Consider the following 85,604-nt stretch of genomic DNA (forward strand, 5'->3'; position numbering starts at 1 on the left):
ATCGCGTTGCCTATGGCGATGGAGGTTTTAGTGAACTGCAAAGCGCTATCCGTATTCACGGTAATGCGGTGGAATATATTCCCGTCGCGTTAGTGCTGCTGTTATTTATGGAAATGAACGGCGCAGAGACGTGGATGGTGCATATTTGCGGGCTGATGTTGATTGCCGGACGGCTGATGCATTATTACGGATTCCACCACCGGCTCTTCCGCTGGCGCCGTTCAGGCATGAGCGCAACCTGGTGTTCGCTGTTGCTAATGGTGCTGGCGAATCTTTGGTATATGCCCTGGGAGTTGGTTTTCTCCCTGCATTAGCGCACAATACGCCACTTTATTTTTCCCGGATTTTTACGTTATGTCTCACCGCGACACGCTTTTTTCTGCGCCTATCGCCAGTCTGGGTGACTGGACCTTTGATGAACGGGTAGCTGAAGTCTTCCCGGATATGATCCAGCGTTCCGTTCCTGGCTATTCCAATATCATATCTATGATTGGCATGTTGGCCGAACGTTTCGTACAACCCAACACGCAGGTCTACGATCTGGGCTGTTCTCTGGGCGCGGCGACGCTCTCGGTGCGTCGCAATATTCATCACGAGAATTGCAAAATTATTGCCGTCGATAACTCCCCGGCGATGGTTGAGCGCTGCCGTCGTCATATTGATGCCTATAAGGCACCGACCCCGGTTGAGGTTGTCGAAGGCGATATTCGCAACATTACTATCGAAAACGCCTCGATGGTGGTGCTGAATTTTACCCTGCAATTCCTTGAGCCACCTGAGCGCCAGGCATTGTTGGATAAGATTTATCAAGGGTTGAATCCCGGCGGCGCGCTGGTGCTGTCTGAAAAATTCAGTTTCGAAGACGCTAACGTTGGCGAGCTGCTGTTCAACATGCACCACGACTTCAAACGGGCCAATGGCTACAGCGAACTGGAAATTAGTCAGAAACGCAGCATGCTGGAAAACGTGATGCTGACCGACTCGGTAGAAACGCACAAAGCGCGACTGCATCAGGCCGGCTTTGAGCACAGCGAATTGTGGTTCCAGTGCTTCAACTTTGGCTCTCTGGTGGCGTTGAAAGCTGAGGTTAGCGCATGATCGATTTTGGTAACTTTTATCAGTTGATTGCCAAAAATCATCTGTCCCATTGGCTGGAAACGCTTCCGGCGCAAATCGCTGCCTGGCAGCGCGATCAGCATGGTTTATTTAAACAATGGTCAAACGCCGTCGAGTTTCTGCCCGAGCTGACGCCGCATCGTCTGGACTTACTGCACAGCGTTACCGCAGAAAGTAAAGAACCGCTCAGCGAAGGCCAGCTTAAACGTATCGACACCCTGATGCGTAACCTGATGCCATGGCGTAAAGGACCGTACTCGCTGTACGGCGTCAACATCGATACCGAATGGCGTTCCGACTGGAAGTGGGATCGCGTTCTGCCGCACTTGTCTGATCTCACCGGCCGTACCATTCTTGATGTTGGCTGTGGCAGTGGTTATCACATGTGGCGCATGATTGGCGCTGGAGCGCATCTGGCGGTTGGGATCGATCCTACGCAACTGTTTCTGTGCCAGTTTGAGGCGGTACGTAAACTGCTGGGCAATGACCAGCGTGCTCACCTGCTGCCGCTGGGTATTGAGCAACTTCCAGCGCTAAACGCCTTTGACACCGTGTTCTCCATGGGCGTGCTTTATCACCGCCGATCGCCGCTGGAACATCTGTGGCAGTTGAAGGATCAGTTGGTTAAAGATGGCGAGCTGGTGCTGGAAACGCTGGTCGTCGAAGGTGATGAAAATACCGTTCTGGTGCCGGGCGATCGCTACGCGCAAATGCGTAACGTCTACTTTATTCCATCTGCGTTGGCTTTAAAAAACTGGCTGGAAAAATGCGGTTTTGTTGATGTGCGCATCGCCGATGTCTGCGTCACCACCACCGAAGAGCAACGCCGCACCGAGTGGATGGTAACCGAGTCGCTAGCCGACTTCCTCGACCCGAACGACCACAGCAAAACGGTGGAAGGCTACCCCGCCCCATTACGCGCAGTATTGATTGCGCGTAAGCCGTAATAGATTGCCGAATGACCGTTACGTATAGCACCGTTTCTCCAAAATAGTTCAAGTTGCAGCAAGGCGGCAACGTAGCAAATCCCCGGGAGCGTAGATAACTACGTGACCGGGGTGCGCGAGGCGGCCAACGCTGCTGCGGCTTGAAATATGAAGGAGAAAAAAAGGCCCCTGTTGAAATTGCAGGGGCCTGGTACGAGCAAGCATCATATTGGGCGACATGATGCAACGGTAAAATCAGTTGGCCTGATGGTGTGCAATGATTGCTTTCATTTCAGCAACCGCCGTCCCGTCTACCGCATAGCGCGAATACTCATCCGCCTGCGCATCCGAAGACATCGACAACCCCGAATTGCGATAACGCATTGGTGAAGCCAGCCATACTCCGGCAGAACTGTGGACTTCCTGCACTCCAGCATCAAGGAACAGGGACAAATTCGAGGCGCGAACCCCCGCTCCGGCCATAATGATTGGAGCACCGGGCTGCGCAATAAGTTCCATTATTTTTGTTAAACCTTGCGCCGCATCTGATTTTTGCCCTGAAGTGAGTACTCTGGCAATGCCCAAATCAGCTAATTTTTTAAGCGCATTGAGTGGGTTAGCACACATATCAAAGGCCCGATGAAAAGTGACTTGCAGCGAACCGGCGGCAATCATTATTTTCTCCATGCGCGGCATATCGACATTGCCATCCACATCTAAAATGCCGGTCACCAGCCCTGAGAATCCCAGTTCCCTGACCATCGCAATATCATCCAGCATTGCAGCAAATTCACCTTCGGTGTAGCAAAAGTCGCCTCCACGTGGGCGAATAATGGGATTGACGGGAATCGAAATGTGCTGGCGAACGGAACGCAAGACGCCCAGTGACGGCGTTAAGCCCCCTTCTTTGGGTGCCGAGCATAGTTCAATACGATCCGCGCCGTTTTGCTGCGCCGTGCGCGCGCACTCCATGCTGTAACAGCAGATTTCCAGTATAGCCATGCTCACTCCTGACGTTCGCTTGCCACAATGGTTTCAATCGACCACGGATGGAATTTTATCGTCACGCTACCATCGCTAACCGCCAGCGTCGGATTCGGTAAACGCTCACGCTCACCTTTTGGCGAGCTGGTTTTCACAAAAATGCCCGGTTGACTCAGACCGTGATCGGAAAGCAGCGCCAGCGCTCGCGCATTCAGCGTTTCCGCCTCACCCGGCAGAACAATTTCAATATGTTCCCAGCCTTCATGTGGGTAGCGTTTTTCGCCCGGCCACGGCAGTTCGACGATGGAAAATTGCCAATGTTGCACACAAACCGGCTCATGCAGTTTAAAAAGACAAATAGGTCTGCCGTTAATGATGTTTTCTGACAACAATTCACCGCACTGTTCAAACCCACGACGCCAGCGCTCTGCGGTGGTATTTTGATGGCAACGCAAGGAAATGTGATCGGCTTCCAGGCCTGTGATATCCAGCCCAAGACGGGTAGAAAGTTCCGTTAATGCCTGCGTGAAATGCGGTAAATCAGCAGAAATATCCTGTAGTTCTGCAACGGTTTGCCAGTTCGCCATATTAAAAGCTCATATCCATGTTCAAAGTCGCTAATTTACTCTGTTGCGCTGCGCCATCCAACCGCTGTTTTCTTCGAACACATCATGAATAAATTTACGCCATTGCATTGTTTATATTTCAGGCTACTGGCGGTACACACAATGCTGACGGCAACGGGCATTTGCAGTATACTCCCGCCCTTAATTCTTAAACTGGTGCGGTGAATTTTAGGCCGCTTCATAAATGTAAGGTATTCCGGTGAATATTCAGGCTCTTCTCTCAGAAAAAGTCAGTCAGGCCATGATTGCTGCAGGCGCGCCTGCAGATTGCGAACCGCAGGTTCGTCAGTCAGCAAAAGTACAGTTCGGCGACTATCAGGCTAATGGCATGATGGCTGTCGCTAAAAAACTGGGTATGGCGCCGCGACAACTGGCTGAGCAGGTGCTGACTCATCTGGATCTCAACGGGATCGCCAGCAAAGTTGAAATTGCCGGCCCGGGCTTTATCAATATTTTTCTCGATCCGGCATTTCTGGCGCAGCACGTTCAGCAGGCGCTGGCTTCCGATCGTCTGGGCGTCACTCAACCGGCTAAACAAACCGTCGTGGTTGACTACTCCGCGCCTAACGTAGCGAAAGAGATGCACGTTGGTCACCTGCGTTCCACCATCATCGGTGACGCGGCGGTGCGTACGCTGGAGTTCCTCGGTCACAACGTTATTCGCGCTAACCACGTCGGCGACTGGGGTACTCAGTTCGGTATGCTCATCGCATGGCTGGAAAAACAGCAGCAGGAAAATGCCGGAGAGATGGCGCTGGCTGACCTGGAAGGTTTCTACCGTGATGCGAAAAAACATTACGACGAAGATGAAGCCTTCGCTGAACGCGCCCGTAGTTATGTCGTGAAACTGCAAGGCGGTGACGAATACTTCCGCGAGATGTGGCGCAAACTGGTCGACATTACCATGTCGCAGAACCAGTTAACCTACGATCGCCTCAACGTTACCCTGACCCGTGACGACGTCATGGGCGAAAGCCTGTACAACCCGATGCTACCTGGCATCGTCGCCGATCTGAAGGCGAAAGGCCTGGCTGTTGAAAGCGAAGGCGCTACCGTCGTATTCCTTGATGAGTATAAGAACAAGGAAGGCGAACCGATGGGCGTTATCATTCAGAAGAAAGATGGCGGCTATCTCTACACCACAACCGACATCGCCTGCGCCAAGTATCGTTACGAAACCCTGCATGCCGATCGCGTTCTTTATTACATCGACTCTCGCCAGCATCAGCACTTAATGCAGGCCTGGACCATCGTACGTAAAGCCGGTTATGTGCCGGATTCAGTGCCGCTGGAACACCACATGTTCGGTATGATGCTGGGCAAAGACGGTAAACCCTTCAAAACCCGCGCGGGCGGCACGGTTAAACTGGCCGATCTGCTGGATGAAGCGCTGGAGCGCGCACGTCGTCTGGTCGCGGAGAAGAACCCGGACATGCCTGCCGACGAACTGGAAAAACTGGCAAATGCGGTCGGTATCGGCGCAGTGAAATATGCGGATCTGTCCAAAAACCGTACCACCGACTACATCTTCGACTGGGACAACATGCTGGCGTTCGAAGGTAACACCGCGCCATATATGCAGTACGCTTATACCCGCGTACTGTCCGTGTTCCGTAAAGCAGATATCGACGAAAGCGCGCTGGCAAATGCGCAGGTCGTTATCAGCGAAGATCGCGAGGCTCAACTGGCGGCGCGTTTGTTGCAGTTCGAAGAAACGTTGACCGTCGTTGCGCGTGAAGGTACGCCACACGTGATGTGTGCTTACTTGTACGACGTTGCTGGTCTGTTCTCCGGCTTCTACGAGCACTGCCCTATTCTCAGCGCTGAAAACGAAGAGATCCGTAACAGCCGACTGAAGCTGGCACAGCTGACGGCGAAAACCCTGAAGCTGGGTCTGGATACTCTGGGTATCGAAACCGTAGAACGTATGTAATCACCTCAAATAATGTGAAAGCCCGCGCTATGTCGCGGGCTTTTTTATTTCCCCGAATGACCGCCCTCGTAGGCAGCACACTCAGGCCGACGAGAAACGGCTACGTTCACTGTAATTTGTAACAACCCACAAGGAATGACACATTTCCCTAGAGATATGGAACATCTTTTGCCTGTCATCCCGTCTAAGCCTCCGTATCATTAGGCGGCGAATTAATCGGGTACGGGTCAATGACATTCAGAGATTTTGAGGCGGAAGAAAAGCTCTTCCAGCGGCGTGTATTGGTGGCCTTTGGCCTGGTAGTCATCTGTTTTGGCATCCTGATTTACAATCTGTATAACTTACAAATCTGTCAGCACCAGTATTACACCACCCGGTCGAATGCAAACGACATCAAAATGCTGCCCGTCGCCCCAACGCGTGGCATGATTTACGATCGCAACGGCATCCCGCTGGTGCGCAACGTTACCTGGTACGATATTTCCGTTACGCCGTATAAAATCAGCGATATGAATGCGTTACTCCAGCAGCTCACGCCGATCGTTGACCTCACACCTGATGACATAGACCAGTTTCGCCATGAGCTGAAAGCCAGCAGCCGCTATCGTCCTGTGGTGCTAAAAAATGCGCTAACCGATGTCGAAATCGCCCGTTTTTCGGTAAACCAGTTTCATTTTAGCGGCGTCAACATCAATAGTTACGAAGACCGCCAGTATCCCTATGGCGCGGCGCTGGCGCATGTCCTGGGTTATGTTTCAAAAATCAATGACAACGACCTGAAAGCACTGGATCAAAAGGGTCTGGCGGAGAACTACGCCGCCGATCACAACATCGGTAAGCAAGGTATTGAGCGCTATTACGAAAACGAACTGCATGGAAAAACCGGTTATCAGGAGGTGGAAGTAGATAACCACGGACGCATCGTACGCCTGATCAAAGATGTGCCGCCCGTTGCCGGAAAAGATATCCATCTGACGCTGGATTTACATTTACAGCAATACATTGAGAGCTTGTTGGCTGGCCAGCGTGCCGCCGTTTTGGTTGAAGATCCACACGACGGTTCCGTACTGGCGATGGTCTCAAACCCCAGCTATGACCCTAATCCGTTTGTCAAAGGCATCAGCTATCAGGACTATAACAAGTTACTCCAGGATAAAGACCTGCCATTAATCAACCGCGTCACGCAGGGATTGTACCCTCCCGCTTCAACGGTCAAACCGTATATGGCTATGTCGGCATTACTGAACGGGGTAATCACGCCGCAGACCAGTTTCTTCGGCGCCCCTACCTGGACGCTACCCGGCACCGAGCGACATTACCGTGACTGGAAAAAAACGGGCCACGGTATGCTGGATGTCACCAAAGCGATAGAAGAGTCTGCCGATACGTTCTTCTATCAGGTGGCGTATATGATGGGGATCGACCGGATTAACAGCATGCTCAGCCAGTTTGGTTACGGTAAACCGACCGGCATCGATCTTGATGAGGAGTATAATGGCCTGCTCCCGAGCCGCGAATGGAAGCAAAAAGTGCACAAAAAAGCCTGGTATCAGGGGGACACTATTTCAGTTGGCATCGGTCAGGGCTACTGGATTGCCACACCTATCCAGATGGTAAAAGCCATGGTCGCACTGATTAACAACGGCAAGGTTATCGTCCCTCACCTGCTGCTCGATGAAGAGAGCGGCAAAACCATCACGCCGTATCAAGCTCCAGAAGTACCGTCACAAATCGCCTCAGCCTCATCGCCCTACTGGGGACTGGTGCGTCAGGCGATGTTCGGCATGGCGAATGAACCAAATGGTACAGGTTATAAGTTCTTTCACACCGCGCCTTACGGCATTGCGGCAAAAAGCGGCACCTCGCAGGTCTTTAGCCTGAAAGAAAATCAGACCTACAATGCGAAGATGATCCCTGTCCGCTTGCGCGACCACGTGTTCTATACCGCATTTGCACCCTATAAGAACCCGAAGGTCGCGGTGGCGTTAATTCTGGAAAACGGCGGCAGCGATGGTGTCACCGCCGCGCCGGTTATGCGTCAGATCATGGATCATCTGTTTGCCCCGCAGGACAATACGGTACAAACAGTGACGACTGAACAATCAGGACCGATAGCGGTATCGCCATCGAATACCGATATCAAAAATACTTTCGCAAGTATTCGGTAAGGCACAGCATCGCCATCGCCTGTCCGTAAGGCATGGAGGTCCGAGGGATGTTGCGGTAGAAATCAAGATTGTGTCCCATCCCGGTACCAAACGAGGTGTGCAGCAGTTCACCTTCCGGTGAAATATGCTGCACAATGCCGCGAATGGCTTTTTCGGCTACCGGCGCATACTCTTGCCCAACATAGCGTTTACGTACTGCTTTGAGGATCCCATAGGCAAATCCGGCAGTTGCCGATGCTTCCAGATACGACTGCGGGTCGTCCAGCAAGGTATGCCACAACCCACTTTCATCCTGGCATTTCGCCAGCGCCGCGATTTGCGCGTTCAGGACCTGTACCAGATAGCGGTGAACAGCATTGCTTTCCGGGAAATCAAGTAATTCGAGGAAGTCCGGGATCACGATAGTTAACCAACTGTTGCCACGCGCCCAGCGGGCATTAGCAAAGTTATGATTTCCTTCATAGCTCCAGCCGTGGAACCACAGCCCCGTTTCTTTATCCATCAGGTTTTGCACGTGCAGCAGGAACTGATACGTTGCCTCTTCGATGTAGTCCGGGCGATTGAGTAGCTTGCCAATCTTCGCCAGCGGTAAAACCGTCATCATCAGCGTGTCATCCCACATCTGTTGATGGTTTTCTTCCGCCAGCGTGATGTGTTGCATACCACCAAATTCGGTACGCGGCATCTCATGCATTGCCCACTCAGCCCAGCTGTCGAGCCACGGCAGATACGCTGGATTACGCGTCTCTTCATAGCGATACGCCAACGTTAAAAATGGCGCCATGGTGTTCACGTTTTTAGTGGTTGCACCTTCAGCAAAGCGATCGGCAAACCAGCTATCGATGATATCGCGCATCGTTTCATCGCCGGTTTGCAGATAGTACTGATACATCCCGTACAGGCCGACGCCGTGTGTCCACTCCCATCCCGCCCAGCCTTTAGTATCAATTACGCGTCCATCGTCCAGACGCAGTAAGAACTCACCGGTTTCGTCATGAATATTGACCAGGTTATGCGTCACCTTTTTGATCAGCGTTTTTAATTCATCCCTGGCAATAAAATGTTCTGGCTGGCGCAATAACGGGCTATGTTTAACCGGGTAAACAATCATTTACTAAACCTCTGTCAATGTCGGATTCAATGCTGTGACCTGCCCCTGTTACGGCGCAGCAGCTTTATTTGGGAGGCCCCGCAATCCTCGCTTTGACAATGGGCATCCTTATAGGGTCACAGTAAAAGCTAACAGAAAGTGAAACCTTTCTATTTCTGCCAGAAGGATTCGTGAAATGGCAAGAATGCAAAGAGTCCGGCAACGTACGTCACTTATTTTATAAAACGGCGTTTCTATTTAATTGAATGAGAGACTGGAATGTTGAAACAACCAGCAGTTTCAACTGCTGGTCTGAATGACGGAGGGTGTTAACGGTAGTTCACAATCACCTGATTGCTCTGAATGCGTAACGCGGGGATCAGGCGACCACCGCCGGGGACCTCCCAGACAAAATGCATCGGTTCAATGGCCGGAACGTTATTGAACCCGTTGGTGGTCCCACTTTGCCCGTCCAGTTCGACACAACGGGACTGAGAACATAAACGCACCCGCAAACCTGCGGGCGTGGGGCCATTCAGCTCATAGCGCCAGGCCACCAGCGTCATCAAGCCTGAGACCGGCTGGCTGGGAACCAAAGGATCAGACGAGGCTGACTGGCCACGGTGATTTAAGGTGATCCCCATTCCGCTTGCCTGCCAGGCTCCTTCTCCGGCAGCCTGCGCCATCAGAGGAAAAAACAACAACCACAGTAACTTTCGCATTATTTACCTCCAATGGTCGCCGTCATGCGGATATGGCGGTTATCGGAAAGCTCCATGTTCGATAACACCACCAACTGCGGGATGCTGCGGCGTAAAAACCGCGCCAGTAACGGACGTAACGCGTGATTAACCAGCAAGACCGGCGGCGCGCCCAACATTTCCTGTCGGGACAGCGCTTCCTGAGTCTGGGCCAGCAGTCGGTCTGCCAGCCCAGGCTCCAGGCCGCCTCCGCCCTGCAGCGCTTGCAGCAGCAAACGCTCGAGTGGAGTATCAAGACCGATAACCTGAACCTCTTCATTACCCGGGAACCACTGCTGAGTGATGGCACGTCCTAACGCAACACGGACGACCGCGGTAAGCTCGTGCGGATCGTTTTGCAGCGGCGCATGTTCCGCCAGCGTTTCAAGAATGGTGCGCATATCGCGAATCGGTACTTTCTCATCCAGCAAGTTCTGCAGCACTTTATGCAGCGTGGTGAGCGTCACAACACCCGGCACCAGATCTTCCGTCAGCTTCGGCATCTCCTGCGACACACGATCCAGTAGCTGTTGCGCCTCCTGACGGCCAAACAGCTCAGCGGCGAACTGCCCAATCAGGTGGTTTAGATGCGTAGCGACAACAGTACTGGCTTCAACCACCGTAAAGCCCTGAATCTGCGCCTGTTCCTTCAATGCGCTTTCAATCCAGATAGCGTCCAGTCCGAACGCCGGATCGACCGTTTTCTCACCCGGCAGCGACCCGGCGGCAGTACCCGGGTTAATAGCCAGCCAGCGTCCCGGATAGGCGTCACCGCTGCCAATTTCTACCCCTTTCATCAAAATTCGATAGCGGGCTGGCTGCAGATCCATATTGTCTCGAATGTGTACCACCGGCGGCAGGAAGCCCATATCCTGGGCAAATTTCTTACGAATACTGCGAATTCGCCCCAGCAACTCGCCATCCTGTTGAAAGTCCACCATTGGGATCAGGCGGTAACCAACCTCCATGCCCAGCGAATCTTCCAGTTGCACGTCGTTCCATGTGGCTTCCACCACGGAGTTGTTTTCCGGCATTTTCACCGGCTGCGGTTCATCCGGCGCTTTTTGCTCACGACCGCGCATCCACCATGCCAGAGCCAACAATGCGGCAGTAAACATCAGAAACACCAGGTTCGGCATGCCCGGAACCAGACCCAAAAGTCCAAGTACCGCCGCACTGAGCAACATGACGCTGGGGTTGCTGAACAGTTGGGTCACCATCTGTTCGCCTACGTCCTGGTCGGTACTCACGCGGGTCACGATAACACCCGCCGCGGTAGAGATAACCAGCGCAGGAATTTGTGCCACCAGCCCGTCACCGATGGTCAGCAGGGTATAACTTTCCGCAGCGCTGCCCATGCTCATACCATGCTGCAACACCCCAACTAACAGACCGCCGACCACGTTGATTACCATGATCAAAATACCAGCGATGGCATCTCCACGGACGAATTTACTCGCACCGTCCATTGAGCCGTAAAAATCCGCTTCCTGGGTCACTTCCGAGCGTCGTTTTTTAGCTTCATCTTCGCCAATCAGACCGGCATTTAAATCTGCATCAATCGCCATCTGCTTGCCGGGCATACCATCCAGAACGAAGCGCGCGCCAACCTCGGCGATACGCCCTGCACCTTTGGTGATTACCATAAAGTTAATGATGACGAGAATCACGAAGACCACGATGCCGATCGCAAAGTTACCGCCCACCAGGAAGTGACCAAAGGCTTCAACCACCTTCCCCGCCGCCGCCGCGCCAGTGTGTCCTTCCATCAAAATGATACGGGTAGACGCGACGTTCAGCGCCAGACGTAATAATGTGGTAAACAGCAAAATCGTCGGGAATGCGGCAAACTCCAGTGTACGCTGGGTGAACATCGCCACCAGCAGCACCATGATCGACAGCGCAATGTTAAATGTGAACAGCAAATCGAGGACGAAAGCCGGCAGCGGCAGCACCATCATCGACAGAATCAGCAGGATGAGGATCGGTCCGGCAAGGATTTGCCATTGCGTGGATTTCAGGTTGCTGGGCAGACGCAGCATCGCGACCAGATTAGCCATCAGTATTCTTCTCGTTCATGAAATCCAGTGCTTCTGGCACCGGAAGGTTTTCAGGTTGTGGTGGACGTTTGCCGCCAGCCAGACGCCAGCGTTTTAGCTGCCATACCCATGCCAGTACTTCGGCAACGGCGGCGTATAATTGCCCCGGTATTTGCTGACCAATTTCAGCATGGCGATAGAGCGCACGCGCCAGTGGCGGCGCTTCTAATGTCGGGACACGGTGCTCTGCGCCAATTTCACGAATGCGCAACGCAACCAGCCCGGCCCCTTTCGCAACAACTTTCGGCGCACTCATTTTGTTCTCGTCATACTTCAACGCCACTGAGTAGTGCGTAGGGTTAGTGACAATAACGTCTGCTTTCGGCACATCCGCCATCATGCGACGCTGAGCGGCCGCGCGCTGCATTTGACGTATTTTGCCTTTAACGTGCGGGTCACCTTCGCTTTGCTTAAATTCATCGCGGATATCCTGACGCGACATACGTAGCTTTTTCACATGGCTATAGATCTGGAAAAAGACGTCGAACCCCACCATCGGAATGACGCCAAGTACCACCAGAAGTGCACACATACCGACTAAATCCAGGGCGTTGCCCATCGCCGTAATCGGTGACTCCGCCATCAGACGCATCATCGCTGGCCAGTTATGCCAGAGATAAAATCCGGCCACGCTTCCCACCAACGTGGACTTCAGTATCGCTTTGAGCAGTTCTGCGCCGGTTTGCGCGGAAAACATGCGCTTAATGCCCGGCAACGGATTCAGCTTAGAGAATTTGGGTTGCAGGGATTTACCGCTGAAAATCAAGCCGCCAAGCATCACCGGGGAGATTAAAGCCACCAGAACGACGCCGGTAATCAACGGCAACAGCGCAATCATCGCGTCTTTAATCAGCAGGATGATTTGGCTGAGGATCAGATTCGGGTCGTTAACCATGCTATGGTCAAAACGTAATCCGGCCGACAGCATGCCAGCCAGCCTGCGGGCAAGCGACTCCCCACCAATCCAGATAATGCACACACCCACCAGCAAAATAAGCAGTGAGGTTAGCTCTTTGGATCGGGGGATCTGCCCTTCTTCCCGCGCTTTTTCAAGTCGGTGGGGTGTGGGGGCTTCTGTTTTGTCGTCGTCGCTTTCTTCTGCCACGCATCAGACCCTGGATAGAGATATAGGCGAGAATGATGCCAGAACAGCTATCCAGCAATGGGAAGAGTAAGCGGTAAAAAAGACGGGATTTATGGCTTTAAGCAGAATTGCGCGTAAGCCGGATGAGAGGCCCACGCCTCACATCCGGCAAATACGCATCAGAACCCGAGGCTATCCAGCAGGTCGTCAACCTGATCCTGACTTGCTACTACGCCGGCTTTCGAGGCGTCAACCTGCGGGCCGTTAAGCAAGCTTTCGTTTTCACGTTTTGGACGTGCGCCCTGTTCCGGAATGTTTTCCAACAGAACCATCAGCAGCTGACGTTCAATCTCCTGGATAACATCCATCATGCGCTTGATGACCTGACCGGTGAGATCCTGGAAATCCTGCGCCATCATGATGTCCAGCAGCTGGGCATTGGTAAAGCTGGTATGTCCAGGCACATCACCAAGGAACTGACGGGTATCGGTGACCAGTTCACGAGCATCGGACAGTTCGATCGGATTTTCGAACCATTCATCCCAGCGTTTAGTCAGGTCTTTGGCCCCTTTTTCCATCGCGTCCTGATGCGGCTGCGAAGCTTCTACGCTGTTTAGCGCACGCTCCGCCGCCTGCGCGGTCATCTGCACAACATAATCGAGACGATCGCGGGCATCAGGAATCGCTTCTGCCGCTTCGGCAATGGCCTGATCCAGCCCCAGTTCACGCAGGCTGTCGCGCAGCATTCGGGTCAAACTGCCGATGCGCGCGATGATGTCCCCTGCAGAGTGTTCGTCAGCAGGTTTAATTTGTGGTTGCATCATCATCACACCCTCACATGCCCAGTTTCTCAAAGATTTTATTCAGTTTTTCTTCCAGCGTCGCCGCCGTGAACGGTTTCACGACATAGCCACTGGCACCTGCCTGTGCTGCCGCAATGATGTTCTCTTTTTTCGCTTCTGCCGTGACCATCAGCACCGGCAGAGAAGCCATCCCGCCATCGGCACGGATGGTTTTCAGCAGTTCCAGTCCATCCATGTTCGGCATGTTCCAGTCAGAAATAACAAAACCGAATCCCCCAGCCTGCAGCTTGTTCAGCGCATCCACGCCGTCTTCAGCCTCTTCAACATTGTTGAATCCCAGCTCTTTAAGCAGGTTACGCACGATGCGACGCATGGTGGAAAAGTCATCCACAACCAAAAACTTAAGCTCTTTATCCGCCATAAAAATAAACTCCTGATTCAAATACGTATTGCCTGTCCGGCACTAATTTTCACCAGCATTTGCTGGCTCACCTGGCTAAGATCGACCACTTCGCTTACGCCACCCATATTGATGGCCTCGCGCGGCATGCCGAACACCACACAACTTGCTTCGTTTTGCGCAATGGTCCAGGCTCCCGCCTGATTCATCGCTAACATTCCGGCTGCGCCATCGTTGCCCATACCGGTCAGGATCACCCCGACGGCATTGCGCCCCGCATGTTTCGCCACCGAATGGAACAGCACATCCACTGAGGGCCGATGCCGATTAACCGGCGGACCGTCATGAATTTTGATTTGATAGTTCGCGCCGCTGCGCGCCAGTTCCATATGCTTGTCGCCCGGCGCGATATACGCATGCCCCGGGAGTACGCGCTCTCCGTCTTCTGCCTCTTTCACGGTTATCTGGCACAGTTTGTTCAGACGTTCGGCGAACGAACGGGTAAACCCTGGCGGCATATGCTGGGTAATAAGAATACCGGGGCTTGAAAGCGGCAATGGCTGGAGTACATGGCGAATTGCCTCTGTTCCTCCGGTTGACGCCCCAATCACCAGCAGCTTTTCCGAACTGAGTAACGGCCCTGCTTTCAAGGTCGTCGGTGCCGCCATGGGCTTATGGGCCGCCAGTTTTGCGCGCGATGCGGTGCGGATCTTTTCAGCAATCATCTCGCTATACGCCAGCATCCCTTCGCGGATCCCCAGTTGCGGTTTGGTGACAAAATCAATCGCCCCCAGTTCCAAGGCCCGCAGCGTGACCTCTGAACCTTTGCTGGTCAGTGAAGAAACCATCACCACAGGCATTGGACGCAGGCGCATCAACTTCTCCAGGAAGTCGAGGCCGTCCATGCGCGGCATTTCCACGTCCAGCGTCAGGACGTCGGGATTGTATTTTTTGATTAAATCCCGGGCGACCAACGGATCCGGCGCCGTCGCCACCATTTCCATATCACTGTGGCTGTTAATAATTTCGGTCATGATTTGACGCATCAATGCAGAATCATCTACCGACAACACCCTGATTTTACTCATGCTTTATCCTTACCTGGCGCATGCGCATACACGGTCTGTCCACGCAGGCTAAACTCGCGCACAAGGTTGCTAAAGTTTTCTGAATGACCTGCAAACAGCAGCCCGTCAGGTTTAAGAAGTGGAACAAAACGGTGCAAAATGTCCTGTTGTGTCGTTTTATCGAAATAGATCATCACGTTACGACAAAATATGGCATCAAAAGGGCCAGGCACGTTGTACTGCTTATCCAGTAAGTTCACGCTGGAAAATTCAACATGACCTGCCAGTTCCTGCCTAACGCGTACCAGTCCTTCATGCGGCCCGGTGCCGCGCATGAAATAACGCTGCAACTGCTGGGGTGACAGCGTCTTTAGCTCATCGAGGCGGTAAATGCCGTTTCTGGCCTTTTCCAGTACTTCGGTATCAATGTCGCTGGCAAAAACGCGCCAGCGGCCCGGTGCCATACCTAAGGTATCGGCAAGCGTAATCGCAATGCTGTAGGGTTCTTCTCCGGTTGACGCCGCCGCGCTCCAGACGCGGTATTCACCGCTGCGCCGACGAGCGTGATCTGACAGCACCGGAAAATGATGCCCTTCGCGAAAAAACGCGGTCAGGTTGGTAGTCAGGGAGTTAATAAAAGCCTGCCACTCAGCACTGTTCTGGTTAGCTTCCAGCATGCTGAGATAGCGACCAAAGTCATCCAGCCCCAGGGTACGCAGTCGACGAACCAGGCGGTTATAAACCATGTCCCGCTTATGGTCGGCCAGTACGATCCCCGCACGCTGGTAGATTAATTGACATATCCGACGAAAATGCGCGTCAGACAGCGCGAGGCGCTGTGTCATCTGTAACAATAATGACGTTTGCCCGGAGGGCAGAGATGATGTCATAGCGCCTTCTCAATCACATTCAGGATACAACGGGCGCAACCTGCGGCTGCGCCAACTCTTGTTTTGCTACGGTTTGTTCTTCAAGTTTAAAAAATGCGACACAGGCAGAAAGATGATCGGCCTGCGTCGCAAGTTGTCCGGCGGCGGATGCGGCTTCTTCCACCAGCCCGGCGTTTTGCTGCGTCACTGAGTCCATCTGGCTGACGGCCTGCGCCACCTGCTCAATGCCTCTGCGCTGTTCATCGGATGCCGAGGCAATCTCGCCCATAATGTCGTTAACTCGGGTCACCGAACTGACAATTTCCGTCATAGTGCGCGAAGCCATATCCACCAGCTGCGAGCCCTGATGCACCCGGGTGACAGACTCCTCAATGAGCCCCTTAATTTCTTTCGCCGCCTGCGCGCTACGGCTTGCCAGATTGCGCACTTCACCCGCGACGACGGCAAAACCACGCCCTTGCTCCCCCGCCCTGGCGGCCTCAACCGCGGCATTCAACGCCAGGATGTTGGTCTGGAAGGCAATGCTGTCAATCACGCCGATGATGTCGCCGATTTTCTGCGAGCTGGCAGAAATCTCATGCATGGTGCTGGCGACCCGGGACGTCTGCTCGCCACCTTTATGCGCTGTGTCTGCCGCACTTTTGGCGATTCCTGACGCCTGGCGCGCATTATCAGCGTTCTGGCCGACGGTGGCGGTCAGTTGCTCCATGCTGGCCGCCGTTTGCGCCAACGCGGCCGCCTGCTGTTCGGTTCGCGAAGATAAATCGTTATTGCCCATCGCAATTTCTGAAATACCGCTATGCATGGCAGAGCTGCCCTGACGAACGTCACTTACCGTTTCGCGTAACGCCTTTTGCATCTTCTGCAGGCTGGCAAAAATGGCCGAGATCTCATTGCGCCCATAAACCGCTATCGGTCGTGCCAGGTTCCCCGCGGCAATACTGTCGAAATGGCTGCCAATAATCGCCAGCGGCTGAACGATCATCTTGCGCGACCAGAACAGCGCACCGCTGGTGAGCAGTGCCGCCAGTACCACCATGGTGGCGAAAATCACCCCCGACATATGGTAATTTCGCTGGCTCTGATCGCCTGCCGTTTGTAACACGCTGTCGATGTTGCTCTGCCAGGCATTCACATTCGCATCAAAAGCATCCTGAGCCGCCTGCACCGGCGCGGTCAGAAAATCTGACAACTGATTATTTTCAAGCCAGGTGGCCTGATGCGCGAGAGCGCTGTGCCACTGGCTGAAACTATTCTCCGTTGCGCCAAACAGCGCCTTCCCTTGCTCCGTCGAATCCGACGTCGCCATAAAGCGTTTAAACATCAACTCAGACTGCGCCAGGCTATCGCGCGCGAGGGTCATCAGCGTTTTGATGTCCTCTGGCGGATAGCTCAGGGCGGTCAGCGTCCCTGCCTTATTAAGGGCCGTACTGGCCTGTAATAACACAGCGCGGGTTTGGGCCAGCGTAGCGCGTTGCTGATTACTCCGTTCGACCTGATTCAGGTTCTGAAAACCGTCCCGAAATGCCCAGAAGGACAAGCCATTACTGCCAATCTGCAAAACACCGCAGAGGATTAAAATCAAAAACAGCGTGGTCGAAATTCGAATACGATTAAACATCAACGCTCCCATCGGGCGGCACTGGCCGCGGTTTAACTATCAGTCAAAATGTTTCCCAATTCGTATCTTGTTCAATGCTCTGGCGCGGATAGGATGCGCTCGGGGCTGCTGGTAATCGTGTATCGCGTGGTTTTGTCGAGGCCGGACGTGACGCAAGACGGAAAGTCGATACCGACTGCGTTAAGCGACTGGCCTGTTCTTCAAGAGCGGCCGCTGCGGCAGCTGACTCCTGTACCAAAGAGGCGTTCTGCTGCGTAACGCGATCCATTTCAGAGACCGCGAGCGCAACCTGATCAATCCCCCGGCTTTGCTCATCAGATGCCGAGGCAATCTCGCCCATAATGTCGGTCACCCGCGTCACGGCATTGACGATGTCGTTCATTGTTTCGCCGGCGCTTTCTACCAGTACGGAACCGGTATCAACCCGGGAAACGGAATCCTCAATTAATGCTTTGATCTCTTTCGCCGCCTGCGCACTGCGGCTTGCCAGATTACGCACTTCACCCGCCACCACGGCAAAGCCGCGGCCTTGCTCACCGGCGCGTGCTGCTTCAACTGCCGCGTTCAGTGCGAGAATGTTGGTCTGAAAGGCAATGCCATCAATGACGCTGATGATGTCGGCGATTTTCTTCGAGCTATCGGCGATTTCGTGCATGGTGTTCACCACGCTATCAACCACTTTGCCGCCATGCTGCGCGGTATCGGACGCGCTTTTCGCCAGTTGCGAGGCCTGACGCGCGTTGTCCGCGTTTTGCTTCACGGTTGCGGTCAGCTGTTCCATGCTGGCAGCGGTCTCTTCCAGTGCAGACGCCTGCTGTTCCGTACGAGATGAAAGGTCAGTGTTTCCGCTGGCAATTTCGCTGGTACCGGAATAAATCGCATCAGAGCCTTCACGCACCAGAGTGACGGTTTCCGTCAGCGAGCGCTGCATATGATCAACCGTACTGGCCAGCTCGCCGATTTCGTTACGGCCACTAACGGCGAGAGTTGCGGTCAGGTTACCGCTGGCGATTTCCCGGATATGGGCAATGACACGGGACAGAGGATTAAGCAGGGTATGACGGATGCCATACCAGACCACCACCAGAATCAGCACCAGCACCACGGCCAGCACGCCAAGCTGCCATTGGGCGAAATGGTAATCCCGCGCGCTTTGATTAAATGCCTGGACGTAAAGCTTTTCGCTAACGCTGGCGTACTTGCCCAGCGCCTCGCCGAGCGCGTTTTGCATTCCCTGCGTAGGCTGCGCGAAGTAGGCGTCCATATTGCCGCTTTCCAGAAACTGAACCAGTTCTGCCAGGGCCGCATGGTACTGCTGATATTTTTCCTCAACGTTGCCGCTGGCTTCTGCCATTTCCGGCAACGGTGTGATGTTTTTAAATTTTTCGTAATGCGTTTCAGCCTGCGCCAGCGATGCTTTCGCATTCTTCAGCAGATCGTTTTTGGCGCTGCTTTGCTGGTTAGATGCATCCATCATCATGCGCGCAGAAGAACGGCTTAAATTGATTCGTGTCTGCAGCATCAGATCCCATGTTGAGGTGAGTTCACTTTGCTGCTGTCGAAGATCGTTAGAAATAACAAAACTTTGCTGATTCTGCTGCAATGAAGAAAACAACAGACCACCGGAAACAAGCTGTAGCAGTGCGAAAACCCCCAGCACCATCATCAGCATTGTGACAACGCGGATACGGTTAAACATAAGGCACCTTCCTGAAAACGAGTTATCAACGTTATCGGCACTCGCTGAGATAACTTTACGTTTGCGAAAAGGAAATCCTGAAGGGATGTGAAGCCTGGCGAGGGGAAGATAAAACGGGTGTGCAGCAACCACAAATCATTCACATAAAAACACCATAATTATCATGTAAATAACATTTATTTTCATCGGTGAGCACGGTCAGAATGGCCGAAATACGCATTTTTATGTGATTGAGATCACACATACGCATCGTAAATACCACAACAAAATGGATAAAAAATTAAAAAAAGTTGTATCCGTTTACGCTTTAATCCAATTTATATGATGAATACCTCGTTACCACTTAATAAGTATAAAAAATGAGTAACCGATCAATAAATGTTAAATCCTTACTGAGGGCTTTTTAGTGGCAAATGCAAACAAACTCACGTTGTTTATCGTGATCTTCATGCTGGCGGGGATCCTGTCGGGTGCGGTGATCCACTCTTATGCCTCCCCCGGCGTCGTGACCGCCTGGGCCGATAACATTACGCTTCTTACCGACATCTTTTTACGCCTGATTAAAATGGTGATCGCGCCTTTAGTATTCAGCACCCTGACCGTTGGTATTATGCGCCTGGGAGAAACGTCCACCATCGGTCGTGTGGGCGGCAAAGCGATGATCTGGTTTATCAGCTCTTCTATACTGTCTATCCTGGTCGGCCTGTTTGTGGTTTCCCTTGAGCAACCCGGCAGCGGGCTGAACCTGGCGATCCCGCTGGAAACCACCGACACCGGCCTGGCCGTGGGCGGCATGAGCCTGAAAGGTTTTCTGACACATACCATTCCAACCAGCATCGCCGAAGCGATGGCTAACAATGAGATCCTGCAAATTGTGGTGTTCTCAATGTTCTTCGGTATTGGCGGCGCATCCCTTGGTGAGAAATTCAACGCCCCGCTGGTTGCGGCGCTGGATGTGGTTTCCCATATTATGCTCAAAGTGACCGGCTACGTGATGTACGTTGCGCCGCTGGCAATTTTTGCCGCCATCTCCTCTGTTATCTCTACCCAGGGTTTGGGGATTCTGCTCAACTATGCCTCGTTCATCGGCGGCTACTATGTGGCTATTTTGCTGACCTGCCTGGTTCTGCTGGCTGTGGGTTATGTGATGCTAAAAAAAGAGGTATTCCGCCTGGTGAGCATGCTGAAAGACCCGGTTCTGGTCGCCTTCACCACCAGCAGTTCCGAAGCCGCTTATCCGAAAACGCTGGAGCAATTAACTAAATTTGGCTGCTCACCCAACATCGTGTCATTCGTGCTGCCTATCGGTTATTCGTTTAACCTGGTCGGTTCCATGGTCTATTGTTCATTTGCCTCCATGTTTATCGCGCAGGCCTATAATATTCACCTCTCCTTCGCAGAAATCACCGTCCTGATGCTGACGCTGATGCTGGCGTCCAAAGGGATTGCCGGTGTGCCGCGTTCAGCACTGGTAGTGCTGGCTGCAACCATCCCGAGCTTTAACATTCCGGTCGCCGGGATCCTGTTGCTGATGGGAATTGACCACTTCCTGGATATGGGACGTTCAGCAATCAACGTATTAGGTAACGGGATTGCAACGGCGATGCTGGCGCAGGATGAAGGTTTACTGGAAGAAGAACCGGAGCTGGTTGAGCGGGAAGCGTAAGAGGGAAATCTGCCGGATGCGCTACGCTAATCCGGCCTGCAACAGCAATCATTGTAGGCCGGATGAGTTATGGCGATTATGCGACGTGGGAAGCGGCAATATCCAGCAGCGCCATTTCTTCGCTGTTCAGCAGCTTCTCAATGTTGACCAGAATCAGCATCCGGTCACCCAGCGCACCCAATCCCGTCAAATATTCCGTCGACAGCGTGACCGCAAACTCCGGTGCCGGACGGATTTGATCCGTTGTCAGCGACAGCACATCCGAGACGCCATCTACCACAATTCCAACCACCCGCTGACCCAGATTCAGCACAATCACCACGGTGTTTTCATTGTAATCCACATCGCTCTGGCTAAATTTCACGCGCAGGTCGACGATAGGCACAATCACACCACGCAGGTTTGTGACGCCTTTGATAAACGCAGGCGTGTTAGCGATGCGCGTCACCTGATCATAACCACGGATTTCCTGCACTTTCAGGATATCGATACCGTACTCTTCATCCCCCAGCGTAAACACGAGGAATTCCTGACCTGACGGTTCGCCGGCCAGTTTAGTTACATTACTCATACCGGTCATATTATTCCCTTCTCACTCAATCAGGCGGCTGTGATCGCCACACGTTGTTCGCGGTTTAACCCCTGCAATGCAGAGACATCGACAATCAGCGCGACGCTGCCGTCGCCGAGGATCGTTGCAGCAGAAATACCTGGCACTTTGCGGTAGTTGCTTTCCAGGTTTTTGACCACTACCTGGTGTTGGCCAATTAACTGATCGACCAGCAGCGCATAGCGACGCCCTGCACTTTGTAAAATGACCACTATGCCCTGAGTCGCTTCAGTTTTAGCGCCTTCAACCTCAAAGACTTTCCACAACTCAACCAGCGGTAAATATTCGCCACGCACTTCCAGAACGCGCTCTCCTCCGGCCAGCGGATGGAGATCTTCTTCGCGCGGTTGCAGCGATTCCATAACGGCATTCAGTGGCAGAATGAAGACCTCATCGGCCACACGCACGGACATCCCGTCGAGGATCGCCAGCGTCAGAGGCAGCAGAATGCGAATAGTGGTCCCCTGTCCCTGTTTAGACTGGATCTCAACATGGCCGCCCATCTCCTGGATATTTCGCTTCACCACATCCATACCCACGCCGCGTCCGGAAACATCCGTCACCTGTTCGGCAGTCGAAAAGCCTGGAGCGAAGATCAACATACCCACTTCGTCATCACTCATGTTTTCGTGGATCGGCATGCCCTGAGAGACAGCTTTAGCCAGGATACGTTCGCGGTTCAGGCCAGCGCCATCATCGGTCACTTCAATACAAATATTCCCGCCCTGATGCTCTGCGGAAAGCGTCAGATTGCCGATTGGGCTTTTGCCGGATTCAAGGCGTTTTTCCGGCAGTTCGATACCATGGTCGAGGCTGTTACGCACCAGGTGCGTCAACGGATCGATGATGCGTTCAATCAGGCTCTTATCGAGTTCGGTTGAACTACCTACCTGCGTCAGCTCGACCTGTTTACCCAGCTTACCGGCCAGATCGCGCACCAGACGAGGGAAACGGCTAAACACGTACTCCATTGGCATCATACGAATCGACATCACCGACTCTTGCAAATCTCGGGCGTTACGTTGTAACTGACCCATACTGGTGATGAGATCGCCATGATTGACAGGATCCAATTCGTTAGAGCGCTGGGCCAGCATCGACTGGGTGATCACCAACTCGCCAACCAGGTTAATAAGCTGATCAACCTTTTCAACCGCTACGCGGATACTGGTCGACTCGCTGGCGCGGGCGGGTTTTTCACGTTCCGCGCGGCTATGTGGTGCTTCACTGGCGGTAGCTTTCACCGCAGGTGCCACAGCAACCGGCTGCGGTTCAGTGACAACTGCCACCTCTTCAGCTTCAACTGCCACAGGCGCTGCGCTGACGGTTTCGAATTCAATTTGGTCAGCTTCAATCACAAAGCAAAGCACCGCGATGATGTCATCTTCTGCGAGGTTGCCATCAAGCGTTGCTGATAACGTGTCGCTTCCTTTTACCACATCGGTTAAGGTCGCCAGATTCCCCAGTTCCTCTTCCAGTAAATCCACTTCGCTGGCTTTCAGACGCGAGAGAGTAATGCGTTTTTTGCTCTCTTCACTGGCGGGTTCAGGCTTTGCAACCGCCTCTTCCTGCATCGCGGCGCTGTCAACAACGCTAAGTTTTGCTGAGTTAACAACTGCCGGTGCGGTTTCACCTTTCGCTTCGAGCGCTAACTGCCGTAACGCCTGGCAGATGTACTCAAAACTGTCGGCATCAGGCTCCACTGAGCTTTTATAGGCGTCGAGCTGTTCCTGCATAATATCTTTCGTTTCCAAAAACAGGTTGATAATGTCGGCATTGAGCTGCATCTCGCCACGCCGCGCTTCATCCAGCAGGTTTTCCATCAGATGGGTCGTTTCCTGCAAAATGGTAAAGCCGAAGGTGCCCGCCCCGCCTTTAATCGAGTGCGCTGCACGAAAAATGGCATTCAGCTGTTCGGAATCCGGGGCTTCAGGAACCAAATCAAGCAGGTGTTGCTCCATATCAGCCAACAGTTCGTCAGCTTCATCAAAAAATGTCTGATAAAAATCGCTAATATCCATGCTCACGCTATCACCTCGGATTGGCTGGTGGCGATGTGGGAACGCTTACCGGCGGGAGTTCCGCTGGCCGTTGTAAGACACTTACCGGCTCATTCTGGCTTTCAGCGTTTTCATGCAAAATGGCCTCTTCTGCCTGCTTATTGAGAACCAGCAGACTAATACGGCGGTTGATAGCGTCTTCAGGACCGCGATCGCTCAGACGCATCGTGGCGGCCATACCTACCACACGTAATACTTTTCCATCATCCAGACCGCCGCTAACCAGCTCGCGACGCGATGCATTTGCGCGATCGGCAGACAATTCCCAGTTGCTGTACCCTTTCTCACCATTCGCGTAAGGGTAATCATCCGTGTGACCGGAAAGGCTGATCCGGTTAGGGATCCCGTTGAGCACTGGAGCAATCGCGCGCAGGATATCGCGCATGTACGGCTCAACTTCAGCGCTACCGGTCTTAAACATCGGGCGATTCTGACTGTCGATAATCTGTATCCGCAGCCCTTCCTGAACCAAATCAATCTTTAAATGCGGACGCAGCGCTCGCAATTTGGGATCGGATTCAATCAGTTGATCGAGATCGCCGCGAAGTTTGCTCAAGCGGCTCTGTTCCATACGTTTTCTCAGGTCATCAATATTCGGCTGCTTGTTCACCTCGCCCTGCTGCTGGGTGTAATCATCCCCGCCGCCTGGAATCGGGCTTTGGCTATTCGAAATACGATTTCCCCCGGTCACTGCGGTGGCCAGCGGTGTACGGAAATATTCGGCAATCTGGATCAATTCTTTAGGGCTGGAAATAGAAATGAGCCACATCACCAGAAAGAAGGCCATCATCGCGGTCATAAAATCGGCGTAGGCGATTTTCCACGAGCCATGCGCCCCACCACCGTGATTCTTATGTTTGCGTCGCTTTACAACGATAATGGGATGGGCCTGATTTTTCATGCGTCCTCGGTCGTCTGTTGCGCAGTTGGATTTCTCACCGCACGAACATGTTCTTCCAGTTCGATAAACGAAGGACGTTCGCTGGAGTACAGTGTCTTACGACCAAATTCAACGGCAATCGGCGGCGCGTAACCATTCAGATTGGAGAGCAGCGTTATCTTCACGCACTGCATCATTTTGGTTGTTTCAGCGCTTTTCTGGCGCAGAACGCTGGCAAGCGGAGAAATAAATCCATAGGCCAGCAAAATACCGAGGAATGTTCCCACCATCGCATGCGCAATCAACGCACCCAGCTCTGCTGCCGGGCGGTCGGCAGAAGCCAGCGCATGCACAACACCCATAACGGCCGCGACGATCCCGAATGCCGGTAGCGAGTCGCCAACCATCGCCAAGCTATTCGCCGGAACTTCGGCTTCGCTCTCATGAGTCTCAATTTCTTCGTCCATCAGCGCTTCAATCTCAAACGTATTCATGTTGCCGCTGATGATCAGTCGCAGATAATCGACAATAAAATCAAGCATCACGGCATCCGCAAGAATGCGCGGATAGCTGGCGAAGATTTCACTTTCTTTTGGGTTTTCGATGTCGCGTTCAAGCGAGAACATGCCCTGTTGACGTGACTTGGCCATCAGGCGATACAAGAGCGCCAGCAGATCCATATACATCGCTTTGGTGTATTTCGAACGACGGAAAAGCAACGGGATCGCTTTCATCGTCCCTTTGATGGCTTTCCCGTTATTGCCGACGATGAATGCCCCAATACCCGCACCACCGATAATCACCAGCTCAGCCGGTTGATAGAGTGCCCCAAGGTGTCCGCCGGTCATCATGTAACCGCCGAAAACTGTACCAATAACAACCAGGTAACCTAATAAGATAAGCACGACATCATCCTTTCGCAATTGACTATGACAGGATGCGCAGTCGGGCAATTAACGTAAGGTCAGGACAAAAAAAAGCAGCGGTAATCGCTTACCGCTGCTGGAGTGTTCATCCACACCATATCAGTTAAACAGCCTGTTCGATCTGTTCATCCAGCAGTTGTGGAATAATATCGGCAGCATTCTGGGAAAGTTTACGTCTTTTTACGGCCCGTGATGGCGGTTGGCATAAACTACAGGCAAAGCTGCCTGCGGGTTGGTGTGCGTGGGTGATAAAATTCCCACCGCAGCAATTGCATTGGGACAACTCCAGCAATCCGCTGTCGACAAATCGCACCAGCGTCCACGCACGGGTTAACGCCAACAATGGCCCTTCTTCAGGCTGCGGACACTGCTCAAGATATAACCGATACGCCTTGATCACGGCATCCACGCCGCTACAGAGACCCGTTTTGAGCAGGAATTGCCATGCATTGCAAAACATCGACGCATGAATATTTTGTTCCCACGTCATAAACCAGTCGGTGGAAAACGGGAGCATCCCTTTTGGCGGAGGACTACCGCGTAATTCTTTGTACAGCTTGATTAATCGACCACGGCTTAATTGCGTTTCGCTTTCCAGCATTTGCAAACGGGCGCCCAATGTGATTAATTCCATTGCTAACTGGATATCACGCGCTTCCTGAACAATGCTTTTTTCGCTCATCATCAAGCCCTTTTCTTACGTGCTGCATCATCGATGTCGCTTAACAGGCGTGTTGAAAGCATGATACCGGTATGAATTTGCTGAAGATCGTCAACGCGGGAGTCTTGCGTCAGGCGAGTAACAGTCTGGTGATCGTCGAAACGGAAATGACATACCAGTTGGTTTGTTTCGGCCAGTTTGACCATTTGAGGAAGTGTTAATGTTGCCAACGTGTCCGCCATTTCCTCGCTGATACCAAGGCGAAACATCGCAGATGCTTTGTCCTGAACGATCAAACGCTGTGCAAGCAATAAATATGACAAATTGATGTCATAGATGTGTTTCAGCAACTCGGATGTATGCATTATTTGCATCCATAATAACCAACATTGTTTTCATGCGGTAAAACCGCACCCCGTGATGTCGCCGGGAAGGCCCGGTAAAAAAAAGCAAAAGGTCAAATACATAGCAGCGTGACGACACTTACGCGTTGTCTAAACATTCCCTTTTAAGAAGGCAGCGTCCCTTACAAGCTCACATCAATTCTTACAAATGTCTAAGATTTTTCCTAATTCGACGCAACTCTACCCGCCGTCAGTTACACATACAACGGAGGTATGCTGCGAATTTAAAGAATATGTGATCAAGATCACATAAACCAGTCAAACACTTAACATAAATCCATCAGCGCAGCTTTTACTTTGCTTATTTTTTAATCCGCAATCATCTATTTCAATTCCTGATGTACGAATATTCTTGCAATAAAACCGAATAGTATTTTGTTCACATCCGTTAATATCACGCCGTGAAATAGCGAGCTGGATCACATATTTAACTCAAAAAACTTTTTTAATTAAATTCTTTAGAAACAATAAGTTAAATATTTAGAGTGATTAATTAATACCGCGATGTGACGACCTTGCAAATGTTAATATATGTTTAATTTTTATTAACACATTGTTTTCATTAGCGGTGGGTTTCACTTAAGTAACCTGAACATATCTGCAACTAATATGAATCGATTATTCTATTTATAAGAATAATTAATGAATAATCATGATGACATTCACACTATCGAGGCGGGAAACGTTGCAGTATGGGGTAAGCTGAGTAAAGCTGAAAAGCCCTCTCATAATTCTTGAAAAAAAGGAGCGAGTTATGAGCTATTCGCACATTCTTGTTGCTGTTGCCGCCACCCCTGAAAGTCAGCAGTTGTTAGACAAGGCGGTTTCTATCGCTCGCCCTGTCAACGCCCGAATTAGCCTGATTACGCTGGTCTCAGACCCCGAACTGTATAACCAGTTTGCTGCCCCCATGCTGGAAGACCTGCGTGAAGTGATGCAAGAAGAGACTCAGGATTTTATCGACAAACTTAGCAAAGAAGCAGAATACCCCATTGAACATACCTTTATTACCTATGGGGCTCTGAATGAACATATCCTGGATGTATGCCGCAAACACGCCGTTGATCTGGTCATTTACGGCAACCATAACCACAGTTTTTTTTCGCGCGCATCCTGTTCAGCGAAAAGCGTGATTCATACCAGCCAAGTGGACGTTCTTCTGGTTCCGCTAGCTGGAGATTAATCCACAGTGCCACGACTTCATGCGAGTTTAGAACAGGAAGAGATATTGTCTGGCTGTTGGCATTGACTCCGACGCGGCGTGACCGTTTTAAGATCGCAAATGAACGTCGCCTGCCAGTTGTCGATATCGTTTTTAACGATAGTCTCAAGCATTTCAGCGTGGCGCGAGATACGTTCGGTAAGTGGCATCGTCAGCGCCTGGTTTAATGCGCCTGCCACTTCATCCCGGTCATAAGGATTAACAATAAGGGCGGAGGTTAGCTCGTTCGCCGCCCCGGCAAATTGCGATAAAACCAGCACGCCAGGGTTAGCAGGATCCTGTGCGGCCACAAACTCTTTCGCCACCAGGTTCATACCATCGCGCAACGGGGTCACCAACCCTACATCAGAGTAGCGGAAGATCTTCATCAGCAATTTACGATCAAAATACTGGTTCAGATAGTAAAGCGGCGTCCAGCCCAGTTGCCCATATTTGCCGTTGATTCGCCCTGCCTCTGTTTCCAGTTGGTGGCGAATATCCTGATAGGCCTGCACCTCTTCACGCGAGGTCGGTGCTATCTGCGTATAGCGAATTTTACCGTGGTGCTGCGGATAATGTTCCAGTAAGGCCTCATAGGCCTGAAAGCGCTCCGGCAAGCCTTTGGAGTAATCCAGACGCTCCACGGAGAAAATATTCTGCACATTTTTAAGCTCCGCTTTTAGCTGTGCCAGTTTTGGCGGCAGCGGACCGGACGCCTGTCGTGCAATCTCATCCGGTTCAATACCGATGGGATAGACCTGAGTGCGAAACGCTTTTCCCCATGCCAGGTGCTGCTTATCTTTATGCGTGATCACCCGAGTCTGGGCTGCGAGACAGTCCAGAAAAGCCTGACGATCATTTTCGGTCTGGAAACCAAGCAAATCAAAATCACACATTTGCTCAAGCAGCGCCAGATGTGGCGGGAGCGCATTAAAAATTTCCGGCGTCGGAAAAGGAATATGCAGGAAAAAACCGATGCGATTACGCACGCCGCGCTTACGTAACTCGCAGGCAAACGGCAACAGATGGTAATCATGAACCCAAATAATGTCGTCATCGCCAAGCAACGGCAGAAGTTTATCTACCAGTAAGGCATTAACCCGTTGGTAGCCTTCCCAGGCAGAGCGCTGAAACTGAACTAAATCCAGTCGATAGTGAAACGCGGGCCATAAAACCGCATTTGAAAACTGGCAGTAATACTCTTCGTAATCTTGCTCACTCAAATTAAACGAGGCCCAGGTGATATTGCCACGCGTGACCTTTTTTAACGGTTTATCCTCATTACCTGTATCACCACTCCAGCCAAACCATAAACCACCAGCAGCTTTTAACGCGCCCAGTACACCGACCGCGAGCCCACCCGCGCTCCCTTTGTCATCTGGTGAGGCGATACGATTAGATACTACGACTAAACGACTCATAGCCACCTCTTCTGTTATTCGTTGCTTTCGGTTCTTGCTGCGAAGAGTTATTTTTCTCCAGCCAGTGCCAGACATCCCTGACGCCATCCAGACGCCATGTTGCCTGCGTCGGCCCGCTCCCTACCTTTACAGAAATACCGCCAGCGCGGTTAACTACAGCAAACCCTGTTTCATCTGTCAGATCATCACCGAAAAACACAGGGATCCGGCCAGCAAAAGGCGCTTCCTGCATAAATGCAGCTATCGCGTCGCCTTTATTACTGCCCTTAGGCTTTATTTCCACGACACATTTTCCGTGCTGCAGAGCAAGCTGCGGCCATCTGCGCGTGATGCGCTCAGCCAGGGTAACCAGCGCCGCTTCGTGTTCGGGTGCCTGGCGATAATGCAACGCGAAGGCCATGCCTTTGGTTTCAAGTGTTGCCCCCGGTAACATCACCAACGCTGCGTGTAATAACGCCCCGGCTTCACGTTCGATACCTTCGGGCAGGTTTACTATGTGCGTTTGACCATTGATGTCACGGCGTTCTGCCCCATGCACTCCGGCAAGCGGAAAACGAAACGGAGTAGTGAGTGCGTCAAGCTCAACCATTGAGCGCCCTGAAATCAATGCCAGCGCATCCGCATTCTGCGTCGCTAACCGATGTAGACATTGCAGGATTGTCTTCGGGACAACGACCTGGTCGGGAAAAGGTTTAATCTCAGCAAGTGTCCCATCGAGATCAAAAAAGTAAGCACAGTTTGCAGATTGTTCAGGGGGTAAAGTCAGTGATGCTGTCACCCGGTTATCCTCCTCATCATGGTCAGAACGCCACGCGGATCGCGGCATATAGATGATGTATGACGGATATAAGTATAGACAGTGTGACCATGCTCGCCATTTGAAAAAACAATCGCCAGCCGGGTAGCGGCTGGCGACGGGCAGAAGCTAGACTAAAAAGTTGGGGTTTAAATCATCAAACGGTACGCTTCGCTTTTTGCTTGTAACGGTCGAAGATCACCGCCGCCAGCAGGATGAGGCCACGTACCACATACTGCGCGAACGGAGAGATATTCAGCAGGTTCATCGCATTCTCAACCGTCCCCAGGATCAACACCCCGGCCACCACATATGAGATTTTTCCGATGCCGCCTTTAAGCGAAACGCCCCCTAACACGCAGGCCGAAATAACGATCAACTCATAACCGATTGAGGTCATTGGCTGGCCGCTGGTCATACGCGATGCGAGGATAATCCCGGCAATGGCGGATACCAGACCGGAAAGAATAAAGATAATAATCTTGGTACGAACAACCGGAACCCCAGCCAGGCGCGCCGCCTCTTCATTGCCCCCAATGGCCAGCGTATTACGCCCAAACGTGGTTTTGTTCAGCAGTAAGCCAAAGACAATGAAACAAACGACCGTGATCCAAATAGGCGCCGGCAGACCAAACCAGTTAGCATAGCCGAGTGTGAAGAAACGCTCGTCTTCAATCCCGACTGCCTTACCGTCGGAGATAATATAGGCCAGACCACGTACAATCTGCATTGTCGCAAGAGTAGTGATCAGGGCGTTAATTTTTAACCGCGCAATCACGAACCCATTCACCAGACCACACAGAATACCGAGCAGCAGCCCGGCAGCCACACCAATCCACAGACTTTCGGTCATGTTAATGACTACGGCAGTGGTAACACCAGCACAGGCAATTACAGACGCGACAGACAGGTCGAAATCACCGGATGCCAGGCAAAACAGCATCCCGCAGGCAACCATACCCGACATTGATACCGCCAGCCCTAACCCCTTCATGTTGATGAAAGTAGCAAAGTTTGGCACAAAGAGGGAACAAACCAGGAACAGCACGGCGAACACCACCAGCATGCCGTATTGGTCCCAAATGCGGCCCAGATTTAGCGCCGACTTCGCTGCGCCAGAACCCGATGTAGAAACGGAAGACATCATACTCTCCTTATTCAGGCTACAGCCTGGCTGACTTTAGGCATAGCAAGGCTCAACGCCTGGCGCTCATCCGCCTGTTCATGAAGTAACTCACCGGCAATTTCGCCTTCTCTCATCACCACAATACGGTCGGCGACACCGAGTACTTCTGGCAGGTCACTGGAAGCAAACAATACGGCCACACCGCGCGCTGCGAGGGCATAAATCACGTTGTAAATTTCATGCTTGGCGCCCACATCAATGCCGCGTGTAGGCTCATCCAACAAAATCACTTTCATCTCTTCCGATAACCAACGACCGAGAATAGCCTTCTGTTGATTACCGCCGGAGAGGTTCATGATCAGTTGCTCTGCACCCGGCGTTTTGATGTTGAGTGAACGAATATGGTGATCGGCATTGGTCTCTTCCCAGCCGTTGTTGATCACGCATCCCCCCAGAACATGCTTACGCCGTGCACTAATGTTGATGTTGTTGCGCACTGAATGGACCGGAATGATCCCTTCAGCTTTACGATCCTCCGGGCACAGCATCATCCCCGCTTCAATGGCATGGCTTGGTTTACGGATATCGATAGGCTGTTCATCAATAAATACCTGGCCCGCCGTGATACGCGTACCGCCGAACAGCCCTTTCATTAATTCGCTACGTCCGGCCCCCACCAGGCCAAACAGCCCGACAATTTCACCGCTTCGCACAGATAAGCTGATTGGCGTACGCACGCCTGGAGCTTTGACTTCATGCAGCCGCAGACGCTCTGTGCCATACGGTCTGGATTTCCAGCCATAGATATCCCCGAGGTCGCGCCCGACCATCGCCTGCACCAGCGCATCGTGATCGACCTGCAGCATGTCCGTGAACGTTTTGACGTAATGACCATCTTTAAACACGGTGATGGCATCGCTGAGAGCAAAAATCTCCTCCATACGGTGTGAAACGTACAGAATGATGCGTCCTTCGTTGCGCAGCTCACGGATAACGCGAAACAGATTCTCAATCTCGCGAGCCGACAGGGAGCTGGTTGGTTCATCAAAGGCGATAATTTTGGCGTTTCGCGCCAGCGCTTTTGCAATCTCCACCATCTGCCACTGGCCAATGGAGAGGTATTTCAGTGGGGTATCGGGATCGATATCCATCCCCAGATGCTTCAACTGGATTCCTGCTTCATAGTTCAGCAGCGAGCGGTTCACAATCCCACCTTTGTGCGGTAACTGCCCTAAGTAAATATTCTCGGCAACGGTCATTTCCGGGACGAGATGCAGTTCCTGATAAATAATGGCGACACCGGCGTTGAGTGCGGCAGTGGTATCCGCGAACGAAACTTCCTGTCCGCGGACCGTCAGAGATCCCGTTGTTGGCGCATAGTTACCGCTGAGAATTTTTAAGAGTGTTGATTTCCCGGCGCCATTTTCGCCCATCAGCGCATGCACTTGTCCGGCATAGCAGTCGAAACTGATATCCGTCAGCGCCTTAACGCCCGGGAACGTTTTGCCAATGCCGCGAAATGAGAGATACGGGGTAGACTGTTGCATAACGTCTCCGTGAGTCAGGATTTTACCGGCCTGGAAAACCGCCGGACGTAGGCCCGGTAAGCACAGCGCCACCGGGCATTGCGCCGGAAGGCGGCTTCGCCTAATCCGGCCTACAACATCGCAGCACTTCTGTTACTTACCGCCTAAGCCTTTCTTCGCCAGCTCTTCTTTGAAGTTATCGCGGGTAATCAGCACCACATCTGTCACTTCAGTGAATGCCGGTGGCTCTGCACCTTTCGTTACCCAGTTGTAGAGCATTTCACTGGATTTGTAGCCGTGCACGTCCGGGCTTGGCAGCAGTGAACCGTAGAACCCGGTCGCTTCGCCTTTTGACAGTTCGCTCACCGCGTCAACGCCGTTGATCCCGATACCAATCACGTTTGGTGCTTTGAAGCCCTGCCCTTCGGTCGCACGTACGCCACCCAGCACGGTGTTGTCGTTCATGCCGACAATCAGCCAGTTTTTGACTTCAGGATGCTGAACCAGCATGGAGTTGGCGGCGTCGAATGCGCCGGGGATGTCATTCGATTTTGTTGGGACCTGGTAAATCTGTTTTTCCGGGAAGCCTGCGGCTTTAAGCGCTTCCATTGAACCAGAAGTACGACGACGTGCGGTATCCAGTTCGTTGGCGGTAATGGCCATTACGGCGGTGGATTTCACATCCCAACCGCGTTTTTGCATCTCTTTGTACAGCTCCTGGCCCTGGCGTTCACCAATTTTGGTTGCCGCCATCATCACCAGCGGCACGGTATCCATCGGCTTACCTTTAGCGTTGGCAAACTGGTCGTCGACGGCAATGACTTTCATATCGTAGCCACGTGCCTTAGCCATAATGGCTGGCCCCAGTTTTGGATCTGGCGTGCAAATCACAAACCCTTTTGCTCCACTTGCAGCCAGGCTGTCGATGGCGTTAAGGGTTTTCTCACCATCCGGAACGGCAATTTTAATCACCTCAAAACCAAGGTCTTTACCGGCTTTATCGGCAAATTTCCATTCAGTCTGGAACCACGGTTCTTCCGGCTGTTTGACCAGGAAACCGAGCTTCATGGATTCAGCGATAGCGGATTGTGACATAATGGCCGCCAGACCGATGGCAGCCAGCGCTTTAGTGAATTTGTGCATGGTTAACTCCAGCTTTAACGTTCTTTTATGTAGGGTAAAATCAGACGATTTTTTGTAATTCGGACGTAAAACAAGGCATTACCTTTTATTGATAAGATCAATGCCAGTGCTGAGAGTATTTTTAGCGGGAAATTGATTCTCCATAAGAGAGCGGCATCACACCACAGAATTACAGTAATTGCGTACATAAATTCAGCGGGAAATGACATAAAAAAACGCGGTTTTGTCGACGGGAAAAAAGAGGGGTAGCAGATTAGTCCATAACATCAGCCAACGAATCCTTGTTCCCGAATACCGAAGCATTCGGGAGCACAATGATTACCATCTGTAATAAATGTGGTCAGCGTGATCGCGAACCGGAATGTCATCTTCCAGCAGACGCGCTGAAAGCGTGAAAGCAAAATCGAAAATATGCCCTAATCCTTTGCCGCTAATAAGGTTGCTATCTTCAACAACCGGCGCATCAATATATTCCCCATCCGCGACATTTTGCCACAGATCTCCCGAACACACATAGCGACGCCCCTTCAGCAGGCCGTTGCCGCCCAGCACGCGCGCCGCCGCAGAACACACCGGGCAAATGAGTTTTCCTGCCTCGTCATGGCGAGCGATAAACTGGATGACAGCCTCACTGGCGGCAAGGTTAACGCTGCCCTGCGGCCCGCCGGGTAACACAACGGCATCATAAAGATCCGTCTGACGCGCAGCCAGCGTGCTGTCCGTCACCATCGGCACGTCATGGTAGCTCACCACCGCACGGGACTCGGCGCAGGCCAGTGTTTCAACTTCGATCTGCAGGCGGCGCAGAATATCAATGGTAACAATGGCTTCCGCCTCTTCAAAACCAGGTGCCAGTAGCACGGCAACCTTTTTCATACACACTCCTCGATTTTTCCAAATACACCAAACAATAAATGTCGAATCATTCAGGCGCTTAACTTTATTAATTTCCACAAAACTGATCTGGCGCAAAAAAAATTAGCCAGCAGATAGCGTTCACAGACGCGGGTCAATGGTGAAATTTCTTCATCCGAAGACCAGATAATCATCTGGCGACAGACAATACCTGATTGTGAAATTCCATTTCGTGATATGAAACATCATTTCATTATCAACATCTCACTTTAATGCTATAAATATCAATCTGTTATATTCACAGCATTTATATGCACAAGTGGAAAAATCACTAATATTGCTATGACAATATGTAAAAAATCATAAATACGCAGATTTAAGGATTTTCTTATGTCGGGACTGGAGTTATGCTGAATCTCGATCGGGAGCGAATATAATTCGTGATCACTAAAGGACCGGCGGAACGGATTTATTCTGCTAACAGTTTTAATTGTACGTAGTGGTGAGGTGTAGCGGCAGCCCGTTGCACTGACGTTAGTAACGTACATCCCCCTTTCTGGAAATAAGGATATTGATATGGCTGCAGTTGGAATTGTTCATAAACTTAACACGCAAATGAACCTCGAGTTCTACGCATCGAATCTTTACCTGCATCTCAGTGAATGGTGCTACGAACACAGCCTGACTGGCACCGCAACCTTTCTACGCACCCAGGCGCAAGGTAACGTGACTCAAATGATGCGTATGTTTAATTTTATGAAAAGTGCCGGGGCTAACCCTATCGTCAAGGCTATCGATGTTCCGGGTGATGAACTAACTTCCCTTGAAGAACTGTTTCAGAAAACGCTGGATGAATACCAACAGCGTTACAGCAAGCTATCACGCTTAACCAATGAAGCAGAAGCCTTGAATGATGCAACAACCATTGATTTTCTTCACGATCTGGAAAAAGAGCAGCAGCAGGATGGCGTGCTGTTACAGACGATTCTTGATGAAGTCCGCAGCGCTAAACGTGCGGGACTGTGCATGGCGCAAACCGATAAGCACCTGCTGAACGTCGTGAACTATCAACATCACTAATTTTCAATTTTCATCGTGTTAATGCCGGATAACGATGCGACGCACCTTATCCGGCTGGTGCTTAATTTTCTCTACGCTCACGCCTCTCATTCTGCGAGGCGCAAAAAAACCTTTCTAAAACCTGAAACAACGGTTTATTTTAGTGAGATTCATTCTGCGGCGTGAATTTCAACTCGATCAAGGCAACCGCTTTTTGTATTGCGCGCATAGTGACCGGATCGGCACCTGCAGGATGGTTGGAAAAGTCGATGCTTTTCAGCTGGCTGGACATTTTCTCCCGAACTTCTACTGGGGCAATAACATCAAGAACATCCAGAATCTGCTTGATAACCAGCTGACAGGCAACAACGTCCGAGAGCAGTTCCTGATCGGCATTCAGTGTTTGGGACATAGTGAGCTCCTTATAGAAAGGTCGTCATAGTACCCATTCAACGAACGAAACGATAGCCGCGCATGCCTTCCGAATGCGCTGAAAATAAAAATAGTTCCAGTCAGTTTCTTTTGAGATGGCAAGCACAACATGAGTGAACATTTAGCGGTTGAGAACAAACGCGGTCTATCCCCGGCTGCATTACTTGTTGCCGGGGCTTTCTTTATGGAGTTTATTGACGGCACGGTGATTGCCACCGCACTGCCCGACATGGCGAAAAGTTTTGGCGTGCACGCAGTTGACCTGAACATAGGTATCAGCTCCTATCTGATCACCCTCGCGGTACTGATCCCCGCCAGCGGCTGGATTGCGGATCGCTTCGGCGCCCGAAAGGTGTTTACCCTTGCACTGGCGATATTTACTCTCGCCTCAGTTTTATGCGGTTTGTCCGAAAGCCTTGAGAGCTTTGTCGCCATGCGAATCTTACAGGGTGTAGGTGGTGCGCTAATGGTTCCGGTTGGCCGACTCGCGGTATTGCGAACTACGCCTAAACATCAGTTGATCACCGCTATTGCGACCCTGACCTGGCCCGCGTTAGTCGCACCCATCATTGGCCCTCCCCTTGGCGGATTCATTACCAGCTATGCCAACTGGCGCTGGATCTTCTTCATTAATGTACCGCTCGGAATACTGGCGATTGCGCTGGCGCTACGTTTTATCCCGGATATTCATGACGACGAGCGCCGCCCATTTGATATAACGGGATTTATCGCAACCGCTGTTGCGATGGTGAGCCTGGTGTATGCCATGGAGTTACTGGGAACCCAACAGCCTCAGGGCTGGCTGACCGCCGGACTTTTGGCGCTAGGAACAGTGACCTTTCTGTTTGCCCTGCATCATTTTCATCGCACCGCCTGGCCAATGATTCGCCTTGATGCCATGAACGTGCCTACTTTTCGCGTCACCATGTATGGCGGATCGCTGTTTCGTGCCTCTATCAGCGCCGTGCCATTTCTGCTGCCGTTAATGTTTCAGGTAGGTTTTGGCATGAACGCTTTTCACGCGGGTTCGCTGGTGCTGGCGGTATTTGTCGGCAACCTGACGATTAAACCTGCCACCACACCGTTGATACGCTGGCTGGGCTTTAAGAAACTGCTGTTGATTAACGGTGCGCTTAACGTTCTGGCGTTGCTGGCCTGTGCATTAATTACGCCGCAGACCCCCGTGTGGGTTATTTTGCTGGTGTTGTTTCTGGGCGGTGTGTTCCGCTCAATTCAGTTTACCGGCGTCAGCACGCTTGCCTTCGCGGACGTCCCCGCGGCACAAATGAGCTACGCTAATACGCTGTTCAGTACGGCGACACAATTAGCAGTGGGATTGGGCATTTCTTTAGCCGCTATTGGCATCCGCATTGGTGATGTGGTCAGTGAAAGGCTGGCATTGGGCAATATTCCGGGGATCAGTTTCCGGCTGGCCTTTGTCGCTATTGCCATTATTTGTCTGGTAGGTATGGTGGATACGCTGCGGCTCACCCGTGATGCAGGAAGCGCAGTATCGAACAGGAACAGGTAGCCCGGAGGGTGAACGCCGCCGGGCCAACAGGATTTAGCCAATCACCTCGCGTACAAACGCTTCGATTGCTTTGTCCTGGCAGTTTTCAAAGAAGCACTGCTGGAAGCGCGGGCCTGATACAGCGGTTTTCACCAGTTCAGGATCGATCGCGCGCAACGTGTCCAGATAATTTTCTTTTACCACAGCCGCTTTCACCTGATTCAGAATACCGGCGTTACGCACCTGCGGCTCTTTACGCTCCGGTGGGTAGCCTTCACCGTTACGCCCGGTGAACGCTTTTTCAAACATATAGCGCACATTCAGCTCAGCACCCCAGCCAAAACCTTTGGCGAATGCCAGAGAAAGCGCGTTGCCGTTGTTGATCTGAGAGAACAAGAACGCATCTGCAGGATCAAGGCAATAACCACACACCACACCCGGATGGATATTCAGTGACATCATTGCCCCCTGGCCCGTACCGCAACCTGTAACAACAAAGTCTACAGCTTTGGAATTAAGCAGGATGCTGGCCATAATGCCTAAATGGATGTAGGTCAGATGATGATCATTTTCGTCGCTCATCCCAACGTTATAGACCGGAAAACCTTTCTCATCCGCAACGGCCTTAAGCTCGTTATGGATGATGGCGTTTTTGCTTGCCTGGCTGTTTTCCATCATCAATGCAATTTTCATTCTGTACTCTCCTGAATGCGCTGCGGTAGCCCGCTGAAAGTCATAACATTCAGCCACATTACTATTTTGCAATCATATTTTCAAATTTAATGAAATTTAGTTTTAAAAAACAAAGTTACGCTCACATTCCTGTCTGAACAGTTCAGAATTACCTCAAACAAATGACCTCGTTGTGATTAATCGCAGGTGATCTTCGGGCTATTCAAGCCATTGATGAGGGTCTCTGTATGCCATGATAGTGTATCTTCGAACTTTCAGAGCGATCTCATGAAGACCATTATCCTAGCGCTTTTGCCGCTCATGCTGACAGGATGCACAATTACAAAACAGGCACAGGTCAGCGAAGCCAGCGCCATCACTGGTGTGGTTCGCCTGACTTATAATCAGGCCATGTTACAAACAGCACGTACCGATGACTACGTTACCCAAGGGACAGCCACCAAAGAGTGTCAGCGCCTGGGCTATGCCAGCGCAGAAGCGTTTGGCCAGCCGGTGTCAACCTGTAGCGTGTATGCAGGCTCTCTGTGCTTAAATACCAAAATTACACTCGCCTGGCAGTGTCATGGTGTCGCGGTGCCCCAATCACCTTCTTTCAATTATTAATATTTCCGACCAGCTCATTTTTGCTGGTCTTTTACCACTTTATTATTTATACCCTCCGTTTAATATCGTTAATGCGTTTTATTCCCATTCGCATTTTTAATAAATAAATTTATTATTTTACCTTTTGCAAATAATTAAATAACAAATTATAGTGGCGCCACGTCAATATATAATAACGTTTGTGGAGCAGAACCATGCTGAAAACAGAAATGATCGACCAACTGAATGAGCAAATGAATCTTGAATTATATTCATCTCTGCTCTACCAACAGATGAGCGCGTGGTGCAGCTATCACAGCTTCGAAGGTGCTGCCGCGTTTTTGCGCCGTCACGCCCAGGAAGAGATGACGCACATGCAGCGTCTGTTCGACTACCTGACCGATACCGGCAGCTTGCCGCGTATTAATACCGTTTCTTCACCCTTTGCTGAATATGCTTCTCTGGATGAACTGTTCCGTGTTACTTACGAACACGAGCAGCTAATTACCCAGAAAATTAATGAGCTGGCACACGCGGCAATGACCCACCAGGATTATCCAACCTTTAATTTCCTGCAATGGTATGTTGCCGAGCAGCATGAAGAAGAGAAATTATTTAAATCTGTTATTGATAAGCTGTCGCTGGCAGGAAAAAGCGGCGAAGGTCTTTATTTCATCGACAAAGAACTGGCTACGCTTGATACACAGAATTAATATTTTAGGGTAATGAAGGCAACCCGCCATCATTACCCCTTGAAATCAGTGACGGCAGATCTTGCTTTCGTGCGTAGAGAAGCCGTCTTCTTTTGCAATAAACTTTCCCTTCGCCGCTAAAAACGCCACCAACTCGCCTGCCGTCATATCCGCCGCAGAACAAGTGTGAAAACGCGCCTGCTCGCCGAAACGTGCCGTAATCGCCGCTTCAAGGCTGGCATTTGAATACTGCTCACCAGATTCAATCATCATGTTAAGCACTTCGTGACCGTGAATAGATTCCATATTACCTCCTTAATAAAGTCCGTAGCCTAATGTGAACCGCACATCGTCGCTTTGCGCTAACGCAGGTTTATCAGCAGATAAATGTCATTTGTTATACATCTTAATGGTCAAAACATCGTAAACATTAATGTACAGTCATTGTAACGGTGATTTGACGAAAATAGCGTTTTGCCTTAATCTGCGCCGCAGATATAACCATTGATTATCTCTGGGACAGAGGAAAGCGTGAAAAACAGAACCCTGGGTAGTATTTTTATCGTGGCGGGAACCACGATTGGTGCCGGTATGTTGGCAATGCCGCTGGCTGCGGCAGGCGTGGGGTTTAGCGTCACGCTGGTATTGTTAGTCAGTCTTTGGGCGTTGATGTGCTACACCGCGCTGTTGCTGCTTGAAGTGTATCAACATGTCCCGGCAGACACCGGGCTCGGTACGCTGGCAAAACGTTATCTTGGTCGTTACGGACAATGGGTAACGGGCTTTGGCATGATGTTTTTAATGTATGCCCTGACGGCGGCGTACATCAGTGGTGCAGGTGAACTGCTGGCCTCCAGCATCAGCGACTGGACTGGAACAAATATATCTCCGACGACAGGCGTACTGCTGTTCACCTTTGTTGCCGGTGGCGTGGTTTGTGTTGGGACCTCGCTGGTCGATCTGTTCAACCGTCTGCTATTCAGTGCCAAGATAATCTTCCTGGTGGCGATGCTGGCTCTGTTAATGCCGCATATTCATAAAGTGAACCTGCTTACGCTGCCCCTGCAACAGGGGTTGGCGCTCTCCGCAATCCCGGTCATCTTCACCTCGTTCGGTTTTCACGGCAGTGTTCCCAGTATCGTCAGCTATATGAACGGTAACATCCGTAAACTGCGTTGGGTGTTTATTACGGGTAGCGCTATTCCTCTGGTCGCCTATATCTTCTGGCAACTGGCGACGCTTGGTAGCATTAACTCGACAACGTTCATGGGGCTATTAGCCAACCACGCAGGCTTAAACGGCTTATTGCAGGCATTGCGTGAAGTCGTGGCTTCGCCGCACGTCGAACTGGCGGTGCATCTGTTCGCCGACCTCGCGCTGGCAACCTCTTTCCTCGGCGTTGCATTGGGATTATTTGACTACCTGGCCGACCTCTTCCAGCGCCGCAATACCGTAGCGGGAAGAATGCAAACCGGCGCGGTGACATTCCTGCCGCCGCTGGCATTCGCGCTGTTCTATCCGCGTGGTTTTGTCATGGCATTAGGGTATGCGGGCGTTGCCCTGGCAGTGCTGGCGCTGCTCATTCCCTCGATGCTGGCCTGGCAGAGCAGAAAACATAATCCGCAGGCCAACTACCGCGTAGCAGGCGGTGCTCCGGCGCTGGCGCTGGTATTTTTGTGCGGCATTGTGGTGATAGCAGTACAGTTTTCTATTGCAGCAGGATTACTACCAGAAGTGGGTTAAAACAAAGGGGCTTTCGCCCCTTTCTGTTAATGCAAACAGCACTGCTTATATTTCTTGCCGCTGCCACACGGACAAGGGTCATTGCGCCCTACTTTGGCATCCACTTTCACCGGTACTTTGACCGGCGTTTCCTGAGGATGCGCCATCCAGTAAGCATGCAGGTCCAGCGCAGCCAGGCGGATGGCATCGACGCTCTCTTCAAACGCTTCCGGCGTTAGTTTCTCAACCACCGCAAAGTTCTCTTCCGTACCGTGCAGCGCAATAGCTTCAAGTGCTGGTTTTAACGTGTCCGGTAACGCGGACCAGTCTGACAGTGCGACGCCGCGCATATAACCAAAGCACCACTCTTCAACGATCGTCAGTTCATGCTCGTCAATTTCACGCAAACCAAACAGCGGCTCAAACTGCTCAGGATATTCATCCAGACGATCGGCCGTATCCGCCATATGTTGAAACGCCAGGTTCATGAAACGCGTCATTTCTTTTTCGGAGGACCAGCGAGGGACATACTGCGCGCCGCCCCAAATTGCGACCAGCCACTGCTCTGGTTCAATTTCATACGGTGAACTCAGCACCGCCGTCAGCAAACCATCCAGTTCTGACACATCCAGAATAGCCTTGTCTGTATTGTACTTAGTCAGTACATCATCCAGCCATTCCAGTTCGCTCTCGTTTAATGGTCCCGTTTTCATAACGCTTTTCCTTAGTCAAAAAATCTTGCCTGTGATCATCCTACATGGCTGGAGGGATAACAGATAAAAATGGGCATATGCGGCATATAGCTGCCGCCTGTTCAGGTTAACAGGAAACGAGGGGAATTCCGGAAGTTAACGCACAAAAGAGAACACTAAGCCGCCGGGCATCATACCGGGAAAACACAATAAAACCACCCGTAGGTGGTTTACTGTTGTTCAATACGGTTGAGCGTTGCGGTATAGCCCGTTTTCGCTACCGCGTTAAGTAACGTATCGGTTGGGAAACCTTCTGGCACAATCGCTTCTGCTTGTCGGGTTTTTAGGGAGGATTTTGCTTTAATCACCCCATCGATTTCACGTAGCGCCTGATTGACCGAAATAACGCACAGCGAGCAGGTCATATTTTGTATATCCAGCACCACTTTTTGATTGGCCGCCAGAGCCCACAGCGGCAGCAACAAGCATGCAACTAATGTGAAGATTTTCATTCAAATACCTCATAAAACCAGGCAACGAGCGTTGGATAAAATAGCACCGGCAAAATCAACGCCAGCGCGCACCAGTAGAGAACGCGCGCTTGCTTCAACGTTAACCATCCGGAGCACCACAGCCGCCTGGAAAAATAGAGCCGCCAGAAGACGCGCAGTAATAAGCCCAATGACACCAGCATCAGGGGAATTCGCAAAAACTCAAACTGGGTGAAAACAGCAAAGCTCGCCGCCGAAATACCAAACAACAGATAGAGCAGCGGTCCAACGCAGCATAAGCCCGCGGTGACAGCAGCCGCAGCGGCCGTCAACAGGGTGAGTCCCGCCCCTTTAGCGTTGTTCTGTGGCGACATAGCTGTACGAGAACGCTTTAGGATCATAGAAATTGATCGGGTCGCCATCGACTTCAGCGTAAGGATAGCCAAAGTTGTTCATGGCTCCCTGCTCCGTTGCTGGATACAGCTCGAAATCACGCCCGTAGTTAAATCCAACCCAGTTCATTTCCCAGTTACCAAACAGGTAAGTGTTTACCGCCTGGACATCGGCGTCCTGATGCGACTTTTTCTCTGCCAGACGCATTTTGGTCACATCAGCAGGATCGCACGGTAACCAGCCGTAACCGGCCAGATAGAATTCGGCGCGGCAATGTTGTCCGCCGCTCACATCGGCGACGCCTGCACTGTCTGCTTTGCCAAAAGCGCTTTTCGAGTAACGTTCGAGCTTATTGGCTTTGCCCAGACGGATGCCAAACAGTTCGCGCGCCGGAATGCCGCTGGCCCGCGCCAGAGCCACAAAAACGGAGCTCATGTCGGTGCATTTTCCTTTGAGCTTACCGCTTTTTAAGATCTCCGCCACATCCCCCGTGCCGCAGCCAATGACGTCGTTATCGCGCTCCATATGGCTACTCACCCATTCGTAAATCAGGCGCGCTTTTTTCAGCGGATCCTGCTCATTACCGGTGATTTTACGCGCAGTTTCCAGAACAAGCCCATCAACTGGGGTATGTGTCGTCGGCAGCAGGTACGGTTTTACATCCAGCGGATAAATAATCTGCTCCGGCGCTTGCCAGGTTTTCAGCGCGTCCTGCTTCAGCGGCTCCCAGTCGGCGGTTTCAATGTCGATATCAACGTTAATCAACAGTTCGGCCTGCGAGTCAGGCCAGGTGGCAAACAGCGTTTTCGCGCCATAAGTATTATTAGTGGTAACGTACGCCTGCTTATAGTTTCCGCTAAAGGCAAGCGCCGTCATTTGTTGAAACGCGGTATCTACCGGAAGCGGGATCCACAGTTTTACCACGCCGCTCGACCCCTTAGGAGGGTTAAGTTTATACGTCTGGGATAACACAAAGCGCCGACGCGCGACTGGTGCAACGGATGGCTCAGCGGCGTGAACCGTCTGGCTAATAACCGCAGGACCGACTAAACCGGCGGCGGAAAGGAGAACGCTATTTTTGAGAAATTGTCGACGTTGCATTGCTGTCTGTCCATGTTGTAAGAGTTGGGCTACGGCTAAGAAGGTAAAAACCGTATGCGATCATCACAGCAGACAGACGCTGACATAAAAAGGTGAGCCGATGGAGGTTATTCATCAATAACAGACCTGTTAACTGTGAATGAAATAAGAAACTGCGCGACAGATAGTAAGCCATAGGCAGGCAAAAAGTACAGCCGTGAGAGCGAGTTCAGAATATATAAACATTCGTTGCCAGCTTACGGGCTAACCCTCTGGCCCCTTCGCGCATAACCATATCGTGATTCCAGCGAAAAACAGGTGCCGCCAGCGGAGCCAGGTAATTCATCCAGCGAATCGTGGTGCGAACATTCCAGTCATATCTGACGATAGTCTCTGTGCCATTGGCAGAAAAAGACCACACGCCTCGCCCTTCAACCGCCCCGCTGGCTTGCCCCTCAAGCAGCGAGCAGGGCAGAATATTCAACACGTTGATGTCAAAGGTTAAGCGATAAGGAAGCGCTCCTTTCCAGGTATAACGATGCAGCGCCCCAATGCCCTGTGTATCACCTTTTTTAATCTCAACAATGCGTTCCAGACTTTCCCACCATTCTGGCCACTGATCGGGATGAGAAAAAACATCCCATACCTCCTGAATTGAAGCCTCAACCCGCCAGACGGTGGAAAACCGATAGTTAGCCATAATACAGACTCCCTCAAGGCGAGAAGAAATTGGCGGGAAAACGGATGTTAATGACCATAGCATCCAGAAGCACGGTTTCTAATCGCTGCCCATCTGGCGCATAGCTGATCACTTTGGCAGGGAGTCCATGATAATTATCCAGCCAGACGTCATAACGATGTACTCCATCAACCGCCATTGTTCCTGGCCCAACCACAGATACGTGCATTGTCGCCCGTCCTGCAAGGTTTTCCTTACCAACTGTGGTTGTTGTCCCTTCGCGTTGCAGATGACGAATATTGCCCAACAACACGCCGATATCAGAGCGATCCACCCGATGACCGCGCTCATCCTGGATCAATGAATTAGTAGGCGACAGGTGCAAAATGGGCAACGAACCCACACCAAATGGCCATAACGTCACTTTACCGCTGACAGGATTAAAGATAAGCGCCGCACCTGAATGCGGTTGGGTAAAATCCATCCGCACATACCCAGGCTTTTGAAAGCTATAGCGAATAATTTTGCTTTCATCGGATGGCGACGAGGAGCGCATCATAACCTGATAAGACGTCAGGTTATTAAATGACTGTTGAGAAAATGCGATGGGATCCGTAGCCCTGGCATTCTGCGAAAAGATATCCTCTTTTTCCACCGAATATGCTGCACCACTAAGGGTAAGCAATGCTGCAAACATAACTATCGGAAAAGATGAAATGTTCATAGCAGCCCCCTGAATCAGCACTGTCTGCAAACAGAAGTAATCATCTGTTGGCTGTTTTTATTATAGTTCTTAACTGCGCAGCACTACTCTTCCGGACTTTTAAACACAGTATGGATAGCAGGTTTAAATTATTGGTTTCCTTTTCAGTTAAGATGACAACATAAAGCTATACTTTAATAGCCATTCGTTTTATAGGTATTAATCATGAAATTGCCATCGGTATTTTCATGCGCCGTTCTCATATTACTGCTGCTGGCGTCATCATCTGCCACAGCCAGCGCGTTACAAAACCAGGCCGTCAGAGAGCAAGAGTTGAGCGCGGCACTTCGAGCTGGTAATGGCGTGATCATTATTGGCGGGACGGATGATTTCGCTTTCACGTTCAGGGCACGAAACCGAATCCACAGACAGCTGGCGATACAGGATGGCTTTGGCGATCCCATCCTGATGAATGGTTTCCAGGATCACAACTATAATCCCGCCCGCGATGGGTTTATCAACAACCCTGCCCGAGGGGGCTTTATGTTTAACGCGCCGATTCGGCGATAGATTGATTAGCAATAGTGAGTATATAGAGAGCAGTTTACGTTTCTGGCAGGTTGCTTGACGCAAGGTATCTATGCTTGTAAAAAACATGCACAAAAAAACCACCCGTAGGTGGTTTCACGACACTGCTTATTGCTTTGATTATTCTGTTCTTTCCCATGGTACCCGGAGTGGGACTTGAACCCACACAGCGCGAACGCCGAGGGATTTTAAATCCCTTGTGTCTACCGATTCCACCATCCGGGCTCGGGAAGAAATTGGAGGCGCGTTCCGGAGTCGAACCGGACTAGACGGATTTGCAATCCGCTACATAACCGCTTTGCTAACGCGCCGAAATCTTCTGGCTTTACAGCCGACATCCGCTATTGCCGATGTCTTAAATTTGGAGCGGGAAACGAGACTCGAACTCGCGACCCCGACCTTGGCAAGGTCGTGCTCTACCAACTGAGCTATTCCCGCACCACCAAGTAATTTTGTTAATCACTTGATTTTGTTATCGTCTGGCAATCAGTGCTGCCGTTCGATGCGTTGCATTCTACTTACCTGACGCAATGAGTCAACGATATTTTTCACCACTGACGATCGTTTGCTGAAATTTGCGTCGAAACGATCACTGATCAAGCAAATCTCCACGTGCAGCGCTCAAATACTGGAACATTGACCACAAAGTCAGTATCGCGGCGACGAAGAAAAGTGCGATCCCAGCATACTCTACCCAGATATTTGGACGCCACAGCAGCCAGGCCAGTGCAGCCATTTGCGAAGTGGTTTTCACTTTACCGATCCAGGATACGGCTACGCTGCTGCGTTTACCCAGTTCGGCCATCCATTCACGCAGTGCAGAGATGATAATTTCACGCGCAATCATTGTTGCGGCAGGGAGCGTTACCCACCAGCTGTGGTAATGCTCCGCCACCAGGACCATCGCAATAGCCACCAGCACCTTATCAGCGACCGGATCGAGGAAGGCACCAAAACGCGTGCTTTGGTTCCAGCGGCGCGCCAGAAAACCGTCAAACCAGTCGGTGACCGCAGCGATACAGAAGATCAGCGCACAAACAAAGGGAGCCCAGGTGAATGGCAGGTAAAAAGCCAATACAAAGAATGGGATCAGGATGACGCGAAACAGCGTGAGCAACGTAGGGATATTAAATTGCATATGACGGATAACTATCTGTTGTCAGTGAAATTACCCCTATGTTGCTACAGAGGGCCTAATGTTTCAACGAGTAGAAGATCTTTTCTGCCAGAGCTTGCGAAATACCCGGCACTTTTGCAATTTCTTCGATACTTGCGTTACGAAGACCTTGCAAACCTCCCATATATTTCAACAAAATCTGGCGACGCTTTGGCCCGACACCTTCGATGGTCTCAAGCGTGCTGGTGCTTTTCACTTTCGCCCGCTTTTTACGATGCCCGCTAATCGCATGATCGTGAGATTCATCGCGGATATGCTGGATAACGTGCAATGCAGGCGAATCCGGCGGCAAGCTAAAGCCCTCACCTTCCGGCTCAAAGAACAGCGTTTCCAGGCCTGCTTTACGATCGGCCCCTTTTGCCACCCCCAGCAATAGTGGGTGCTGTTTGTCCCAGGGAACATCCAGCTCAGCAAAAACGGCTTTCGCCTGCCCTAACTGACCCTTACCGCCGTCGATCAATATGACGTCCGGAATCTTACTTTCTTCAATCGCCTTACCATAACGCCGACGCAAGACCTGATTCATCGCCGCATAATCATCTCCAGGCGTAATACCGGTAATGTTGTAGCGGCGATACTCTGCGCGCAGCGGGCCATTGGCATCAAAGACCACGCAGGAGGCTACCGTCTGCTCACCCATCGTATGGCTGATGTCGAAGCATTCCATACGCTTCACCGCAGGTAACTTCAACACCGATGCCAGCGCCGTCAGACGTTGCGTAATCGTCGACTGCTGAGAAAGTTTCGTGGTGAGCGCCACTGCCGCGTTGGTCCGCGCCAGCTTGAGATAACGTGCGCGATCTCCTCGCGGTTTCGTCTGCACGTTAATCTTTCTGCCGGCCAGTTCAGACAGTGAGTCTGCCAGCAGGGTTTTATCGCTAAGATTAAAATCGAGCAAGATCTCCCCGGGTAAGGTACGCATCTGGCTCCCCTGCAGATAAAACTGCCCGACAAAGGTTTCGACGACCTCGCCGAGTTCCGTGCCACCGGGTACTTTCGGGAAATAGCTGCGGCTGCCCAGCACTTTACCCTGGCGAATAAACAGAACGTGCACACAGGCCATACCGGCGTCAAACGCCACGCCAATGACGTCCAAATCGTCTCCGGTATTAGAGACAAACTGTTTTTCTGTCACGCGGCGTACGGCCTGGATTTGGTCACGAATGCGCGCAGCCTCTTCAAACTCGAGATTTTGGCTGGCCTTTTCCATGCGGGCGATCAGCTGCGTTAATACCTGATCGTCTTTTCCGGACAAGAACAGACGAACATACTCGACCTGCTGAGCATACTCTTCCTCACTCACCAGACCCGCGACACACGGACCGAGACAGCGGCCAATCTGATATTGCAGACAAGGCCGAGAACGGTTGCGATAAACGCTGTTTTCGCACTGGCGGATAGGGAATATTTTCTGCAACAGCGCCAGCGTTTCACGCACCGCATAACCGTTCGGGAACGGTCCAAAGTACTCGCCTTTGGCATGCTTTGCCCCGCGATGCATCGCCAGACGCGGGTGCGTATCACCGCTAAGGAATATAAAAGGGTAGGATTTATCATCGCGCAGCAATACGTTATAGCGCGGCTGATACAGCTTGATGTAGTTGTGCTCAAGCAATAACGCTTCGGTTTCGGTGTGCGTTACCGTGACATCAATTTGCTGGATTTGCGCGACCAGCGCTTCGGTCTTGCGTGACGCAAGATTACTACGGAAGTAGCTGGAAAGCCTTTTTTTCAGGTCTTTCGCTTTCCCGACATAGATAACCGTCCCGGCGGTATCATACATACGATAGACGCCGGGCTGACTGGTCACGGTTTTCAGGAACGCTTTGGCATCAAACTGATCGGTCACTGGCTTGTTAATGTCTCCGCATTACACAGGCCATGGCGAATTGCCAGGTGAGTCAGCTCTACATCGCCATGAATGTTTAATTTACTGAACATTCGATAGCGATAGCTGTTCACCGTTTTAGGACTAAGATTCAGTTGCTCTGAGATCTCATTGACCTTCTGACCTTTGGTGATCATCAGCATAATCTGCAACTCGCGTTCAGACAAACTGGCAAACGGGGTTTCCGTTTTCTCAGGCTCAATCTGGCTGAGCGCCATTTGCTGAGCGATATCGGAGGCAATATAACGCTGCCCGGAAAAAACCGAACGAATCGCACTCACTACTTCCTGGGGGGCGGCGCCTTTGCTGAGATACCCTGCGGCCCCTGCCTGCATAACTTTTGCAGGTAATGGGTTTTCGGTGTGTACCGTCAGCATGATCACTTTAATGTCTGCCGTGGAACGCGCAATTTTGCGGGTTGCTTCCAGACCGCCAATACCGGGCATATTCATATCCATCAGCACAACGTCAACGGAATTTGAGCGGCACCATTTTACCGCATCTTCACCGCAGCACGCTTCGCCGACAACTTTTATGCCTTTTATATCTTCCAGAATGCGTCGTATCCCTGCGCGCACCAGTTCGTGGTCATCAACAAGAAAAACGTTGATCAAAGGAATATCTCCAGAATAGGGATAACGCTACCGATAGTTAATCGGCCCTATGTTAACGGGTTTTATCTCAACTTTGAAATGTAAAAAACGCCCGACTTTCGATTTTGCTCTCGTTTTTGGAAATTAGATTGTACGACGAGTGGAAACTTTCAGTCCTGACAGCCTTCTGCCACGGTTATATCTGCATAGCTGTTTCAGAATAGTGACAAAAAATTCATATTCCCCCGCTGAATGCAAAATAGGCAGTCAAAGTTGTAACAATAATTAACGAGGAAAATACTCGAAATAAACAACATGTGGAGAAAATATATGCACTGCAACATGTTGTTTATTTTAATGTCCACAACATTGGTCCGCGCAAAAAACAACCACAGATATTTTTAGCCTCGCTTATGGTATACTCCGCCGCCTTAAGATTTGACATCGCACTTTTTCATTGAAACATAACGAGGAAAATAAATGAGTACGCCTGACTTTTCCACTGCTGAGAATAACCAGGAACTGGCCAATGAAGTCACCTGCCTGAAAGCCATGTTAACGCTGATGCTGCAGGCAATGGGTCAAGCCGATGCAGGCCGCGTGATTCTTAAAATGGAAAAACAGCTCGCGCTGATTGAAGATCAATCACAGGCGGCGGTATTTTCCAACACGGTTAAGCAAATTAAACAAGCTTACCGCCAGTAAAAAGAAACCGGCTGATAGCAATGCTCTCAGCCGGTTTTGCGTCTGACACTCAGAACGATAATTTACTCAGATAAGCCCGGTTGCCGCGGCATAACAGGCTATCTGCGTTTTGTTTGGTGCATTGAATTTCTTTTGCATATTCTTCTGATGGAAGTTCACGGTATTTTCAGAAATAGACAGAATGATGGCTATCTCTGAAGAGGTCTTCCCCTCCGCCGTCCATTTCAATATTTCCTTTTCCCGCTTGCTAAAGCGCATTTCTGGCGCCATAACCATGTCATCTTCCAGCCGCGTCAGTACAGACAGGCTTTCCCGTACCAGAAGCTGCATCCTGAGCTCCACTTCATCGCTCGCAAGGCGACTGTTACGGATACTTGCACGCGATACCGATAAAAAACCCAACGCCCGATTAGGCAACATTAAGCATTGCGTCATCCCTTTGCGTAAACCGTGATTGCGTGCGGCGTCCCACAAAGGTTGCGCATCGCGAAACAGAGTATCGTTCCAGGGTAAATGCCCCTGACTGAAGTTTTCAGGTTTCAGCACCGGATCAATGGCGAAATAATTTTCGGACTGATAATGCGCCACCCATGCTTTGGGATAGGTCGTATGAAGAGACGTTTTAGGTCGGGTAAAAGGTACCGGATGACGAACACAGAGCGCGTAAAAATCGAACTCTAAGTGCTGCGTCTGTTGTTGTAATTCCGTATAGACATCCTCTGCCGTCGCCATTTCCTGAAAGCGTAACAGCATGCTCCGTCGCCAGGTGAAGAAATCATGATCCTGCATACTAAGTGGTAATGCCCCTGAGATTGATAATCATCCAAACATATGAAACAAGCTAACACATAAATGTATTTTATATATGCAAATTATCGGACAAATGAAGAATTACTTGAGTATTACTCAACAGTGGAAGGAAGTAACAGATTCAAGCATTAATAATAAAGCAATAATTATAAATAGTTATGCGAACAGCACTCGCCAGAAACAATTCCGACGAGTGCTATATGCACTATTTATTGCATCAAAAACTTCTCAAGAAACTGACGGGTACGCGGCTGCTGCGGATGCGTGAATAAGGATTTTGCTGGTCCCTGCTCCACTATCCGTCCTTGATCCATAAATATCGCTCTATCGGCAACATCGCGAGCAAAGCTCATTTCATGCGTCACAATCACCATGGTGCGTTTTTCCTGCGCCAGTTGGCGAATGGTATTAAGCACCTCGCCAACCAGTTCAGGGTCAAGCGCGGAGGTAGGTTCATCGAATAAAATAACCTCTGGTCGCATCGCCAGCGCCCGGGCAATCGCTACGCGCTGCTGCTGTCCGCCCGATAAACGCCGCGGATAGCTGGTTTCTTTACCTGCTAGCCCGACTTTCGCCAGCAATTCACGCGCACGAGCTGTCGCTTCAGCTTTTGGTTCACCTTTGACTATCACCGGCCCTTCAATAATGTTTTCCAGCACCGTCCGATGCGGGAACAAATTAAAGTTCTGGAACACAAAACCGACGTGCTGACGTAACTGACGAATTAGCCCTTTTTGCTGGGTCAACGAACGCGCGGTATCAATGGTAATCTCACCCACTTTAATGGTGCCCGCCTCCGGTTGCTCCAGCAAATTAATGCTACGCAGCAGCGTGGTTTTGCCCGATCCGCTCGGCCCAATAATCGCTACTACTTCACCAGGTTTGACGTCAAGATCGATCCCATGCAGCACCGTTTGCCCATGAAATTTTTTGACCAGGTTTCTGACTTCGATAGCACTCATTTCGGCTCTCTCTCCTGGCGGTTCAGTTGTTCTTCAAAATAGTTTTGCAGCGCAGAAAGCACCGTCGCCATCACCCAGTAAATCAACGAAGCCGCCAGATACATCGTAAAGACTTCCAGCGTACGCGAGGTAATCAGCTGCGCCTGACGGAACAGTTCCGGAACCTGAATAGTGGCGGCCAAAGAGGTATCTTTCACCAGACTGATAAAGCTGTTGCTCAGCGGCGGCAACGCAACGCGCGCAGCCTGCGGCAGGATTGCCCGGCGCATGGTCTGCCAGCGCGTCATACCAATACTGGCACCTGCCTCCCACTGCCCTTTATCGATGGAAGAGATTGCCGCACGCAGAGTTTCCGCAGCGTAGGCCGCCGTATTCAGCGACAAGCCAATCATCGCCGCCGGGATGGGATCAAGCTCAATACCAAACTGTGGCAGACCGTAATAGATCATGAACAGCTGGGCAATCAGCGGTGTTCCGCGAAAAATAGAGATATAAAAACGCGCCAGCCAGCGCACAGGCAACAGCGGCGACAAACGCATCAGCGCCAGGATAAACCCCAGCACGAGGCCAAAAAACATCCCGCCGATACTCAGTTGCAGCGTAAAAACCGCGCCTTTGAGCAGATACGGCAGAGAATCAATTACCAGTTGGATACTTTCATGCATTAGCGTTTTTCGACCTGGTTGTTACACGTGAGGATGGTAGGCAAACAGTGCAGGTGCCCCACCTGTATGAATAAAGAGGATTGGCCCTTCGTCTTTGAAGCGCTTCTGGCTGATGCCGTCAATCAGACCCGCCATCGCCTTACCGGTATACACCGGATCCAACAAAATGCCTTCCAGGCGCGCCAGCTGTTTTACCGCCTCCATGCCTTCTTCGTTTGGCGTACCGTAGCCCGGCGCAAAATAATCGTCCCATAACAGGATATCCGCCGAGGCCGTCAGTTCCAGTTCACGGGCAATATCCTGCTGCAACGTTACTACTTTGGGCTTTTGATCGGCGACGCTGCGCGAGACGGTCACGCCGATCAGCTCGACGTCTGGCATCAGTTGTTCCAGGCCTACGGCCAGCCCGGCGTGCGTTCCCGCGCTGCCCGATGCCACCACAACGGAAGAAAGCGCAACGGCCCCTTCACACTGCTGGGCAATTTCCAGCGCGCTTTCCACATAACCCAATGCGCCCAACACGTTAGAACCGCCAACGGGGATCACATACGGGCGGAAGCCCTGTGCTTCAATGCGCGTCGCCAGTTCCTGAAGTTGCGCATTCGGGTCGGTCAGCGCATCGCACATTTCGATCTGCGTATTAAACAGGTCCAGCAGCAGACGGTTGCCGTTGGTGAGATAGTTTTCCGCAGTAGTGCCAATCGGATTTTCCAGCAGTGCTACGCAGTGCAGCCCAAGCTTCGCCGCTACCGCCGCCGTCTGTCGAACATGGTTAGACTGGATGGCACCCGCGGTTATCAGCGTATCAGCGCCTTCACGCAGTGCGTCTGCGGCCAGGAATTCCAGCTTACGCAGCTTATTGCCACCCATGGCCATCGGCGTGACGTCATCGCGTTTGATGAAAATATCGCGCCCGAGATAGTCGGAGAAACGTGGAAGATATTCGAGCGGCGTTGGTGCGCCAATAAATTCCAGACGTGGAAAGCGCGTTAAGTTATGCAGCGGCATACAGCCTCCGGTATTCGTTGTTGTGATGTTCTTTTTATTATGCACGCTCAGGCGCAATGAAATAAAAAAAGGCGCTGTTAAAGGCGCCTTTTTTCATCGGATGCCGATTATTTCGTCACATCCGCTCCAAACCATTTTTCAGACAGAGCTTTCAGCGTACCGTCTTTCTGCATTTCAGCAATGGCCGCATCAACCGCTTTCAGCAGATCTTCATTGCCTTTGCGCAGCGCCACGCCGGACTCCTGGCGGGAGAATGCTTCACCGGTCACAGCCAGCGTATCCTTGGTTTTCTTGACCAGATCCAGCGCTGCCAGACGGTCAACCAAAATGGCGTCGATACGGCCTACACGCAGATCCTGGTATTTGGTCGGGTCATCATCATAGGTACGAATATCCACGCCCTGCACGTTCTGGCGCAGCCACTCTTCATAGTTGGTGCCCAGACCAACGCCGACTTTTTTACCTTTCAGATCGGCAGCGGTCTTAATAACGCCTTCATTACCTTTCTTCACCAGCGCCTGAATACCAGAAACCGTATACGGGGTAGAGAAATCGTATTTTTTCTTACGTTCGTCAGAGATGGTCACCTGGTTGATGACCACGTCAATGCGCTTGGAATCAAGAGAGGCCAGCATACCGTCCCACTTGGTCGGCTTCAGGTTAGCTTTCACCCCAAGGTGCTTGGCCAGTTCCTCAGCAAACTCCACTTCGAAACCGGTCAGCTTGCCGTCATCGCCCTGAAAACTAAACGGGGGATAGGTCCCTTCCAGGCCCACCAGCAGCGTGCCGCGCTCTTTAACTTTATTTAACAGACCTTCATCTGCATAAGTCTTTACGCTCATTCCGGCGACAAGTGCAACAGCCATTACACCCATCAGAGCCTGACGTCCCAGAAGTGCTAATTTCATAGTTACCCCGAATATTGTCATTAGTGACTATCATTTATGACTACAGTGTAAAGCGTTTGCTGTGTTCCACAAACACGACTCTGTTACACCTTATTCGTTTTTAATATATATCAGAACTGGCTGTCCAGGAGGATTTCTGCATATGTCCCATATGGGTATGGGCTTTGAACTGCTCATACTTACGTAAGGCGATGCGGTAATTGTTGGTGCTGGTTTCCGGCAGCCACGGGGCAAGGTTTTCGTCGAGGAACCCTTCCTGCAGCAGGTCATGAGAGATATTTTGTTCGGTCAGATGATTCCCGAGGCGACGCAGACGGACAACGTATTCACGTACCGTGCCGTGACTCATTCCGGTCTGCTCAAATAAAAACTGTTTAAAACCGATAATATCGAAAAAGTCGCTCTGCTCTTTGCAATGCAAATCACCGCAAAAACGACACAGTGCCACCCACTCTTTTTTCTCCTGCTCCCACTCGGCTTCATCCAACAAAGTGTCCAGTCGAGCGATGGCGATTTTATTCACAATTTGCCCGCGACGAACCAGCGTGATCCGGTCGAGCAACTTAAAGCAATGGGCGCAATGCGTCTGGCTGTGTTTGAAATCTTTGAGGTAGCGGCTTAGAGGCCGTCTTTTTGATTGCTGCACCGTCATGAGAACTCCTGGTAGTCAATTCGTAATGCGGCATTGTTCAGGGGTAATGATGTACCCCTATAGCTTACCCAGCTTAGTGCGTAGACGTTTGATGGCCTGACTGTGCAACTGGCTGACCCGCGACTCCCCGACTTCCAGTACCGCGCCGATCTCTTTCAGATTCAGCTCTTCCTGGTAGTACAGCGTTAACACCAGCTTTTCGCGCTCCGGCAACGCCTCGATCGCGTCCATCACGCGCTGGCGGAGGTTACCCTCAAGAAGCTGTTGTAACGGGTTTTCCTGCTGATGTTCTTCCGTCACCAGCTCAATACTATCGCCATGCTCTTCCCGCCACTCGTCGTATGAGAAGAGTTGGCTGTTATTGGTATCGAGCAACATCTGACGATACTCTTGCACAGGAATAGCCAGACGCTCCGCCACTTCGGTTTCCGTCGCGTTGCGCCCTAATTCCTGCTCCAGTTGTCCCATCGCCTGTGCCACTTCGCGAGCATTGCGCCGAACGCTACGCGGCACCCAATCCCGGCTACGTAGTTCGTCCAGCATTGCTCCACGAATACGCTGCACTGCGTAAGTGGTAAATGCCGTTCCTTGCAAAGCGTCATATCGGTCAACGGCATTCAATAACCCGATGCCGCCCGCTTGTAGCAGGTCATCCAGTTCTACGCTCGCCGGCAAACGCACCTGAAGGCGCAATGCTTCGTGACGCACCAACGGTACATAACGCTGCCACAGCGAGTGTTTATCCATTACACCTTCAGCGGTATACAGTGAATTCACGATAAACAGCCCTGCGTTAAATGAGTTATCGGCATGATTATCCGTTTCTGCAGGGGTTTTAATCGGGTGAATAGTGGGTGAAATGGGGGGTTATTTGGGGGTTACGGGTAAAGCTAAATGTAAAAAACCCCGCCGGAGCGGGGTTTGCGCAATGAGCGTAAATTAACGCAGCAGAGACAACATGGTTTGCGGAACCTGGTTGGCCTGGGCCAGTACGGAAGAGCCCGCCTGCTGCAAAATCTGTGCACGAGACATGTTGGACACTTCAGTCGCGTAATCAGAATCCTGAATACGGCTACGTGCATCGGTCAGGTTATTAACAGTATTATTCAGGTTAGTGATGGTAGATTCAAAACGGTTCTGGGAAGCACCCAGGATGCTGCGCTGAGTATCAACAGCTTTCAGTGCGGCATCGATATCTTCCAGCGGGTTACCGTTGGTTGCACCGGTAGAATCCACGGTACCGTTCAGAACATCAAAACCTTTTGCCGCAACGGTACGCATATTGCCGTTAACGACTGCACCAGGGGTTGCCTCAGCAGCTTTAGTTCCTGCCGTTTTTGCAGCTTCTACTGTACCTGACATTTTGCTTTTCGCTGCACCGAGAGCTGCAGTTGTTTCAGCTGCACTCGGCGTTCCTGCTGCATAGTATGCAGCTAACGCGGTGTGATCACCTGAAGAAAGGGTTGCATCCGCATCGATCCCTGCAGCTTTTTTATACGCGACTTCCGCAGCATCTTTTGCAGCACCCGTGGCTCCAGCGTAAGTGGTATATGCTGTTTTACCCGCATCCAGTTTATCAGTATAAGCTTTCTGGCTGGCAGTATCGTAATTCGTCTTAGCAGTATCCAGAGCCGCCTGGTTAGTATTAACTGTAGTACCTGAAGTCCCACCCGCTCCCGCAGTTGCCAGGTTCCAGCCCGCACTTGAACCAATATTTATACTGATCTGCTCACCGTCTTTAGAGCCAACCTGGAAGTCATAGCTCTGTGCGGTAGCTTCACGGTTATCCAGCACTTTGATACCGTTGAAGTCGGTCTGTTTGGTGACGCGGTTAATCTCTTCCATACGCTGGTTAACTTCAGACTGGATGGAGTCGATATCGGATGCGGAGTTAGAGCTGTTCTGCGCCTGAACTGTCAGGTCACGCACGCGCTGCAGGTTGTTGTTAATTTCGCTCAGTGCACCTTCTGCGGTCTGGGACAGAGAAATACCGTCGTTGGCGTTACGTGCAGCCACGGTCAGGCCATTGATGTTAGAGGTGAAGCGGTTAGCAATCGCCTGGCCAGCAGCGTCATCTTTTGCACTGTTAATACGCAGACCAGAAGACAAACGCTCAATTGCGGTACCCAGAGAAGACTGAGATTTGTTCAGGTTAGTCTGTGTCATCAGCGACAGGCTGTTAGTATTGATTACTGCCATAATTGAGTTTCCTTCATATAGTGTTTAGTTTCAGGCCGCTGGCCTACGGCTTCTGTGCCGTTAACCCAGTTATCGACAATCAATCCCGAAGCTTTAATTATTTCATCATCATAGTGAACACATTCGATAATGGTGCTATGGACGTGGCAAAAGTGGATTTGTGTTAAAACGGATGCATCTTGAGTGTCTTCGTTCTGAGCCAGTGAATACCCTCCGAAAAAACCTCTTTATTATGCAATTGCTCTAGCAATCTTTTCGCTAAACTTCTTGCATAAAGTGCCGATACCCACTCCATTGGTTTTTATTCAAAAGGAAAATGTGATGGCGAGTGTTAGTTCTCTTGGAGTCGGTTCGAATCTGGATCTCAGTGCATTGCTGGATAAATTAAATGCTGCTGAACAACAAAAACTGACCCCTTTAACCACTCAGCAGACGTCTTATAAAGCACAACTTACCGCTTGGGGAGTTGTGAAAAGTGCATTGCAAAAGGTTCAAACAGCAACAGATGCACTAGCAAAAGCAGATAAAATCGCTACCACAACTGTGACCAGTAAGAACACCGCATTCAGCGCAACGGTCGAGGGTGGTGTACCGGCCGGGAATTATTCAGTTGAGGTACTGAAGATGGCGCAGTCTCAGACGCTGACCTCAAAAGAATTCTCCAGTAGTAAAGATAAAATAGGTGGTACTACTGCGTCTGATAGCCGAACAATTACCATCACTCAACCAAGCCAAAAAGAGCCAATGACCGTCACTCTAACAGACGATCAAACTTCTTTAACGGGCATTCGTGATGCGATCAATAAACAAAATGGCAGCGTTACCGCCACAATTGTTAAGGCGGATGACGATTCTTATTATTTATCTCTGACGTCCAAAGATACGGGTGTTTCCAACGCGATGACCGTTACCGTGACAGGCGACGATACACTGAAAAATAACCTGGCGTATGATCCTAAAGCGACCTCAGGAAATGGACTGAAACAAACAGTACAAGCATCAGATGCTGAAGTTAAAATTAACGATATCACCATCAAACGTAGCAGCAACACCATTAAAGATGCACCAGAAGGTCTCACCTTAACACTGCTGAAAGAGTCAGAAGCCGGTAAGCTAGAACAGTTGACTGTCACCCGCGACAACACGGCAATGAAAGCTGCTATTCAGTCATTTGTTGATGCCTATAACTCACTGCAAACAACCATTACATCGCAAACAAAATATACTGCGGTTGACCAGGGTAGTGATAAACAAGACTCCAGTAACGGAGATCTTATGGGCGACGGAACGTTGCGCAATATTCAGACACGTCTGCGTTCAATGGTGATCAGCGCACAACCTACTGATTACGCAACACTCTCATCAATGGGTATTACACAGGATGTTAACGGTAAACTCACAGTAGATAGCACCAAATTAGATAAAGCGCTGAACGATAAACCCGGCAGCGTAACTGAATTCTTTGTGGGTGATGGTGAAAAAACAGGCTTTGGTGTGGAAACCAGCGCGTTACTAAAGCAATTTCTAGCAAATGATGGAGCAGTGCAAAGTGCAACAGACGGCATCAATAACTCATTAAAAAAATTGAAGACTCGTATTGATGACACCACACTCAGTATTAACAACACCATTGAACGTTATAAGAAGCAATTTACACAACTCGATACGCTGGTGAATAAGCTGAATAATACCGGCAATTATTTAAACCAACAATTTACCGCTATGTCTTCGTAGTAAGGATTTTGCATGTATAACCGTGCTGGCATTAACGCATATGCACAAATAGAAGTGGAGAGTGCTGTTATGAGTGCATCCCCCTATCAGCTCGTAAACATGCTTTTTGACGGCGCACTTAGCGCCTTAAAAAAGGCGCAAATTTTACTAGAGCAAGGAGATGTACCTGGTAAAGGAAAGGCTCTAACTAAAGCCATAAATATTATATCCAATGGCTTACAGTCAGGACTCGACCGCAGCGTAAATCCTGAGTTATGCGACAATCTCGATAGTCTTTATGATTACATGACTCTCCGACTATTGCAGGCAAACTTACATAATGATGCGGCAGCTATATCTGAAGTCCATGCTTTATTAAACAACATATCAGAAGCGTGGAAAGAAATAGAACCAGCATATTCAAAAGCACAGGATATAAAATAATGAGCACATCCTCTTCATCCTTGCAACAGTGGCTACGACTTCATTCTGTAAGCCAGCGAATGCTCAAGCTGGCAACGGAAAAAAAATGGGATGAATTGGTTGAAGGCGAAATGGAATATATTTGCCTGGTCGAGTCATTGACTCAGAATCCTGCCCTATCTAGTGGCCCTTCTACCCATAACCAAATCAGGGGACTACTCAGGGCAATTATTGATAACGAAAACGAGGTTAAGCGATTACTCAACATGCGCATGGATGAGCTGAAAGTTCTCATCCAGAACGGTAATCAACAAAGAACCCTTACGTCTACCTATAGTAATCTTTCCGGCATGCTGTTGGTACCCGACGCCCCCACCTCGCCACAATAATTTCCCGTCTCGTCTGAATTATCTTCCATACTCCAGAGGTCGGCCAAACGACTTCTGGAGCACGGAAGATGAAAAATCCCACGTTATTGCAGTACTTCCACTGGTATTACCCTGATGGCGGTCAACTCTGGCCAGAGCTTGCCGAACGCGCAGGCGGTCTGAATGATATCGGCATCAATATGGTATGGCTGCCCCCCGCCTATAAAGGCGCGTCCGGCGGCTATTCCGTTGGCTATGACTCCTACGATCTGTTTGACTTGGGCGAATTCGACCAAAAGGGAACCGTCGCCACCAAATACGGTGATAAAAACCAGCTGCTGGCGGCGATTGACGCACTTAAGCACAATGATATTGCCGTACTGCTGGACGTGGTGGTTAACCACAAAATGGGCGCTGATGAGAAAGAAAAGATCCGCGTCCAGCGCGTTAACGCCGAGGATCGCACGCAAATAGACGATGAGATTGTCGAGTGCGAGGGATGGACGCGCTATACCTTCCCTGCCCGCGCTGGCCAGTATTCGCAATTCATTTGGGACTTTAAATGCTTCAGCGGCATTGACCATATCGAGAATCCAACCGAAGACGGGATTTTTAAAATCGTTAACGACTACACCGGCGAAGGCTGGAACGATCAGGTTGATGATGAGTTGGGTAATTTTGATTATCTGATGGGCGAAAACATCGATTTTCGCAATCACGCGGTGACTGAGGAGCTCAAATACTGGGCACGTTGGGTAATGGAGCAAACCCATTGCGATGGTTTTCGTTTAGATGCCGTGAAACATATTCCGGCATGGTTTTACAAAGAGTGGATTGAGCACGTGCAGGAGGTTGCACCCAAGCCGCTGTTTATTGTGGCGGAATACTGGTCCCATGAAGTCGACAAGCTGCAAACCTACATTAATCAGGTGGAGGGGAAAACTATGCTGTTCGACGCCCCTTTGCAGATGAAATTCCACGAGGCCTCCCGTCAGGGCCGCGATTACGACATGAGCCAGATTTTCACCGACACTCTGGTGGAGGCCGATCCTTTTCATGCCGTCACGCTGGTCGCCAATCACGACACCCAACCCTTGCAGGCACTCGAAGCCCCCGTCGAGCCGTGGTTTAAGCCGCTGGCCTATGCGCTGATCCTGTTACGCGAAAACGGCGTGCCGTCGGTATTTTACCCTGACCTCTACGGAGCGCATTACGAAGACACCGGCGGCGATGGCGAAACCTATCCTATCGACATGCCGATCATTGAACAACTTGATGAACTGATCCTCGCACGCCAGCGCTTCGCGCATGGGGTACAGACGCTCTTTTTCGATCACCCTAACTGTATCGCTTTTAGCCGCAGCGGCACGGACGAAGATCCCGGCTGTGTGGTGGTGTTGTCTAACGGCGATGACGGAGAAAAGACCATCAATCTCGGCGCCAATTATGGCAATAAAACCTGGCGGGACTATCTGGGAAATCGTGAAGAAAGCGTGGTCACCGATGAAAACGGCGAAGCGACGTTTTTCTGTAACGGCGGGAGCGTCAGCGTGTGGGTGATTGAAGACGTGTTGTAAAGCTCAACCCCGGTGACCGATGGTTACCGGGGCGTACGGCTTATGGCAGCGGTGTTGCCAGCGGCGTTTTCTTTAACGCGTCAGCACATTCCTGCGTCGGGCGATCCACCCGCTGCAGCGTCATACCGTCATATTCCAGCGTATTGCCTTCGCGCTCGATCTCGTACAGCTCGCGTTTCACCGTCACGTTGGTGAGATCGCCAGAGAGCATCGTCAGTTTCCCCGGCAGCGCGATCACCCGCTGCCACTGGCGACAATCCAGTGTATCGCCCTCTTTCGTTATCACCAGGCTGGCAATCGCTTCCGGACTCACCAGGCTGCGTTGCGGACCTTTTGACTGCCAGTATCCTTCCAGACCGGCTGGCGCTGGCGTTTTCACCACGTCGTTATAATTTTCTACTTCGGCGCATCCGGTAAGCGCCAGAAATACACCAACGATTGCTAATTTTTTCATCATTCATCCTGCATGCGAAGAAAATGGGATTGTGGCATTAAAGGCCTGATGTCGCCAGCCTTTCGGCAGCGTTGAGAAAGATTGATCCAGACGGTATTACCTCTTATTACTCATAGTCAAAAATTCTGAACGGTGTAGTATCCACACTTCTTGTTACATACCTTCTGAGTTCAGAGGCACAACGCATGTCATGGCAACACTTCAAACAGGCCTGGTTAATTAAATTTTGGGCCCCCGCCCCTGCGGTCATCGCAGCGGGTATTCTCTCCACTTATTATTTCGGCATTACGGGAACCTTCTGGGCCGTTACCGGTGAATTTACCCGTTGGGGTGGTCAAATCCTGCAACTGTTTGGCGTGCACGCCGAAGAGTGGGGATACTACAAGCTGATCCATCTCGAAGGCTCACCCCTGACCCGCATCGACGGCATGATGATCCTCGGTATGTTCGGCGGCTGTTTTGCTGCCGCACTGTGGGCCAACAACGTCAAGTTACGCATGCCGCGCAGTCGGGTGCGCATTATGCAGGCGATAGTCGGCGGGGCAATCGCCGGATTCGGCGCACGGCTGGCAATGGGCTGTAACCTGGCCGCATTCTTCACCGGCATTCCGCAGTTCTCGCTACACGCCTGGTTTTTTGCGCTGGCCACAGCTATTGGCTCATGGTTTGGTGCACGCTTTACCCTGCTGCCGATGTTTCGTATTCCGGTCAAAATGCAGAAAGTCTCCGCCGCTTCGCCGTTAACGCAAAAGCCGGATCAGGCCCGTCGCCGTTTCCGCCTGGGCATGCTGGTGTTTATCGCCATGATCGGCTGGGCGCTACTCACCGCGATGGATAAACCCAAACTCGGTCTGGCGATGCTGTTCGGCGTTGGGTTCGGTCTGCTTATTGAACGGGCGCAAATCTGCTTCACCTCCGCCTTCCGCGACCTGTGGATTTCCGGTCGCACCCATATGGCAAAAGCGATTATCTTCGGGATGGCAGTCAGCGCCATCGGTATCTTTAGCTATGTGCAACTGGGCGTCGAGCCTAAAATCATGTGGGCGGGTCCAAATGCGGTGATCGGCGGCTTGCTGTTCGGGTTCGGTATTGTTTTAGCGGGCGGATGTGAAACCGGCTGGATGTACCGCGCCGTTGAAGGTCAGGTGCATTACTGGTGGGTTGGTCTGGGCAACGTTATTGGCTCAACCATTCTGGCCTACTACTGGGATGATTTTGCCCCAACGCTCGCCACCAACTGGGACAAAGTGAATCTGCTCAACACCTTCGGCCCGCTCGGCGGTCTGCTGGTGACCTATCTGCTGTTGTTTGCCGCGCTGATGCTGATTATCGGCTGGGAAAAACGTTTCTTCCGTCGCGCAGGGCTGACGCCTGCCAAGGAGTCTGTATGAAAAATATCGTGCCTGATTATCGCCTCGATATGGTCGGCGAACCGTGTCCATATCCGGCTGTAGCCACGCTGGAAGCGATGCCGCAATTGAAGAAAGGTGAAATTCTGGAAGTGGTGAGCGATTGCCCGCAGTCAATCAACAATATTCCACTGGATGCGCGTAATCACGGCTATACGGTGCTGGATATTCAGCAGGATGGTCCAACGATCCGCTATTTGATTCAGAAGTAACTGGTTGCCGGATGGCACTGCGCTTATCCGGCAAACATTCTCTGCACGTTGTCCCTACACCTGCATGGACATCACTTCCTGATACGCCGACACCAGTTTGTTACGCACCTGAATACCCATCTGCATCGATACCGACGCTTTTTGCATATCGGTCATCACATCATTTAACGCAATACCCGGCTCACCCAGGGTAAATTTCTCAGCCTGCGTACGGGACGCGGTTTGCACATCGCTGATCCTGTCTAACGCAGCATGCAGTTGTCCGGCAAAACTCACGGTCGGTTGTGGCTGCACATCCTGCATTTTTGCTGACATCGCCGTGGCCTGTAACTGGCTGATGACCCCTTCAATCCCCTGTATTGCCGACATTCTGATCCCCTGGATGATTTTTTACGTAGCTGAGATTACCAGTTAGTCAATAAGATAAAGGCGTTAAATAACGATAAAAAACCACGGTTTTTAACGCATAGAAAAATTCGAAACCGCAAATAATGAGACCGTCAATTTTTCGAGTTTGCTGACCCGGGAGTGAGTCTTGTTCCACTTTGCAAAAAACGCCGTCCACGATAAGCCACGAGGTGCGAGATGAGTGCGACAGCATCGACTGCAACCCAGCTTAAACCTCTCGAGTGGTTAAACCGCCTGCGCGCGAATCCCAGAATTCCTTTGATTGTGGCGGGAGCCGCTGCCGTCGCTATCATCGTGGCGATGGTCCTGTGGGCCAAAGCGCCTGACTATCGCACGCTGTTCAGCAATCTTTCCGATCAGGATGGTGGCGCGATTGTCACCCAACTGACGCAGATGAACGTTCCCTATCGTTTTACTGAGGGAAGCGGTGCTATAGAAGTTCCTGCCGATAAAGTCCACGAACTGCGCTTACGTCTGGCGCAGCAAGGCCTGCCGAAAGGCGGCGCCGTTGGTTTTGAACTGCTGGATCAGGAAAAGTTTGGTATCAGCCAGTTTAGCGAGCAGGTCAACTACCAGCGTGCGCTGGAAGGTGAATTAGCCCGGACCATTGAAACGCTGGGACCGGTAAAACGCGCCCGCGTGCATCTGGCAATGCCGAAACCGTCGCTGTTTGTGCGTGAGCAAAAAGCGCCTTCAGCCTCCGTGACCGTGAATCTTGAACCGGGTCGCGCACTGGATGAAGGTCAAATCAGTGCGGTCACGCATCTGGTTTCCAGCGCTGTCGCAGGGTTACCGCCGGGCAACGTTACGCTGGTCGACCAGGCAGGTCATCTGTTAACTCAGTCGAACACCAGCAGCCGCGATCTTAACGATGCGCAGTTGAAATACGCCAGCGATGTCGAAGGCCGCGTTCAACGTCGTATCGAATCGATCCTGTCGCCGATTGTCGGCAACGGTAACGTACATGCACAGGTCACCGCGCAGCTGGATTTTGCTAATAAAGAGCAAACCGAAGAACAGTACCGTCCAAACGGTGATGATTCCCAGGCCGTGCTGCGTTCACGCCAGTTAAACGTCAGCGAGCAGATCGGAAGCGGAGCGCCAGGCGGCGTACCGGGCGCATTGTCTAATCAGCCAGCACCGGCGAATACCGCGCCAATCGCCAACCCTCCGGCTAATCAGCAAAATGCGCAAACCACGCAGACGGCAAATAACAGCAATAATGCCGGTCCACGCAGTACGCAGCGCAATGAAACCAGCAACTATGAAGTCGACCGTACCATTCGCCACACCAAAATGAACGTCGGGGATGTGCAGCGTCTCTCGGTTGCAGTGGTGGTCAACTATAAAACGTTGCCGGACGGCAAACCGCTGCCGCTAACCGCCGATCAGATGAAACAGATTGAGGATCTGACCCGCGAAGCGATGGGCTTCTCCGACAAACGTGGCGATACCCTGAACGTGGTGAACTCTCCGTTCACGGCGACCGACGATTCCATGGGCGAGCTGCCGTTCTGGAAACAGCCGTTCTTTATTGATCAGTTGATGACCGCAGGCCGTTGGTTACTGGTTCTGCTTGTTGCCTGGATCCTGTGGCGCAAAGCTGTTCGCCCGCAGTTGGTTCGCCGCAGCGAAGAAGCAAAAGCGGTACAAGAACAAACGCGGATCCGTCAGGAAACCGAAGAAGCGGTAGAAGTTCGCCTCAGCAAAGACGAACAGACCCAGCAGCGTCGTACGAATCAGCGTCTGGGTGCAGAAGTGATGAGCCAGCGTATTCGTGAAATGTCAGATAACGATCCGCGCGTCGTGGCGCTGGTCATTCGCCAGTGGATGAGTAACGATCATGAGTAATGCCCTTACCGGTACCGATAAAAGCGTCATCCTGCTGATGACCATTGGCGAAGATCGCGCGGCAGAGGTGTTTAAACACCTTTCCACGCGCGAAGTTCAGGCGCTGAGTACAGCGATGGCGAACGTACGCCAGATCTCCAACAAACAGTTGACGGAAGTGCTGGCCGAGTTTGAGCAAGAAGCAGAACAGTTTGCCGCGCTGAATATCAACGCCAACGAATATCTGCGCTCCGTGCTGGTGAAAGCGCTGGGCGAGGAACGCGCCTCCAGCCTGCTGGAAGATATTCTGGAAACCCGCGATACCACCAGCGGCATTGAAACGCTCAACTTTATGGAGCCGCAAAGCGCCGCCGACCTTATCCGCGACGAGCATCCGCAGATTATCGCCACCATTCTGGTGCACCTCAAACGGGGCCAGGCCGCCGATATTCTGGCGCTGTTCGACGAGCGTTTACGTCACGACGTGATGCTGCGTATCGCCACCTTCGGCGGCGTGCAGCCTGCCGCGCTGGCAGAACTGACCGAGGTACTGAACGGTCTGCTCGATGGCCAGAACCTCAAGCGCAGCAAAATGGGCGGCGTGAGAACGGCGGCAGAAATTATCAACCTAATGAAAACCCAGCAGGAAGAAGCGGTTATCACCGCCGTACGCGAGTTCGACGGCGAACTGGCGCAGAAAATTATCGACGAGATGTTCCTGTTCGAAAACCTGGTGGACGTCGACGATCGCAGTATCCAGCGTCTGTTGCAGGAAGTGGATTCCGAATCGCTGCTGATTGCGCTGAAAGGTGCCGAACAGCCGCTACGCGAGAAGTTCCTGCGCAACATGTCGCAACGTGCTGCCGATATTCTGCGCGACGACCTTGCCAACCGCGGTCCGGTGCGCTTGTCGCAGGTGGAAAACGAACAGAAAGCGATTCTGCTTATTGTGCGTCGTCTGGCGGAAACCGGCGAGATGGTGATCGGCAGCGGCGAGGATACCTATGTCTAACGAACTGCCGTGGAAAGTCTGGACTCCGGACGACCTCGCCCCACCGATGGCAGAGTTCGTGCTGGCCGACCACAGCGAAACGCCGCTGTCCGAAGAGACGGAAGAACCCGAGCTTTCCGCAGAGCAACAGCTTGAACAACAGCTCGCACAGCTGCAAATGCAGGCCCATGAGCAAGGGTATAACGCGGGGCTGGCGGAAGGTCGACAAAAGGGTCATGAACAAGGCTATCAGGAAGGTCTGAGCCAGGGGCTGGAGCAGGGCCAGAACCAGGCGCGTGCGCAGCATGCGCCGATTCATGCCCGTATGCAGCAGCTGGTGAGCGAGTTTCAGAATACGCTGGACGCACTGGACAGCGTCATTGCCTCGCGCCTGATGCAAATGGCGCTGGAAGCTGCGCGTCAGGTGATTGGTCAGACGCCTATCGTGGATAACGCTGCGCTGATTAAGCAGATCCAACAGTTATTGCAACAGGAACCGCTGTTTAGCGGTAAACCGCAGCTGCGCGTACATCCGGACGATCTCCAGCGTGTTGAGGAGATGCTCGGTGCCACTCTCAGCCTGCACGGCTGGCGGCTGCGCGGTGATCCCACGCTGCATCACGGCGGTTGTAAAGTCTCAGCTGACGAAGGCGATCTGGATGCCAGCGTCGCCACACGCTGGCAAGAACTCTGCCGTCTGGCAGCGCCGGGAGTCGTGTAATGACCACTCGCCTGACTCGCTGGCTCAATACGCTGGACAACTTCGAAGAGAAAATGTCTCTGCTGCCTGCGGTGCGTCGTTACGGTCGTCTGACCCGCGCAACCGGGCTGGTGCTGGAAGCCACGGGGTTACAGCTGCCGCTGGGTGCCACCTGCGTCATTGAACGCCAGGATGGCAACGAAACCCAGGAAGTCGAAAGTGAAGTCGTGGGCTTTAACGGTCAACGTCTGTTTCTGATGCCGCTCGAAGAGGTCGAAGGCGTTCTGCCCGGCGCGCGCGTCTACGCGAAGAACATTGCCGGAGAAGGTCTGCAAAGCGGGAAGCAATTGCCGCTTGGCCCTGCTCTGCTGGGGCGTGTGCTGGACGGCAGCGGCAAACCGCTCGACGGACTGCCCGCCCCGGATACCACCGAAACCGGCGCGCTGATTACACCACCGTTTAACCCGCTGCAACGTACCGCAATTGAACACGTCCTGGATACCGGTGTACGCCCCATCAACGCGTTGTTAACCGTAGGTCGCGGCCAGCGTATGGGGCTTTTCGCAGGTTCCGGCGTCGGTAAAAGCGTCCTGCTCGGCATGATGGCGCGCTATACCCAGGCCGACGTCATCGTCGTGGGCCTGATTGGCGAGCGCGGCCGCGAAGTTAAAGATTTTATTGAAAATATTCTCGGCGCTGACGGTCGCGCACGCTCAGTAGTGATTGCCGCTCCGGCGGACGTCTCGCCGCTGTTGCGTATGCAAGGCGCGGCCTATGCCACGCGCATCGCCGAAGATTTCCGCGATCGCGGACAGCACGTATTGCTGATTATGGATTCCCTCACCCGCTATGCGATGGCGCAACGTGAGATAGCCTTGGCGATCGGCGAGCCACCGGCAACCAAAGGTTATCCGCCGTCAGTATTCGCCAAATTACCGGCGCTGGTTGAACGTGCCGGGAACGGTATTCACGGCGGCGGTTCAGTTACCGCGTTTTATACGGTACTGACCGAGGGTGACGACCAGCAGGACCCGATTGCCGATTCCGCGCGCGCGATACTGGACGGCCACATTGTGCTGTCTCGTCATCTGGCCGAGGCGGGTCACTATCCGGCCATCGATATTGAAGCCTCGATCAGCCGCGCCATGACCGCGCTCATTAGTGAAAAACACTACGCACGGGTGCGCAACTTTAAACAGTTGCTGTCCAGCTTCCAGCGTAACCGCGATCTGGTTAGCGTGGGGGCGTATGCCAAAGGCAGCGATCCAATGCTGGATAAAGCCATCGCCTTATGGCCACAGCTGGAAGCGTTCTTACAGCAAGGCATTTTTGAACGGGCTGACTGGGAAGATTCTCTACAAGCTTTAGAACTGATTTTCCCTGGTGTGTGATTAAGCAGGAGAGCATAGGTCATGGCACAACATGGTGCGTTAGCAACACTGAAAGACCTGGCTGAAAAAGAGGTAGATGACGCCGCTGTCTTATTAGGAGAGATGCGTCGTGGCTGTCAGCAGGCGGAAGAACAGTTAAAAATGCTGATCGATTATCAGCATGAGTATCGCAACAATCTGAATACCGATATGGGCCAGGGTATTACCAGCAATCGCTGGATTAACTATCAGCAATTCATTCAGACGCTGGAAAAAGCGATTGAGCAACACCGCCAACAGCTCAATCAATGGACGCAAAAAGTGGACATGGCTTTGAACAGTTGGCGCGACAAAAAACAACGATTACAGGCGTGGCAGACGTTGCAGGATAGACAAACCTCGGCGGCGTTACTGGCCGAAAACCGTCTGGATCAGAAAAAAATGGATGAATTTGCTCAGCGCGCAGCTATGAGGAAACCCGAATGATTACTTTACCCCAACTGATTACCACCGACACCGACGTAGCCGCAGGTCTTCAGTCAGGCAAAGCGGTAGATTCACCCGAGGATTTTTTAGCGCTGCTGGCTGGCGCATTAGGTGCGGGCGACGCGCAGGGTAAAGACGCTCCGCTGTCGCTTGCCGACTTACAGGCGGCCAGCAGTAAGCTGCAAAAAGGGTTACTGCAAAAAAATGGCGATGCCGCACAGTCGGTCAAATTAACCGATCTGTTGGCGCAACAGGAGCTACAAACCGAGGCTTCTCTTGCCGACATGACAGACGCTCAGCAACTGTTGTCTGCTCTCACACCTTCACTGAAAGCTAATGCCCTGACGACGCTGGGCAAAGTTGCTCAGCAGGACGAAAAAAGCACTACGCTGAGTGATGACGATCTCGCCAACCTGAGCGCACTGTTCGCCATGCTGCCAGGACAACCACTGGCTACGCCTGCCGTCGACAGCGCACCAGCCCCTGTTGATGCCACTCTTTCGGTGTTGTCACGTGGCGCGGTACACGGCGCGACGACTGATAACGCAGACGAATTGCTGCCGGGTGATGCCAAAAAAGGCAAAGCGGATGTCACAATTGCTGGCGGTGGTGCTAATCAGGCAAACAATCCAGCACTAACCCCGCTGACGGCGGCGGCGAACGCCAGAGCTGAAATCGACAGCACCCCGTCACCGACCAGCATTGGCATGACTGCGGCCCCGCTAAGTGGTCCACAAACACACGCACAACCGTTACCGACGGCCGCGCCGGTGTTAAGCGCTCCGTTAGGTAGCCATGAATGGCAGCAATCGCTGAGCCAGCACGTCACATTGTTCACGCGCCAGGGCCAGCAAAGCGCAGAGCTGCGTCTGCATCCGCAAGACCTGGGTCAGGTACATATTTCCCTCAAACTGGACGACAACCTCGCACAGTTACAAATGGTTTCACCGCACAGTCACGTGCGCGCCGCACTGGAAGCCGCATTACCGATGCTGCGTACGCAGTTGGCTGAAAGCGGCATTCAACTGGGGCAAAGCAACATCAGCAGTGAAAGCTTCGCTGGCCATCAGCAGTCTTCCGGGCAGCAACAGCAGGCTGGTCGCGCTCAAGGACAAGACATTTTTGCCGCTGAAGATGACGCAATACTGGCAACCCCAGCCTCGCTGCAAGCCGCTGCCCGCGGCGATGGCGCAGTAGACATCTTCGCCTAACGCCAGAGGTAGCATGATTATCCGCGTCTTTTCCACGCTTTGTCGTGGACAGGACACGGGATAATCAGCCCATAAGCTGTACCGAAACAGGAAGCCCGTATCTGATGACTGACTCCGCGATTAACAAAAAAAGTAAACGCGCTATTTGGATCCCTCTGCTGGTATTAATTACCCTCGCCGCCTGCGCAACTGCGGGTTATAGCTACTGGCGCATGCAGCAGCAGCCGTCCGCCAGCGTCAAAGCGGAACCGCCTCCACCGCCAGCCCCGGTGTTCTTTGCGCTGGATACCTTTACCGTCAATCTGGGTGATGCAGACCGTGTGCTGTATATCGGTATCACGCTGCGCATGAAAGATGAGGCGACACGTTCACGTCTTAACGAATATCTGCCGGAAGTGCGCAGCCGCTTGCTGCTGCTGTTCTCTCGTCAGAATGCAGCCACACTCGCCACCGAGGAAGGTAAGCAACAGCTGATTACCGCCATCAAAGAGACGCTGGCGACTCCGCTCGTTGTCGGGCAGCCGAAACAGGTTGTCACCGACGTTCTTTATACAGCTTTTATTCTGCGGTAAAGACATGGGCGACAGTATTCTTTCTCAGGCTGAAATCGACGCATTGCTCAACGGCGATAGCGAAACCAAAGACGAACCCATTTCAGGTATCGCAAAAGAAAGCGATATTCGTCCTTATGATCCCAACACTCAGCGTCGCGTGGTACGTGAGCGTTTACAGGCGCTGGAGATCATTAACGAACGCTTTGCGCGCCAGTTCCGTATGGGGTTATTTAACCTGTTGCGCCGTAGCCCGGATATTACCGTGGGTGCGATCCGTATCCAGCCATACCATGAATTTGCGCGCAACTTACCGGTTCCGACCAACCTGAACTTAATCCACCTGAAGCCGCTGCGCGGTACGGGTCTGGTGGTGTTCTCACCGAGTCTGGTATTTATCGCCGTAGACAACCTGTTTGGCGGTGACGGTCGTTTCCCGACGAAAGTCGAAGGCCGCGAATTTACGCACACGGAACAGCGCGTTATCAACCGCATGCTGAAGCTGGCGCTGGAAAGCTACAGCGACGCGTGGAAGGCCATCAACCCGCTGGAAGTGGAATACGTCCGTTCGGAGATGCAGGTGAAATTTACCAATATCACTACTTCTCCGAACGACATTGTGGTGAACACCCCGTTCCACGTTGAAATTGGCAACCTGACCGGTGAATTTAACATTTGTCTGCCCTTCAGCATGATTGAACCGTTGCGTGAGCTGCTGGTGAATCCGCCGCTGGAAAATTCACGTAATGAAGATCAGAACTGGCGCAATAATCTGGTGCGTCAGGTTCAGCATTCTGAGCTGGAGCTGGTGGCAAACTTTGCCGATATCCCGCTGCGGCTATCCCAGATTTTAAAACTGAAACCCGGCGATGTACTGCCGATTGAAAAACCCGACCGCATTATTGCTCATGTGGACGGCGTGCCTGTGCTGACCAGCCAGTATGGCACCGTAAACGGTCAGTATGCGTTACGCGTAGAACATCTGATAAACCCGATTTTGAATTCGCTGAATGAGGAACAGCCCAAATGAGTGATATGAATAATCCGTCCGATGAGAACACTGGCGCATTGGACGATCTGTGGGCTGACGCGTTAAACGAGCAAAAAACCACGCCCACCAAAAGTGCGGCCGATGCGGTATTCCAGCAGTTAGGTGGCGGCGACGTCAGCGGTGCTTTGCAGGATATCGACCTGATCATGGACATTCCGGTCAAGCTGACCGTCGAACTGGGCCGTACCCGCATGACCATCAAAGAGCTGCTGCGTCTGACGCAGGGTTCGGTTGTCGCACTGGATGGTCTGGCAGGCGAACCGCTGGATATTCTGATCAACGGTTATCTGATTGCCCAGGGCGAAGTCGTCGTAGTTGCGGACAAATACGGTGTGCGTATCACTGACATTATCACCCCGTCTGAACGTATGCGCCGTCTGAGCCGTTAATCATGAATACCCAGGCTACCGTTTCTCAACCCGCCGCCGTTCCCGGCTCACCGCTGGTGCAGGTAAGCGGCGCGCTGCTCGGGATCATCGTCTTGATCCTGGCGGCGGCCTGGGTCATTAAACGTCTGGGGTTTGCCCCCAAAAGTGCCGGTACGCGCGGGCTGAAAGTCACGGCCAGTACCTCACTGGGTCCACGTGAGCGCGTGGTGATTGTCGAGGTCGAAGATGCCCGTTTGGTACTGGGCGTCACAGCCTCGCAGATTAACGTCCTGCACACCCTGCCCCCGGCACCTGCCGATGCAGAAGAAAAAACGGCCTCCCCTGCGGATTTCCAGGCCATGATGAAGAGTTTGCTGAAGCGTCCTGGGAGATCCTGATGCGCCGTTTGTTATCCCTTACGCTGGCAAGCTTGTGGCTTTTCAGCCCCGTTGCCCTCGCCCAACTCCCGGGTCTGGTCAGTCAGCCTTTGCCGGGCGGCGGACAAAACTGGACGTTACCCGTGCAGACGCTGGTGTTCATCACCTCGCTGACGTTCCTGCCTGCAATTTTGCTGATGATGACCAGCTTCACCCGCATCATCATCGTTTTTGGTCTACTGCGAAATGCGCTGGGTACCCCCTCAGCACCACCTAACCAGGTGCTCCTGGGCCTGGCGCTCTTTTTGACCTTTTTCATCATGTCGCCGGTGATCGATAAAATCTACGTTGACGCATACCAACCGTTCAGCGAAGAGAAGATCTCCATGCAGGAAGCCATGGAGAAAGGCGCCCAGCCGCTGCGTGAGTTTATGTTGCGCCAGACCCGTGAAGCCGATCTGGCACTCTTCGCGCGCTTAGCAAACAGCGGTCCGTTACAGGGACCAGAAGCCGTGCCGATGCGAATTTTGCTGCCCGCTTATGTCACCAGTGAGCTGAAAACAGCATTCCAGATAGGCTTTACCATTTTTATTCCGTTTCTGATTATCGACCTGGTGATCGCCAGCGTGTTGATGGCGCTCGGGATGATGATGGTCCCGCCCGCCACAATCGCGTTGCCGTTCAAGCTGATGCTGTTTGTGTTGGTAGACGGTTGGCAGCTACTTGTCGGCTCGCTGGCACAAAGCTTTTACAGTTAGAGGCGCGAAATGACTCCTGAATCGGTCATGATGATGGGCACAGAGGCGATGAAAGTCGCCCTGGCCCTTGCCGCGCCTTTGCTGTTGGTCGCTCTCATCACGGGTCTTATCATCAGTATTCTGCAGGCGGCGACCCAGATTAACGAAATGACGCTGTCCTTCATCCCCAAAATTGTCGCGGTGTTTATTGCCATCATTGTTGCTGGCCCGTGGATGCTTAACCTGCTGCTCGACTACGTGCGTACGCTGTTCAGCAATATCCCCTATATCATCGGGTAGACAACGTTATGTTGCAGGTGTCCAGCGTTGAGTGGCTCCACTGGCTGAATTTATACTTCTGGCCTTTGTTGCGCATACTGGCGCTCATCTCAACGGCCCCCATCCTCAGTGAACGAGCCATCCCCAAACGGGTAAAGCTGGGGCTGGGGTTGATGATTACCGTCGTTATCGCCCCATCGATTCCCGCCGTTGACGTCCCCATCTTTTCTGTTGGCGCGCTTTGGCAGGCAATGCAACAAATCCTGATCGGTATCGCATTAGGCTTCACCATGCAGTTTGCGTTTGCCGCAGTACGTACCGCCGGGGAATTAATTGGCCTGCAAATGGGCCTTTCCTTCGCGACGTTCTTCGATCCCGGTAGCCGTCTGAATATGCCGGTTCTGGCACGACTGATCGACATGCTCGCCATGCTTCTGTTCCTGACCTTTAACGGCCATTTATGGCTGATTTCGCTGCTGGTAGATACTTTTCATACTCTGCCCATCGGCGGCAATCCGGTGAACAGCAATGCGTTTCTCGCGCTGGCACGGGCGGGTAGCCTGATTTTCCTCAACGGGCTAATGCTGGCCCTGCCGGTAATGACGCTGCTGCTCACGCTGAACCTTGCACTTGGTTTGTTAAATCGCATGGCACCACAGCTGTCGGTTTTCGTCATCGGCTTTCCTCTCACTCTGACCGTAGGTATTTCACTAATGGCGGCGCTAATGCCATTAATTGCGCCATTCTGCGAACGATTATTCAGTGAAATTTTTAATTTACTGGCCGATATCGTCAGCGAAATGCCTGGAAAATAATAACCCTTATTTTTTATCCTGTTTTACTAAGGATTGTCCTAAATTTAAAAAGTGACAACATCCACCAGGATATCTCTGTCGCGGCTTATTTGTTTTTGCCTCACTCACATAACGCAACATTCACTTTACTTTAAGATGTTTCCTGGCAAATTATACGCAACTTTACGGGATAGTAAATTCGCCTGAAAAACAGCGAAAGCGTCATCTTGGGTCGTTATTATTCCGTTTAGTTGTGATGAAATAATCAGGTAAGGGGAATTATCGTTACGCATTGAGTGAGGGTATGCCATGTCAACGATTATTATGGATTTATGCAGTTACACCCGACTAGGATTAACCGGATATCTGGTAAGTCGGGGAGTGAAAAAAAGGGAAATCAACAACATTTCCAACGTTGATGAACTCAGTCTCGCCTGTGTCTCTCAACAACCCGCTGTGGTGTTTATTAATGAGGACTGCTTTATCCACGATCCTGCTAATAGCCAGCAAATAAAGCAAATCATTAATCAGCATCCCAGCACATTATTTATTGTGTTTATGGCAATTGCCAACGTGCATTTTGATGAATATCTACTCGTCAGAAAAAATTTATTGATTAGTTCTAAATCGATTAAACCTGACTCACTGGATAAACTACTTGGCGATATTCTGAAAAAGGAAGTAGATATTGCTATTGATGTGAATCTGCCGACATTATCATTAAGTCGAACCGAATCCAGCATGCTGCGTATGTGGATGGAGGGTCAAGGAACAATACAGATATCAGATCAAATGAATATCAAAGCCAAGACGGTGTCATCCCATAAGGGGAATATAAAACGAAAGATTAAAACGCATAATAAGCAAGTTATCTATCACGTTGTAAGGCTTACGGATAACGTCACCAATGGTATCTTTGTGAATATGCGCTAAGACGTTCTGACTGGTGGCGACTCCACCAGTCAGAATCAAACAGCGGAACTCATGTCACTCCACTTTTTCCACAAAGATACCATCCTGATGACCTGATTCATTAAAGAACCAGATACCGAGCGGGTAGTCTTCCAGCGAAACCAGGTACATGGTGCCTTCACTAAATTCTTCGATTGCCAGTACCACGCCCGGTCGACGAGGACCGCCGTCCGTTTTGACTGTGACCCGATCATTCACCTTCATAGTTTTCCTCCTGTGGCTTTGTGCCAGTGTAGAACAAATTCCTTTTTCTGGCAGCGCTGTACACGCGCGATTGCGGGTTTTATCGACGGTCTATACTTAAGTTGTGCGTATCTGATGTTTGGGTACGCTCCCCCGGTATCCTTAACGGTTGAGAGGTATGAGGATGAAAACCGCGAAAGAGTACAGCGATACGGCCAAACGTGAAGTCAGCGTCGATGTCGACGCGCTGCTAAAGGCAATCAACGAAATCTGCGAGAGTGAAATTCATCGCAGCCAGGATGACCCGGAGCGCGTCAGCGTTGACGGGCGTGATTACCATACATGGCATGAACTGGCCGATGCGTTCGAGCTTGATATCCATGATTTTAGCGTGTCGGAAATCAATCGCTGACTGAGGGCGAAAAAAATCCCGGCCCTTATCGGGTCGGGATCAAGCTTGCTTATGCAAGAAGCACTTGTAAATTCGTTACACCAGAAAATCTGATGTGAACCAAACCTTATCTGCAATTTTTTTGCCTGACAAGTAAATAATTCTCACCGGAATGATAAATATAACTAATGGGTGAGAGATCACCAGGTTACGGTCGAGCCAAATGTTCAGGCATCCTGGGAGAGCTGTCTTCGCTCTCCAGGCACCACCAGTTCATCTTCACGGAATGCTTCCCGTTTAACGCCAAAGCCGTCGTACCAGCGACATTCCACCATTCCGCTGGCATACCCGGTAACGATCATACGTGGGCCACCCTCTTTGGAGGTGACTTCCTCACTGACAGAAAAGACCATACCTGCCTCCTGTATCAAGAGAAACCTTTACACCTTAGATGACAAGGAGGCGTTTTGCGTAATCAGTCCTGTAACAATTAGTGCGAAATCCCGCGCACTCTGGCGACAGCTTTTACCAGCAAAACGACAATCCCACCGATGATAAAGCCGAGCACCAGGTTAAGCAGGGTCGGAAGCATTAGCGAAATCAATGTACTTTGCTGCTGAGCAAAATGTTCAATCGCATGATGCAGCGGCGATATTCCGTGTACCACAATGCCGCCTCCCACTAAAAACATCGCCAGTGTGCCGACCACAGAAAGTGTTTTCATAAGCCAGGGGGCAACCACCAGTAACCCTTTGCCCAACGACTGGGCAAGCAGGCTGCGCTTTTCTGCCAACCAGTACCCAATGTCGTCAAGCTTAACGATAATCCCGACCAGGCCATACACGCCCACGGTCACCACTAACGCGATACCTGATAGCACCAACACCTGATTCAGCAAGGGTGCGTCCGCTACAATACCCAGCGTAATTGCGACAATCTCGGCAGACAAAATGAAGTCGGTACGTATTGCCCCTTTGATTTTATCTTTCTCAAAGGTGAGCGGATCCTGCGCCGCCAAAGATGTCAGACGCTGCTGACGTTCTTCCGGAGTTTCTTTGTGCTTCCGCGCCTCCAGGGTATGCAGAACCTTTTCCACCCCTTCAAAACAGAGAAACGCCCCGCCTACCATTAATAAGGGGGTGATCGCCCAGGGAATAAATGCGCTTATCAATAGCGCCAACGGCACCAGAATAACTTTGTTAACAAACGATCCTTTCGCCACACTCCAGACCACCGGGAGTTCGCGGTTCGCCCGCACGCCCGACACCTGCTGCGCATTAAGCGACAGATCATCCCCCAGCACGCCCGCGGTTTTTTTCGCGGCCAGTTTTCCCATCACTGAGATATCATCCAGCAGCGTGGCGATATCATCGAGTAAGGTCAGTAAGCTACTTCCTGCCAAAATTTTCACCCTCAATATTATTTTTTTGCAGTCATAAGTATGAAGTAAAACACGCCATGCTGAAACTGACCTTTCTGGTCAACAAGTTTTTAACATCAACACGTAATTATAAATCTCGCCAGTAAGATAGTTTTGACGTTTACTATGTTGCACCTTTTTATTTCCACCGTGAGGGATTATGCGTTTCAGGCAATTGTTACCGCTTTTCAGTGCGCTATTCGCGCTGTACATCATTTGGGGTTCCACGTACTTCGTTATTCGCATTGGCGTTGAAAGCTGGCCGCCGTTAATGATGGCAGCCGTACGTTTTCTCTCCGCGGGAATTTTATTAACAAGTTTCTTACTTATTCGTGGGCATAAGCTGCCCCCCTTACGCCTAATCCTGAACGCCGCGTTAATTGGTATCCTGCTGCTGGCTGTGGGTAATGGGCTGGTCACCGTCGCAGAACACCAAAATGTCCCTTCCGGTATTGCCGCCGTGGTGGTCGCCACCGTCCCGTTATTTACGCTGTGTTTTAGCCACTTTTTTGGCATCAAAACGCGCAAGCTGGAATGGTTGGGGATAGCGATTGGGCTAGCAGGGATCATCATGCTGAACAGCGGGGGCAATTTAAGTGGCAATCCGTGGGGCGCTATTTTGATCCTGATCGGTTCAATAAGCTGGGCGTTTGGCTCGGTGTACGGTTCACGCATTACCCTACCCGTTGGCATGATGGCCGGAGCCATTGAAATGTTAGCCGCCGGTATTGTGCTGATGTGCGCATCGCTACTCTCCGGGGAAAAACTGACCACCATGCCAACATTTTCAGGCTTTATGGCGGTGGCTTACCTGGCCCTGTTTGGCTCCATTATTGCCATTAATGCGTATATGTTCCTGATCCGCAATGTCAGCCCGGCGCTAGCCACCAGCTATGCCTACGTCAATCCGGTTGTTGCCGTGCTGTTAGGTACCGGTCTGGGGGGAGAAAGACTGGCCCCTATCGAATGGCTGGCGCTCGGCGTGATCGTGTTTGCTGTGGTGTTGGTAACGTTGGGGAAATACCTGTTCCCTGTTAAAGCGGATGCCGTTGCTACCCCGTCGGAAAAAACGTTACAGTAAATGAATACCGAGAGTGTCGATCTGCGCGGTGTCACCACCGCCGCAGATCCACTCGATGACACGTTCAGATAACGCTTCATCGTCCAGCTTTTCGCGACCACGCAGGGCGCACTCCCAGACAATCAGTACGCGCCAGCCCAGAACCTGCAACTTTTCACAATCCCGCGCATCGCGCTGGACATTTTTGCCTATTTTTTCCAGCCAGAATTCCGTTCGTGTCGCGGGGACTTTAAACAAATAGCAATCGTGGTGGTGCCAGAAACAGCCATGAGTAAAAATCACACAATGATAATCATCCACCACAAAATCAGGGCGACCGGGTAACGTCGCATCCTGCACGCGAAACGTTACCCCCTGCTCTGTCAGCACGCTGGCAAGGCGTTTTTCAATTGCGGTATCGCGGGTAGCTATCGCCCGCATATTTTTACTGCGTGTTGCTTTATCGTGAACGTCTGCCACGCTGATTCTCTTTCTCGCGAATAGCAACTGCCTGCCTGATTTTCGGCTCCAGCAACCTGGCCACCGCCGCAAATGCCGGAACGACTACCGAATTACCAAACTGGCGATAAGCCTGGGTATCTGACACAGGGATCCTGAACTGATAGCCCTGCGGAGATTCAAACCCCATCAGACGCGCGCACTCTCTGGGCGTAAGTCTGCGTGGGCGGTGGCGCTGATTCTGCGGATCGTCAAAATCTTTCTCACCCAGCGCCATATCCCAACCACGGTCAATCAGGATCTCCGCCCCATCCTTATAATAACGCGCAGATAACGTGCGCGTTACGCAATCAGGGTTACCGGGATACACCATGCCATAGCCAAATCCATTGCCCCGCGCCTGATGCTTTTTCGCATAGCGATAGAGGTATTTCCACAACACCGGCGTCAGTACATATTTCGCATCGACGGTCGGCTCAAGCAGTTCCGCCAGCGTGGTACGCCGCGGCGGATAACGCGTGACAATATCCCGCAGCGTAAAGTCTGATTTCAAATTCAGATCGCGTCGGAAGCCGACAAGCACGATACGTTCTCGATGCTGAGGCAAAAAATGTTGCCCATCGATAATTTTCGGATCGTCCGGGCCGTTATCCGCCGCATCCGCTACGTCATAACCCAGCTCGTCCAGCGTTTGCATAATGATGCGAAACGTTTTGCCCTGATCGTGACTCTTCAGGTTTTTGACGTTTTCGAGCACAAATATGGCGGGCCGACGCGCATCGATAATGCGCACCACGTCAAAAAATAGCGTGCCTTGCGTATCACAGGCGAAACCATGTGCCCGCCCTAACGCATTTTTCTTTGATACACCAGCCAGAGAAAATGGCTGACAAGGGAATCCGGCTAACAGCACGTCATGTTCAGGAACATGCTGGCGAATATGTTCTGCCGCCTGCTGGTCACTCACCCCATCGTGATGGCTGAGTGTGATATCACGAATATCTTCATTAAAGTTGTGCTGGAGCGGATCGCAGTAGTTGTTCGCTTTATAGGTGCGCACCGCATGCTTGTTCCACTCACTGGTAAACACGCACTGCCCGCCAATAGCTTCAAAGCCGCGACGAATGCCGCCAATACCGGCAAAAAGATCGATAAAGCGAAAGGCATAATGCGGATGATGCGCAGGTGGTTTCGGCAACAAAGTATTCAGATGAATGAGCTCGCGGTCGCTGAGGCGATGCCATGTTTCATTAGCAACCACTCGTTTAAAAATGGCCGGGCTCCAGCGGTTCTCGCCAACGCCATTCAGATGAGCAACCAGCGTTTTCACGTCATATATTTCAAGCAACTTGGCCAACATCACCTGCACGTCGGTCTCGTTTTCATCTGTCATCGGGTTCATGGAGCCTGCTACTGAAAAATTATCCTGCATACATTTAACCGGCAGAAATGGATAACCGACAGATTAACATAAATTAGCACGGTTGACGTTTCAGCCGTATTGACGACTAGCGCGCTTTAAAGGGTTGAATCGCGTCAAGATCCAGCATTTCGTATTCTCCTTTTAACTCCGCACTCAGCTTCGCCATATACGTCAGTAAAAAATCCGCATTATGTTGTGCCAAATGCCTCCCTTGTTCGGTTTGCATCGTCAACGGCAACGTCAATAACTTGGTCTGGAAGTGATCGAGCGCGTACTGTTTATCGTCAAGGCTACGCTTTCGGGCAAACGGATCTTCCGCATCAAACAGCGCAACCCCTAACGCCCCTGAAACGGCAAATACGCGCGCTAAACCAATTGCACCCAGCGCCTCAAGCCGGTCTGCATCCTGCACGATTTTCGCTTCAAGGGTTTCTGGCGCGATTTTTGCGCTAAAACTGTGCGCCTCAATGGCATGACACACTGCCGATAACCGCTGTTGTGGAAAATCCGGAAAATCGCGCATCAAAACACGACATGTTTCCTTGGCTGCCAGTACCGACGAACAATGACGCTCAGGATGGTTCTTTGGCAGACTGACGAGATCGTGGAAGTAGCACGCGGTCAACACCACCAGCCAGTCTACGGTTGCATCTGTACTCAGCTTTTGCGCCGTTATCCACACACGTCGAAAGTGAAAGATGTCATGTGCAGCATCTTGTCCAGAATGGTTATCAGCTAACCAGGCTTCAAATCGCGACTGCCAGTCGTGCAGTTTCATGCTATCTCCCTTTGTAGAAAGAAAATCACCTTAGCAACAATTTTCATTGCAGACCACTGCCCGCCCCATTACATAATCATCTTTTATTATTGCACTAAAAATAAAATCCACATGAATTTATAAAGCCCACCACGCCAATATCGAAAAATAATTTATATGAATATTAAAAACAAACATCTAAAACAAATAAAATACACATAACAAATAAATAGATAAACACATATAACTAACTGATTAAAAACAATTCACATGGCGAATACCAATGTAATTAACACACACGCATAATTATATAAAGATGCAAAAGAAATATTTTGAAATATTTTAAATACATTTGTTACATGTTATATTTTAAATTAAATGAACTTCATAGATAGTATCCAAATGTAGTCACTCGGATAGTACTACATATTCATTTTAATTATCATGCAAAGGGAATACATAATGAAAAGAAAAGTATTGGCACTGCTTCTCCCTGCTTTATTAGCTGCAGGCGCAGCAAATGCGGCTGAAATCTATAATAAGAACGGCAATAAACTGGATCTGTACGGTAAAGTCGATGGTCTGCGTTATTTCTCTGATAACCCTGGCGACGATGGCGATCAGACCTATGCCCGTCTGGGTTTTAAGGGCGAAACACAAATTAACGATATGCTGACCGGTTATGGTCAGTGGGAATACAACATTAAAGCCAATACTGCTGAAGGTGAAGGCGCAAACTCTGCAACTCGTCTGGCCTTTGCTGGTTTAGGTTTTGGCCAGAACGGTACCTTCGACTACGGTCGTAACTACGGCGTAGTCTACGATGTAGAAGCCTGGACAGATATGCTGCCAGAATTTGGCGGTGACTCCTACACCCAAACCGACGTGTATATGACAGGTCGTACCAACGGCGTAGCCACCTATCGCAATAAAGGCTTCTTTGGGCAGGCTGATGGCCTGAACTTTGCTTTGCAGTATCAGGGCAATAATGAAGACGGTGGTTCAGGCGAAGGTACCGGTAATGGTAAAGGTCGGGACCTGACACGTGAGAACGGCGACGGTTTCGGTATGTCCACCTCTTATGACTTCGACTTCGGTTTAAGTCTTGGCGCTGCATACTCCAGTTCTGACCGTTCTAACAATCAGGTTGCTGCTGGCCGTGGCGATAGTAGCCATGCCAACAGCTATGCAGGCGGTGACACAGCGGATGCCTGGACCGTGGGTGCCAAATATGATGCCAATGATATTTACTTGGCTGCCATGTACGCAGAAACTCGCAATATGACCGCTTACGGTGATTACGGTATCGCCAACAAAACCCAGAACTTTGAAGTAGTTGCGCAGTACCAGTTCGACTTCGGTCTACGCCCTTCCATCGCTTACCTGCAGTCTAAAGGCAAGGATTTAGGTGGTCAGGAAGTGAGTCGTGGTAACTGGCGTTATGTCGACAAAGACCTGGTCAAATATGTTGATCTGGGTGTGACTTACTACTTCAATAAAAACATGTCCACCTATGTCGATTATAAAATCAACCTGCTGGATGAAGACGACAGCTTCTATGAAAGCAATGGTATCGCAACTGACGACATCGTTGCCGTTGGTTTAGTCTACCAATTCTAATTGACGCAAAAACAAGCAAGCCCGCTTCATATGAAGCGGGCTTTTTATTTATCCGAAACGTATTTTTTTTATCACACAGGCATTACAACGATAAACTTGTGAGGATACTCAAAGAAAAAAACATCCATGAGAACTGTCGTTGAAAGCGAGGCGTGCAAGTGCTTGAATAGTGGCGGAGAGAGGGGGATTTGAACCCCCGGTAGAGTTGCCCCTACTCCGGTTTTCGAGACCGATTTCATTGGTAATATTTTCAATAACTTAACTTTTCTTGCTGGTATATCCACAATATTTCCACTTCATAAAATTCAACTAGTTACGCGTTTATCCATACTTAATATACCAACACTTTCTGAGCTAAAACCTATAGTTCAAAGTACAACCTAGAGGTGAGACTGTGTGGAAGATATTCCCAGTAAATGACGCGTGAAGCCTAACTCGGCCAGCTCTCTGATGAAGCCGAACATGACATTACATACAATTTTGAACCAACTCGCAGATTGAATGCGGCAAGATATCAAAATCCTTCTGCAGTTAAATTTATATAGCTCGCGGTTACACGTGTTATATAGAATGCGAAAACAATGAAAATAAAGTGTTAAATGTTAAGGCAAATTGGCATCCTCGACTAATTTTGTCAATTTATCTATAGATAGTGGCTTTGAGTAATACCACCCTTGGACACCGCACTCAGGGAACATTTCAGTTAAATATTTCACCTGAGTTGATGTTTCTACACCTTCGAAAACGACTTTGTGAGTTATATCTTTAAAAATCTCCACCAACCCTGACAATACATTATTATTTATAGAGCATTCATCGATAGAATCTGTAATTGATTTATCAATTTTAATTTCATCTATTTGTAAATTTGATAGCCAGTTTAAATTTGAATGACCAGTCCCGAAATCATCAATAGCTATTGATATACCTTTATTATTAAATAAAGAAATAACCTTTTGGAGGGAATTTATTTCCGCGCTCTGCCTTTCTGTTAACTCCATCATTATCATACCAGGTTTTATATTTGTTTCATCAATCATCTGAAACACTTTTTCTTGAAATGATTCCGACAGAAGGTCTTGAGAACTAACATTAATGCTTATAAAAATATCAAATTCCTCAGAAAGAGACATGGTTTGCTTTACTGCCATTCGAAATACAAAATCACTTATTCCCTGGATTAAACCATGCTTCTCTGCAATAGGGATAAAAATATCAGGAGGAATGCTACCAATATCATGATCATCCCATCTAATTAGTGCTTCCACACCAATAATTTTTCCGGTTTTTATTTTATAAATAGGTTGATACACAAGATATAATGATTCGCTTCTTATCGCATTATTTAATCTTGAAACTAATGATTGCTTACGTGCAACTCTTTGATTATAAAAACCACCCAGAAGAACACCGGTCACAATAGATGTAAAGGAAATCAACAACATCGTTAACCAACTATCGAAACTCATCCACGGAAATTTAACTCCCCCCATGACACAGATATTATTATTTTTATTACAGCTTTGCGTGGTAATAAGTCCTAGTTGGTAGGATTTATCATGCTGAGCCTCTTCAAGAAGATCGACCTGCTCACCAAGTTTGAACAAATGAAGCGAATGATCTCTGTCACCTACAATTGCAGAAAACCCCTTCTCTTCATGGTCTGTAACAAATCTATTAAATGCAAATGGTGAAATCGTTATGGCTAATTTTTGATTGCTTAGCAAATCAGCTTTTACATTATTTTCCAGTAACACACCAAAAAACCAAGTTACATTGTCCTTTTCAACTTTTCTATCATAGATATTGAGAAGCAATGGTGCTGGCAACACTCCCCATAAAGCACTACATATGACTGCACCATTTGAAATAAATGATATATCTTTTATAAGAGCATAGGGCCATAAGGCCACTCTTAGAGCATGAAGTTGTAGTTCACTACAAGGACTATAAGCATTAAATATTTCATAACTATCATTTATTTTATCAATCTGTTGAATGAGACTAACGCTTCTATTCAAAACTCGTTCTGTATATGATGCAATCCTCTCCTTGTATATATAATACATTGAAATCTCAGACAATGAGAAAAAAAATAAAAAATGAAAACGTGATTGATATCACATAAGGCTTAATTCGTTTTAAATTGTGGTTATTCTTCACACCGACCTCTTTATATGCCTGACCCTATGTAACAACATACATTCTACTATCTGTCGTGAATCAAATACATACAGTTAAAACAGATTATCGGCTAAAACAAATATTTCTTTATGTTTTTTATTAGAAAAGAACGTTATAAAATAACGCAAAACCACATCCAAGTTAGATTTGTGTTTGCATTTTAGCCAAATAAGTGGCACTTCATCTTGTATTCATAGGTCTAATGTAAAGGATGTAATTCTAAGGGAAATAAGTGTGAAACCGCGCCTTTTCCCGATACTGGTACTTGGGTAAAACCGATGATGACGCTGCCGGCGATCAACACTGACGCCAGCAAGCATGAGAAGGAACAGATAAGCCGTACTGTTCAGGAAATGTTTGAAGAGGCTGATATGTGGCTGGTTTCAGATTAAACACCTTGAACCGTCATATTGCTTAAGTAC

The 85,604-nt window shown here is 50.9% G+C and carries 90 protein-coding genes, 4 tRNA genes and 2 pseudogenes (1 of these 96 cut by a window edge); 39 read left to right on the forward strand and 57 right to left on the reverse strand.

What is annotated here, in order from left to right; all coding sequences use genetic code 11:
• The 3 genes in view from OGY08_RS19895 to cmoB are tightly spaced (at most 40 nt apart) and all read left to right on the forward strand, a layout consistent with a single transcriptional unit that may run on beyond the window.
• Positions 1–314: the 3' portion of an MAPEG family protein gene (locus OGY08_RS19895; protein WP_003833847.1), read on the forward strand. The gene continues 82 nt to the left of window position 1, outside the view; 314 of the gene's 396 nt are visible here — the last part of the coding sequence; its start codon lies beyond the left edge, outside the window; the stop codon is at positions 312–314.
• Positions 315–354: 40 nt separating this feature from the next.
• Positions 355–1,098, forward strand: coding sequence for a carboxy-S-adenosyl-L-methionine synthase CmoA (cmoA, locus tag OGY08_RS19900; RefSeq protein WP_003034686.1), 744 nt, complete (start codon positions 355–357; stop codon positions 1,096–1,098).
• On the forward strand, positions 1,095–2,063 hold the full coding sequence (gene cmoB, locus OGY08_RS19905; protein ID WP_003833851.1) for a tRNA 5-methoxyuridine(34)/uridine 5-oxyacetic acid(34) synthase CmoB: 969 nt from the start codon (positions 1,095–1,097) through the stop codon (positions 2,061–2,063). Before cmoA ends, cmoB begins: the two co-directional genes overlap by 4 nt.
• A gap of 234 nt (positions 2,064–2,297) precedes the next feature.
• Here the strand turns inward: cmoB and cutC are convergent, their stop codons facing one another.
• Together cutC and OGY08_RS19915 are read right to left on the reverse strand one after the other, a co-directional pair.
• A complete protein-coding gene (gene cutC / locus OGY08_RS19910; RefSeq protein WP_048235198.1) occupies positions 2,298–3,044 on the reverse strand; it encodes a copper homeostasis protein CutC in 747 nt (248 codons plus the stop codon).
• Positions 3,045–3,046: 2 nt separating this feature from the next.
• Positions 3,047–3,613, reverse strand: a complete 567-nt coding sequence (locus OGY08_RS19915; RefSeq protein WP_003833855.1) for a VOC family protein — start codon at positions 3,611–3,613, stop codon at positions 3,047–3,049.
• A gap of 238 nt (positions 3,614–3,851) precedes the next feature.
• Between OGY08_RS19915 and argS the strand changes: the two genes are divergently transcribed.
• Both argS and mrdA2 read left to right on the forward strand, forming a co-directional pair.
• A complete protein-coding gene (argS, locus tag OGY08_RS19920) occupies positions 3,852–5,585 on the forward strand; it encodes an arginine--tRNA ligase (RefSeq protein ID WP_003833857.1) in 1,734 nt (577 codons plus the stop codon).
• 230 nt (positions 5,586–5,815) lie between these two features.
• Positions 5,816–7,753: a peptidoglycan DD-transpeptidase MrdA2 gene (gene mrdA2 / locus OGY08_RS19925; protein WP_125362615.1), complete on the forward strand. Its 1,938-nt coding sequence runs from the start codon at positions 5,816–5,818 to the stop codon at positions 7,751–7,753.
• On the opposite strand, the gene bglB is transcribed toward mrdA2, so the two are convergent.
• The 10 genes from bglB to tar all read right to left on the reverse strand — a co-directional run bounded on the left by bglB (position 7,725) and on the right by tar (position 19,246).
• Positions 7,725–8,864 carry a beta-galactosidase BglB gene (gene bglB, locus OGY08_RS19930; protein WP_032943794.1) on the reverse strand — a complete coding sequence of 380 codons (1,140 nt, stop codon included), beginning with the start codon at positions 8,862–8,864 and terminating at the stop codon, positions 7,725–7,727. The genes mrdA2 and bglB overlap by 29 nt on opposite strands.
• A 308-nt stretch (positions 8,865–9,172) precedes the next feature.
• Positions 9,173–9,565 carry a flagellar protein FlhE gene (flhE, locus tag OGY08_RS19935; RefSeq protein ID WP_125362616.1) on the reverse strand — a complete coding sequence of 131 codons (393 nt, stop codon included), beginning with the start codon at positions 9,563–9,565 and terminating at the stop codon, positions 9,173–9,175.
• Positions 9,565–11,643 carry a flagellar biosynthesis protein FlhA gene (gene flhA / locus OGY08_RS19940; protein WP_003833865.1) on the reverse strand — a complete coding sequence of 693 codons (2,079 nt, stop codon included), beginning with the start codon at positions 11,641–11,643 and terminating at the stop codon, positions 9,565–9,567. Before flhA ends, flhE begins: the two co-directional genes overlap by 1 nt.
• Positions 11,636–12,787, reverse strand: coding sequence for a flagellar biosynthesis protein FlhB (gene flhB, locus OGY08_RS19945; RefSeq protein ID WP_003833866.1), 1,152 nt, complete (start codon positions 12,785–12,787; stop codon positions 11,636–11,638). Before flhB ends, flhA begins: the two co-directional genes overlap by 8 nt.
• A gap of 158 nt (positions 12,788–12,945) precedes the next feature.
• A complete protein-coding gene (gene cheZ / locus OGY08_RS19950) occupies positions 12,946–13,590 on the reverse strand; it encodes a protein phosphatase CheZ (RefSeq protein ID WP_003034659.1) in 645 nt (214 codons plus the stop codon).
• 10 nt (positions 13,591–13,600) lie between these two features.
• Entirely contained in the window at positions 13,601–13,990 is a 390-nt protein-coding gene (gene cheY, locus OGY08_RS19955) for a chemotaxis response regulator CheY (RefSeq protein ID WP_003034656.1), read from the reverse strand.
• Positions 13,991–14,007: 17 nt separating this feature from the next.
• Positions 14,008–15,057 (reverse strand): protein-glutamate methylesterase/protein-glutamine glutaminase, encoded by a 1,050-nt coding sequence (locus OGY08_RS19960; RefSeq protein WP_125362617.1) that lies wholly within the window; start codon positions 15,055–15,057, stop codon positions 14,008–14,010.
• Positions 15,054–15,926, reverse strand: coding sequence for a protein-glutamate O-methyltransferase CheR (gene cheR, locus OGY08_RS19965; protein ID WP_032943796.1), 873 nt, complete (start codon positions 15,924–15,926; stop codon positions 15,054–15,056). Before cheR ends, OGY08_RS19960 begins: the two co-directional genes overlap by 4 nt.
• Positions 15,927–15,945: 19 nt before the next feature.
• On the reverse strand, positions 15,946–17,547 hold the full coding sequence (tap, locus tag OGY08_RS19970) for a methyl-accepting chemotaxis protein IV (protein ID WP_125362619.1): 1,602 nt from the start codon (positions 17,545–17,547) through the stop codon (positions 15,946–15,948).
• Between the two features lie 43 nt (positions 17,548–17,590).
• Entirely contained in the window at positions 17,591–19,246 is a 1,656-nt protein-coding gene (tar, locus tag OGY08_RS19975) for a methyl-accepting chemotaxis protein II (protein WP_125362620.1), read from the reverse strand.
• A 406-nt stretch (positions 19,247–19,652) separates the two neighbouring features.
• Here tar and OGY08_RS19980 point away from each other — a divergent pair, with 406 nt between their 5' ends.
• Positions 19,653–20,912 (forward strand): dicarboxylate/amino acid:cation symporter, encoded by a 1,260-nt coding sequence (locus tag OGY08_RS19980; RefSeq protein WP_057068900.1) that lies wholly within the window; start codon positions 19,653–19,655, stop codon positions 20,910–20,912.
• A 76-nt stretch (positions 20,913–20,988) separates the two neighbouring features.
• On the opposite strand, the gene cheW is transcribed toward OGY08_RS19980, so the two are convergent.
• The 6 genes from cheW to flhD all read right to left on the reverse strand — a co-directional run bounded on the left by cheW (position 20,989) and on the right by flhD (position 26,414).
• Entirely contained in the window at positions 20,989–21,492 is a 504-nt protein-coding gene (gene cheW, locus OGY08_RS19985; RefSeq protein WP_003034638.1) for a chemotaxis protein CheW, read from the reverse strand.
• A gap of 20 nt (positions 21,493–21,512) precedes the next feature.
• Positions 21,513–23,549, reverse strand: coding sequence for a chemotaxis protein CheA (gene cheA / locus OGY08_RS19990; RefSeq protein WP_057068897.1), 2,037 nt, complete (start codon positions 23,547–23,549; stop codon positions 21,513–21,515).
• A 4-nt stretch (positions 23,550–23,553) separates the two neighbouring features.
• Positions 23,554–24,483 carry a flagellar motor protein MotB gene (gene motB, locus OGY08_RS19995; protein ID WP_003034631.1) on the reverse strand — a complete coding sequence of 310 codons (930 nt, stop codon included), beginning with the start codon at positions 24,481–24,483 and terminating at the stop codon, positions 23,554–23,556.
• On the reverse strand, positions 24,480–25,367 hold the full coding sequence (gene motA, locus OGY08_RS20000) for a flagellar motor stator protein MotA (RefSeq protein WP_003034628.1): 888 nt from the start codon (positions 25,365–25,367) through the stop codon (positions 24,480–24,482). Before motA ends, motB begins: the two co-directional genes overlap by 4 nt.
• A 124-nt stretch (positions 25,368–25,491) precedes the next feature.
• Positions 25,492–26,076 (reverse strand): flagellar transcriptional regulator FlhC, encoded by a 585-nt coding sequence (gene flhC / locus OGY08_RS20005; protein ID WP_008785071.1) that lies wholly within the window; start codon positions 26,074–26,076, stop codon positions 25,492–25,494.
• Entirely contained in the window at positions 26,073–26,414 is a 342-nt protein-coding gene (flhD, locus tag OGY08_RS20010; RefSeq protein WP_003034622.1) for a flagellar transcriptional regulator FlhD, read from the reverse strand. The genes flhC and flhD overlap by 4 nt, the downstream gene beginning before the upstream one ends.
• Before the next feature lie 793 nt (positions 26,415–27,207).
• Between flhD and uspC the strand changes: the two genes are divergently transcribed.
• Positions 27,208–27,636 (forward strand): universal stress protein UspC, encoded by a 429-nt coding sequence (gene uspC, locus OGY08_RS20015; RefSeq protein ID WP_008785072.1) that lies wholly within the window; start codon positions 27,208–27,210, stop codon positions 27,634–27,636.
• A gap of 17 nt (positions 27,637–27,653) precedes the next feature.
• Here the strand turns inward: uspC and otsA are convergent, their stop codons facing one another.
• From otsA to OGY08_RS20045, 6 genes are all read right to left on the reverse strand, one after another.
• Entirely contained in the window at positions 27,654–29,075 is a 1,422-nt protein-coding gene (gene otsA / locus OGY08_RS20020; protein ID WP_125362621.1) for an alpha,alpha-trehalose-phosphate synthase, read from the reverse strand.
• A complete protein-coding gene (gene otsB / locus OGY08_RS20025; protein ID WP_125362622.1) occupies positions 29,050–29,853 on the reverse strand; it encodes a trehalose-phosphatase in 804 nt (267 codons plus the stop codon). The genes otsA and otsB overlap by 26 nt, the downstream gene beginning before the upstream one ends.
• A 175-nt stretch (positions 29,854–30,028) precedes the next feature.
• A complete protein-coding gene (araH, locus tag OGY08_RS20030; protein ID WP_003034609.1) occupies positions 30,029–31,015 on the reverse strand; it encodes an L-arabinose ABC transporter permease AraH in 987 nt (328 codons plus the stop codon).
• A 14-nt stretch (positions 31,016–31,029) separates the two neighbouring features.
• Positions 31,030–32,544: an arabinose ABC transporter ATP-binding protein AraG gene (gene araG, locus OGY08_RS20035; protein WP_125362623.1), complete on the reverse strand. Its 1,515-nt coding sequence runs from the start codon at positions 32,542–32,544 to the stop codon at positions 31,030–31,032.
• A gap of 132 nt (positions 32,545–32,676) precedes the next feature.
• Positions 32,677–33,666, reverse strand: a complete 990-nt coding sequence (locus OGY08_RS20040; RefSeq protein WP_003833897.1) for an arabinose ABC transporter substrate-binding protein — start codon at positions 33,664–33,666, stop codon at positions 32,677–32,679.
• A 318-nt stretch (positions 33,667–33,984) separates the two neighbouring features.
• Positions 33,985–34,542, reverse strand: coding sequence for a DJ-1/PfpI family protein (locus tag OGY08_RS20045; RefSeq protein WP_125362624.1), 558 nt, complete (start codon positions 34,540–34,542; stop codon positions 33,985–33,987).
• A gap of 555 nt (positions 34,543–35,097) precedes the next feature.
• Between OGY08_RS20045 and OGY08_RS20050 the strand changes: the two genes are divergently transcribed.
• Complete coding sequence (locus OGY08_RS20050; protein WP_003034597.1) at positions 35,098–35,601, forward strand: non-heme ferritin-like protein; 504 nt, start codon at positions 35,098–35,100, stop codon at positions 35,599–35,601.
• A gap of 139 nt (positions 35,602–35,740) precedes the next feature.
• Here the strand turns inward: OGY08_RS20050 and OGY08_RS20055 are convergent, their stop codons facing one another.
• Complete coding sequence (locus tag OGY08_RS20055) at positions 35,741–35,992, reverse strand: DUF2766 family protein (protein WP_118262508.1); 252 nt, start codon at positions 35,990–35,992, stop codon at positions 35,741–35,743.
• A 129-nt stretch (positions 35,993–36,121) separates the two neighbouring features.
• Here OGY08_RS20055 and OGY08_RS20060 point away from each other — a divergent pair, with 129 nt between their 5' ends.
• Positions 36,122–37,543 (forward strand): MFS transporter, encoded by a 1,422-nt coding sequence (locus tag OGY08_RS20060; protein WP_125362625.1) that lies wholly within the window; start codon positions 36,122–36,124, stop codon positions 37,541–37,543.
• Positions 37,544–37,576: 33 nt separating this feature from the next.
• Here the strand turns inward: OGY08_RS20060 and OGY08_RS20065 are convergent, their stop codons facing one another.
• Positions 37,577–38,215 carry an RpiB/LacA/LacB family sugar-phosphate isomerase gene (locus OGY08_RS20065; protein WP_003034591.1) on the reverse strand — a complete coding sequence of 213 codons (639 nt, stop codon included), beginning with the start codon at positions 38,213–38,215 and terminating at the stop codon, positions 37,577–37,579.
• Between the two features lie 267 nt (positions 38,216–38,482).
• Between OGY08_RS20065 and yecR the strand changes: the two genes are divergently transcribed.
• Positions 38,483–38,818, forward strand: a complete 336-nt coding sequence (yecR, locus tag OGY08_RS20070) for a YecR family lipoprotein (protein ID WP_048235188.1) — start codon at positions 38,483–38,485, stop codon at positions 38,816–38,818.
• 194 nt (positions 38,819–39,012) lie between these two features.
• On the forward strand, positions 39,013–39,510 hold the full coding sequence (gene ftnA, locus OGY08_RS20075) for a non-heme ferritin (protein WP_003034588.1): 498 nt from the start codon (positions 39,013–39,015) through the stop codon (positions 39,508–39,510).
• A gap of 45 nt (positions 39,511–39,555) precedes the next feature.
• Here the strand turns inward: ftnA and OGY08_RS20080 are convergent, their stop codons facing one another.
• Positions 39,556–39,795, reverse strand: a complete 240-nt coding sequence (locus tag OGY08_RS20080) for a YecH family metal-binding protein (protein WP_003034586.1) — start codon at positions 39,793–39,795, stop codon at positions 39,556–39,558.
• A 225-nt stretch (positions 39,796–40,020) separates the two neighbouring features.
• Here OGY08_RS20080 and tyrP point away from each other — a divergent pair, with 225 nt between their 5' ends.
• The gene (gene tyrP / locus OGY08_RS20085; RefSeq protein WP_286566416.1) at positions 40,021–41,232 is read left to right on the forward strand and encodes a tyrosine transporter TyrP; all 1,212 of its coding nucleotides are present in this window, start codon (positions 40,021–40,023) and stop codon (positions 41,230–41,232) included.
• A gap of 26 nt (positions 41,233–41,258) precedes the next feature.
• Here the strand turns inward: tyrP and OGY08_RS20090 are convergent, their stop codons facing one another.
• The 6 genes from OGY08_RS20090 to OGY08_RS20115 form a co-directional block, all read right to left on the reverse strand.
• Positions 41,259–41,924 (reverse strand): YecA/YgfB family protein, encoded by a 666-nt coding sequence (locus OGY08_RS20090; protein WP_003034581.1) that lies wholly within the window; start codon positions 41,922–41,924, stop codon positions 41,259–41,261.
• 209 nt (positions 41,925–42,133) lie between these two features.
• Complete coding sequence (locus OGY08_RS20095; protein WP_125362627.1) at positions 42,134–42,415, reverse strand: heavy-metal-associated domain-containing protein; 282 nt, start codon at positions 42,413–42,415, stop codon at positions 42,134–42,136.
• A complete protein-coding gene (locus OGY08_RS20100) occupies positions 42,412–42,768 on the reverse strand; it encodes a mercuric transporter MerT family protein (protein WP_003833912.1) in 357 nt (118 codons plus the stop codon). The genes OGY08_RS20095 and OGY08_RS20100 overlap by 4 nt, the downstream gene beginning before the upstream one ends.
• Positions 42,746–43,888, reverse strand: a complete 1,143-nt coding sequence (locus tag OGY08_RS20105) for a transglutaminase-like domain-containing protein (RefSeq protein ID WP_125362628.1) — start codon at positions 43,886–43,888, stop codon at positions 42,746–42,748. The genes OGY08_RS20100 and OGY08_RS20105 overlap by 23 nt, the downstream gene beginning before the upstream one ends.
• 208 nt (positions 43,889–44,096) lie before the next feature.
• Positions 44,097–44,567, reverse strand: a complete 471-nt coding sequence (locus OGY08_RS20110; RefSeq protein ID WP_057067954.1) for an SRPBCC family protein — start codon at positions 44,565–44,567, stop codon at positions 44,097–44,099.
• A 13-nt stretch (positions 44,568–44,580) separates the two neighbouring features.
• A complete protein-coding gene (locus OGY08_RS20115) occupies positions 44,581–45,270 on the reverse strand; it encodes a LolA family protein (RefSeq protein WP_125362629.1) in 690 nt (229 codons plus the stop codon).
• Positions 45,271–45,474: 204 nt separating this feature from the next.
• Here OGY08_RS20115 and OGY08_RS25250 point away from each other — a divergent pair, with 204 nt between their 5' ends.
• Positions 45,475–45,819: a hypothetical protein gene (locus OGY08_RS25250; protein ID WP_125362630.1), complete on the forward strand. Its 345-nt coding sequence runs from the start codon at positions 45,475–45,477 to the stop codon at positions 45,817–45,819.
• A 156-nt stretch (positions 45,820–45,975) separates the two neighbouring features.
• Here the strand turns inward: OGY08_RS25250 and OGY08_RS20125 are convergent.
• The 6 genes from OGY08_RS20125 to uvrY all read right to left on the reverse strand — a co-directional run bounded on the left by OGY08_RS20125 (position 45,976) and on the right by uvrY (position 49,516).
• A tRNA-Leu gene (locus OGY08_RS20125) sits at positions 45,976–46,062 on the reverse strand.
• Positions 46,063–46,074: 12 nt separating this feature from the next.
• Positions 46,075–46,148 (reverse strand) — tRNA-Cys (locus OGY08_RS20130).
• A gap of 51 nt (positions 46,149–46,199) precedes the next feature.
• Positions 46,200–46,275, reverse strand: a tRNA-Gly gene (locus OGY08_RS20135).
• Positions 46,276–46,426: 151 nt separating this feature from the next.
• Positions 46,427–46,975 (reverse strand): CDP-diacylglycerol--glycerol-3-phosphate 3-phosphatidyltransferase, encoded by a 549-nt coding sequence (gene pgsA, locus OGY08_RS20140; RefSeq protein WP_125362631.1) that lies wholly within the window; start codon positions 46,973–46,975, stop codon positions 46,427–46,429.
• Positions 46,976–47,030: 55 nt separating this feature from the next.
• On the reverse strand, positions 47,031–48,863 hold the full coding sequence (uvrC, locus tag OGY08_RS20145; RefSeq protein ID WP_125362632.1) for an excinuclease ABC subunit UvrC: 1,833 nt from the start codon (positions 48,861–48,863) through the stop codon (positions 47,031–47,033).
• Entirely contained in the window at positions 48,860–49,516 is a 657-nt protein-coding gene (uvrY, locus tag OGY08_RS20150; RefSeq protein WP_003834023.1) for a UvrY/SirA/GacA family response regulator transcription factor, read from the reverse strand. The genes uvrC and uvrY overlap by 4 nt, the downstream gene beginning before the upstream one ends.
• A 296-nt stretch (positions 49,517–49,812) precedes the next feature.
• Here uvrY and OGY08_RS25355 point away from each other — a divergent pair, with 296 nt between their 5' ends.
• Both OGY08_RS25355 and OGY08_RS20155 read left to right on the forward strand, forming a co-directional pair.
• Positions 49,813–49,956, forward strand: a complete 144-nt coding sequence (locus OGY08_RS25355; protein ID WP_418219448.1) for a hypothetical protein — start codon at positions 49,813–49,815, stop codon at positions 49,954–49,956.
• 19 nt (positions 49,957–49,975) lie between these two features.
• Positions 49,976–50,200: a DUF2594 family protein gene (locus tag OGY08_RS20155; RefSeq protein ID WP_003030482.1), complete on the forward strand. Its 225-nt coding sequence runs from the start codon at positions 49,976–49,978 to the stop codon at positions 50,198–50,200.
• 66 nt (positions 50,201–50,266) lie between these two features.
• Here the strand turns inward: OGY08_RS20155 and sdiA are convergent, their stop codons facing one another.
• From sdiA to OGY08_RS20195, 8 genes are all read right to left on the reverse strand, one after another.
• Positions 50,267–50,989, reverse strand: coding sequence for a quorum-sensing transcriptional regulator SdiA (sdiA, locus tag OGY08_RS20160; RefSeq protein ID WP_008785095.1), 723 nt, complete (start codon positions 50,987–50,989; stop codon positions 50,267–50,269).
• 230 nt (positions 50,990–51,219) lie between these two features.
• Positions 51,220–51,972 carry an L-cystine ABC transporter ATP-binding protein TcyN gene (gene tcyN, locus OGY08_RS20165; RefSeq protein WP_003030477.1) on the reverse strand — a complete coding sequence of 251 codons (753 nt, stop codon included), beginning with the start codon at positions 51,970–51,972 and terminating at the stop codon, positions 51,220–51,222.
• Complete coding sequence (gene tcyL, locus OGY08_RS20170; RefSeq protein ID WP_003030474.1) at positions 51,969–52,637, reverse strand: cystine ABC transporter permease; 669 nt, start codon at positions 52,635–52,637, stop codon at positions 51,969–51,971. The genes tcyN and tcyL overlap by 4 nt, the downstream gene beginning before the upstream one ends.
• Before the next feature lie 21 nt (positions 52,638–52,658).
• Positions 52,659–53,645 carry a D-cysteine desulfhydrase gene (gene dcyD, locus OGY08_RS20175; RefSeq protein WP_125362634.1) on the reverse strand — a complete coding sequence of 329 codons (987 nt, stop codon included), beginning with the start codon at positions 53,643–53,645 and terminating at the stop codon, positions 52,659–52,661.
• Between the two features lie 107 nt (positions 53,646–53,752).
• Positions 53,753–54,553, reverse strand: a complete 801-nt coding sequence (tcyJ, locus tag OGY08_RS20180; RefSeq protein WP_003030469.1) for a cystine ABC transporter substrate-binding protein — start codon at positions 54,551–54,553, stop codon at positions 53,753–53,755.
• A 100-nt stretch (positions 54,554–54,653) separates the two neighbouring features.
• Complete coding sequence (gene fliZ, locus OGY08_RS20185) at positions 54,654–55,205, reverse strand: flagella biosynthesis regulatory protein FliZ (RefSeq protein WP_286566420.1); 552 nt, start codon at positions 55,203–55,205, stop codon at positions 54,654–54,656.
• 57 nt (positions 55,206–55,262) lie between these two features.
• Positions 55,263–55,982, reverse strand: coding sequence for an RNA polymerase sigma factor FliA (gene fliA, locus OGY08_RS20190; RefSeq protein WP_016153479.1), 720 nt, complete (start codon positions 55,980–55,982; stop codon positions 55,263–55,265).
• A 162-nt stretch (positions 55,983–56,144) separates the two neighbouring features.
• Complete coding sequence (locus tag OGY08_RS20195) at positions 56,145–57,404, reverse strand: FliC/FljB family flagellin (protein WP_181553800.1); 1,260 nt, start codon at positions 57,402–57,404, stop codon at positions 56,145–56,147.
• A 321-nt stretch (positions 57,405–57,725) separates the two neighbouring features.
• On the opposite strand from OGY08_RS20195, the gene fliD reads away from it, so the two are divergent.
• The 4 genes from fliD to amyA all read left to right on the forward strand — a co-directional run bounded on the left by fliD (position 57,726) and on the right by amyA (position 61,485).
• A complete protein-coding gene (gene fliD, locus OGY08_RS20200; RefSeq protein ID WP_125363761.1) occupies positions 57,726–59,138 on the forward strand; it encodes a flagellar filament capping protein FliD in 1,413 nt (470 codons plus the stop codon).
• Between the two features lie 12 nt (positions 59,139–59,150).
• Positions 59,151–59,561 (forward strand): flagellar export chaperone FliS, encoded by a 411-nt coding sequence (gene fliS / locus OGY08_RS20205; RefSeq protein WP_094169297.1) that lies wholly within the window; start codon positions 59,151–59,153, stop codon positions 59,559–59,561.
• On the forward strand, positions 59,561–59,929 hold the full coding sequence (gene fliT, locus OGY08_RS20210; protein ID WP_094169298.1) for a flagellar protein FliT: 369 nt from the start codon (positions 59,561–59,563) through the stop codon (positions 59,927–59,929). Before fliS ends, fliT begins: the two co-directional genes overlap by 1 nt.
• Before the next feature lie 68 nt (positions 59,930–59,997).
• On the forward strand, positions 59,998–61,485 hold the full coding sequence (amyA, locus tag OGY08_RS20215; protein WP_100272217.1) for an alpha-amylase: 1,488 nt from the start codon (positions 59,998–60,000) through the stop codon (positions 61,483–61,485).
• A 40-nt stretch (positions 61,486–61,525) separates the two neighbouring features.
• On the opposite strand, the gene yedD is transcribed toward amyA, so the two are convergent.
• Entirely contained in the window at positions 61,526–61,939 is a 414-nt protein-coding gene (yedD, locus tag OGY08_RS20220; protein WP_003030454.1) for a lipoprotein YedD, read from the reverse strand.
• Between the two features lie 185 nt (positions 61,940–62,124).
• Here yedD and yedE point away from each other — a divergent pair, with 185 nt between their 5' ends.
• Both yedE and yedF read left to right on the forward strand, forming a co-directional pair.
• The gene (yedE, locus tag OGY08_RS20225) at positions 62,125–63,330 is read left to right on the forward strand and encodes a selenium metabolism membrane protein YedE/FdhT (protein ID WP_148101311.1); all 1,206 of its coding nucleotides are present in this window, start codon (positions 62,125–62,127) and stop codon (positions 63,328–63,330) included.
• The gene (gene yedF / locus OGY08_RS20230; protein ID WP_000790504.1) at positions 63,327–63,560 is read left to right on the forward strand and encodes a sulfurtransferase-like selenium metabolism protein YedF; all 234 of its coding nucleotides are present in this window, start codon (positions 63,327–63,329) and stop codon (positions 63,558–63,560) included. Before yedE ends, yedF begins: the two co-directional genes overlap by 4 nt.
• Positions 63,561–63,614: 54 nt before the next feature.
• On the opposite strand, the gene fliE is transcribed toward yedF, so the two are convergent.
• The gene (gene fliE / locus OGY08_RS20235; RefSeq protein WP_125112510.1) at positions 63,615–63,929 is read right to left on the reverse strand and encodes a flagellar hook-basal body complex protein FliE; all 315 of its coding nucleotides are present in this window, start codon (positions 63,927–63,929) and stop codon (positions 63,615–63,617) included.
• 216 nt (positions 63,930–64,145) lie between these two features.
• On the opposite strand from fliE, the gene fliF reads away from it, so the two are divergent.
• From fliF to rcsA, 14 genes and pseudogenes are all read left to right on the forward strand, one after another.
• Positions 64,146–65,819 (forward strand): flagellar basal-body MS-ring/collar protein FliF, encoded by a 1,674-nt coding sequence (fliF, locus tag OGY08_RS20240; RefSeq protein ID WP_008785112.1) that lies wholly within the window; start codon positions 64,146–64,148, stop codon positions 65,817–65,819.
• Positions 65,812–66,810 (forward strand): flagellar motor switch protein FliG, encoded by a 999-nt coding sequence (gene fliG, locus OGY08_RS20245; protein WP_003030443.1) that lies wholly within the window; start codon positions 65,812–65,814, stop codon positions 66,808–66,810. Before fliF ends, fliG begins: the two co-directional genes overlap by 8 nt.
• On the forward strand, positions 66,803–67,510 hold the full coding sequence (fliH, locus tag OGY08_RS20250) for a flagellar assembly protein FliH (protein WP_003834049.1): 708 nt from the start codon (positions 66,803–66,805) through the stop codon (positions 67,508–67,510). Before fliG ends, fliH begins: the two co-directional genes overlap by 8 nt.
• Positions 67,510–68,880, forward strand: a complete 1,371-nt coding sequence (gene fliI / locus OGY08_RS20255) for a flagellar protein export ATPase FliI (RefSeq protein ID WP_003030440.1) — start codon at positions 67,510–67,512, stop codon at positions 68,878–68,880. The genes fliH and fliI overlap by 1 nt, the downstream gene beginning before the upstream one ends.
• A gap of 21 nt (positions 68,881–68,901) precedes the next feature.
• The gene (gene fliJ / locus OGY08_RS20260) at positions 68,902–69,345 is read left to right on the forward strand and encodes a flagellar export protein FliJ (RefSeq protein WP_003834052.1); all 444 of its coding nucleotides are present in this window, start codon (positions 68,902–68,904) and stop codon (positions 69,343–69,345) included.
• A complete protein-coding gene (gene fliK / locus OGY08_RS20265; protein WP_125363759.1) occupies positions 69,342–70,556 on the forward strand; it encodes a flagellar hook length control protein FliK in 1,215 nt (404 codons plus the stop codon). The genes fliJ and fliK overlap by 4 nt, the downstream gene beginning before the upstream one ends.
• A gap of 104 nt (positions 70,557–70,660) precedes the next feature.
• Entirely contained in the window at positions 70,661–71,128 is a 468-nt protein-coding gene (gene fliL, locus OGY08_RS20270) for a flagellar basal body-associated protein FliL (RefSeq protein WP_003834054.1), read from the forward strand.
• A gap of 4 nt (positions 71,129–71,132) precedes the next feature.
• Entirely contained in the window at positions 71,133–72,137 is a 1,005-nt protein-coding gene (fliM, locus tag OGY08_RS20275) for a flagellar motor switch protein FliM (RefSeq protein ID WP_003030434.1), read from the forward strand.
• Complete coding sequence (fliN, locus tag OGY08_RS20280) at positions 72,134–72,547, forward strand: flagellar motor switch protein FliN (RefSeq protein ID WP_003030433.1); 414 nt, start codon at positions 72,134–72,136, stop codon at positions 72,545–72,547. Before fliM ends, fliN begins: the two co-directional genes overlap by 4 nt.
• Entirely contained in the window at positions 72,547–72,924 is a 378-nt protein-coding gene (gene fliO / locus OGY08_RS20285; RefSeq protein WP_103014243.1) for a flagellar biosynthetic protein FliO, read from the forward strand. Before fliN ends, fliO begins: the two co-directional genes overlap by 1 nt.
• Positions 72,924–73,661, forward strand: coding sequence for a flagellar type III secretion system pore protein FliP (gene fliP / locus OGY08_RS20290; RefSeq protein WP_125363758.1), 738 nt, complete (start codon positions 72,924–72,926; stop codon positions 73,659–73,661). The genes fliO and fliP overlap by 1 nt, the downstream gene beginning before the upstream one ends.
• Before the next feature lie 9 nt (positions 73,662–73,670).
• The gene (fliQ, locus tag OGY08_RS20295) at positions 73,671–73,940 is read left to right on the forward strand and encodes a flagellar biosynthesis protein FliQ (protein WP_008785117.1); all 270 of its coding nucleotides are present in this window, start codon (positions 73,671–73,673) and stop codon (positions 73,938–73,940) included.
• An 8-nt stretch (positions 73,941–73,948) separates the two neighbouring features.
• Positions 73,949–74,789, forward strand: a pseudogene (fliR, locus tag OGY08_RS20300) (flagellar biosynthetic protein FliR).
• A 233-nt stretch (positions 74,790–75,022) separates the two neighbouring features.
• Positions 75,023–75,646 carry a transcriptional regulator RcsA gene (gene rcsA, locus OGY08_RS20305; RefSeq protein ID WP_003030421.1) on the forward strand — a complete coding sequence of 208 codons (624 nt, stop codon included), beginning with the start codon at positions 75,023–75,025 and terminating at the stop codon, positions 75,644–75,646.
• 54 nt (positions 75,647–75,700) lie between these two features.
• Here rcsA and dsrB read toward each other — a convergent pair whose 3' ends face one another.
• Positions 75,701–75,889: a protein DsrB gene (dsrB, locus tag OGY08_RS20310; RefSeq protein WP_003030419.1), complete on the reverse strand. Its 189-nt coding sequence runs from the start codon at positions 75,887–75,889 to the stop codon at positions 75,701–75,703.
• 163 nt (positions 75,890–76,052) lie between these two features.
• Between dsrB and yodD the strand changes: the two genes are divergently transcribed.
• Entirely contained in the window at positions 76,053–76,280 is a 228-nt protein-coding gene (gene yodD / locus OGY08_RS20315) for a YodD family peroxide/acid resistance protein (protein WP_003030417.1), read from the forward strand.
• A gap of 206 nt (positions 76,281–76,486) precedes the next feature.
• Here yodD and OGY08_RS20320 read toward each other — a convergent pair whose 3' ends face one another.
• Positions 76,487–76,672 (reverse strand): YodC family protein, encoded by a 186-nt coding sequence (locus tag OGY08_RS20320; protein ID WP_003834060.1) that lies wholly within the window; start codon positions 76,670–76,672, stop codon positions 76,487–76,489.
• A 77-nt stretch (positions 76,673–76,749) separates the two neighbouring features.
• Positions 76,750–77,664 carry a DUF808 domain-containing protein gene (locus OGY08_RS20325; RefSeq protein WP_172111214.1) on the reverse strand — a complete coding sequence of 305 codons (915 nt, stop codon included), beginning with the start codon at positions 77,662–77,664 and terminating at the stop codon, positions 76,750–76,752.
• A 175-nt stretch (positions 77,665–77,839) separates the two neighbouring features.
• On the opposite strand from OGY08_RS20325, the gene yedA reads away from it, so the two are divergent.
• The gene (gene yedA, locus OGY08_RS20330) at positions 77,840–78,760 is read left to right on the forward strand and encodes a drug/metabolite exporter YedA (protein WP_003834062.1); all 921 of its coding nucleotides are present in this window, start codon (positions 77,840–77,842) and stop codon (positions 78,758–78,760) included.
• Here the strand turns inward: yedA and OGY08_RS20335 are convergent.
• The 3 genes from OGY08_RS20335 to OGY08_RS20345 form a co-directional block, all read right to left on the reverse strand.
• Complete coding sequence (locus tag OGY08_RS20335) at positions 78,752–79,219, reverse strand: very short patch repair endonuclease (protein ID WP_071445469.1); 468 nt, start codon at positions 79,217–79,219, stop codon at positions 78,752–78,754. The genes yedA and OGY08_RS20335 overlap by 9 nt on opposite strands.
• Complete coding sequence (locus tag OGY08_RS20340) at positions 79,200–80,630, reverse strand: DNA cytosine methyltransferase (protein WP_079935377.1); 1,431 nt, start codon at positions 80,628–80,630, stop codon at positions 79,200–79,202. Before OGY08_RS20340 ends, OGY08_RS20335 begins: the two co-directional genes overlap by 20 nt.
• Positions 80,631–80,706: 76 nt before the next feature.
• Positions 80,707–81,399 (reverse strand): phosphohydrolase, encoded by a 693-nt coding sequence (locus tag OGY08_RS20345; protein WP_125363757.1) that lies wholly within the window; start codon positions 81,397–81,399, stop codon positions 80,707–80,709.
• Between the two features lie 441 nt (positions 81,400–81,840).
• Here OGY08_RS20345 and ompC point away from each other — a divergent pair, with 441 nt between their 5' ends.
• Complete coding sequence (gene ompC, locus OGY08_RS20350; RefSeq protein ID WP_286566426.1) at positions 81,841–82,998, forward strand: porin OmpC; 1,158 nt, start codon at positions 81,841–81,843, stop codon at positions 82,996–82,998.
• A 170-nt stretch (positions 82,999–83,168) separates the two neighbouring features.
• Here ompC and OGY08_RS20355 read toward each other — a convergent pair.
• Together OGY08_RS20355 and OGY08_RS20360 are read right to left on the reverse strand one after the other, a co-directional pair.
• A tRNA-OTHER gene (locus OGY08_RS20355) sits at positions 83,169–83,291 on the reverse strand.
• Positions 83,292–83,600: 309 nt separating this feature from the next.
• Positions 83,601–85,019 (reverse strand): EAL domain-containing protein, encoded by a 1,419-nt coding sequence (locus OGY08_RS20360; RefSeq protein WP_286566428.1) that lies wholly within the window; start codon positions 85,017–85,019, stop codon positions 83,601–83,603.
• Between the two features lie 411 nt (positions 85,020–85,430).
• Between OGY08_RS20360 and OGY08_RS20365 the strand changes: the two are divergent.
• Positions 85,431–85,574 (forward strand): annotated as a pseudogene (locus OGY08_RS20365) (DinI-like family protein); the annotation flags it as partial.
• Positions 85,575–85,604: the final 30 nt, after the last annotated feature.

It is taken from the genome of Citrobacter sp. Cpo069 (assembly GCF_030332785.1).
GTDB classification, from domain to species: domain Bacteria; phylum Pseudomonadota; class Gammaproteobacteria; order Enterobacterales; family Enterobacteriaceae; genus Citrobacter; species Citrobacter portucalensis.

Coding starts and splice junctions, on each gene's coding strand:
- OGY08_RS20055 (WP_118262508.1), bottom strand. CDS start 35,992: ATGTCCCAAACACTGAATGCCGATCAGGAACTGCTCTCGGACGTTGTT.
- tcyJ (WP_003030469.1), bottom strand. CDS start 54,553: ATGAAATTAGCACTTCTGGGACGTCAGGCTCTGATGGGTGTAATGGCT.
- cutC (WP_048235198.1), bottom strand. CDS start 3,044: ATGGCTATACTGGAAATCTGCTGTTACAGCATGGAGTGCGCGCGCACG.
- otsA (WP_125362621.1), bottom strand. CDS start 29,075: ATGAGTCGTTTAGTCGTAGTATCTAATCGTATCGCCTCACCAGATGAC.
- fliN (WP_003030433.1), top strand. CDS start 72,134: ATGAGTGATATGAATAATCCGTCCGATGAGAACACTGGCGCATTGGAC.
- flhD (WP_003034622.1), bottom strand. CDS start 26,414: ATGCATACATCCGAGTTGCTGAAACACATCTATGACATCAATTTGTCA.
- cheZ (WP_003034659.1), bottom strand. CDS start 13,590: ATGATGCAACCACAAATTAAACCTGCTGACGAACACTCTGCAGGGGAC.
- cheY (WP_003034656.1), bottom strand. CDS start 13,990: ATGGCGGATAAAGAGCTTAAGTTTTTGGTTGTGGATGACTTTTCCACC.
- OGY08_RS20100 (WP_003833912.1), bottom strand. CDS start 42,768: ATGTCGCCACAGAACAACGCTAAAGGGGCGGGACTCACCCTGTTGACG.
- tcyN (WP_003030477.1), bottom strand. CDS start 51,972: ATGAGTGCTATCGAAGTCAGAAACCTGGTCAAAAAATTTCATGGGCAA.
- tap (WP_125362619.1), bottom strand. CDS start 17,547: ATGTTTAATCGTATTCGAATTTCGACCACGCTGTTTTTGATTTTAATC.
- OGY08_RS20110 (WP_057067954.1), bottom strand. CDS start 44,567: ATGGCTAACTATCGGTTTTCCACCGTCTGGCGGGTTGAGGCTTCAATT.
- dcyD (WP_125362634.1), bottom strand. CDS start 53,645: ATGCCGCTGCATAACTTAACGCGCTTTCCACGTCTGGAATTTATTGGC.
- yedD (WP_003030454.1), bottom strand. CDS start 61,939: ATGAAAAAATTAGCAATCGTTGGTGTATTTCTGGCGCTTACCGGATGC.
- rcsA (WP_003030421.1), top strand. CDS start 75,023: ATGTCAACGATTATTATGGATTTATGCAGTTACACCCGACTAGGATTA.
- dsrB (WP_003030419.1), bottom strand. CDS start 75,889: ATGAAGGTGAATGATCGGGTCACAGTCAAAACGGACGGCGGTCCTCGT.
- OGY08_RS20045 (WP_125362624.1), bottom strand. CDS start 34,542: ATGAAAAAGGTTGCCGTGCTACTGGCACCTGGTTTTGAAGAGGCGGAA.
- yedF (WP_000790504.1), top strand. CDS start 63,327: ATGAAAAATATCGTGCCTGATTATCGCCTCGATATGGTCGGCGAACCG.
- araH (WP_003034609.1), bottom strand. CDS start 31,015: ATGTCTTCCGTTTCTACATCGGGTTCTGGCGCAGCGAAGTCGGCGCTA.
- fliM (WP_003030434.1), top strand. CDS start 71,133: ATGGGCGACAGTATTCTTTCTCAGGCTGAAATCGACGCATTGCTCAAC.
- OGY08_RS20095 (WP_125362627.1), bottom strand. CDS start 42,415: ATGAAAATCTTCACATTAGTTGCATGCTTGTTGCTGCCGCTGTGGGCT.
- OGY08_RS19915 (WP_003833855.1), bottom strand. CDS start 3,613: ATGGCGAACTGGCAAACCGTTGCAGAACTACAGGATATTTCTGCTGAT.
- yodD (WP_003030417.1), top strand. CDS start 76,053: ATGAAAACCGCGAAAGAGTACAGCGATACGGCCAAACGTGAAGTCAGC.
- tar (WP_125362620.1), bottom strand. CDS start 19,246: ATGTTTAACCGTATCCGCGTTGTCACAATGCTGATGATGGTGCTGGGG.
- OGY08_RS20105 (WP_125362628.1), bottom strand. CDS start 43,888: ATGCAACGTCGACAATTTCTCAAAAATAGCGTTCTCCTTTCCGCCGCC.
- OGY08_RS20340 (WP_079935377.1), bottom strand. CDS start 80,630: ATGCAGGATAATTTTTCAGTAGCAGGCTCCATGAACCCGATGACAGAT.
- fliQ (WP_008785117.1), top strand. CDS start 73,671: ATGACTCCTGAATCGGTCATGATGATGGGCACAGAGGCGATGAAAGTC.
- fliJ (WP_003834052.1), top strand. CDS start 68,902: ATGGCACAACATGGTGCGTTAGCAACACTGAAAGACCTGGCTGAAAAA.
- bglB (WP_032943794.1), bottom strand. CDS start 8,864: ATGATTGTTTACCCGGTTAAACATAGCCCGTTATTGCGCCAGCCAGAA.
- OGY08_RS20090 (WP_003034581.1), bottom strand. CDS start 41,924: ATGAAAACGGGACCATTAAACGAGAGCGAACTGGAATGGCTGGATGAT.
- cheR (WP_032943796.1), bottom strand. CDS start 15,926: ATGACATCATCTCTGCCCTCCGGGCAAACGTCATTATTGTTACAGATG.
- OGY08_RS20320 (WP_003834060.1), bottom strand. CDS start 76,672: ATGGTCTTTTCTGTCAGTGAGGAAGTCACCTCCAAAGAGGGTGGCCCA.
- mrdA2 (WP_125362615.1), top strand. CDS start 5,816: ATGACATTCAGAGATTTTGAGGCGGAAGAAAAGCTCTTCCAGCGGCGT.
- fliK (WP_125363759.1), top strand. CDS start 69,342: ATGATTACTTTACCCCAACTGATTACCACCGACACCGACGTAGCCGCA.
- cheW (WP_003034638.1), bottom strand. CDS start 21,492: ATGACCGGTATGAGTAATGTAACTAAACTGGCCGGCGAACCGTCAGGT.
- fliD (WP_125363761.1), top strand. CDS start 57,726: ATGGCGAGTGTTAGTTCTCTTGGAGTCGGTTCGAATCTGGATCTCAGT.
- OGY08_RS20050 (WP_003034597.1), top strand. CDS start 35,098: ATGGCTGCAGTTGGAATTGTTCATAAACTTAACACGCAAATGAACCTC.
- fliT (WP_094169298.1), top strand. CDS start 59,561: ATGAGCACATCCTCTTCATCCTTGCAACAGTGGCTACGACTTCATTCT.
- OGY08_RS20345 (WP_125363757.1), bottom strand. CDS start 81,399: ATGAAACTGCACGACTGGCAGTCGCGATTTGAAGCCTGGTTAGCTGAT.
- pgsA (WP_125362631.1), bottom strand. CDS start 46,975: ATGCAATTTAATATCCCTACGTTGCTCACGCTGTTTCGCGTCATCCTG.
- fliE (WP_125112510.1), bottom strand. CDS start 63,929: ATGTCGGCAATACAGGGGATTGAAGGGGTCATCAGCCAGTTACAGGCC.
- yedE (WP_148101311.1), top strand. CDS start 62,125: ATGTCATGGCAACACTTCAAACAGGCCTGGTTAATTAAATTTTGGGCC.
- fliZ (WP_286566420.1), bottom strand. CDS start 55,205: ATGACGGTGCAGCAATCAAAAAGACGGCCTCTAAGCCGCTACCTCAAA.
- fliH (WP_003834049.1), top strand. CDS start 66,803: ATGTCTAACGAACTGCCGTGGAAAGTCTGGACTCCGGACGACCTCGCC.
- OGY08_RS19960 (WP_125362617.1), bottom strand. CDS start 15,057: ATGAGTAAAATCAGGGTGTTGTCGGTAGATGATTCTGCATTGATGCGT.
- OGY08_RS20065 (WP_003034591.1), bottom strand. CDS start 38,215: ATGAAAATTGCATTGATGATGGAAAACAGCCAGGCAAGCAAAAACGCC.
- fliI (WP_003030440.1), top strand. CDS start 67,510: ATGACCACTCGCCTGACTCGCTGGCTCAATACGCTGGACAACTTCGAA.
- flhA (WP_003833865.1), bottom strand. CDS start 11,643: ATGGCTAATCTGGTCGCGATGCTGCGTCTGCCCAGCAACCTGAAATCC.
- OGY08_RS20040 (WP_003833897.1), bottom strand. CDS start 33,666: ATGCACAAATTCACTAAAGCGCTGGCTGCCATCGGTCTGGCGGCCATT.
- motB (WP_003034631.1), bottom strand. CDS start 24,483: ATGAAAAATCAGGCCCATCCCATTATCGTTGTAAAGCGACGCAAACAT.
- fliP (WP_125363758.1), top strand. CDS start 72,924: ATGCGCCGTTTGTTATCCCTTACGCTGGCAAGCTTGTGGCTTTTCAGC.
- yedA (WP_003834062.1), top strand. CDS start 77,840: ATGCGTTTCAGGCAATTGTTACCGCTTTTCAGTGCGCTATTCGCGCTG.
- yecR (WP_048235188.1), top strand. CDS start 38,483: ATGAAGACCATTATCCTAGCGCTTTTGCCGCTCATGCTGACAGGATGC.
- tcyL (WP_003030474.1), bottom strand. CDS start 52,637: ATGCATGAAAGTATCCAACTGGTAATTGATTCTCTGCCGTATCTGCTC.
- amyA (WP_100272217.1), top strand. CDS start 59,998: ATGAAAAATCCCACGTTATTGCAGTACTTCCACTGGTATTACCCTGAT.
- araG (WP_125362623.1), bottom strand. CDS start 32,544: ATGCAACAGTCTACCCCGTATCTCTCATTTCGCGGCATTGGCAAAACG.
- OGY08_RS20080 (WP_003034586.1), bottom strand. CDS start 39,795: ATGGAATCTATTCACGGTCACGAAGTGCTTAACATGATGATTGAATCT.
- flhE (WP_125362616.1), bottom strand. CDS start 9,565: ATGCGAAAGTTACTGTGGTTGTTGTTTTTTCCTCTGATGGCGCAGGCT.
- OGY08_RS25250 (WP_125362630.1), top strand. CDS start 45,475: ATGAAATTGCCATCGGTATTTTCATGCGCCGTTCTCATATTACTGCTG.
- fliL (WP_003834054.1), top strand. CDS start 70,661: ATGACTGACTCCGCGATTAACAAAAAAAGTAAACGCGCTATTTGGATC.
- sdiA (WP_008785095.1), bottom strand. CDS start 50,989: ATGCAGGATCATGATTTCTTCACCTGGCGACGGAGCATGCTGTTACGC.
- cmoB (WP_003833851.1), top strand. CDS start 1,095: ATGATCGATTTTGGTAACTTTTATCAGTTGATTGCCAAAAATCATCTG.
- fliG (WP_003030443.1), top strand. CDS start 65,812: ATGAGTAATGCCCTTACCGGTACCGATAAAAGCGTCATCCTGCTGATG.
- ftnA (WP_003034588.1), top strand. CDS start 39,013: ATGCTGAAAACAGAAATGATCGACCAACTGAATGAGCAAATGAATCTT.
- OGY08_RS20155 (WP_003030482.1), top strand. CDS start 49,976: ATGAGTACGCCTGACTTTTCCACTGCTGAGAATAACCAGGAACTGGCC.
- OGY08_RS20195 (WP_181553800.1), bottom strand. CDS start 57,404: ATGGCAGTAATCAATACTAACAGCCTGTCGCTGATGACACAGACTAAC.
- ompC (WP_286566426.1), top strand. CDS start 81,841: ATGAAAAGAAAAGTATTGGCACTGCTTCTCCCTGCTTTATTAGCTGCA.
- OGY08_RS20115 (WP_125362629.1), bottom strand. CDS start 45,270: ATGAACATTTCATCTTTTCCGATAGTTATGTTTGCAGCATTGCTTACC.
- fliF (WP_008785112.1), top strand. CDS start 64,146: ATGAGTGCGACAGCATCGACTGCAACCCAGCTTAAACCTCTCGAGTGG.
- OGY08_RS20060 (WP_125362625.1), top strand. CDS start 36,122: ATGAGTGAACATTTAGCGGTTGAGAACAAACGCGGTCTATCCCCGGCT.
- uspC (WP_008785072.1), top strand. CDS start 27,208: ATGAGCTATTCGCACATTCTTGTTGCTGTTGCCGCCACCCCTGAAAGT.
- fliS (WP_094169297.1), top strand. CDS start 59,151: ATGTATAACCGTGCTGGCATTAACGCATATGCACAAATAGAAGTGGAG.
- cmoA (WP_003034686.1), top strand. CDS start 355: ATGTCTCACCGCGACACGCTTTTTTCTGCGCCTATCGCCAGTCTGGGT.